Here is an 87,140-nt window from a genome sequence, read left to right as displayed (position 1 = left end):
CCAATCAATAAAACAATCGGTATCAACAAACATGGCACACTATTGAGTTCTCAAATAACAGGCGCGATTCGATTTATCTGTAAATAAACTTTCTATTTACATTTCCTCGCTGCGACTTATCTAAAGTTATTCCATCCGCATTATCTTTGTCAAATCCGCAGTATTTCCAGATTTTCACAAAAACAACCGAATGAACCGACGAAAATGTACGGTATTTCTGGCTTCTGTGCTGAGCACACGCCGGATCCACCGATGAATTTTTCGAAGGGGTTGGTTGCCACTCAACGGCGGCAACTCAGAAAACATTACACGTGGATCTGGGTGTTCGCAAATCCCCGTGCGCAAGCCCGGAAACCTCAGGCTTAGACCGGTGCGACGTCGACCGTGGCGAGCGTGCGCTTGCCCCGTCGCAACACCAGGTACCGCCCGTGCAACAGGGAATCGGGTCCCACTACCGTGTCCGGATCCTGGACCTTCACGTTGTTGACGTAGGCGCCGCCCTCGCCCACCGTGCGGCGGGCCGCCGAGTTGCTGGCGGAGAGGCCACTGGCTACGAGCAGGTCGACGATGCCCAGGGCATCCGCCGACACGGTCGCCTTGGGCAGCTCCGCGATTGCTGCTGTGAGGGTGGTCTCATCCAGGCTGGCCAGTTCGCCCTGGCCGAACAGTGCCGCCGAGGCGGCGATCACTTTTTCGGTGGCCTCCACCCCATGGACCAGGGCATTCACCTCGAAAGCCAGTGCTCGCTGGGCTTCACGCAAGTGGGGTCGTTCCTGCGCAGCCTTGCCCAGCTCTTCGATTTCCTCACGCGTCTTGAACGTGAAGACCTTCAGCCGGCCCACTACGTCGGCGTCGGCGGTGTTGAGCCAGAACTGGTAGAAGGCGTAGGGGCTCGTCAGCTGGGCATCAATCCAGATGGCGTTGCCCTCGCTCTTGCCAAACTTGGTGCCATCCGAGTTGGTGATCAACGGCGTGCCGATGGCGTGGACGCTCTTCCCCTCGGCGCGCCTGATCAGGTCGGTGCCGCTGGTCAGGTTGCCCCACTGGTCCGATCCCCCGGTCTGGAGGGTGCACCCGTAGCTGCGGTACAGCTCCAGGAAGTCCAGTCCCTGCAGGATCTGGTAGCTGAACTCGGTGTAACTGATACCGGCGTCCGAGTTCAGGCGGGCGCTGACAGCATCCTTGGCCAGCATGGTGCCAACCCGGTAGTGCTTGCCGATTTCCCGCAGGAAGTCGATAGCGCTCAGGGGTGCGGTCCAGTCAAGGTTGTTGACCATCCGGGCGGGGTTGTCGCCGTCGAAGTCGAGGTATTTCTGCACCTGGGCCCTCAGCTTCTCCACCCACTCGGCCACTGTCTCGGGTGTGTTCAGTGCCCGCTCCGACGTGGGGCGGGGATCACCGATCAGACCGGTGGACCCTCCGACCAGCCCCAACGCATGGTGTCCGGCAAGCTGGAGCCGCCGCATGGTGAGCAGTTGTACCAGGTGTCCGAGGTGCAGGCTCGGTGCAGTGGGGTCGAACCCACAGTAGAAGGTCACCGGGTCGCCCGCGAGGGCCTTCTCGAGTTCGTCCTCGTCAGTGGATACCTGGACCAGTCCACGCCACTTCAGTTCCTGCCAGACGTTGGCGAAGGAAGGGTCGTTGTGCTGGTCGCTCAGGAGTGCTGCGAGGCCGGGGTCTGTGGTTTCAGTTTGGTGGGACACAGACTCTAAATTATCAGTCCTCGATGCCTGCCGGTATTTCTCCGGTGGCAATAAGTCGCAGCCGCTGGGTGGGGCGGGTCATGGAGACGTAGAGGTCGCCCACCCGGATGGACCGGGGGTCGAGCATTTCCGCTGGTTCCAGGACCACGACGCCGTCGAACTCCAGCCCCTTGGCTTCCCGCGGGGTGGTGACCACAATGTCCTGCCCGGTACTACCGGCGCCGAACCCGACCCGTTGCCCGTAGACAGCCGTCAGGGCCGAGCGCACCTGGTCCTGGACACGCTCCGGGGTGATGACCGCGAGCAATCCGCCCTCGATCGCCGAGAGCTCTTCGGGTAGCGCGGTCAGCAGCGCTGGGATGAGATCGGGAACCCGGTCCACCACCGGCGCCCAGCGACCCTCGCGCACGGCCTTGGGTGCGGAGACCACCAGTCCTGCGGCGTTGGCCATCCGCGCTGCCGCCTCAGCAATCTGGGCGGGCGTGCGGTAGTTGACGGTGAGCTCCTCGAGCTGCCACCGGTCCCCCACGAACGGTTCCAGCGCCTGCTGCCACGAGTTGGACCCGGCGGCCGAGCTGGTCTGCGCGATATCGCCGACAATGGTGAACGACTTCAGGGGGCAGCGGCGCATGAGAACCCGCCACTGCATGGGCGAGAGTTCCTGCGCCTCGTCAACCACGATGTGCCCGAAGGCCCACGTCCGGTCGACGGAGGCGCGTTCGGCCGCGCTCAGCCGGGCCTCGGTCACCGCGTTGTGATCGGCGAGGTCCTCGGCGGTCAGCACACCGTCAACGCCCGAGTCGGCGAGCGACTCGTTGACGTTCTCAAGCGTGCGCTCGGCGTTCGCCAGGTCACGGCGTCGTTCCTGGTCACGCGCCGCGGTGTCGCGTCCGGCTGAGGGGTCCAGCTCGCCCAGCAGTTCGGCGGCCTCGTCCAGCAGCGCCACGTCCGCTTCGGTCCACGGCGCGCCAGCGGGACGCGTGAGCGCCTCCACCTCAGCGTCGCTGAAGCCCGGAGCGGCGGCCGCCAGGATCCCCGGCTTGGTGAGGAGTTCGGCGACGAACTTCTCGGGGGTGAGGGGCATCCACGCCAGGTTCAGGGCAATCCGGACGTCCCGTGAACTGCGGACGTCTTCCGCCAGGTAGGACCGGTCGGCGGTGTTGCCCGCGCCCGACGATTCCTCAAGCTGTTCAGTGAGCTGCTCGGTCAGTTCCCTGAGGAGGATCTTGACGAAGGTGACCCGGGCTTCGTTGTGGGGTTTGCCGGTGGCTCGGGCACGCTCGCGGGCCTTGCGCACCTGACGGGGCGACAGGGTCAGGATGGTGCCTTCGACGTTGAGCCGTTTGTCCTCGGCGGGGACGCGCTGGCGGTTGGCCAGCGCGCGGCGCAGCACCTCCACCATATCCAGGCGTCCCTTGATCTCGGCGGCCGTCTCGGTGGGCTCCTGCACGGCGGTGATGCCGGGCATCAGGCTGCCGATGCTGGCCATCACCACCCCGGTCTCCCCGAGGGAGGGAAGCACGCGTTCGATGTATTTCATGAAGGCGTTGGTGGGACCGACCAGCAGTACCCCGGCTGACTTCAGCCGTTCCCGGTGTGTGTACAGCAGGTACGCGGCACGGTGCAGCGCCACAGCGGTCTTGCCGGTGCCGGGTCCGCCCTGGACGACGACGACGCCCTGTAGCGGCGCCCTGATCACCCGGTCCTGTTCGGCCTGGATGGTTCCGACAATGTCGGACATCTGTCCGGTGCGCTTGGAGTTCAGGGCAGCGAGGAGTGCTCCCTCACCCTGTAGGGATTCATCCTCGGTGAGGAGGGCGGCGTCCAGGACATCGTCCTCGATGGCCAGGACGTTGCGCCGGGACAGAATCAGGTGGCGACGACGGCGCACGCCCATCCGTTCGAAGGCGGTCGCCTGGTAGAACGTGCCGGCCTCGGGTGCCCGCCAGTCGACCATGAGCTGCTGCAGGTCGGCGGTGGACAGCCCGATCCTGCCGATGTAGCGCTCGTCTCCGGAATCGAGGTCCAGCCGCCCGAACACCAGCCGGTCGTCGACGGCGTTGAGCTGGGCGAGCCGATCCTCATACATGGTGGCGAACGCGTCGCGTTCTGACCGGTTCTGGTGGGATCCGGCCGACAGGGAACGGCGCACCTCGGCGAGCTGTCCGCGCTTTTCGGCACGGAGTTCATCAAGCCGTTGGTAGAGCCCCGCTACATAGCCGCGCTCGTGCTCCAGCTCGTTACGGGCCGTGGATGTGTCATGCATAATGCGTTTCCCTCTCGCCAAAGGCAGACCGTCAATTCTACAGGGCGGTCGCCGCTTTTGGCATGGTCAGTGAATCCTAGGCGGAGACGGTGGAGTGCACCCGGTACTGCGGCACCTGCGCCCGTCCCGTCAGTGCTGCGAGTTCGAGGACCACGGCGCACCCGATCACCTCGGCGCCGGCGGTTTCAAACAACCGGGTGGCCGCGCCGAGCGTGCCGCCCGTGGCCAGGACGTCGTCGAGCACCAGGACCCTGGTGCCGGGAACGACGTCGTCCCGGTGGATTTCCAGCACCGCGTTCCCGTACTCGAGGCTGAAGGCCTCGGAGAGGACCGGCCGGGGCAGCTTGCCGGGCTTGCGGACTGCCATCACGCCGGTCCCCGTGGCGTAGGCCACGGCGGCCGCCAGCAGGAACCCGCGCGCCTCAATGCCAGCCACCAGGTCAAACTCCCCCGCGAAGGGGCGGACCAGGTCGTCGACCACCGCGCGGAAGGCCGCGCCATCCCCAAATACCGGGGTGAGGTCGCGGAAGCTGATGCCCGCACGAGGGAAGTCCTGGACCGTGAGGCAGAGCTGTTCGATGTAGTCCTGCGCTGTGGTGTCCGGGCTGGCGGGTACTGAATTATTCACCCATTAACTGTACGCGGTGCGCGGGGCTTGGCCGCGCGGTAGCGGGACACGGTCGGATCATCAGTCAACCAGTAACGCCACAGGTACGTTGCGCTGCCGCCCGCCCCTGCAACGCCGACCCGCGGCCCGCTCGACATCGCCGCCGGGTCCACCGGTGTGGCCGGGAGGGTGAGGGAGAGCGGACCCGTGAACAGGTCGGCGCCGTCGAGCGTCCGGTCCAGGCCCAGGGCCTGTGCCAGCCGGGCCGGGCCGCGGGCCAGATCCAGGTCCAGCCGGGGGGACTTGCGCCGTGCCCGGGCGATGGCGTGACCCTCAACGATCTCCCCCGCCCGCAGCAGAAGCCCGGTCGCCTGGCCCGGCTCACCACAGACCACGTTCGCGCAGTAGTGCATGCCATAGGTGAAATACACGTACAGGTGGCCCGGGGCTCCGAACATGGTCGAGTTCCGGGGCGTCTGGCCACGGAAGGCATGGGATCCCGGGTCGTCGGCGCCCAGGTAGGCCTCCACCTCGGTGATCCTCACCGTGACCCGGTGGACGCCGTCGTCATGGCTCAACAGGCCACCCAGCAGCGTCGGTGCGACGGCGGTCGCTGGCCGGGCCAGCCGGGTTCTATCGGTGATCGCTTCCACAGCACTAGACCGTAGCAAACCGCCCCGCGCGCTGCGCCACGGTCGTGTCCGATTCCCGCTAGCTGACGGTGGACGAACCTGCAACGATGGGGTGATGGACTTCTGGCAGCGCTACCGGGCGATTGACTCGCGCGACACCCGTTTCGACGGACAGTTCGTCACCGCCGTGGCCACCACAAGGATCTACTGTCGTCCGTCCTGCCCGGCCCGCACCCCGAAGCCCGCCAACGTGACCTTCTACCAGACCTCGGCCGCCGCCCATCAGGCGGGCTACCGGGCGTGCAAGCGCTGCCTGCCCGAGGCCGTTCCTGGCACCCCCGACTGGAACCTCCGCTCGGACGCCGCGGCGAGGGCCATGCGGTTGATCTCCGACGGTGAGGTGGACCGGACGGGTGTGCCCGGTCTTGCCGCCCGGCTCGGCTACTCGACCCGTCAGCTGAACCGGATCCTGCATCAGGAACTCGGAGCGGGACCGCTGGCCCTGGCGCGGGCCACCCGGGCCCAGACGGCCCGCTCCCTGCTGACGTCGTCCGGGCTGAAGTTCGCCGACATTGCCTTCGCCGCGGGGTTCAGCAGCGTCAGACAGTTCAACGACACCGTGCAGGAGGTGTTTGCCCTCACCCCTTCCGACCTGCGGGCCCGAGCCCGCACCACCCGGGAGAATCCCGACCCGGGAGAGGCCGGCACCACCCTGTCACTGCTGCTCCCACTGCGCGCGCCCTACGATCCGGGCATCTTCGAATTCCTGCGGGTCCGTGCCATCGACGGCACCGAGCACGCCACCGCCGACCGCTACGAGAGGCTCCTGCAGCTGCCGGGCGGGCAGGGCTGGTTCAGCGCCCGGCTGGCGACCACGCCGCACGGACTGCCAGCCCTCGCTGTCTCCGTATCGGTGGAGAGGTTGCCCGACCTGCCGGTGCTGCTGTCCCGGATCCGCCGGCTGTTTGACCTGGACGCCGATCCCCTGGCCGTGGACGCAGTCCTCGGATCGGATCCCGTGCTTGCTGACAGGGTGCAGCAGATCCCGGGGATCCGCCTCCCGGGATCCGTCGACCCCCACGAAATCCTGATCCGGGCCATGATCGGTCAGCAGATCACCGTCAAGGCGGCACGCACCGGCCTCCACCGGCTGTCAGTCCTGGGCAGCCCCGCGACGCTGGCGCCCCACCGGGCGCCGGATGGGGCGCTTCACCGGCTGTTTCCCACTGCCGCGCAAGTAGCCGACGGCGGTGCAGGCCTGCTGAAGGGTCCGGCCCGCCGGATCGACAGCATCCTCCGGGTGAGCTCCGCCCTGGCCGACGGCAGCGTGCAGCTCGGGGTGGAGGACGGCGTTGCTGACCTCGAACGCAAGCTCCTGCCACTGCCAGGGATTGGACCCTGGACGGTACGGTACGTGGCAATGCGGGTCCTCGGCGCCACCGACATCCACCTGGCCAACGACGCGGCCATCCGGAATGGCTGGGCGACCCTCACCGGTCAGGCCAGCCAGGCTGAACCGCCGAACGTCTCATCGACTCACCCAGCACATCCGTCCCCGACCCTCTCAACGACGATGGAGCGCTGCAGTCCGTGGCGCTCCTACGCCACCATGCATCTCTGGCGGGTCGCCGCCGACCACCCACCCATCCCCCAAGCAAAGGCAACTCCCAGATGACACTCCCCGATCCAACCTTGACCGCGGCGACGACGACCACAGGGTTTCCCACCCCAGTTGACGTTCCCGCTGCCCGGCAGACAACAGTTTCCACCCCTGATGGCCCGTTCACCATCCTGGAACTGGACGGCGCGGTGCTCGCCTCAGGGTGGACCTCCGACCTGGCGGACCTGACCGGGCAGATCCACCCGGCCCTGCGGCCGGCTACGCTGCCGATCGTCGTCGACCCGGCAGAGCTGGGGCCGATCACGGCGGCGGTCAGCGCCTACTACGACGGCGACATCGCGGCGATCGATGCGGTGCCGGTCCGCCAGGTGTCAGGCCCCTTCCGCAGCCACGCCTGGGACATGCTGCGCACCGTTACCCCCGGCCACCCGGTGACCTATGCGCAGTATGCCGGCCTCGCTGGAAACGCCAGCGCCGTGCGGGCCGCCGCCGGAGCGTGCGCCAAGAACGCGGCTGCCCTCTTTGTCCCCTGTCACCGGGTGATCCGCACCGACGGTTCGCTTGGCGGCTTTCGGTGGGGGCTGGAGGTCAAGACGAGCCTCCTCGCCCGGGAGGCGGGTCACTCTGCAGCCGTATTGGCCCGGTAGAAATCTTCGAGCACCCGCAGCTTCCGGACGCTGATGTGAGGGGTGTCCCCGTCGAGGTCAACGCCCACCGCGTCGAGGTGGGCGTGCCACTGAGCCATCAGCGCGGCGGCCTCGCCCGGGTCCTCGACCACGTGCCGCACTGTGACCATGGTGGCAGGGCCCGAGGCGGTGAAATCCACCTCGGCCTGTTCCACCCGTGGCTGCTGGGACGGGTCGGCTGTGAGAGCGTCCTTGACCGTGGGCAGCCGTGCCTCGAAGCGCCGGTCGAAGTGGATCATGGTGACGCCGTCGGTGGTTTCCAGCTCGCCCATAGTGTGGGAGAGGTTGAATTCCGCGGCGTAGGCGTCCCGGAGCGCCGCCCAGTCGGCATCCGGACCCGGTGGCCGTCCGGCGGCAACATGGTCGAGCGCATCGAGGATGAGCTGCCATCCGGCGGCACCCTCGGTGAGGAACGCTGAGGTTTCCGAACGGGCCCGCAGCTGGAACAGTGCGCCGCCGTCGCACTTAAGCACCCGCCACTCGAGCAGCGATTCCAGGCCCATGCTGTCGTCGAAGGTGATCTGGAGGCTGGTGGGCGGGTTGAGCTGCAGAACGGTTCCGGAGGACAGGTCGCCACCCATATCCAGCCAGTACTCCTTGCCCAGCTCCCACCCCGGGGTGAGCTTGCCAAGCCACTTGGCCACCTGGGTGGGTTCGGTCAGGAGGTTCCAGACGTAGGAGCGCGGATAGTCGAATTGTCGGTCGAACGCCAGCACATACCCATCTCTCAGCCGTTCAATGCGGCCCAGCGGTTCGGCACGGTGGGACGCCGATACACGTTGCAACTCGCCGGTGAGTTGGGATTCCATGCTGCCTCCTGCGACAGGATGCTCCCAACCTACCCCAGGCCCCAACTGTTCCGGAAGGGTATTACCGCGGTGCCACCGCTGCGGGCCAGGGGCCGAGCTCCGGGAGGCTGACGGTGTCCGCTGCGTCGGCCGCGTCGGTCGCTTCGAGGCCGCCCACCGGTTCGCGGCCGGCGAGCCAGGCGGCGATGTCCTGCAGCGTACCGGTGACGACGACGGTGTGGGTGGTACCGGTGGCGGTGTCGCCCGTGTCAGTGGCGCGCACGATGATCGGTTCCTGGCCCAGCGGGTGCAGCGTCAACGCGGTGTCCGCCGGGACCCGTTCGGCAAGGAAATCGATCAGGTAGTGGCAGAACCTGTCGCTCCAGTCACGGGAGGTGCTGCCGGCGTCGAGGTCGCTGGTATGGATGACCAGCTCCCGCCACAGGGCGAGTGCGCCGTCGGACACGGTCCCGTCCCGGTAGGAGATCTTCGCCTCCCAGTGGTCGCGGGCGTGCTCGAAGGCGCCGACGGCGGCGTCAACCGCCGCCACCAACCCCTCGATCTGCTCCGCCACGGGACGCTGCGCCCGGGCCTCAATCGCCTGCACCCGACCCTCGAAGCCGCCGTCGTACAGTTCGATCAGGGAACCCTGCGCGGCGTGCTCCACCTGCCGCTGCATGGCCCGGGAAATCCCCTCCGCGTGGGCCACCACGTGAGCCCGTGACCAGCCGGGCAACGCCGTTGGTTCGCCGAACGAGTCCTCGTCCAGTCCCTTGACGGTTGCCTTCAGGTCTTCGCCGGCAACGGCGAGTCCGGCTGATACTTCGCGGATGAGATGTTCAATCACTGAGCGTCCTTTCCTTGGCCCTGCAACAGGCGGGTGCGGTAGATCCTTTCTAGAGGGTACCCCGCACGTCAGAGAGGAAGCTGGCAACACCGGCCAGCTCGCTGCGGAGGGCCTCGAGCTGGCGTTGAACCGCTGCGGGGGCCGTACCGCCCTGCGAGTCCCGGCTGTTGAGGGACCCCTCAACCGTGAGTACCTCGCGGACGTCCGGGGTGAGGTGCACTGAAATCGAAGCGTAGTCAGCGTCGCTGAGATCCCACAGTTCCACCCCACGGCCTTCAGCCAGTCGGACGGCAGCTCCCGAGAGTTCGTGGGCTTCGCGGAACGGGACCCCCTGGCGGACCAGCCATTCTGCGATGTCCGTGGCCAGGGCGAAGCCCTGCGGTGCCAGGGACGCCATCCGCTCCGTGTTGAACGTCAGGGTCGCGATCATTCCCGAGACGGCCGGGAGGAGCACCTCAAGGGTGTCGGTCGCATCGAAGACCGGCTCCTTGTCCTCCTGGAGGTCACGGTTGTAGGCCAACGGCAACCCCTTGAGGGTGGCGAGCAGGCCGGTGAGGTTACCGATCAGCCGGCCGGCCTTGCCGCGCGCCAGTTCAGCGACATCGGGATTCTTCTTCTGCGGCATGATCGACGAGCCGGTGGAGTAGGAGTCATGCAGGGTGACGAAGGAGAACTCCTTCGTGGCCCACAGGATCACCTCTTCACTGATCCGGGACAGGTCCACCCCGATCATCGACGCGATCCACGCGAACTCCGCGTACACGTCACGCGCCGCAGTGCCGTCGATCGAGTTATGGGTCGCTGAGGCGAACCCCAGCTCCGCCGCCACCGCCTGCGGGTCCAGCCCCAGGGAGGAACCCGCGAGGGCGCCGGAGCCATAGGGTGACACGGCCGCCCGCTTGTCCCAGTCCTGCAACCGCTGCACGTCGCGCAGCAGTGCCCAGGCGTGGGCGAGCAGGTGGTGGCTCAGCAGGACCGGCTGGGCGTGCTGCAGGTGGGTGCGGCCCGGCATGGGGACCCGCAGGTGGTCCTCCGCCTGCTGCACCAGCGCCTCGATGGTCGCCAGCACCCCGCCCGCGATGATCCGCGCGTGGTCCCGCAGGTACATCCGGCCCAGGGTGGCGACCTGGTCGTTGCGGGACCGCCCGGCCCGGAGCTTCCCACCCAGCTGGACGCCGGCGCGTTCGATCAGACCGCGTTCCAGCGACCCATGCACGTCCTCGTCCGACTCGGCGGGCGTGTAGGCGCCGGAGCGGACGTCGTCGTCGAGCACGTCGAGGGCTGCGAGCATTCCGGCAAGTTCGCCGTCGTCGAGCAGGCCTGCACGGTGCAGGACCCGGGCATGCGCCCGGGATCCGGCAATGTCATACACGGCCAGGCGCCAGTCGAAGTGGGTCGACTTGCTCAGGGCGGCCAGCGCGTCGGCGGGTCCGCCGTCGAACCGGCCGCCCCAGAGGGCTCCCTCGTTGGTGGAGGCTCCTGCCATTGCTACTGACCCGCCCGCTCGTCGCGACCGGAGGCCACCTTCGAGGACAGACCGAAGATCTCGATGAAGCCGCGGGCCATCGACTGGTCGAACGTGTCGCCGGTGTCGTAGGTGGCCAGGTTGAAGTCGTACAGCGAGGTGTCGGACCGACGCCCGGTGACCGTGGCGCGGCCGCCGTGGAGGTCCATCCGGATGTCACCGGAGACGTACTTCTGGGTGTCCTCGATGAAGGTGTCGAGAGAGCGCTTCAGCGGGGAGAACCACTGGCCGTCGTAGACCAGCTCGGTCCAGCGCTGGCCGACGGTCTTTTTGAACCGGGCCTGCTCGCGTTCGACAGTGACGTTCTCGAGTTCGCGGTGCGCGGCGATCAGGGCCATGGCGCCGGGTGCCTCGTAGATTTCGCGGCTCTTGATGCCGACCAGACGGTCTTCGACGATGTCGATCCGGCCCACGCCCTGGGCGCCAGCGCGGCGGTTCAGCTGCTCGATGGCCTGCAGCGGGGTGACAGCGACACCGTCGATGGCGACGGGGATGCCTTCGCGGAAGGTGATGGTGACCTCGTCGGCGGCCGGGGAGAACTCGGGCGAATCGGTGTACTCGTAGACGTCCTTCGAGGGACCGTTCCAGATGTCTTCCAGGAAACCGGTTTCGACGGCGCGGCCCCACACGTTCTGGTCAATGGAGAACGGGTTCTTCTTGGTGGTCTGGATCGGGAGGTTGTGCTCCTCGGCGAAGGTGATCGCCTTGTCCCGGGTCAGGGCCAGGTCACGCACGGGGGCGATGCAGCGCAGGTCCGGGCCGAGGGTCTGGATGCCCACTTCGAACCGCACCTGGTCGTTGCCCTTGCCGGTGCAGCCGTGGGCAACGGTGGTTGCGCCGAATTCGCGGGCTGCCGCGACCAGGTGCTTCACGATCACCGGGCGGGACACTGCGGATACCAGCGGGTAGGCGTCCATGTAGAGGGCGTTGGCCTTCAGGGCGGGCATGCAGTAGTCGTTGGCGAATTCGTCGCGGGCGTCGGCCACGTAGGCTTCCACGGCGCCGCAGTCGAGGGCGCGCTGGCGGATCTCCTCGAGGGATTCGCCGCCCTGTCCGACGTCGACGGCGACAGCGATCACTTCGGCGCCGGTGGCTTCGGCGATCCAGCCGATGGCTACCGAGGTATCGAGTCCGCCGGAGTAGGCGAGAACAATGCGTTCTTTCATGGGTCTTGCTCCTAGGGTGTTGAGGTTGTTCAAGGTTGTCAGGGTTCAGGAAACGGGTTTGTGCATGGGGTCCTGTGCGAACTGCCGGAAGCGGGCCGCCACCTCAGGTCCACCGGCCGGGTCGCGGGTCACCAGCATAATGGTGTCATCTCCGGCGATGCTGCCCAGGACCGAGGGCATCACCGAGTGGTCAATGGCCAGTGCCAGGAAGTTCGCTGCCCCGGGCGGGGTCCGCAGCACCACCAGGTTTCCGGATGCCTCGGCGGTGACCAGCAGTTCCGAGCAGAGCCGGGACAACCGGGAGTCGAGGACTTCCTGGGTGACCCCGCTCTGTGGTGTCCTGCCGCCGCCCTCGGCCGGGACGGCGTAGACGAGGGTGCCCTCGCTGGCGCGGACCCGCACCGCCCCGAGCTCCACCAGGTCGCGGGACAGGGTCGCCTGGGTGACGAGGACGCCGTCGTCGGCCAGGAGGGCTGCCAGTTCCGCCTGCGACCTGACCGACTGCCCGGTCAGGATGGCCCGGATCCGGGCGTGCCGCGCGGTCTTGGTGGTGGGCTGGACCTGGGTCATCGCCGGTCCATCAGCCACACCATCAGCGCCTTCTGGGCGTGCAGCCGGTTTTCGGCCTCGTCCCAGACCACTGACTGGGGCCCGTCAATGACCTCGGCGGCGATCTCGTACCCGCGGTAGGCCGGCAGGCAGTGCAGGACGACGGCGTCGGGCGCGGCCTGCGCCATCGCCGCCGCGTCCACGCCGTAGCTGCTGAACAGCTCATAGGTGGCGTCCTTGGCACTGGCACTGTCAGGTTCCTGACCCATCGAGATCCAGGTGTCGGTCGCGACGACGTCGGCGTCGGCCAGCGCGGCCGCCGGGTCGGTGGTGACCAGGACCGACCCGCCGGTTTCGGCGGCCCGGGCGATGGCCAGGTCGATCACCGACTGCTGGGGCAGGTGCCCCTCCGGACCGGCGACCCGGACGTGCATCCCGGCAGTGACCCCCGCGAGCAGGTAGGAGTTGGCCATGTTGTTGGCGGCGTCGCCCAGGTAGGCGAGGGTGAGGCCGGCAAGGGTGCCCTTGTGCTCGCGGATGGTCAACAGGTCGGCGAGCAGCTGGCACGGGTGGTAGTCGTCGGACAGGGCGTTGATCACCGGCACTTTCGATGCGGCGGCCATTTCCTCCAGCCCGGCCTGGGCGTAGGTGCGCCAGACGATGGTGGACACCATGCGCTCAAGCACCTTGGCGGTATCGGTGATGGATTCCTTGTGGCCCAGCTGGGACTCCCCCGCGCCGATGATCAGCGGGACCCCGCCCAGATCGGCGATGCCCGTGGCGAAGGACACCCGGGTCCGGGTGGAGGTCTTGTCGAAGATCACCGCGACGGTCTGCCTCCCCGTGGTGGCGGCTCCGTCGGCATTGATTCCTGAGGTGTCGATTCCGGCGTAGGGGCTCCGGGAATAGGGTGCCTGCTTGAGCTCGGCGGCGAGGTCCAGCACCTCAGTCTGCTCAGCCTGTGAGAGGTCGGTGTCGATCAGGAAGTGGCGGGTCATGGGGTAACGTCCTTTGCGGTCTTCAGGATGCCGGGCAGCGCGGCGATGAACGTGGCGGCCTGGTCCCGGGTGAGGATCAATGGCGGCGCCAGGCGCAGCGTGTGGGGGGTGGGAGCGTTCACGATGAATCCCTGCTGCAGCGCCTCGGTGACGGCCGCGGCCGCGTAGTCGCCGTCCAGGTCGAAGCCGATCAGCAGGCCCTCGCCGCGTACCTCGGTCACCTGCCCGACGGCGGCAAGCTGCTCCCGCAGCCAGGCGCCGACGTCGTGCGTGTGGCTGAGCAGTCCAGTGGTGTCGATGGTGTGCAGGGTGGCCAGCGCCGCGGCGGTCGCGACAGGGTTTCCCCCGAAGGTGGTGCCGTGCTGCCCCGGAGCAAACAGGGACGACACAGCGTCGCCGAATGTGACGAGAGCGCCGATGGGGAACCCACCCCCGAGTCCCTTGGCGAGGGTCATGGCGTCCGGGACCACCCCGCTGGGCTGGTGGGCGAACCAGGACCCGGTGCGTCCGACGCCGGTCTGGACCTCGTCGAGGATCAGCAGCGCCCCGGCCCTGGTGGTGACCTCGCGGGCCGCCTGCAGATAGCCGGGCGGCAATGGCCTGACTCCCGCCTCCCCCTGGATGGGTTCGATGACCACTGCGGCGACGGATTCGTCGACGGCGTTGACCAGGGCGTCGATGCTCCCGAACGGCAGGTGTTCGACACCGCCGGGCAGCGGTTCGAACGGTTCCCGGTAGGCCTGTTTCGCGGTCAGGGCGAGGGCCCCCATGGTGCGGCCGTGGAACGCTCCGTCGAGGGCGAGGATCCGGGTCCGCGCGGGTTTGCCGTCCGCCGCCGGGGCGCTGTTGCGGCGGGCAAGCTTGAAGGCTGCCTCGACGGCTTCGGTGCCGGAGTTGGCGAAGAAGACTTTTGACCCGGCGGGTGCTGCGGCGAGCTCCAGCAGCTTTTCGGCCAGGGCAATCTGGGTGGGGCTCGTGAAGAAGTTCGAGACGTGGCCCAGGGTGGCGAGCTGGCTGGTGATCACCGACGTGACGAACGGGTGGGCGTGGCCGAGCGCGTTGACAGCGATCCCGCCCAGCAGGTCGAGGTATTCCTTCCCGTCGGCGTCCCAGACAGTGCAGCCGTTGCCACGGACGAGGACCCGCTGCGGGGTGCCAAAGACCCCCAGCAGTGACGAACCGTAGCGGGTGAGCCAGTCGGCGCCGGATCCGTCGTGGAGGGTCAGGTCCAGCAGCTGGTCCCCGGGGTTCTGAGCGGTGTGGCCGGGCTGATTCTGGGTGAGATCTGTCATGAGCCGTCCTCGTCGGGTATTACCTGGGTGCCGATCCCGGCGGTGGTGAAGGTTTCCAGCAGCATGGAGTGGGCCAGCCGGCCGTCGACGATATGGGCCCGGGCTACCCCGCCGTCGACCGCTGCGAGGCAGGCGCTCATCTTGGGGATCATGCCGAATTCCAGCTGCGGCAGCATGGCGCGCAACTGGCTGGCGGTGACGGAGCTGATCAGCGAGGATTTGTCCGGCCAGTTGGCGTACAGCCCCTCGACGTCGGTGAGGATCACCAGTTTGGAGGCGTGCAGTGCCTGGGCCAGCGCGGCGGCGGCTGTGTCGGCGTTGACGTTGAGCACCTGGTTGGTGCCGTCGCCGTCGTCGTCGATTTCCGGGGCAACCGTTGAGATGACCGGGATCCGGCCGGCCTCAAGGATGTCGAGGATCGCGGCCGGGTTGACCCCCACCACCTCGCCGACCAGTCCCAGGTCCACCTCGACGCCGTCGACGACGGTGCCGGTGCGGGTGGCCTGCAGCAGCCCACCGTCCTCACCCGAGAGACCGACCGCGTAGGGCCCGTGGGAGTTGATCAATCCCACCAGTTCGCGTCCCACCTGACCGGTGAGCACCATCCTGACCACGTCCATGGTTTCGGGGGTGGTCACGCGGAGGCCGCCCTTGAACTCGGACTTGATTCCAAGGCGCTGCAGCATCGAGTTGATCTGTGGTCCACCACCGTGCACGACGACGGGCCGGATGCCCACATGGTGCAGAAAGACGATGTCCTCGGCGAAGGCGCGGCGCAGGTCGTCGTTGACCATGGCGTTTCCGCCGTATTTGATGACCATCGTGGTGCCCGCGAACCGTTGGATCCACGGCAGTGCCTCAATGAGGGTCTCTGCCTTGTCCTGGGCGGCGATGACTGTGTTCATGATGTCCTTCTGGTGACAGCTGCGGGGTGGGTACTCGCTACGACGAGTACGCCGAGTTTTCGTGCACGTACTCGTGCGTGAGGTCGTTGGTCCAGATGGTGGCGGTCTCCGAGCCAGCCCGGAGATCGATCTCCACCGTGACGTCCCGGCCGGTGAGGTCCACCAGGTCCCGTGAGTCGCCGATACCGCCGTCGCGGCAGATCTGCACCCCGTTCATCGAGACGTTCAGCTGGTCGGGTTCGAAGGCGGCATCGGTGGTGCCAACGGCGGCCAGCACCCGGCCCCAGTTGGGGTCGTTGCCGAAGATCGCCGTCTTGAACAGGTTGGAGCGGGCCACCGAGCGGCAGACCGTTTCGGCGTCGCGCACAGTGGCCGCGTTGACGGCAGTGATCGCAATGTCGTGGCTGGCCCCCTCGGCGTCCTTGATGAGCTGCTGCGCCAGCGAGTGGCAGACCTGGGTGAGGGAGTTGGTGAACTCGGCGGCGTCGGGGGTGACCCCTGACGCGCCGGAGGCGAGCAACACCACCGTGTCGTTGGTGGACATGCAGCCGTCAGAGTCGGTGCGGTCGAACGTCACCCGGGTTGCCTCGCGGAGCGCTGCGTCCAGCTGGCTGGGGTCCAGTACGGCGTCGGTAGTCAGGACCACCAGCATCGTCGCCAGTCCCGGGGCAAGCATTCCGGCTCCCTTGGCCATGCCGCCGATCGAGTAGCCCTCACTGGGCGCGTCGGCAGTGGCGGGGTGCCGGGCCTGCTTCGGCACCGAATCAGTGGTCATGATGGCTTCCGCGGCTGCCAGTCCGCCGCCGGTGGAGAGTTGCGCGATGGCCTCTTTCACCCCGGGAAGGAGCTTGTCCATGGGTAGCTGCTCGCCGATCAGTCCGGTGGAGCAGACGAAGACGTCGCCCGAGGAGATCTGCAGGGCGTCGGCCGCGTACTCGGCGGTGGCGTGGGTGTTCTGGAAGCCCTCGGCCCCGGTGCAGGCGTTGGCTCCACCGGAGTTGAGCACCACGGCGTCCACCCTGCCGTCGGAGACCACCTGGCGCGACCAGTGCACGGGCGCCGCGGCGACCCGGTTTGAGGTGAAGACCGCTGCGGCGTGCTGCAGGGGTCCGTCATTGACCACCACCGCCACATCGGATTTGCCTGACGCTTTGAGGCCGGCTGCGGTGCCTGCGGCCCGGAATCCGGCGGGTGCGGTGATCATGGTGCAACTCCCTGCAGTGTGAGCCCGGCGGTCTCGGGAAGACCCAGGGCGATATTCATGGACTGGATGGCTCCGCCAGCGGTGCCCTTGGTGAGGTTGTCGATCACGCAGGTGACGATCACGCGGCCGGCGTGGGCGTCGAAGGCCAGCTGGAGGTTCGCGTAGTTGGAGCCGAGGACGGCTTTGGTGGCCGGCCACTGCCCCTCGGGGAGCACTGTGACGAAGGGTTCGTCGTCGTAGGCAGCGGTCCAGGCGTCCCGGAGCTGCTCGGCAGTGGTCCCGGGGACCACTTTGGCAGTGGCGGTAGTGAGGATGCCGCGGGCCATCGGCGCGAGCGTGGGGGTAAACGACACCTGCACCTGCTCGCCCGCGGCAAGGGACAGACCCTGCTCGATTTCGGGGGTGTGGCGGTGTGCTCCGCCGACGCCGTAGGGGCTCATGCCGCCCATCACTTCGGAGCCGAGCAGGTGCGCCTTGACCGCTTTGCCAGCACCCGAGGTGCCCGAGGCAGCGACAATGACGACGTCGTCGGGCTGCAGCAAACCGGCGGCGAAGCCGGGGGCCAGCGCGAGCAGCGAGCTGGTGGGATAGCAGCCCGGGACGGCGACCCGGCGGGCACCCCGCAGCAGTTCGCGGTGGCCGGGCAGTTCGGGAAGCCCGTATGGCCAGGTACCGGCGTGGGCGGATCCGTAGAACTTTTCCCACGCGGCGGGGTCGGTGAGCCGGTGGTCGGCGCCCGCGTCGATCACCAGGGTGGTGGAAGGAAGCTGGGCAGCGATCTCGGCGCTGGCGCCGTGAGGCAGCGCGAGGAAGACGACGTCGTGTCCGGCGAGGTTCTCCACGGTGGTTTCCTCGAGCAGTCGATCGCCGAGGGAATGCAGATGGGGCTGCAGCTCACCAAGCCGGGAGCCGGCGCTGCTGTGGGCGGTGATCGCGCCGATCGTCACCGAGGGGTGGGACGCGAGCAGCCGCAGCACCTCGCCGCCGGCGTAGCCGCTTGCCCCGGAAACTGCCACCGAAATAGTCATGACCTAACCCTACAACAGGAATATACACAGTGCCACATAACTATGCACCGGTGCCACGAGTTCGGTTCCGGTCGATCTAGCATGGGGTTACAGCTTCAGCCATCACCCATCTCAATCAGTCACCCAGCTCAAGGAGAGTCCCGATGCCCACAGCCATTGTTGCCCAGCAGGCCGGCGGTCCAGAAGTACTGACCCTCGCCGAGGTGGACCGGCCCACCCCGACCCGCTCCGAACTGCTGGTCCGCGTGGCCGCGGCAGGCATCAACTACATCGAGACCTACCAGCGCAGCGGCTACTACCCAGTGAAGTACCCCTTCACCCCTGGTGCCGAGGCCGCCGGGGAGGTCGTGGCGATGGGTCCTGAAGCGACGGGATTCGCCGTCGGCGACCGCGTCGCCTTCGCCGAAGGAGTGGGCACCTACGCCCAGTACACCCTCGTCGAGGCCGATAAGGCGGTACCCGTCCCCGAGGGTGTCAGCCTGGAAACCGCGGCGGCGCTCCCCCTGCAGGGCGCGACCGCCCACTATCTGATCAACACCACGTTCAAGGTGCAGTTGGGGCAGACGGTGCTCACGCACGCCGGCGCAGGCGGGGTGGGGCTGCTGCTGATCCAGCTCCTCAAGGCCAAGGGTGCACGGGTCATCACCACCGTCTCCACCGACGACAAGGAGGCACTGGCCCGTGAGGCCGGAGCCGATGAGGTGCTCCGGTATGACGGGTTCGACACCGCCGTACGTGAACTGACCAACGGTGTGGGCGTGGATGTGGTGTACGACGGCGTCGGCAAGGCGACCTTCGACGGGTCGCTCGCGTCCCTGCGGAAGCGCGGCACGCTGGTCCTGTTTGGCGCGGCGTCCGGCGCGGTTCCGCCGTTTGACCCGCAGCGGCTGGCGGCCACCGGGTCTGTCTACCTCACCCGTCCGAAGCTGCTCGACCACCTGCTGAGCGTCGAGGAACGGCGGTGGCGCTTCTCCGAGGTCTTCGCCGCAGTGGTGGACGGATCCCTGAGGGTCAGGATCGGCGCAACCTACCCGCTGGAGGCCGCCGCGCACGCACACGAGGACCTTGAGGCACGCAAGACCACCGGGAAACTGCTGCTCATCCCCTAGGACGGCGTGGATGGGATTGACCCTGCGCAGGTTTCCCCACCTTGTAGGCCAGCCCGCGGCGTGTTGAGGCAAACACGCCGCGGGTGTGCGCTTTGTGCAGCACTACCTGGGGAAACCTGCCCACCCGACCGTAAACCCGGGTCGCGGGCCGGCTCCTGACCAGCCAGCGCTGAACGATTGACGCTGAACAGCTAGCGCTGGACGGCTCCGTGCCGTTCGGCGGCCAGGTGGACTGCCGCGTCGCGGGAAGCACTTGCCTCATCGGCGGTCAGGGTGCGGTCAGGTGCCCTGAACCGCAGCGCGAACGCCAGCGACTTGTGCCCAGCCTCGATGCCCGCGCCGTCGTACACGTCGAACAGGTGCACATCCTCGAGGAGCTCCCCCGCACCCTCGCGCAGGGTGGACAGGACGTCGTCGGCCGGCAGGGAGCCGTCGACGACGAGCGCCACATCCTGGGTGGTGGCAGGGAACGTGGAGAGGTGCTTCGCCACAATCACGTCAGGTGCCGCCTCGAACAACAGGTCGGCGTTGATCTCCAGCGCCACCGTCCGGGCGGGCAGATCCTGCGCAGCGAGCAGCTTCGGGTGAAGCTCGCCAGCGTAGCCCAGCAGTTCACCGGTCCGCAGCGAGATCCGGGCGGTCCGGCCGGGGTGGAACGCCTGGTGCTCGCCCTGCGAAACCTCAAGGTCGACGCCGACGACGTCGGCCATCAGACGGACCGTGTCCAGGGCGTCGGCCCAGTCCCACGGACGCGGCTGGTGGTTGGCTCCGGCCGGCGAGTCATTGCCGGTGAAGACCGCAGCGATGGTCAGCGGCTGGTCGGGAAGTCCGTCATAGAGTCCGTCGAGGACGTCCTCGGAGGGCCGGACGCCCAGTGGCGGGATCTCGCTGCTGCCGATGGCGTCCTGTGGCAGGAACACCAGCCCGGCCTCGTAGAGTGCCAGGTCGCGGAAACCGCGGGAATGGTTCCGTTTGGCCACCTCAATCAGACCGGGGAGCACCGAGCGGCGGAGGTAGCCCAGTTCGGCGCTCAACGGGTTGGCCAGTTTGACCGATGGCTGCTCCGACCCATCGGGCGAACCGAAGGTGGTGTTGCTGTCCAGCGACACGAACGGGTAGGACAGCACCTCGGTGAGTCCGGCGTCGGCCAGTGCCTGCAGGACGCGGCGGCGCTGCACCTGCACCCGGGACAGGCCGCTGCCGGGAGGAGCGACGGGAAGCCGGGAGGGGATCTTGTCGTAGCCCACCAGGCGGGCAATTTCCTCGGTGAGGTCGTCCTTGATCTGAAGGTCCTGGCGCCAGCTTGGAGCGGTGACGGTGTGGCCGCCGTCGTGCGCTTCCACCTCGGCTCCCAGATCGGTGAGCGCTCCGGTGATCTGCTCGTCGGTGAAGTCCATCCCGATCCGGCGGGCGGGGTAGCCGGAAGGCAGGTCGATGACGACGGCGCTGGGCTCGGTGCCGACGTCAGTTCCGGCGTCGTCGGCGGTGCCGCCTGCGAGCTCGACCAGGAGGTCGACCACGCGCTGGGCCGCAACACCGGCGACCTGCCAGTCCACTCCCCGCTCGAAGCGCTTCGATGCCTCGGACGGCAGCTTGTGGCGGCGACGCGACCGGGCGATCGACACCTCATCGAAGTGTGCGGCCTCCACGAGGACCGTGCTGGTGGCGTCGGAGACCTCGGTGTCGGCGCCGCCCATGACGCCTGCGATACCGATGCCACCGGAGGCGTCGGCGATCAGGAGGTCTTCGACGTCGAGCTTGCGGACCTTGTCGTCGAGGGTTTTCAGGGTCTCCCCCGGCATTGCCCGGCGGACCACAATGCCGCCCTGCAGCTTGTCCTGGTCGTAGCAGTGGGTGGGCTGCCCGAGTTCGAGCATCACGTAGTTGGAAATGTCCACCGGCAGCGAGATGGACCGGATCCCGGCCAGCCGCAGCCGGGAGGCCATCCACGGCGGCGTGGGACGGGTGGCGTCAACGCCCGTCACCGTGCGGGCGACGAACCTGTCGCAGCCGGGGTTGCCGTAGATCGGCGACTCATCGCTCAGCGTGACGGGGTAGCCACCAGACAGCGTCGCAGGCGCGGTGACCTGGGTTGCCGGGTCGGTGAAGGTGGTCCCGGTGGCGTGGGCGTACTCGCGGGCGACGCCACGGATCGAGAAGCAGTAGCTGCGGTCCGGGGTGACGTTGATTTCGGCGGCCTGGTCGTAGAGGCCGAGCAGTTCCATCGCGTCGGAGCCAACCTCGGGGTCGAGACCCAGGGTGGAGAGCACGAGGATGCCGTCGTGGTCGTCGCCGATGCCGAGCTCGCGCACCGAGGCGATCATTCCTGCCGAGACGTGGCCGTAGGTTTTGCGGGCGGCGATACGGAAGTCGCCGGGCAGCACGGCACCCGGAAGGGTTACCACCACCTTGTCGCCCTCGACGAAGTTGTGCGCGCCGCAGACAATGCCCTGCACGCCCGAGGGGTCAATGCCCTCGTTGGTCAGGGTCTGAGGCTGTCCCTCGGGGACCACCCGGACCTGGCACCAATTGATGGTTTTGCCGTTGGTCTGGGGTTCCTTGACGATCGAGAGCACCTGGCCGACGACGATGGGCCCGGACAGGGTGTCGGTGGGACGGTGGACGGCTTCCTCTTCGAGACCAACCTTGACCAGTTCTGCCATCACGTCTTCGGCGGTGGCATCGGCTGGGACCTGTGCGAATTCACGCAACCAGGAAAGTGGAATACGCATGCTTAGATCTCCATCCCGAAGTGCTCGCTGAACCGTACATCGCCCTCAATCATGTCCCGCATGTCCCCAACCTCGTTGCGGAACATCAGGGTGCGTTCAATGCCCATGCCGAAGGCGAACCCGGAGAACTCCTCTGGGTCGATGCCTGCCGCTCGCAGCACATTGGGATGGACCATTCCGCACCCGCCCCATTCGATCCATTGCGGCCCGCCCTTGGCACCGGGGTGCCAGATGTCGAGTTCGGCCGAAGGCTCGGTGAAGGGGAAGAAGTTCGGGCGCAGCCGGATCTGGGCGTCGTCGCCGAACATCAGGCGTGCGAAGTGCTCGAGTGTGCCGCGCAGGTCGGCCATGCTGAGGTTCCGGTCGATGGCCAGACCTTCGAACTGGTGGAACACGGGGGTGTGGGTCGCATCGAGTTCGTCGGTCCTGAAGACCTTGCCCGGGCACAGCACGTACAGCGGTAGCGGACGCTCAAGCATGGAGCGCACCTGGACCGGTGAGGTGTGGGTGCGCAGGAGCAGGTGAGCTTCGGGTGGCTCAACGAAGAACGTGTCCTGCATGTCGCGTGCCGGGTGGTCCGGCTTGAAGTTGAGAGCGTCGAAATTGAACCACTCCGATTCCAGTTCGGGGCCTTCGGCGATTTCCCAGCCCATGCCCACGAAGATGTCGCTGACGCGTTCCTGCAGGGTGGACAGCGGGTGGCGGGCGCCGGCACGACGGCGGTGCGGGGCAGCTGTGACGTCCACTGCCTCTTCGACGAGAATGCGAGCGTCCCGTTCCGCTTCAAGTTCGGTGGTGCGGGTGGCGAGCGCAGCGTTGATCCGGCCGCGGGCCGGGCCGATGTTCTTGCCTGCCGCAGCCTTCTCCTCCTTGGCAAGGGCGCCGATGCCCCGGTTTGCGAGGCTGAGCGGTGATTTGTCGCCGGTGTGGGCGATGCGAACCTGCTTGAGGGCGTCGAGATCGCCGGCGGCGGCAATGTCGCCGAGCGCGCGGTCCACCGTGGCACCGATAGCTTCGGCATCCAGCGGCGAAGGAACGTCGACGACGGCGGACGTCGCGTGGGCGGGTCCGCCCGGCTGTGTGGAGTCAGACATCGAGATGTTCATACCTTCAGTGGTGGTGGGCAACAGGTGTTTCACCGCGGATCCGGTGACCGTTGGCAGACGGTGCAAGTCTAGCTAACACCGGCGCAGACTCCTTAATGGGCACACGGCTGGGACCCGCAACGCCGGTACTAGGATGGCTGACATGACGCCTGCCCACCGGATGCGATGGCTGCTCAACTGGATGAACTTGTCCACTGGGGCCGGGCTTCTCCTTGCGAGGGCCAAAGGCTGTGATATCCGCCGCGGTCCGGAGGGACTCTTCCTGGCCTTCAGCTATACGGGCACCCTCCCGGTGGCGAGTGCCTTCACCGTGGGCAACACGATATTGTTTCGTGCGCCTGTAACCGCGGGACTGCCCCGCCCTGGGCTGCTGTCCCATGAAGCACGGCACAGCACCCAGTACGCATTTTGCCTCGGCCTTCCCTTCCTTCCCCTGTACTTCGCTGCCGCAGGCATTTCCCTGCTGCGCACCGGCGATCCGGCATCACTGAACATTTTCGAACGCCACGCCGGGTTGGCCGCCGGTGGATATGTCGAGCGTCCGGCCCGGCCGCTATCGACAGCGCTCCAACCGCTTCGCCGCCGGGCGGCGGCCATCAACCGATGGGGTGCCTCATGAACACCAGCATTCCGGGTCCCAGTGTCGCTGTCGGTCCCAGCGCCGCTCCGGGTCCCAGTGTCACGGTGACCGGTACCGGCACGGTGAGCGCCCCACCCGACCGCCTCCACCTGCGGATCGAGGTGGAGGTACGCCGGCCCACCGCACCCCATGCCTACCTGCGTGCCGCGGACGCCGCGTCCCGGGTCCTTGACGCTCTCGACGCGGATCCGATGCCGCCGCTGAAGCGTTCAACCCGGCAGATCGGGCTGCGGGCGGAGATTGTCTGGGCTGACAATCAGGAGCAGCGGGTCAGCGGCTACGTTGCCTCGCAGGAGCTTGCCGTCACCGTCGATGACCCTTCCTCGGCGTCGGCGGTGCTGGACGCCGTGGTGCATGCGGGCGGTGATGACGTCAGGATCAACTCGCTCGCGTTCGGGTTTTCCGACCCGGCGGCCCGTGCGCGTCTCGCGCAGGAGGCTGCATGGCAGGACGCCCGCGAGCGCGCCCTCCAGTGGGCACAGTTGGCCGGGTGCACCCTCGGCGAGGTCGAAGAAGTGACCGAGGGCGGCGGGACGGCCCCTGCCCCTGTGGCGCGCCACGCAGTGCTGGCCGCCGACCAGTCGATGCCGATCGAACCTGGCGAAGCCGAGGTGGTCAGCACTGTCACGGTTCGTTGGCGGATTGTTCCGCCGGAGTAGCCGGACTGGGGTGTTCGGTAGTGACTGCGACATGGCGGTAGCGGTTGCGCCGCGGTTTCCGCTCGGGATCCACATACGGTGACGGAATGAACCATGGGACTCCCCGCCGCATGTCGATCGTCCAGTTGCCCTGCTCCACCAGGTCGTGGTGATGACCGCATAGCAGCACCCCCTTGCTGATCCGGGTTCGCCCAGATACAGACCAGGGGTCGCTGTGGTGGGCTTCCCACCACACTGCCGGAATGGTGCAGTCCGGAAAGCTGCAGCCCTTGTCCCGGGCAATCAGCGCCCGCTCAAGCCCTGGCCCAAAGAACCTGCGCGCACGTCCCACATCAAGGATTTGGCGCGGCAATAACGGTGGGATAACGCCCCTCGTGCTACCAAGTGAGCGGGGTCGGGCTGAATCGGGTGAGTCGTGTGTGAAGTTCCTCGCCGGTCGTGGCGGCCATCCTTCACTCCCAAACGTCTGGCGCTCGGGGTCTCAGGGGTTGCCCTGATCCTCGCCGGAGTTCTCTGGCCCCTCGATTCACCGGGGAACGGTCTCCCCGGATTGGGGATCCTCGAACTGGGACTCTATGGCCTGGGGCTGATCGTCCTCGGCACCGCCCTGATCCTGGCGGCGGTGGTGCTCCCCGTCGTGAAGGAAGTGGAGTTCGGATTCCCCCTGGGGATCAAGGTGACCACCGCAGTCTCCAGCCGTGAGGACTCGTTGCGGCAGGAGTTCGATCGGCAGCGGAGCGACCTCGAACTCTGTGCCCACCTTCTCTGTGACGACCCCGCCGTGGCCCAGCGCCTGCTGGAGGCGTCCTGGTCCAAGGCCACCGCTGTGTGGAGGGGCCCCGTGACCGGCGACCTGCGCACCTATGTGATCTGCCTGCTCGTGAAGCTTGTCTCGGCTGACCGTCGATGGAATCGTCGTGAGATCCATTCGAACGACGACGGTGGATCCCTCCTGTCCAGCCTGGACCTGGCAGAGCGAATCGCCGTCGTACTGCACGACTTCGCCGGTCTGTCCTCGGGCCAGATTGCAACCCTTACCGACCGGTCCATCGACCAGGTCCGCGCGGACCTGCGCAGCGGTACCGCCAGGGCCGAAGAGCTGCACGGCATGCGATGAACAGACAACTCCGCGAATATCTCGCAGCGGGTGCCGGCGACCGGGCGCACGCCTTCCCTGCATTCATCGACCGCGCCCTCAGTGACGGGATGCGGGCCTATTGGCGACGAATCATACTGGTGTTCACGGCGGCCGTGTCGGCAGTGATCGTGGCGATTGCGGTCATCGCTTCCGTCCCGGGATGGATCGGCGCGCAGGCAGTGCCCGAGGAGCCCGCAAGCCTGATCATTGAGCCCACGGAGGCGAGGGTGGCGTTGGGCGGGACAGTCCTCTTCACGGCGTCGGCCATGCTCGCAGATGGTGCCTCCCGGAGCATCGAGGGCCTGACATGGGAGTCGCTTGATCCCGGGATCGCCACCATCGACGGGACGGGCCTGGCCACCGCCGTCAGTCCCGGAACTGCCTCAATCTCCGGTTCGGCCGCCGGGCAGCAAGCCCAGGCCACGCTGACCGTGCTGCCTGCAGATGTGGCCGTCGTGTCAATGATCGTCAACCCCACCAGCCAGACGGTGGATCCCGGGGTGTCGGTGCAGTATGTGGCGGTGGCGCAGTTCAGTGACGGCAGCGCCCAGGAAATCACCGGGGCTGTGCAGTGGGGGTCGACTGATCCATCAATAGCCTCGGTGACTGAGTCTGGCCTCGCCACGGCGATTGCACCGGGTGAGGTCCTGATGACCGCGGATTGGAACGGATTGCAGGGCTCGGCACCGCTCACGGTCCTGGCTCCACCGGATCCGCCGGTCAGCCTGCTGGTAGCGCCACCCGCCACCGAGGTCTGTCCCCCGACGACCCAGCAGTTGAGCGCCGTCGCCGTCACCGCGGCCGGCGACCGGGTCAACGTGGGTGCCATCGCGTGGACCTCGGACCGTGAGGAGTTCCCCGTTGACGCTTCCGGCCTGGTTTCTCCTACGGCCAACGCGGACGGAGTAGCGGTGATTACGGCGCAGGCCGAGGGATTGGTGGGTACCGCTACGGTGACCGCTCGCTGCGAACCCATCGTTGAATAGTCAGGCGAGGGTCTGCCGCGGTGTGGCGCTAGTGTTCCGCTCCGGCCGCCAGGCGGAGGTCCGACGTCGTCGTCTGGCTGGTGAGGGCGATGAGCCGCAGCGCGTCTGCCATCTCGGCCACGGGCATTCCCGGCGCGCCGTGGACGGCGGCCTGGTCCGGCGTGTACGGCACGTGGATGAACCCGCCTCGCGCGCCGTCGTCGCTGGTGGACAGCAGATCCATCAGACCGTAGAACACGTGATTGCAGACGTACGTCCCAGCCGTTTGGGACACCTCGGCGGCAAAACCGGCGACGGTGAGATCCTGCAGCGCCTGTTTGATCGGCAAGGTGGAAAAGTACGCTGCGGGGCCGTCGGGACGGATGGGAGTGTCGACGGGCTGGTTCCCGGCGTTGTCGGGAATACGGGCGTCGTCGACGTTGATCGCCACCCGTTCCAGTGAGATCCTGGCGCGGCCACCTGCCTGCCCAACGCAGATCACCAGCTTGGGGCGGTGTTCACTGACCGCATCCCGCAGCCCGGCGAGACTTTCCCGAAAGGTGCAGGGCAACTCAACGGCGACAGCATCGCTGCCCGACGCCCTCAAGCCCGCAGCGGCTTGCTGGGCCGCGAGCCAGGACGGGTTGAGAGCTTCGCCACCGAAGGGCTCGAATCCTGTGAAGAGAATCATGGGTCAAGCCTAGGCGCTGCCGAGGAACGCGGTCAGACCCTCGATCAGCCGCTGCACGTCGTCGAGGTTCGTGTAGGGCGCCAGCCCAACCCTCAGCCCACCGGTGTCTCCGAGCCCCAACACGTTCGAAGCCTCAATTGCGTAGAAGTTACTCGCTGGCACCAGGATGTCCCGCTCAGCGAGGAACCGGCTGGCATCGGCGGCGCTCCGGTCGGCGAAGGTGAGCAGCAGGGTGGAAGTCCGGACTGCGGCCCGGGAGTGGACCGTCACCGCGGGCAGTTCGGCGAGCGCCGCCTCGAGGATCTTCAGCAGTGACGCTTCGTGCGCTCCGATGTCGTGGTGGGCAGCCAGGAGTTGCTCCCGCCGGGACGCACCCTCGCCGAGGGTGGCAGTGAAGTCCACGGCCGCCGTCGTCCCGGCCATGATCTCGTACGGCAGGGTACCCAACTCGAAGCGCTCGGGTACCGCGTTGGTGGAGGGCAGCAGCTTCTCCGGGACAAGGGTCTCCAGCAGGGCCGGGGCTGCAGCAAGGACACCGCAGTGGGGGCCGAGAAATTTGTATGGCGAGCAGACAAAGAAGTCAGCTCCCAACGCCTGCACATCGACGCTGGCATGGGCGGCGTAGTGCACCCCGTCCACGTAGAGCAGCGCCCCGGCGTCGTGGACCAACTCCGCGATAGCTGAAATATCGGGCATGGTGCCCAGCAGGTTGGAGGCGGCGGTGACCGCGATTAACCTGGTGGCAGGCCCCAGCGCCGCCCTCAGTTCGTCGAGGTCCAGCTCGGACGTCTGGGGGTCGAAGCCCACCCAGCGGACCGCTGCCCCCTGCCGTTCGGCAGCCTGGATCCAGGGGCGGACGTTGCAGTCATGGTCGAGGCGGGTCACGATCACCTCGTCGCCGGGTCCCCATCCGGCGCTCAGGTGCTTGGCAAAGTCGTAGGTCAACTGGGTGGCACTGCGTCCGTACACGATCCCCAGTGGATCCGCGTTCAGGAGATCCGCCATGGCCTGCCTGAAGCCGAGCACCGCCGCATCCGCGTTGCGTTCCGAGGCGACTGAACTTCCCCGGATGGAGAGCGGGCTCGTCAGGGTGTCGGCGATCGCCTGCCCGACGACGCTGGGCGTCTGGGTGCCGCCGGGTCCGTCAAAATGGGCAATCCCCGAGGACAGTGCGGGGAAATGGGAGCGCAGACTTTCGACGTCGAGCGGCATGGGACCCTTTCGGCTAGCTGGCAGGCGTGGGGTCCAGCCTAGGGTGGAACCGGCAAACCTGGCGAATGCCGGAGGTCCCTATCCGCTGCAGCGTGGCGCTTGTATGCTGTGTCCAGTATCCGCCGATGCCAGGTTGGCCCGAGGGCAGCAAGAGCCCCAGGAACGCCGCGGAAACGGCCGCGTCATTGTCGACGGGTGGGTGAACGGACGCGCTATGGCTGAAGCAACAGATCCGATCATCGAGGTACGTCGGCTGGAGAAAGACTTCGGCCGAACCCGGGCGCTGGACGGCCTGGACCTCTCGGTCTCTGCCGGTGAGGTGCACGGGTTCCTCGGCCCCAATGGCGCGGGAAAGTCGACGACGCTCCGAATTCTTCTTGGGCTGATACGCCCGACGGCGGGAACCGCGAGCGTGTTTGGCATGGACCCGTGGGAGGACCCGGTCCACTGCCACCGGGACCTTGCCTATGTCCCCGGGGATGTCAGCCTGTGGCCCAACCTCTCCGGCGGTGAGGTCATCGACCTGCTGACCGGATTGCGTGGGGGCGCGGATGAGACCCAGCGCAGCCGGTTGATTGATGAGTTCGAGTTTGACCCCCGACGGAAGACCCGCACCTATTCCAAGGGCAACCGGCAGAAGGTGGCGTTGATTGCCGCCTTCGCCCGGCCCGCCAGACTGTATGTCCTGGACGAGCCGAGCGCCGGCCTGGACCCGATCATGGAGAATGTCTTCCGCCGCGAGGTGCGCCGGGTTCATGCGGAGGGCGCGACGGTGCTGCTCTCAAGCCACATCCTGGGCGAAGTGGAACAGCTCTGCGACCGGGTCACCATCATCCGCGCGGGCCGGGTGGTCGAATCGGGCACCCTCGCCGATCTGCGACACCTGAAGCTGACCCACTTTCGGGTGGACGGGGTCAGGGCGGATCTCCTCGCCGCGCTGCCGGGCGTCCAGGGCATTCACGACGACGACGGCGGCGCCCTGGAATTCGAGGTCGAGGCTCCCTACCTCCCGGCCGTCCTGGAGGCAGTCGCTGCCGCACGACCGAGTGGCCTGTCGGTGTCACCGCCATCGCTGGAGTCGCTGTTCCTCCGCCACTATGCCGAGCCAACAGCTGCCACTGGCACCCTTCGCAGGCATCCAGACGTGAATCAGACCGGACGGGATTGACGCATGCCTGGCCTGCTCCGCCTCGCCGTTGCGCAGGTCCGGCGGGACCGGATTCTGCTGCCGATCTGGATCCTCGGAATTGCTTTGCTTGGGTTCGCCACCGCTAGCGCTGTCTCTTCAGAGTTCAGCGAGGAGGGCGACCGGCGGGCCATTATGGCCGTGGCCGCTGTGAATCCGTCCCTGCTGTTCCTTCGCGGTCTCCCTGACGGCTCCGGCATCGGGCCGGTGGTGTTCTTCCAGGGTTATGCCTTCACCGCGTTGCTCGCCGGACTGATGAGCACCTTCCTGGTGGTTCGGCACACCCGGACCGACGAAGAGCTGGGGAGGGCCGAACTGATCGGCTCCACGCCGCTCCCCCGCTCAACACCGCTGGGTGCGACGCTGCTGGTGGGATGCGCGGCGAACCTGATCCTCGCCGGGTGCGTCGCTGTGGGCTTTGCCGCTGCGGGACTGCCGGGTGACGGCTCCCTGACGGCTGGGGCCGCCGTCGGCGCCGTCGGTCTGTTCTTCGTGCCCGTCGCCGCGTTGATGGCGCAGGTGATGCCGTCGGGGCGGAGCGCAAATGGGGCGGCGGCTGCCCTGGTGGGAGCGGCGTATCTGCTCAGAGGCATCGGCGACGCCGTCGGGACGCCGAACCTGGAGCTCACGCGGGTCACGAGCGGCTGGATCTCGGTTCTGTCGCCCATCGGATGGGGGCAGCGTTCCCGGCCCTTTACGGCACCCGATCTCGTGCCGTTGGTCGTGGTGGTAGCGGCCGCTGTGGTGTTGACGGTGGCTGTCCTGCTGATCCGGGGACGCAGGGATCTGGGTGCCAGCCTGCTGCCGGAACGGGCCGGCCGGGCGCGAAGCGGTACCGGTGGGCAGTCGCTGGTTGGCCTGGCGTGGAATCTTCAACGTCCCACGTTGATCGGGTGGTGTGTCGGCGCGGCGGTCATGGGTGGCATCGCGGGTGGGCTCGGGCCGGTGGTCACGGACGCTGTGGAGGGCAACAATTCACTCGCCGAATTGATCGGCCGCCTGGTGCCTGGGGTCGAAGCGCAGATCGTCGACGTGTTCACGGCTGCGCTGATCGGCATCGCTGGTGTTCTTGCGGCTGCCGCCGGAATCCAGTGCGTGTTGCGGATGCGGGCGGAGGAGGCCGAGGGAAGGGCCGAACTCTTACTCGCCGTCCCCCGGTCCAGGACCAGCTGGCTGACCGCCAATCTGGCGTTGGCGCTCGCCTCGGCGGTAGTGGTGGCAGCGGTTGCCGGCAGTGCGGCTGCTCTGGGGCTGTGGCTGACCGGGATGACTGGCACACCGGGGACTGAGCTGCTGGCCGCCAGCCTGGCACACGTCCCTGCCGCTGCGGTCTTTGTTGCGGCACCGGCGCTTGCCTTTGCGACAGTCCCGCGGTGGAGTGTCCCGGTGGGGTGGGGGTTGCTGGCTGCCGGGCTGATCCTGGGACAATTCGGTGAGCTCCTGGGACTCCCCGAGTGGCTCCAGGCCGTCAGCCCCTTTCACCACTCACCGGCCATGCCAGTAGAGGCCTTTGACCCGATGCCCGCGCTCAGCATGACCCTGATCGCCCTGGCGGGCGTGGGTATCGCCGCCTACCTCATCCAGCGCCGGGACCTCACAACCTAGCAGGCACTGCGTAGTCCGGGGTCAGAATCCCCCTGGATCGGGACGTTGGCCGCGGACGTCAGATACCGACGTCGCGCCGGTGGAGCGCCACCGCGCTGAGACCGGCGAGCGCAGCCGAGATTGCCCACAACCAGAAAGCCACCCCCCAGTCGGCGCCGTTGGTCACCGGCGAGTTGCCGTAGGCCCAGTGATAGGGCGAAAGATTAAGCAACCACTCCAGGTCAGGGCTTTGGCGTCCGATAGCGTTCAACACGTAGCCCAGGACCGCCACCGCTGCGCCTGCCGCGGTCCCGTAGATCTTCCTGCCGCTCACCGCACCGGCAAAGAGCGCCGTCATGCCGCTGAGCAATGCCAGGCCCGCAAACAGGACCGAGGCGCCGAACAGGTTGCCGGTGTCTATCCCCAGCTGCGCCGGTCCGATCAGCAGCCAGACCAGGCCAAAGACCACAGCCGAGAGCAGGACGATCCGCACCCCGATCGCGAGCGCCCGCTCGAGTACCACCTGTGCCCGGTTCACGGCGTGGGCGAGGGTGAGTTCGAGTTGGCCCGATTCCTCGTCGCCAGCCACCGCCGAGGCCCCCCAGGACACTGAGGCAATGGTCATCAGCAGGAACCCGATCAGACCGAAAATCGTGGCCTGGGTGTACCCGGGGCCGGAGGCGATCTGGTCATAGTTCAGTGCCCGGGTCATCTCCGGAGGGAGGGCGTTGATCATGTTTTGCATCTCGGCGCTGTTCCCGAGGGAAGGGAACAGCGGCAGGTACAGCAGGATGGCTGCGGAGAGTCCCACGGCCCAGGCCGCTGTCGATCGCCAGTGATCGAGGAGTGCCCGCCGGAACAGAGGCAGCGTTTTGGACAGCTCCAGGGCTGCTGGTGCCGAATGCGTCATCGCTGGGTCCGTCCGCCAGCGCCGGAATCCACGGCCAGGTGTTTGGTGGCGCTGCCGTACAGGGTGAGGACCGATTCCTCGAGGTCAGGTTCCTCGATCACCAGATCGGCGAGTTGCAGCGGGGCGAGGGCCCGGATCAGCGGCTGAATAGCTCCCTCGTGGGTCGCCGAAACGTCAGTGAGGGTCCCGGTGGCGTGGACGTGGTTTGTCTGGAGTCCCGGCACGTCCCGGAGCAGCACCTCCAACTCCGCCGGGGATACGCCGGTCACCGAAATCCGGATCTGCCGGTGGGCGCCCTCCCGCAGGTTGGCAACCGAGGCGATGCGCACAATGTCGCCGTCGCGCAGGATGGCGACCCTGTCCGCCGCCTGCTGAACCTCGCTCAGCACGTGCGAACTCAGAAAAACCGTCTGCCCGTTGCGCTGGACCTCGCTCAACAGCGACCGGAACTCCTGCTGGATCAGCGGATCAAGGCCACTGGTGGGCTCGTCCAGAATCAACACTTCGGGATCATGCATGAAGGCTTGAACCAACCCGAGCTTCTGCTTATTGCCCTTGGAAAGCTTCCGGGTATGGCGGTCCAGGTCAAGGTTGAACCGTTCCGCGAGTTCATCGGCGCGACCCGGTCGAACCGTGCCGCTGATCGCCGCATAGTGTGCCAGAAGCCGGCGCCCGGTGATCCGTTGCTCAAGGAACAGTTCACCCGGCAGGTACCCGATCCGGCGGCGGAGCTTGGGTCCCGCCACGCCAGGGTCCTGTCCCAGGATCCTGATGCTTCCAGAGGTTGGGCGAATGATGTCCAGTAGACACCGCATAGTGGTGGTCTTGCCGGCACCGTTGGGGCCGATGACGCCGAATACCTCGCCTCGTTCCACCCCGAAGCCGATGCCGTGCAGTACCTCGCGGCGCCCGAACGACTTTCGGAGACCATCGACTTCGATCACCTGGCTCATGGCACAGGCCCCCTTCTTCCCCTGGACCCACAGCATACAAGCAGGCTTCCATCGATTACATTAGAAGATATGTTCTAATGTAATCATGCGATGGGTTGGTCAGAGTACGACGACGACGGTGCCGGTTCCCCAGGAGGCGCTCCTGCCCCTGAGCGGACTGGTCCGAACAGTCAGGACACCCGAGTTCGCCGGGATCACCTTCCACGAGGTGCTGGCGAAGTCGGTCCTCAACAAGGTTCCGGCCACCTCCAGCATGCCCTTTCACTGGACCATCAACCCCTACCGCGGCTGCTCGCATGCCTGCGTCTATTGCTTCGCCCGAAAGACCCACAGCTACCTGAACCTGGATACCGGACTGGACTTCGATTCCCAGCTGGTGGTGAAGACCAACGCCGCGGAGGTGGTGCGGCGCGAGGTGTCTCGACGCTCGTGGCGACGGGAGCATGTGGCGATGGGCACCAACACCGATCCCTACCAGCGGGCGGAGGGCCGCTACCGGTTGATGCCCGACATCATCACCGCGCTAGCCGATTCGGGAACCCCCTTCTCCATTCTGACGAAGGGAACCCTGCTGGCCCGTGACATTCCGTTGTTGAAGCAGGCGGCCTCCTCGGTGGAGATCGGGATGGGCATCTCGCTGGCGATCATTGACCCGGCCCTGGCTCACGCGGTAGAGCCCGGAACTCCTACCCCGAAAGCAAGGCTGGAGCTGGTCAGCCGGCTCCGTGATGCTGGCCTGCCCTGCGGTGTCCTGGCCATGCCGATCCTGCCGTGGCTGACAGATAGCGATGAGGCTCTTGACGCACTGTTTGGCGCGCTGGCGGCGGCGGGTGCCAGCGGTGTTTCGGCCGGTGCGCTCCATCTGCGCCCCGGTGCCCGCGAGTGGTACATGGACTGGCTGGCAGCCAACCATCCCCAGCTCGTAGGCCGCTACCAGCGGCTGTACCGCGGTGGCAGCTACGCGTCGAAGGAATACCGAACCTGGCTGTCGGGAAGAATCCGTTACCACCGGGCACGGCACGGGTTCACCTCGGGCGCGCAGTTCTTTCGTGAGCTCCAGCCCGGAACGCCCGACGACGACGGGGCCAGCCCCTTGACGGCGCCGGTTTCACGGCCACATACCGCAGGCTCAGAGCCGACATTGTTCTAGCGTGCTGGCGGAGTTCCAGTAGGGCGGAAATTTAGTGTGGGACACCAATTTGATTCAGCAGAGCGTCGACGATGGGGCGGTCCGCCGGGATCCAGGCCAGATTCTCCAGTTCGTCGGAGCCGGTAAGCGGCACCCAGGACAGTAGATCGTGGTCCTCCAGCGGCTCTGGCTCGCCGGTGGCAACCTCGGCAAGCCAGACCCGCATAACGGCGCGCTCGTTCAGCGGCCAGCCCCCGGTTACGGGCCCCACCACCTCTGCCCCCAGCAGCACTGTCACCCCGAGCTCTTCGATCAACTCCCGGTGGAGGGCCTCGGTATCCGACTCCCCCACCTCCACCTTCCCACCAGGGAACTCCCACATGCCGGCAAACTGTTCGGGAGCCGTGCGACGGGCAGCGAGCAGCCGGGTGGGATGGGCAAGGGAATCAACGATCGCGGCGCCGACAATCTGGCGCGGCAAGTTCTCAGCAGGCACGAACCGAGTGTAGCTGGCACCCCACAGCGGACCCGTTGTTGGTCGGGCGAAACCCGTGTCAGAGTGCCCGGACCTGGTTGTTCCGCTTCTCGTGGGTCAGCTCCACGAGCCCCAACTCCTCGAGTAGCGGTGGTAGGTACATCCCGAACCGCCCCCGGTAGCCCTTCCGCAGTCCGTACCAGCCAGCCACCGGGTTCTCCGGGGACCGCCCCCACGCCTCGACCGAGCCGTCGGGGGCAGGCTTGTTCTCGTCGGCGGCGCCCAAAGGCACCCAGCCGCCCTGAGCCTTCAACCACTCAGCAAGGTCCTCGATGGCCCGCAACTGATATTTCAGGGTGGTGGACCCCACCTGGCACACCAGAGCCGGAGGCTCGGCTTCGCCATCACGGTACATCGTGTACTGCGATGAACCGGGAGCGGTGGTGAGCACCCAGGGGTCGTCCTTCGTGCCGGCAGCCATGATCTTCCTTACGTCGAGGGGACGTGGTTTGCTGCCCAGCCTAGGCCGTTGCCCGGACAGTGGGAAGCAGCACCGCTGTCGGTGGCCCGGGCGGGGCTAGAGTTGAAATAGACAACGGCGTCGACGCGTTGCGCCTACAGGACTTCGCCTCCTTTTACACACCATGCCGCCGAATCGAGTTCCATGTCTGATGTCCGACGCTCTTCCCCCTTGTCCCCACGGCAGTTGAACCTTGCCATCCTCGCCCTGGCGATGGGCGGTTTCGGAATCGGAACCACCGAGTTCGCCATCATGGGGCTCCTGGGCGAGATGACCGGGGCCCTCAATATCAGCGACAGCGAGGGCGGACACGTCATCTCCGCCTACGCGATCGGCGTCGTCGTCGGCGCACCCCTGCTCGCCGCCCTGGGCGCACGGCTACCCCGCAAGGGAATGGTCATCGGGCTGATGGTCGTATTCACCGTCGGCAACCTGTCGTCCTACTTTGCCAGCGAGTACGGCTGGCTCCTGCTGTCCCGTTTCCTGTCAGGTCTGCCGCACGGCGCCTACTTTGGTCTGGCAGCGGTGATCGCCGCCTCGCTCTCAGCACCGACCCGGCGGGCACACGCCGTCGCCATGGTGATGCTGGGGCTGAGCATCGCCAACGTGATCGGTGTGCCGATCGCGACCTGGCTGGGCCAGATCTTCGGCTGGCGCACCATGTTCCTGCTGGTCGGAGCAATCGGAGTGCTCACCATCATCATGATCATGCGCAGCGTCCCCCACCTGCAGGTCAAGAAGGGTGCCTCGATCCGGGGCGAACTGGGCGCACTGAAGCATCTCCAGGTCTGGATGACACTGCTCATCGGCATAGTCGGCTTTGGCGGCTTCTTCGCCGTCTACTCCTACATCTCCCCCACCATGACCGAGGTGACGGGACTTCCGTCGACGACCCTCCCGATCGTCGTCGCGCTCTACGGACTCGGCATGGTGACCGGAAACATTATTGGTGGACGCCTCGCGGACATCTCGGTCATGGGCACTATCTACTGGGTGATGGGCGTCATCGCCCTCACGCTGGTGGCCTTCTCCTTCGCCGTCCAGTGGGCGCCGACGGCGCTGCTGTTCGTCTTCCTGGTCGGTGCGATCGGCGCGATGCTCATCCCATCGCTCCAGATCCGGTTGCTCGACGTCTCCCCCGACGCGCCGTCGCTCGCGTCCTCCCTGAATCACGCCGCCCTCAACACCGCCAATGCACTGGGGGCGTTCCTCGGAGGCGTCGTCATCGAACTTGGCTGGGGGTACACCGCCCCAGCACTGGTCGGTGCGGTGCTCGCAGCAATCGGCCTCGGTGTCGCACTGGCCAGCGGCCGCATTGACCGGCGCACCCGGGCTGCGGCGACCGAGCCCGCCGAACGGGTATCGGTCAGCTGAGGCGCTGCGCCCTGGCAGACGCGTAGAGGCACACGGTGGCAGCGGTGCCGACGTTGAGGCTCTCTGCCCGACCGTAGATTGGCACTGACACCCGGTGATCGGCCCCGCGCAGGACGTCGTCGGGAAGGCCCTGCGCCTCATTGCCGAACAGCCATGCTGTCGGAGCCTCCAGGCGCGCCCCGCCGGCACCCTGGTCGTCGCTGCCGGGTGCCAGCCGTCGTCGGGCGCTCCCCTCCTGCAGGACATCGAGGTCCACGTCGCCGTACCCATCGGCCGCCAGCACAGTGATCCCGCTTTCCCGCAGGGAGGAAAGCACCAACTCCAGGTCGGCCCCAATCACCACAGGGAGGTGGAACAGCGACCCCACAGTAGACCGGACCGCTTTCGGGTTGTACAGGTCAACTGACGACGACGTCAGCACCACCGCGTCGGCCCCGGCCGAATCGGCCGCCCGTAGGATCGTACCCGCGTTGCCGGGATCGCGGACCTCAACCATTACCGCAACCAGCTGGGGCTTACCCGCGAGCACGGTATCCAGCGCCACGTCAACAAAGGCGCAGACGGCGATGACACCCTGGGGGGTCACTGTCGAGGACATCGCCGCGAGGACCTCCTCGGTAACCAGCCGGGGTACGGGTTGGCCCTCAAAAAGGCCCAGCTCAGCATGCCGATCGAGGCACTCCTCGGTGATGAACAGTTCCTCGATCACTGCGGGCTCCCCCGCAGCATGCCGAGTGGAGTGCAGGCTCAGTGCCTCACGGACGGACTGCGGCCCTTCGGCGAGAAACCTGCCCTGCCTTAAACGGGCCGGACGCCCCGCGAGCCGTGCCACTTCCTTCACCCGATCAGCTCGGGGATTGGTCATGGGCGGTGCCGCGGGGCGTCCGGTGTTAGTCATGTACTGATGTTCTCAGTTATTCAGTTTTCCCAGTAATCCGGTCAGCCCGGACCCCGAGGGCGTTACGCCAGAGCCGTCAGGCTATGCCTTGGCGGGTGCCTTTTTCGGTGCCTTGGCCGATGAGGCCTCGGCACCGGCTGGTGCCGACGTGTCGGCAGGCAGCGAATCCTTGGCAATCTGTACCAGTGCGGAGAACGCATTGGCGTCGGAGACTGCAAGCTCGGCCAGCATACGGCGGTCAACCTGGATCTCAGCGGCCTTCAGACCCTGGATCAGACGGTTGTAGGTGAGGCCGTTGGCGCGGGATGCAGCGTTGATGCGCTGGATCCAGAGGCGACGGAAGTCACCTTTGCGCTTGCGGCGGTCGCCGTAGCTGTAGACAAACGAGTGCAGGAGCTGCTCTTTGGCCTTGCGGTACAGGCGTGAGCGCTGCCCCCGGTAACCCTTCGCCCGCTCGAGAATGACCCGACGCTTCTTATGGGCGTTTACCGCCCGCTTCACACGTGCCACGTGCGTACTCCTTCAGTAGATCTACCGGAACTTCGTAGGTGTTGCCCTGTCCTGCAATCCGCAGTGCACTGGGCAAGTCCCGGTTAAGTTGGTTGGTGAGTTAGATGCCCAGCATCTTTTTGATGACCTTGGTGTCGGCCTTCGAGACGATCTTGTCGCTGCCGAGACGGCGCGTCAGGGTGGAGGGCTTGTGCTCCAGGTAGTGACGGCGGTTGGCCTGCTGGCGCTTGAGCTTGCCGCTTCCGGTCAGCTTGAAACGCTTCTTGACACCGCTGTGGGTCTTCATCTTCGGCATGAGAACCGATCTCCTTTGGTTTCCGCCCGCAACTGCGGACGGTTCGTACGGCACCCGCGGGGGTGCCTGCGGGTTTATTAGGGCGCCTGGTGGCTCCGGGGATCGTGATCCCTAGTCGGAGGTTCCTGGCTTAGGCCGGCTCGGCGTGCTCCGGGGAGCAGCCTTGCTGGCAGGCTTTGGTGTTGATAACTTGGGCATCGCCATTGGCTTCGGGGTTGCCATGGGCTTCGGCGCTGCGGCAGGCTTGGCAGCCGCCGCTGGCTTCTCTGCCGTTTTAGGCTTGGCCGGGGCTTTGGGAGCCTCGGCGGCGGCCTTCTCAGCAGCCTTCGCCGCCTTGGCAGCCGCAGCTTCCTTGTCCGCCTTGTCCTGAACTGCCTTCTCGCGGTCGACGATCTCCTGGGCAGCAGCCTCCTTGGCGGCAACCTCGGCGTCGATCACTTTCTGCGCAGCCGCTTCTTCGGCAGCCTCCTGCGAGGCCGTCGTCGAGTAGCCGTCAGGAAGCAGGTCGGCAAGGCTCTGGGTCATCGGCGCCTTGTCCGGAGTGGTGTCAACCTTCTCCGTGCCAGCCTTCACAGCCTCGTTCGCCGCCTTGGCGTCAGCCCGCTGGGTGGCGCGTCGAGCTTCGGCCTTCGCCTCAGCCTTGTTCTTGACTGGCCCGATGACCATCACCATGTTGCGGCCGTCGATCCGTGGGGTCGACTCCACGATGCCGACCTCGGCAACGTCTTCAGCGAACTTCTGGAGCAGGCGGATACCCATCTCCGGGCGCTGCTGCTCACGTCCACGGAACTGGATCATGGCCTTGACCTTGTCACCGGCGCCCAGGAAACGCATCGCGTGTCCGCGCTTGGTCTCGTAGTCGTGGGTGTCAATCTTCAGCCGGAACCGGATCTCCTTGAGAACGGTATTCGTCTGGTTCTTGCGCGCCTCACGTGCCTTAACAGCGGCTTCGTACTTGTACTTGCCAAAATCCATCAGCTTGGCAACCGGAGGCTTGGCCTGCGGTGCAACCTCAACAAGATCAAGGTCTGACTCGGAGGCAAGACGGAGAGCATCCTCAATACGGACGATGCCTACCTGTTCGCCCGCAGGTCCTACCAACCGCACCTCAGGGACGCGGATACGATCATTGATTCTTGGCTCGCTAATGTGTTGCTCCTGAAATCTTATGAAGTGTTACCAGCTGCAAAAGAAGAAGGCCCCCGATTGCAGTGCAATCAGAGGCCTCAATGATCGGTGAGCCCACTACAGTGGGGCTGTACTGCCAGGAAGATATTCCTGCGCCGTACGCACCGACCTTTTACCCGGCTGCCACCATGCTTCGAAACGAAACACCTGGCAATCGCGGGTGGGAGAGGACTCCGCTTGCAAACTGGAAGTGATCTTTTTCATGTCCCGTGCGGGCGCAGAAAATAGCGACCTCCAGTCGGTCTGTGACAAGCTTACCAGCATGAGCACCCCCGCCAGTAATCCAGACAGCGCCCGCAACGTTTTCCCGTCCCCCACCGACAACGGCGATTCCGCCAGCACTGACGGCGAATCAGCCCAGCCCAGTGCCGCCGGGCAGCCAACTGACGACGACGGCCGCCAGGTTCGGCGCGACATCGCCGAGGTGAGCGCCGTCGAACTCATCATGACGAGCGCGCTGCACCTGATGAGTGCCGCTGCGGTGAAGTGCGGTCTGGCCGAAGGCGACGACGCCGAGGAGCTCAAGGATCTGGACGAGGCACGGAAGATCATTACCGCCCTCGCCGGGTTTGTCACCGCCGCCGCGCCGGAGATCGGCGGTCAGCACGCCGGTCCCCTGCGCGACGGCCTGCGCTCGCTCCAGCTGGCGTTTCGTGAGGCATCGGTCATTCAGGATGCCCCCGGGAAGGGTCCCGGCGAGAAGTTCACCGGCGCCGTCAACTAGCCTTCGGTTATCCGTCGGATCCATCGGCGGGCAGGTCATCTGCCCGCCGAATGATCCGGTGGGCTACCCGCGTCCGAGCGGTGAGTTCGCCCGTCGGCGTCGAACCTGCTGGGCGGCAAGGCCAAGCACGCAAATAGTGACTGCGACGGCCCCGACGGTGGTGAACGCAGCGGAAGGTCCGACCGTGTCAATGGTGATGCCTGCCAACGGTGCGCCGAGCGCCACACCCGAGGTCAGGGCCGAGCCGTACCAGCCCATTGCTTCACCCCGGCGTTCCTCGACCACCAGATCCGCCACCCGTTCCGATGCGGCGGACAGCACCGGTGCGCACAACAGACCGGGCAGGATTGACAGCAGGCACAGTGCAAGCGTGTTCTCTGCGAACCCCATCGGAATGGTGAACAGACCCATCAGCAGCAACAGCACCAGGGGTGACACCGGCCGGCGGAGTGCTCCGTAGACCAGACCACCAACTACTGACGCTGCACACCAGGCGGCGAAGACAAGCCCGAGTTCGCCCTCCCGTCCCGTCTCCTCGAGCGCTGCCACGATGCCAACCTCGGTCCCGGCCAGCACCAGTCCCGCCCCTGCGGCAACCACCAGGACTACCGCCACAGCAATTGAAAGCCATGCAAAGCTCCCGGCCATCCGATCCTTCAGGGCCGTCCGCCCGGCGGCGGTCCGTCCACCCGGGTAAAGCTCAGCTGATGCCTCGGTGACGTGGGCAGGGGCCGCAGCGACCAGCGCTCCAACGGCGGCGGCCTCGTCTTCCGCCTCGGAGGGCGCCGACGTGGAGGCGCCAAGCTGATCGGTGCGGGTGGGCGGGTTGAACCACATCAGGAATAGGCCTGCCCCGGCGGTGGCCAGACCAACGAGGGTGAGTCCCAGCACCGTGGAGACCTGGGTTGCCAGGATCACCCCCAGCGCGGGGCCGACCATGAAGATCATTTCGGTGCCGATGGCGTCGAGGGTGAACGCGGTCCGGCGCTTCTCGCCGGTGACCATGACGCCGAGGGATTGCCTGACCACCGAAAAGGCAGGCAGGGTAAACAGGCCGCCGACCAGCGCTGCGAGGAGCAGCCATTCGTAGGGCAGCTGGGGCGCAACCGACCAGATCACCGCCTCGGCGATGACCGAAGGGATGAGGGCTTTCCGGAGTCCAGCACTGTCGACCCGGCGGCCACGCCAGGGCGCACCGACAGCGATGCCAATTGTCAGTAGGGCGGCGACGGCGCCAGCCTCTGCATAGCCGCGGTCGAGGGTCTGCACCACGTGCAGGGTCAGTAGAACGCCCGCCGCTGAATGCGGGAAGCGGGCGATCATCCCCACGATGAGCAGACGCCGCACCGGGACGATGCGAAGGAGTTCCCGGTAGAGGGCAAAGTTCACTGTGTTCACTCTTCTGCGGGTCCGCCCGCACGTTCTCAGCGGGTCAGCATCACCTCAAGGGAGTCGACCCGTTCCACAAATTCTGTATTGCCGCGCAGGTTGTCCTGAAGCCGCTGGACCACTGTGCGGACGGCGTCTTCGGCCAGTCCGTCACGGAGGGTGATCTGTAGTCGCACCTCGGGCCCGGGGCCGCCGCCGGATGCCAGTGTACCGTCTGCCGCGCGGGCTGGGACCCCGCTGCCGGGTCCGACGGCCACCCGCAGGACGGCAGGTTCCTCGCCGGTGGCCAGGGCGACCAGTTCGGCGATCCGCGGGTCACTGTAGGCGGGTATCCAGGGGACCTGTTGGGCCAGAGCCCAGACGGCGGGCCGACGGACCACGAAAGTAAAATGCGACCCGGGATCAATGACCAGCAACTCCGAGTTGTCAGCCACCGCCGAGAGGGCTGCACGGGGTGCATAGACCGCCACGGGCCTCGCCTCCGGGTGCCATGCGGTGAGCGCAGCGGTGGAGCTGAACACAGGCAGTGCAGTTCGGCCATCGGGTGCCTTGAGGGTCACGAGGGCCATGTCGGCTTCCTTGTCCCCAGCATGTGCGTGGCCTCCCTCGTCCGCCAGTTGGGCGACCACGGGGACGAAGACACGGACTCCGGCCAGCGCTGCGAGCACCGCCGCCTCGTCACCGTCTCCGGTCAACAGCCGGTTGAGTGCTGCAGCGTAGGCGGGTGGGGCGGCGCCGTCGTCGTCGTCGAAGTTGTGCAGCGGGTTCCCGTCACCGCTCAGATCACGGCCTTCCCAGGCCTGCCCGGCAGAGTCGACGGTATTGCCGGCGAGGGCCGCGGCAATGTGCGCTGGGAGGTGCCGTTCGCTCACACGCGCGGCGCCGGGTGGCCGGCAATGTCGAGCGCCTGCGGCAGGGTGAATGCCCCCGCGTAGAGTGCCTTGCCGACAATCGCTCCTTCCAGTCCCTGCGGGACCAGTTGGCGCAGCGCGGCGAGGTCTTCCAGGCTGGAGATGCCGCCGGAGGCCACGACCGGCTGCGAGGTGCGTTCCAGCACCTGCTGAAGGAGTTCAAGGTTCGGTCCGCGGAGTGTTCCATCCTTGGTGACATCGGTGACGACATACCTGGAGCAGCCGGCGTCTTCGAGGCGCTGCAACACCTCCCACAGGTCCCCGCCCTCCTGGGTCCAGCCGCGGGCTGCGAGGGTGGTGCCGCGCACGTCCAGGCCGACGGCGATCTTGTCGCCGTAGCGGGCGATGGCGGAGGCGGTCCATGCCGGGTCTTCAAGCGCTGCGGTGCCGAGGTTCACCCGGTGTGCACCGAGCTCAAGTGCCGCATCGAGGCTGGCGTCATCCCTGATACCACCGGAGAGCTCCACCTTGATATCGAGCTGGTTGACCACGCGGCTCAGCAGGTCCCTGTTGGATCCCCGGCCAAACGCGGCATCCAGGTCCACCAGGTGGACCCACTCCGCGCCATCGTTCTGCCAGGCGAGCGCTGCTTCGAGGGCGTCGCCGTAGCCGGTTTCGCTGCCTGCCTCGCCCTGCACCAGACGGACGGCTTGACCATCGACCACGTCGACGGCCGGGAGGAGCTCAAGGATGGGTGATTCGGTAAAGGGGCTCATCAGGTGTTTAGACTCTTTCGTAGCTGTCGGATGTCTGGAAGATCAGGTGTCGGTCAAGGTCAGCAGGTAGGCGCCGAGCAGGGCCATCCCTGCGAGGACCCAAAAGCTGATGATCAAAAACTTGGGCAGTTCCTGCCGCCGGAAGGAGATGGCCCCACCGATCAGCAGGCCGGCCAGTCCCATCAGCACTATGCTCCACATGGCTAGCGCAGCCCCGCGGTCCAGTTCGACAGCAGGGCAGCCCCGGCGTCGCCGGATTTTTCGGGGTGGAACTGGGTGGCGCTCAGCGGACCGTTTTCGACGGCCGCGATGAACGGGCCGCCATGGTCCGCCCAGGTCACCAGCGGCGGCTTCATGGCAGGCTGGGTGACGTCGAAGTTCCACTGCTGCACCCCGTAGGAGTGCACGAAGTAGAACCGTTCGTCGTCGATCCCGTCAAAGAGCCGGGACCCTGCGGGCGCCTTGACGGTGTTCCAGCCCATGTGGGGGACAACGTCGGCCTGGAGCCGTTCGACAGTTCCGGGCCATTCACCCATTCCTGCGGAGCGGACACCGTGTTCAACGCCCTCATCAAAGAGGATCTGCAGTCCGACGCAGATGCCCAGGACCGGGCGGCCGCCAGCGACGCGTCGGCCGATCATGCGGAGGGCGTCGACGTCCTTAAGCCCCTTCATCACCGTGGCGAAGGCACCGACACCGGGGACGACCAGCCCGTCGGCGTTGAGGACATCGTCAGACTTGGCACTTAGGGTAACCTCGGCCCCGACGTGCTCCAGAGCGCGGACCGCCGACCGGATGTTACCGGACCCGTAGTCAAGGACCGTGACCCGTGGGGCACTCATAGCGCCCCCTTGGTGGACGGGATGCCCTCCACCCGTGGATCAGGCTCCACAGCAGCCCTGAGGGCACGGGCAAAGGCTTTGAACTGGGCCTCCACGATGTGGTGCGGATCCCGACCGCCGAGGACTGTCATGTGCAGGCAGATTTGGGCGTGCAGGGTGATGGCCTCGAAGACGTGGCGGGTCAGCGAGCCGGTGAAGTGTCCGCCGATCAGGTGGTACTCCTGGCCTGCGGGTTCGCCGGTGTGCACCAGGTAGGGCCTGCCTGAAATGTCGACGACCGCGTTTGCCAACGCCTCATCAAGGGGTACCGTGGCTTCGCCGAACCTGCGGATCCCGGCCTTGGTGCCCAGAGCCTCCCGGAGGACTTCGCCGAGGGTGATGGCTACGTCCTCGACGGTGTGGTGCACGTCAATGTGGGTGTCCCCAGTGGCGCGGACTGTGAGGTCAATCAGTGAGTGCTTCGCCAGCGCGGTCAGCATGTGGTCGTAGAACGGCACCGAGGTGCTGATCTCCGCGCGGCCGGTTCCGTCCAGATCCACTTCGACGAAGACCGATGATTCACTGGTGGCCCGCTCCCGGCTCGCAGTGCGTCCGACGGTGGTTTCCACGCTCATGGCTGTCCTTCGGTTGGTTGGGTTCGCTTGGTTGGGTCCGCTTAGTCATAGCGGATGGGTAACGGGCAGTGCGGTTGTTCGTGCCGACAGCGCACGGCGTCGCTGGGCACGGTTCTACCTACCAGTCTAGGAGACGGTCTCGCCCAGCAGTGCCTCCAGGGCGTCAAGGAACACTGTGGTTTCCGTCTCGGTACCGGCCGTAACCCGCAGGTGCCCAGGGATACCGACATCACGGATCAGGACGCCAGCCTCAAGCAGCCCCTGCCAGATACGTTGTGGATCCTCGAGTCCCCCGAAGAGCACAAAGTTGGCGTCAGAGGCGACCGGTGTCAGCCCCATCCCCCGCAGACTGTCGACAATCCGGTCCCGCTGCGCCTTGATGTTCTCCACATTGGCAAGCAGCTTCCCGGAGTGGGTGAGGGCGGCGTTGGCGGTCGCCTGGGTCACTGCCGAGAGGTGATACGGCAGGCGAACCAGCCGCAGCGCATCGGCCACCTCGGGTGCGGACGCCAGATAGCCGAGACGGGTTCCGGCCATTGCGAAGGCCTTGCTCATGGTCCGGGACACCACCAGCCGCTCGCGGCCCTCGAGCAGGGTAAGGGCGCTGGCCGTGCCGGTGTGGGCAAACTCTGCGTAGGCTTCATCAACGATCACGATCGCCTGGGCGTCCTGGCTGGCCTCATAGACGGCTTCGACCACGTCCAGCCCGAGGGCGGAACCAGTGGGATTGTTCGGGGAACAAAGGAAGACGATGTTTGCCCTGGACTCCCGTACCTGGCGGGCGGCGTCCCCGGCACTGAGATCGAACTGACCGTTTCCGTCCCCGGCGATATAACGGGTGCCGGTGCTGCTGGCAAGGAGGGGATACATGGAGTAGGTCGGCGGGAAGCCGATAGCGGACCGGCCCGGTCCACCGAACGCCTGCAGGAGGTGCTGCAGCACCTCGTTGGACCCGTTCGCCGCCCAGAGGTTCTCCGGAGTCAGTCCGTGACCAAGGTACTGGGCAAGGTTGGTGCGGAGCTCGGTGAACTCTCGGTCCGGGTACCGGTTCAGGCCGCCGACTTCGTCGCTGATAGCAGCGATGATTGCCTGACGCACCTCGTCCGGGACACCGTAGGTGTTTTCGTTGACGTTCAGAAGGATTGGGACGTCCAACTGGGGGGCACCATACGGGTGCTTCCCCCGGAGATCGTCGCGTAGGGGCAATCGGCTCAACCGCTCAAACTGTTCGCTCACCTCTCAAGGTTAAGCGCGGACCCCTCCAGTACAGAATCGGCCGACCAGCAACTTCACGCTGGCCGGCCGGCGGGACAATCGCTCGCGCACCGGACCGGCGGCCGAAAGCTGGCGGACCGGGTTGGCCACGTTGAAGTGCCGGCAGTGAATTGCCCTTTGAGCTGCCCTTGAAGTTGCCTCCCGCGGGAGGCGGTGCCGGCTACCGTCCGGACGGGATGTCCAGCTGCTGTCCCGCCTGCAGCACCGAGGTGCTGAGGCTGTTCAATTCGACAATCTCCGCCACGACATCGCGCGGGTCACGCTCCGGAGCAAACTCGGTGGCCAGGTGCCAGATGGTTTCGCCCGAGGCTACGCTCACGCTGACGGTCTGGGTGAGATCACCGTGCTCGCTGGAGGCCTTTGCCGGGGAGTTGAAGAAGCCAGACAACATGAGGGCGGCTGATGCCAGCAGCACGATTGGCAGACCGACCAGCAGAAGCCTGCCGCGGCGCGTGAGCCGCAGTTTGGTGGAGCTGGTGTCTCGGGCGGGGGAATCTTGGTGTGTGGTGATGACAGACATGGATACACCTCTCTGTACTCGAATCAGTCCATTCGATTCCGGCGCTGGGCCGGGCCCGGCCACTGGGGCCGGGGATCTTGTTCGACTGTAAAACCGGGTGAACCGTTTTGTTCGAACTTATCTTCGAATTACTGCTTGTTTATTTTTAGCACTCATTGACGAACTTTGTCGAGACACGATCGAACAAATGTTTGAAAACGTGTCCTAACTCCCATAGCGTTAGGGCAAGGAAGATGGTTAGGTTCCAGCAGAAATCAGCACATCATCCGCCACTGACAAAATAAGCTCGGCCCCTGAAAACCTCAGGATCCGCCGGGTCACCTGGATTCTTATCGAAGGGACAGCGACCGTGAAAGAGTCCGACGGACCACTGGATGAACAGACTTCCGACCGGGTTCCCACGGCCCTCCCCACCCGTGGCCGCCCTCGCGGGCGCCAGGTGCCCAAGGGGATGACCGCCCGCCAGAAGAAAATCCTGGAGACCATCCAGCGGGCAATCGGCACCAACGGCTATCCCCCGTCCATGCGCGAGATTGGAGACACGGTGGGGCTCGCGAGCCTGTCGAGCGTCACCCACCAGCTCTCGCAGCTGGAGCGGATGGGGTACCTGCGGCGTGATCCGAAGCGACCTCGCGCGATGGAGATCCTGCTGCCCCTTACCCTTGACCACGACCAGTCGGGTGCGGCCGAGGGAACCGCAGCGGGAGCACCGACCGAGATCCGTGGTGCCATCGACGCTGCGATGGTTCCAATGGTCGGCCGGATTGCCGCTGGCGGACCCGTCCTCGCGGACCAGATGGTCGAGGACGTCATGCCGCTGCCGCGCCAGCTCGTAGGTCACGGCGATCTGTTCATGCTTCGCGTCTACGGGGACTCGATGATCGACGCTGCGATCTGCGACGGAGACTGGGTGGTGGTCCGTCGGCAGCAGGAGGCCCAGAACGGTGACATCGTGGCGGCGCTCCTCGATGACGAGGCGACGGTGAAGACCTTCCGCCAGCGCGACGGCCACACCTGGCTGCTGCCACAGAACACCCAGTACGAGCCGATTCTCGGCGACCAGGCCACCATCATGGGCAAGGTCGTCTCGGTGATGCGCGCTCTCTAGCGGGGCTCCCCCGCCAGCCGCTCCAGGACCCCTACCGCCGTCGCGCGGTCGGTGGTGGACCAGAACGGCGGTAGGGCGGCACGCAGGAACGAGCCGTACCGCGCGTTGGCCAGCCTGGAGTCCAGGATCGCCACCACACCCTTGTCCTCGGTGGCACGGATCAGGCGTCCGGCACCCTGTGCCAGACGCACCGCCGCATGCGTCGCGGAGACACTCATGAAGCCGTTGCCGCCAGCCTTCGCCACTGCCCTCGTCCGGGCGGTCATCAGGGGATCGTCGGGCCGCGGAAATGGAATCCGGTCGATGGTGACAAGCCGGCAGGACCTGCCGGGCACATCCACCCCCTGCCACAACGACATCGTGCCGAACAGGCAGGTGTCCGGCTCATCAGAGAACTGCTTGACCAGGGCGGACATCGACGAGTCACCCTGGCACAGAATGTCGAAGTCGACCCGCGGCCGCAATGCCTCGGCGGCCTCCTCGGCGGCGCGGCGGGAGGAGAACAACCCGAGCGCCCCACCGCGGGAGGCTTTGAGAAGCACTTCCAACTCATCGAGTTGGGCTGGCGAGGTGCCGCGCTCGGGCTTGGGCAGGTCCTTGGCCACGTACAGGACGCCCTGCTTCGGGTAGTCGAACGGGCTGCCGACGTCGACACCCGTCCAAGAGGGGGCAGAGGCCCCGACCAGCCCGAGCGATCCGGCGACCGGTCCGAATTCGGCACCGATGGCGAGGGTCGCCGAGGTCAACACCACGGTGTGATCAGCGAACAGGCCCTCCCGCAGTTTCCCTGCCACCGATAGTGGCGCGATGTTGATCGTGGCGGGCGCGGCGTCGTCGGGTTGTGAGTATCCGGTACCCGGTGAAAAGGTGCTGGGCCGTGACGCCCACAGCACTTCCCCGGCGGGAGTCGCAGTGAGCAGTCGCTCACACAGTTCAAAAACGGCCATCACATGGGATTTGGCCATCTGCCGGCCGCCGTCTGCCGGGGTCGGTCCATCACCCTTGGCATCGGAGAGCACCGCACGGCAGGCCTCGCGGACCTGCGTGATGGCGGATTCCTGGTCCTCGGTGAGGCCCGCAGCCATCAGGCCCGAGGGGATGCCCTCGACAGTCGATTCGAAGAAGCGGTTCGCTGAGTCCAGGGGTTCCGCGCTCACTGACAGGTGCCGGCGCGCCGCTGAGGCAGCGGCGGAGATCATCCCGGTCGAAAGCTGACCGGAGACGGCACCCGTGACCCTGTCGTGCAGTTCATGGGCCTCATCGATGACCACGACGTCGTACTCGGGCAGGACGGCCAGCCCTTCGAACGCGCTGATGGCCAGCATGGCGTGGTTGGTGATGACGATGTCCGCGTCCCCTGCCTTGGCCCGGGCCCGCTCGCTGAAGCACTCGGCGGCGACCGGGCATTTCTGGGCGCCGAGACACTCCATGCTGCTGACCGACACCTGCCGCCAGGCCTGCTCGCTGACGCCGGGGGTAAGTTCGTCGCGGTCGCCCGTCTCGGTTTCCTCGGCCCATTCCCGGAGCCGGACCACCTCGCGGCCCAGCGGTGTGGCCGGTCCCGCCGCCGGGTGGGGTGCAGAGGTGTCCTCGCCGAGGCTGAAGAGCGCGTCGGGAGCGCCTTCCTCGGGGAAGCCGCCGCCGGTCTTGTGTTTGCACACGTAGTTTCCGCGGCCCTTGAGCAGGACGACATCCACCGGGCGCGGCAGTTTGCCCTTCAATGCCTTCAGGAGCCGCGGCACATCCCGGCCCACAATCTGGGCCTGAAGGGCGAGGGTCGCCGTCGACACGATCGCCGGTTTGTCGTGGGTCAGGGCGTGGGAGATCAGCGGGATGAGATAGGCGAGGGATTTGCCGGTACCTGTTCCGGCCTGGACCAGCAGATGGTCGCCGGAGCTCAACGCTTCGGCGACCCGCTGGGTCATCTCATGTTGGCCGGTGCGGTTTTCGCCACCCATGGCTTCGACTGCTGCATCAAGGAGTTCCAGCGGCCCAGTGGTACCGCTCTCAGGCATGCTGGCGGAATTCCTCCAGGTCAGCGGCGAGGCCCTCGCGCACCATCACGTCGAGCCGGGTCCCCGACTCGACATGCTCGAGGTTGAGGATCTCGGCATCGGACTGGTGCAGTCGGCTGACGACGTCGCCGCGCTCGTAGGGCACCAGGAGGGTGAGCTTCACGCTGGGGCGGGGAATGGCAGCGCTGACGGCTTCCAGCAGCTCGGCGATGCCCTGTCCGGTGCGGGCGGAGACCACCACGTGCCGCGGTTCGCGCTGCCGCAAACGCTCGACGACGAAAGGATCCGCGGCGTCGGCCTTGTTCAGGACGATGATCTCGGGGACCTTGCGGGCGTCGACCTCGGCGAGGACCTCACGGACGGCAGCGATCTGGCCCTCCGGGTCAGGGTGGGAAACATCCACCACGTGAAGAATCAGGTCCGAGTCGGCGATCTCCTCCAACGTCGACCGGAACGCTTCGACCAGCTGCGTGGGCAGCGACCTGACGAACCCGACCGTGTCGGCCAGGGTATAGCCGAGGCCGTCGGCGGTCTCGGCCTTCCGGACCGTGGGATCGAGGGTGGCGAACAGTGCGTTCTCCACCAGCACCCCGGCGTCGGTCAGGCGGTTCAGCAGGGATGACTTGCCCGCGTTCGTGTAGCCGGCGATCGCTACCGAGGGAATCTCATTCCGACGGCGGTTGGCACGCTTGGTTTCCCGGGCAGGCTTCATGCCGCTGATTTCCCGGCGCAGCTTCGCCATCCGGGTGCGGATCTTCCTGCGGTCCAGTTCGATCTTCGTTTCACCGGGGCCACGGGAACCCATACCCGCACCGGCGCCGCCCACCTGGCCACCGGCCTGGCGGGACATCGAATCGCCCCAGCCTCGCAGCCGTGGCAACAGGTACTCGAGCTGGGCGAGTTCCACCTGGGCCTTGCCCTCGCGGGACTTGGCGTGCTGAGCGAAGATATCCAGGATCAGGGCGGTCCGGTCGATGACCTTGACCTTGACGATGTCTTCCAGGCCGCGGCGCTGGGAGGGGGAAAGCTCACTGTCAACGATCACCGTATCGGCCCCGGTGGCCACCACGATGTCCTTGAGCTCCTGGGCCTTGCCCGAGCCAAGGAAGGTGCCGGGGTCGGGCTTGAGGCGGCGCTGGACGATCCCGTCGAGCACCTCGGAGCCGGCAGTGGCGGCAAGGGCGGACAGCTCCCGCAACGAATTCTCGGCGTCCTCGGCGGTGCCTTCACTCCACAGCCCAGCCAACACGACACGCTCCAGACGGAGCTGCCGGTATTCGACCTCGGTGACGTCTTCCAGCTCGGTCGACAGCCCCGCGACGCGACGCAGTGCGCGACGCTCGTCGAGGTCCTGTTGATCGCCGTCGTAGGACGACCGTTCATCGTCCTGGCCTGTCGCGGCACTGGCGAAGCGGTTGCCCGCTGCCTTAGCGGACGCTGCTTCGTCTTTCGCCAGGATCCTGTCGATGACTGCCTGGATCTCGGCCGGGCCAATCTCCGGTTCCGGCGTGGCCGGTTCCCCGTTACTCGTGGTCATACGCTCCCTAAAGTGGTGTCCTTCAATGGTAGTCGCCTACGCGCGCATTGGGTGAGGCAATTCACTGAGCGCGCAATCGCTCTTTAGTCCTGCCCCCGGGTCCGAGTTCAGCACCCCTGAGGTCTGTTTCTGCGTACCTGAAAGGGCCGGGTGCTCGACTACGCTGGTTTGTTATGGATTCCCATTACTTCAGCGCCCAGCCGTCCGGCCCGGAGACCCGAAAGCCGCTCCGCACGATGCTGGCCGGAGTGGAGCGCACCCTCGTGACCTCCTCGGGCATTTTCAGCGCGGACGGCCTCGATAAGGGCACCCGCATCCTGCTGGCGGAGGCGCCCGATCCCGAGGGCAGTCGCATGCTGGACATCGGCTGTGGTTGGGGGCCGTTGGCGCTGACCATGGCGCTGAAAGCGCCCGACGCCGCGGTGGTTGCCGTTGATGTGAATGAACGTGCCCTGGCGCTCACCGCCGAGAACGCGAAACTGCTGGGGCTACGCAACGTCGTCGCCCAGCGTCCCGAAGAGGTCGACGCCGAGGCTACCTTCGACACGATCTGGTCGAACCCGCCGATCCGGGTGGGCAAGGACGAACTGCATGCCCTCCTGCTGAAGTGGCTCCCCCGGCTGTCCCCGGGAGGGTCAGCATTCCTGGTAGTGCAGAAGAACCTTGGTGCGGATTCGCTGCAGAAGTGGCTCGCCGATCAGCTCGGAACCGGGTACGAGGTGTCGAGGACCGCCACCTCGAAGTCCTTCAGGATCATCCAGGTGGAGCGCATCGGTTCCTAGGGCAGAAGGCCGGGTCTCGTCCAGTCAGAACAGGCCCGTCAGAGCAGCGTTCCGGTTGCCACCAGAACGGCCGGCCCGCTGAGGCTCACATGTTCGCGCCCCTCCGGCCCCGCATGGAAGCGGACGCCGACGACGCCGCCGGGCACCTCGACACTCCAGGCGAGGGGTGCCCCGGCGCCAGCCCAGAAACGGGTGGCAGCCGCTGCGGCGCATGCCCCCGTCCCGCAGGAAAGGGTCTCCCCCACTCCCCGCTCGTGGACCCGCATGCGGAGGCGTCCGACGCCGTCGTGCACGAGCGGATCGTGGGGCACCACGTACTCGACGTTGGTCCCCTGGGCGGGGGTCGGCTCGACCAATGGGGGCGTGAACAGTTGCGCGGCGTCAAGTTCGGCAGGTTCGGCGAGTGCGACCACCGTGTGAGGGTTGCCCATGCTGATGGACAGGGCCGGCCGGGGCACCTCAAGCCCCTCAGTCTCTACCAGCGAATCGGTGGCCCGCGAAGCCGCCTCCTCCGGGAAGATGAACTCCCAGGGGCCCATGTCCACCGAGTAGCCGTCGGCGGAGAGCTCCACCAGTTTGATGCCACCGCGGGTGGCAATAGCAGCTGTGGCACCCTCGGCGAGGGCGAGCAGTCCGGTGGAGACCAGCAGGTGGACGAACACCCGGACGCCGTTGCCGCACATCTCGGACAGCGAGCCGTCCGCGTTGCGGTAGTCCATGAACCATTCGGCGGACGGGTCGCTCTGCAGCAGCGCACGCCCCTCGGGCAGATGGTGGGACCTGATGGCCCGGATCAGCCCGTCGGCACCGATTCCGCGGTGCCGGTCACAGACGGCGGCCACGTCGTCGGGAACGATGTCCAGTTCGCCGTCGGGATCCGTGACCAGGATGAAGTCGTTCCCGGTGCCGTGACCCTTCGTGAAGGCCACCCCCGCGAGGGCGCCGAAAGCTGGGGACAGGAGGGCGTCGGGTTGTGTAGTCACCTGTCTAGGATAGGCCGAACGTGTGCCGGATGTGGTCTGCGGCCCGGGTGGCAAGGAGCGGGTCCTCCCAGTCGAGCCAGGTGATGCGCGGGTCGGCGCGGAACCAGGTGAGTTGTCGGCGGGCGAAGCGCCGGGTGGCGTCGATCGTGTCGGCGGCTGCCTCGTCGGCGGTCCATTCGCCGTCGAGGACGCGCAGGAACTGGGCGTAGCCAAGGGCCCGTGACGCGGTGCGGCCGGTGCGCAGGCCCTGGCTGTCAAGGGTGGCAACTTCGTCGAGCAACCCGTTGTCCACCATGGTGTGGACCCTGGTGGCAAGCCGTTCCCTCAGCGCAGCCCGGTCAACCTGCAGGCCGAGCTGCAACGCTGGCTGGTGATAGAGGCGCTGCGGCATGAAGGAGCTGAACGGCCGGCCGGTGACCTCGTGGACCTCAAGTGCGCGGATCAGACGCCGCGGGTCGAGGTCCCGTCCAGCGGACACCGGATCCACACCGGCCAGCCGCTCGCGCAGGGGGTCGGCTCCGCTGCTCGCTAGCTCGTCCTCCAGCCGGCTGCGGATGGCGGCGTCGGTGCCCGGGAACTCCAGGACATCCAGAGCAGCCCGGAGGTAGAGTCCGGATCCGCCGACCAGGATCGGCATCCGGCCGCGCCCGCGGATGTCGGCGACCGCCGCCCGTGCCTGCTCCTGGTACGCGGCGACGCTCGCCTCATCCCGCACGTCGAGCGTATCGAGCAGGTGGTGCGGGACCCCTTGCCGTTCCTCAAGGGTGACCTTGGCGGTGCCAATGTCCATCCCGCGGTAAAACTGCATGGAGTCCGCGTTGATGATCTCGCCGTCGAACCTGCGGGCCAGCTCGATGCCGATCGAGGACTTGCCGGACCCGGTTGGACCGACGACAGCGATCAGGGGCGGACCAGGGGGGTCGGTGATGGGCAACGCTAGGCGCCGCGGACAGGGAGGCTTGGCATGCCCAAGGAGACGGCCGCCCCCTGCGTGGTCGCACCTGGAGCCGGCGCACCACAGGAGTCGGCCTGCGAGCGGTCCCACGCGTCGCCGGCCCGTGACCGCCTGATCTGGATGTCCGCAGCTGTCGCCGGGTCGGCGACCAGGTGGAAGGCTGCCGCCTCGGTAACGGTGACTGTGACAAGGTCCCCCGGCCGGGGAGGTTCGACGCCGTCGGGGACCGAGAAGTGAACCAGGCGCTGGTCGCGGGCCCGACCGGACAGGCGGTGGGTCTCGCCGGCTTTGCGGCCCTGCTGGGCGGTCACCATCAGCTCGACGCTGTGCCCCAGCTGCATCGCGTTCTCCTCGGCGGCGATGCGGTCCTGTAACGCGGTGAGCCGCTCGAAGCGTTCCTGCACCACGGCCTTGGGAATCTGTCCGGGCAGGTCAGCGGCGGGGGTGCCGGGACGCTTGGAGTACTGGAAGGTGAAGGCGGTGGCGAAACGGGACTTCTCGACGACGTCGAGCGTGGCCTGGAAGTCCTCCTCGGTCTCGCCGGGGAATCCCACAATGATGTCGGTGGAGATTGACGCGTGCGGAATCTTCTCCCGCACCCGGTCCAGGATGCCCAGGAACTTGGTGGACCGGTAGGAACGGCGCATGGCCTTCAGGACGCTGTCGGAGCCCGACTGCAGGGGCATGTGCAGCTGGGGCATCACGTTGGGTGTCTCAGCCATCGCATCGATGACGTCGTCGGTGAAGGCCGCCGGGTGGGGGCTGGTGAACCTGACCCGTTCGAGTCCCTCGATGGTGCCGCAGGCGCGGAGCAGTTTCGCGAAGGCGCCCCGGTCGCCGAACTCGACGCCGTAGGAGTTCACGTTCTGGCCGAGCAGCGTTACCTCGATGGCCCCATCGGCGACCAGCGCTTCGATCTCGGCGAGGATCTCCCCCGGCCTCCGGTCGCGCTCCTTGCCGCGTAGTGCCGGCACGATGCAGAAGGTGCAGGTGTTGTTGCAGCCGACGGAAATGGACACCCAGCCGGAGTACACGGCGTCCCGCTTGGTGGGAAGGGTGGATGGGAAGACGTCGAGGGATTCGAGGATCTCCAGCTGCGCCTCGTTATTGTGCCGCGCCCGTTCCAGGAGGGCGGGGAGGGCACCGACGTTGTGGGTGCCGAAGACCGCGTCCACCCAGGGTGCCTTCGCCAGGATGGTGTCCCGGTCCTTCTGGGCCAGGCATCCCCCGACGGCGATCTGCATGCCGGGGTGCGTTTCCTTCACTGAGGCGAGCATCCCCAGGTTGCCGTACAGCTTGTTGTCGGCGTTCTCCCGCACCGCGCAGGTGTTGAAAACGACGACGTCGGCCTGCGCGTCGGTGGCAGCGGTATAGCCGGCGTCTTCCAGAAGGCCCGCGATCCGCTCGGAGTCGTGGACGTTCATCTGGCAACCGTAGGTGCGCACCTCGTAGGTGCGCTCGGCACCCGAGGGCGGCGTTCCGGTGGCGCCCGCCGTCGCTGCGGCGGGACCGGGGGGAAGGGTGGGGGTAATGAGACTCACCCGTTAAGGGTACGTGCGCCCGGCTGGCCCCCACAATCGGCCTAGGGCGGATCGATGACGGCCTAGTACCAGTTGACGCGCTGGGAGTGCTGCCAGGCGGCACACGGCGATCCGTACCGCCCGTCGATGTACCCCAGCCCCCACTCGATCTGTGTGCGGTAGTTGGTGCGCCAGTCCGCTCCGGAGCTGGCCATCTTGCTGCCCGGCAGCGACTGCGGGATTCCGTACGCCCCGCTGTAGGGGTTGTTGGCACTGGTCAACCAGCGGGATTCCTTGTTCCACAGGCTCACCAGGCACTGGAACTGGCCGGCGTCCCAGCCGAACGACGGCAGGCGCGAGGACGCATAGGCCTGCGCTCCGGCGGGATCGTCAACGATCGGTCCGGGCGCAGGAGCGGGGGCTGGAGCCGGGGCAGGCGCAGGTGCAGGAACCGGTGCCGGTGCGGGCGCCGGAGTTGTCGGAGCTGGAGCGGGCGTTGTCGGAGCTGGAGCCGGCGTGGTGGGACGGGGAGCCGGTGCTGGCTGGGGGGCAGGCGCAGGGGCTGCCACAGTGGGGGGTGCCGGAGCACGCGGCGGGGCGGTGGCGACCGGTCGAGCAGCTGCTGCCTCCCGTGCCTTCGCTGCTGCCTCGGCCGCTGCCTGCTGTTCCCTGAAGGCTGCCTGTTCCGCCAATCCGGCTACCCGCTCTGCTTCCAGGCTGGCGGTAGTGTCCTTGAGCTCAGCAAGCTGTTCGAACAGTTCAGCGGACCGCAATTCCTCGTCCTGCACCGATGCCCGCGCCGCAGTGTCGTCTTCCTGGGCGTTGGAGAGTCGCTCTGCGGCTTCGGTGGCGAGTTCGCGGTGCCGGTCGGTAGCGGCATCGTACTGGTCCCTCAGGGACTCGACCTCCCGTTCGGCCGCTACGGCGTCACTGTAGGAACCGGCCGCGCGGTCGGTCACTCTTTCGAGGACCATCATGCGGTCGAGCAGGTCCATGGCCCCCTCGGGATCCAGCAGGACCAGCATCCCGGTGTTGGCGCTTCCGGTCTTGTAGGAGAGAGCGGCCGCGGCGCCCGCGGCACGATGGAGCTCCTCGGATTCGGCTTCTGCGCTGGCGAGCTGGACGGCGAGGGTATCTGAGAGTCGCTCACTCGCGCGTAGCTCCTGGGCGGCCTGTGCGTGTTCGGCGGCCGAGCGGACCGCCGCGTCGCCGAGTTCGGCTGAGGTGGATCGCAGTCCATCAAGCAGTGATTCAATCTCCTCGACCTGGGCCTGCTTGGCAGAAGTGCTGTCCTTCGCTGCGCGGATCTCCTCCCAGGTGGGAAAGTCCTGCGCTGCGGCGGGAGCGATGGCTGTCAGCAGCGAGGCACCAAGAGCCAGCACGGCCAACGCTGCACCAGCGCCCGTCCGTGCAGCAGCTAACCCGCTCCCCCGCCCGATCATAAGGATGCTCAGCCTACAGTTCAGCGATCCGGGTCCGCCATAGGGCACCCGACGGATCTAGGGCACGAATGGGTAACAGCTCGACGTGTCAGGGAAGGTATTCGTGCGAGGAGACCTGGTCCCGACAGCTCCGGCTTGGCCCCTCCCTAGCCATGCCTCGCCTAGCGGTAGTCGAGTTCCGAGATGTCGTTGTCGGCCATCGGGTCGATGGCCTCGTGCTCATGGTCGGCCACATCGTCGATCACGGTCTTGACCACGCCGAAGGCGAGGGACGGGCTGTAGCCCTTCCGGGCGAGCATGCTCACCAGCCGCCGGGTTTCCTTGTCACGCGTGGCGCGGTCACCGGCGCTGGCGAGGGGTCGGTGCTTCCGGCGTACCAGCTGCTCGGCGGCGTAGCGCTCCTCATCGTCGCTGACCTGGGCCAGCGCGTCCTCGGCGAGGTCTCCGTGGATCCCTTTCTCGGCCAGCTCCCTTTTCAGGGCGCTGCGGGCCAGCGAACGTGTCGCTGCGCGGCTCCGGACCCACATCATGGCGAACTCGGCGTCGTCAATCAGCTCGACCTCTTCGAACCGGTCAAGCACCGCGGTTGCCACCTCGTCCGGCACATCCCGCTCCGCTAGTTTGGAGGCGAGTTGGTGCCGGCTTTTCGGTGCCAGGGTGAGCTGGCGCAGGACGATCGACCGCGCCGTGGCGTACGGGTCCGTGTCCTCGGCTCCCCCGTCATCCCCCCGCTTGCCTTCAGCGGCGCCCTGCCGGCCCCGCCGCGTCCGTCCAGAGGTACTACCGGGCTCCGACCCGTCAGGATCGCTGACGGCGTACGGGCCGGTGGTCTCCGCTTCGTCTACCAGGCCACCAGGCGCCGAGCCTGCCGACTGCCAGCCTGCAGACTTCCGCGCAGCGGATTTTGGTCCTGCAGAGGACTTTCGGGCACCCCCTGACGTGCGCTTGGCACCCAGCCCGCTGCTCTGTCCGAAGGATCCCTTGCCGGAGCCCTGCCCGAACGAGCCCTTACCGGGGCCCTTCCCGAAGGATCCCTTGCCGGAGCCCTGCCCGAACGTGCCTTTGCCAGTGTTCTGTCCGAAAGGCACGGCTGCCTAGCGGTTCTCTCCGCTGACCGCCTTCAGCTTGGGCTCCGCCTTTGCCTTGGTTTCGACGGTTGCGTCCTCGGCGGCAGCGCCAACACCCAGTTTCTCCCTGATGCGGCGTTCCAGCTCGTCGGTCAGGTCCGGGTTATCCAGGAGGAACTTCCGGGCGTTCTCCTTGCCCTGGCCCAGCTGGTCACCGTCGTAGGTGAACCAGGCACCGGACTTCTTTACGAGCCCGTTCTCCACACCGACATCGATCAACCCGCCCTCGCGGGAGATTCCGTAGCCGTACAGGATGTCGAACTCGGCCTGCTTGAAGGGCGGCGCCATCTTGTTTTTGACTACCTTGGCCCTGGTCCGATTACCTACCGGCACCGCGCCTTCCTTGAGGGTTTCGATCCGGCGGACGTCAATGCGGATGGAGGCGTAGAACTTCAGGGCCTTGCCACCGGTGGTGGTTTCCGGGCTACCGAAGAACACACCGATCTTCTCGCGCAGCTGGTTGATGAAGATTGCCGTGGTCTTGCTCTGGGCGAGACGGCCGGTGATCTTCCGGAGCGCCTGGCTCATCAGTCGTGCCTGAAGACCCACGTGGCTGTCGCCCATGTCGCCCTCAATCTCGGCACGGGGCACCAGCGCGGCTACCGAGTCAATGACCACCACATCGATCGAACCGGAACCAATCAGCATGTCCATGATCTCCAGAGCCTGCTCGCCGGTGTCCGGCTGGGAGACCAGGAGGGCGTCAGTGTCGACGCCGAGCCGCTTGGCGTACTCGGGATCGAGGGCATGCTCGGCGTCGATGAATGCCGCGATGCCGCCGTTGCGCTGTGCATTGGCGACAGCGTGGAGCGCCAGGGTGGTCTTACCCGAAGACTCAGGTCCGTAGATTTCGACGACCCTGCCCCGGGGAAGTCCGCCTATGCCGAGCGCGGCATCCAGTGCAATGGAGCTGGTGGAGATGGTTTCGATGGGGGCGCGTACCTCGTCACCCAGACGCATCACCGAACCCTTGCCATACTGCTTGTCGATCTGCGCGAGTGCTGCTTCGAGAGCTTTCTCGCGGTCTGCTGGTGCGGCCATTCTTCACCTCAGTTGATTGTGGCCGTAGCGGCCGTTTTCGTGTTCAATTCGACGGTAGCCGGGGGCACTGACAAATTAAGAAACTTCACGACGTATGTGGATAACCACGACCGCCGTCTGTATCAAATGATAGTCCTACCCGAACAAATATTCGAATAACGTGATGCGGCGTGTCAGGGTTCCGGCGCCCTACTTCGGGGTGATGTCCCTGCCCAGACGCCGCTCCTGGGGGACGTCCTGCAGGTCGCAGACCGCCATCCAGACCTCGCGGGGGCTGATCCCTGCCGCGAGGGCTTCCTCGGGCGTGCGGCCGCCCAGATCGGCGAGGACGATGGTGCGGGCCAGGGTGCGGGAGTATCCGCCGCCGAACTCGTCATCCATAAGCCGCCAAAAGGCACTGGTACGCATCTGGTAATCCTCTCATTTTCTCCTTCGGTGGGCTGTCCTTCCATGGCATTCAGTAGCACTTTCAACCCCCGTTGGTGGGCGATTGTGTCGGAAACCATAGAATGAACCACATGACAGCCGAGCACCGTGAAGCCGACCCCGCCGTAGACACTGCCATTCAGGCGCTGGAACAACAACTGAGCATGCTCTGGCGGAGGGCACGGTCGAACTCCTACAAGGTTGCCCGGCGCGTTCACCCGGACATGGAACCTGCTGCCTACGGGCTGCTGGTGATCCTGCAACGCGAGGGTGCGATGCGCCTGACGGACATCGCCGCGAGCATCGGCGTCGGGAAGCCATCGGTCAGCCGACAGATCGCCATGCTCGAGCAGCTGGGCCTGGTGCAGAAAGAGGCTGACCCCCTGGATGGCAGGGCGCAGTCGATCACCCTGACCCCTGCCGGGTCGAAGCAGCTGGTGACAGCCCAGACCGCCCGCAAGGAGGCGTTCCACAATCTGATGGAGGACTGGGATGTCAAGGATCTGACCACCCTGGGAACCCTGATCGCCCAGCTCAACGAGACCTACACCAAGGACAACTGGTAAGACGGCGCACACAACCCAGCCGCACACGACACAGCCCGCCGGGATGACCCCGGCGGGCTGTGTTTAAGTACTTGCTTCGGGCCTAGCGGTTGGTCGTTGCCAGACCGCGGCTGAAATCGTCGGACAGATCATCCGGAAGGTCGCCAACAAATGCACGGGCGAACTCCTGCGGCACCGTGTCGGGTACTGAGACCCCCTCGGCTTCGGCAAGACGATCGCTGACTTCGCGGAGCATGAGGGACAACGGAACATCGAGCGCCGTGCAAATGGAGGACAGGAGCTCCGAAGATGCTTCCTTCTGGCCCCGCTCCACCTCACTGAGGTAACCGAGTGAGACGCGGGCACTGTGCGAAACCTCGCGCAGAGTGCGGCCCTGCCGCTGGCGGACATCCCGCAGGACATCGCCAATCTCATGGCGTAGCACTACCATTTTGCGCTCCTTCGGCTTGCGCTGTGCATCTTCCACCAACCCCACATCCCGCCAACGGACTACGCCGTTAATGGATACGGGTTGCTTTACCATCTGAATCGCCATGCTCCCTCGTTGCAATTGATCCGGTGTCTCCTTAGGGAGCTGGACCGGCTTGGTAGTTTCAAGCCTAAGCTGTCAACCTGTTCAATGGCTGACAGTAATGATAACTGTTCGGTCCTAGATTTTGTTCCCCGGGTCCTGCGCCCGTAACACAGCGGCCACCTGATCGAGCGCAGCACCGCACGCAAGGGCGCGCACCGTCTCCCGGTCGCCGTCGAACAGGTACTCCTCGACGGTGGTTCCGGCCGCCGACGCCAGTGCCACAAATACTGTCCCTACAGGCTTCCCGCCGTGCGGCTCCGGGCCTGCGGCGCCGGTGGTGGAGACGGCAAGGTCGGCCCCGAAGACCCGGCGGGCACCGTCGGCCATCTGTCGGGCGACGTCGGCGTGCACGGCACCGGTGGCGGCAAGCCCCACCGGGTCGACGCCGAGCACCCCCACCTTGATCTCGTTCTGGTAGGTCACCGCCCCGCCCTGCAGTACGGCCGAAGCACCGGGCACCGCACCCAGCGCGGCGCACACCATCCCGGCCGTCAGGGATTCGGCGGTTGCGAGGCTGAGGCGCAGGCTGGTCGCCAGACGGACCACCTCGGCAGCCGATCCGGTGAGTAGGGAACTGTGCATCGGCGTCGAGGTTACGACGCCGGAGCGCCGGGTTGCCCGGACGCGCGCGCACCCCGCCGCAACCTGATGGCCTGGAGAATGTAGTCCAGACCAGTCACGACGGTGACGGCGACTGCCGCGAGCATCACCGCGACGGCGAGCCAGGTGTACCACCCGCCGACCAGCCCAGCCAGCGGGAGAAGGTACAGGAAGATGGCGAACGTCTGGATCACTGTCTTGAGTTTCCCGCCCCGGGATGCGGGCATCACGCCGTACCTGATGACGGCGAACCGCAGCACTGTGATCCCGAGTTCGCGCACGAGGATCACGATGGTGACCCACCACCAGAGTTCCCCGAGGATGGACAGCAGGATCAGGGCGGCGCCGATCAGCAGTTTGTCGGCGATGGGGTCGGCGATCTTCCCGAAATCGGTGATCAGTCCCCGGCTCCGGGCCAGGTCGCCGTCGAGCTTGTCGGTGTAGATGGCAACCGCGAACACTGCCACCGCGAGCCAGCGGAACAGTCCGCCGGACCCGTCGTCGGCGCTCTCGTCAAGGAGCAGGAACCAGATGAAGAACGGGACCAGCAGGATGCGCACCACCGTGAGGACGTTGGCGATGTTCAGCGTGGGGACCTGTTGGGCCGGAGGAATACTCACGGCACTAGGCTACCTTCCCGTGAGGCTCCAGGCGTCAGTGGAACCGTCATCATCGTCGTCCGATCCGTCATGGTACTGACCCGCCTGGCGGCGTGACTCGAGGTCGTCCGCCACCAGGTCGATCGGCCCTGAGGACGCACCGGCGCCCGCTGCCGACACCGGTTCGTCGGGTACCGAGATCGGCCCGTCGCCACGCATGGCGCCGAGCACCTCGGCGAGGTCGTCAGGTTTGACGAGCACATCGCGGGCCTTCGAACCCTCAGAGGGGCCGACCACCCCGCGGGACTCCAGCAGGTCCATCAGCCGGCCCGCCTTCGCGAACCCGACCCGGAGCTTGCGCTGCAGCATCGAGGTGGATCCGAACTGGGTGGTGACCACCAGTTCGGTCGCCTGCAGGAGGACGTCGAGATCGTCGCCGATGTCGTCGTCGATCTGCTTCTTGGGTGCCTCCACCGCAACGTCCTCGCGGTAGTTGGCCTTGAGCTGACCCTTGACGTGTTCCACCACCCGGTGGATCTCCGATTCGGTGACCCAGGCTCCCTGGACACGCATCGGTTTGGAGGCTCCCATGGGAAGGAAGAGCGCGTCGCCCTGGCCGATGAGCTTCTCGGCGCCGGGCTGGTCCAAGACCACCCGGGAGTCGGTGACCGACGACGTCGCGAACGCCATCCGTGAGGGCACGTTGGCCTTGATCAATCCGGTGACAACGTCGACTGACGGCCGCTGGGTGGCGAGCACCAGATGGATGCCTGCGGCGCGGGCCAGCTGGGTGATGCGCACGATCGAGTCCTCGACGTCGCGTGGCGCCACCATCATCAGGTCGGCGAGCTCGTCGACGATGACCAGCAGATACGGGTACGGCCGCACCACACGCTTGGAGCCCTCGGGCGGGACCACCTTCCCGTTGCGGACCGCCTTATTGAAGTCGTCGATGTGCTTGTAGCCGTAGTTCGCGAGGTCGTCGTAGCGGGTGTCCATCTCGCGGACCACCCACTGCAGCGCCTCTGCGGCCTTCTTGGGGCTGGTGATGATGGGGGTGATCAGGTGCGGGACGCCCTCGTAGGCGGTCAGTTCCACCCGCTTGGGGTCAACCATGACCATGCGCACCTCGTCGGGGGTGGAGCGCATCAGGATCGAGGTGATCATCGAGTTCACGAACGACGACTTGCCTGCACCGGTGGCGCCCGCGACCAGGAGGTGCGGCATCTTCGCGAGGTTCGCGACGACGAAGCCGCCTTCAACATCCTTGCCCACGCCCATCACCATCGGGTGGTCGGTCTTGCGGGCGTTGCCGGAACGCAGCACATCGCCCAGCGACACGGTCTCACGGTCGGTGTTGGGTATTTCGATGCCGATTGCCGATTTGCCCGGGATCGGAGACAGGATCCGGACGTCCGAGCTTGCCACCGCGTAGGAGATGTTCTTGGACAGCGCGGTGACCCGTTCCACCTTGGTCCCCGGAGCCAGCTCGATCTCATAGCGGGTCACCGTGGGGCCACGGGAGAACCCGGTCACTTTCGCGTCGACGTGGAACTGGTCGAGGGTGTGGGTCAGGGCTGCGACCACCGAGTCGTTGGCCTCGGAACGTTCCTTGGGCGGCGTTCCGGCCGGCAGGTAATCGGAGGGGGGCAGGGTGTAGGTGACGTCCCCCGCCAGTTGGAGCTGCTCGGTGCGCTGCGGCATGGGGGTGGGAGGGACCTGCGGCTGGACCGGTGTCGAGGGGACGTGCGGCGCGGCCGTGGGAAGGGCGGCCATTGCCTCCGTGGCCGGGTGAGCGTCGGTGCCGCCATCGGGGATCAGGCCGTGTTCCTGCTTGATCTTCTCGGTGGCGCGTTCCTGCTGGGTGGGACGGCGGACCCCGGGCGGCACCCGTGGCTCGGCCGGAACGGCTGCAGCGTCGCGGGCGGCCGCCTGGCGGGACTGGAGGCTGCGCTGCGCCTCGTCCGGGTCGTCCTGGTCGTCGTCGAGGACCGCGCGTTCAAAGGCCTCGTCGCCGACGTAGCCGTCCAGTTCGGCCTGGGTCGGTCCGGCTGGCTTGTCCCGGCCGAAGAGCCGCATTTTCCGCTTGGGCTTCTTGGCTGGCGCGGAATGGCGCTGGTCGAGGTAGCTCTGGTCGTGTTGCTCGGTGGCATTCCCAGCTGCCGCATCGTTCGCGTGCTGCAGGTCCCGCTCGATCAGGTCCTGACCCATCAGGTGCTCATAGAGGGCACGGAGCCGGGACGGAATGTGACGGAACGGGGTGGCGGTGACGATCAGCACGCTCAGGAAGATCAGCACGCTCAGCAGGATAATCACCGGCCACATGGTGAGGAGGCCGCTCAGCGGACCGGCCACGAGGAACCCGACCACTCCCCCGGCCTGCCAGAGCCGTTCGAAACCGTCGGCGAGGGCCGGGGCCCCGCCGGAGAAGTGCGCAATTCCGGAGCCTGCGAACAGGGCGATGGTCATGCCGATTCCCACCCGGTTATTAGCCCGGTGATTCTCGGGGTACCTGAACAGGCGCACCGCACCGATCAGCAGCATGAAGGGAACCAGCAGGGCCATCCAGCCGAAGGTTCCGGCTGCCACCGCGTGCACGACGTCGGCACCGGGCCCGGTGAGGGCCCACCACTCGACGGCGGCTACCGCCACACTGAGGATCATCAGGAACAGGCCGGTACCGTCACGGCGCAACTCCTTCTCGGGGCGGACGTCGTGGCCGAACTTGCGGATGCCGGAGGCGACCATGTGGGCGGTGCCCATCCACAGTCCGCGGAGGGCACGCAAGGGCAGCGGCAGGGAGTCACTGGCCCCGGTGTCGTTGGGCAGCACAGGCTGCTTCTTGGTCGGTTGCCGGGTGTTGCCACCGCTTTTGTTAGCACCGCTTCGGCCCGAAGTTGAACGCGCAGCAGCCGAGGTGTTCTTACCGCGCGACTGTTGTGAACCTCTGGGGCCCGGGGAAGTACGAGTCGCCATAGTGCCAACGGTACCGGACTCGGCCCTGGAATCCCGGGACAAACGCGGCAGAACCGCTGGGCGCTACGCCTCCAGGACCACCGGGATGATCATCGGCCGACGGCGGTAACGGCGGTTGACCCAGGTGCCGATCACCCGGCGGACCACCTGCTGCAGTTGGTAGACCGAGTGGTCCTTGTTGCTCATCACCGCTTCCTCGAGGGCCGCGTTCAGCTTGGGCTTGATCTCGTCGAACACCGAATCGTCCTCGGCGAAGCCGCGGGCATGGATGTCGGGGCCGGAGACGATCTTGCCGGTACTGCGGTTCACCACCGTAACGATGGAGATGAAGCCTTCCTCGCCGAGGATACGGCGGTCCTTCAGATCAGCGTCGGTGATTTCCCCGATACTCGATCCATCCACGTAGACGAACCCACACTCCACCGCCCCGACGATGCGTGCGACACCATCCACCAGGTCGATGACCGACCCGTCGTCAGTGAGTAGAACGTTCTCGGTGGGGACACCGGTCTGCTCGGCCAGCCGGGCATTGGCGATCAGGTGCCGCGTCTCCCCGTGCACCGGCATCACGTTGCGGGGCTTGAGAATGTTGTAGCAGTACAGCAGTTCCCCGGCCGCTGCGTGACCGGACACGTGCACCTTCTCGTTGCCCTTGTGGACGACGTCGGCGCCGAGTTTCAGTAGCCCGTTGATGACCCGGAAGACAGCGTTCTCGTTGCCGGGGATCAGTGAAGATGCGAGGATCACGGTGTCCCCCTTGCCCACGGTGATCCGGTGGTCGCCGTTGGCCATCCGGGAGAGGGCGGCCATCGGTTCGCCCTGCGATCCGGTGGACATGAGCACCACCTTGTGGTCCGGCAGTGCGTCGACGTTCTTGATGTCCACGAGGATCCCTTCGGGGACCCTGAGGTAGCCCAGTTTCGCCGCGATGGTCATGTTCCTCACCATCGAGCGTCCGGCGAAGCAAACCTTCCTGTCGTGCGCCTCGGCCGCGTCCAGGACCTGCTGCACCCGGTGGATGTGGGAGGAGAACGAGGCGACGATGATGCGTTTGCTGACCTGGCCGAACAAGCGGTTCAGCACGGGCCCGATCTCGCGTTCAGCGGTGGTGAACCCGGGCACGTCGGCGTTGGTGGAATCGACCATGAACAGGTCGACCCCCTCCTCGCCCAGCCGCGCGAACGCCCGCAGGTCGGTGATGCGCCCGTCGAGCGGTAGCTGGTCCATCTTGAAGTCGCCGGTGTGCAGGACGTTTCCCGCCTTGGTGCGGATGAAGACCGCCAGCGCGTCGGGGATTGAATGGTTGACTGCCACGAACTCACACTCGAACGGTCCGAACTGTTCGATCTGCCCCTCGGTGACCGTGAGGGTGTAGGGGGTGATCCGGTGTTCCTGGAGTTTCGCCTCGATCAGGGCCAGGGTGAGCTGGGAGCCGATCAGGGGAATGTCTTTCTTGAGCCGCAGCAGGTACGGCACAGCCCCGATGTGGTCTTCATGGCCGTGGGTCAGGACCAGACCGACGACGTCGTCGAGCCGGTCCTCGATGTAGGAGAAGTCCGGGAGGATCAGGTCCACCCCGGGCTGGGTCTCCTCGGGGAACAGCACACCACAGTCGACGATGAGCAGCTTGCCGTCCAGCTCGAACACTGCCATGTTCCGGCCGATTTCACCGAGACCGCCGAGGGGAACGATACGCAGCACACCCGCCGCGAGGTCGGGCGGGGTGAGGAGCGCCGTGGCAGCGGATACTGTCATGCCGGGGTTCCGTGGGTGCGCCGGGTGCGGGGGGTGTCGAAGTTCATCCCCGCTTCTGCGAGGTCAGCGAGCACAGTTTCCATCTCGACGGCGGAGGGTCCGACCAGTGGCAGCCGCACAACGGCGTTGGGGATGAGCCCCTGCATCTTGAGGATTTGCTTAGCCGATACGGCTCCGGGGATGTGGGTCATGACGGCCCGGACCACCGGGTCCAGCTCGAAGTGGATGCGGCGGGCGGTGGTGACGTCCCCGGCTGCAGCGGCGTCGACCAGAGCCCGGAACTGCGCGGTGGCGACGTGGGCGCTCACACTGACCACACCGACACCGCCGGCGATCATCCACGGCAGGGTGAGTCCGTCGTCGCCGGAGTACACGTCGAGTGTGGTGTTGGCGAGCACGCGGGTGATCTCGGCGAAGTCAGCCTTGGCGTCCTTGAGCGCGACGATTTTGGGGTTGTCGGCCAACCGGATCATCGTCTCGGTGTGGATGGGGATGCCTGACCGGCCCGGGATGTCGTAGATCATGATCGGCAGGTCGGTGGCATCGGCGACAGCCTCGAAGTGGGCCAGGACCCCCGCCTGGGTGGGCTTGTTGTAGTAGGGGGTGACCACCAATTGTCCGTCGACACCGGCGCGTGCGGCCCGCTGGGCCATTTCGATTGAGTGCGAGGTGTGGTTGGTGCCCGTGCCCGCGATGACTTTCGCTCGTCCTCCCACGGCTTCCACGACCACCCGGAAGAGGTCTTCCTTTTCCTGGTCCTCAAGGGTGGATGTCTCACCGGTCGTGCCGGAGATCACCAGGCTGTCGCAGCCGTCGTCGACCAACTGGTTGGCGAGCTCGGCGGTCGCGTCGAAGTCCACGCTGCCGTCAGCGTGGAACAAGGTGACCATCGCGATGCTGAGGGTGCCGAAGGGAAGGGTGTGGGAATTGGTGAGGGCCATGGGTAAAACGTTACCCGGTTCGCAACTGTTAAGTCGCCGCTGCGTCCTTCCGCCACGGCAGGCAGGGCCGCTGTGAGACGATCAGATCATGGCATCCCCCAAGGTCTCCCGGCGTGTGAGCGGGGTCGACGCCGCCCGCGGTATCGCCCTCTTCGGGATGATGAGTACCCACATTTTTCCCCTCTACATCGCTGGCACCGCTGATGCCTCTTGGGTGGCCCTGCTCTTTTCCGGGAAGGCGTCGGCCCTGTTTGCCGTTGTCGCCGGTCTCGGCCTGGCCCTGCTGACTGGGGGCCACCGGGTCCACAACCGCGAGGTGCTGTCGATGGACCGGCGGGGCATCGCGGCCCGCGCGGCGGTGATCATGGTGATCGGCTTGATGCTGGGCGGGCTGGAAACCAACATTGCCATCATCCTGTTCCATTACGGGGTCCTGTTCCTGATCGCGCTGCCGTTTGTGTCTCTGCCGTTGCGGCAGCTCCTCGGGTGGGCGATCGGCTGGACCCTGTTGTCCCCGGTGGCCGCTTATTTGCTCCGCCCGTGGATCGCCGAAACGGTCAGCCCCTCTTCGGTGGGCGGTAATCCCCTTTTCGAGACGTTGTTCGAACCCCTCACCCTGCTGGCAGACATCACGGTGACCGGGTACTACCCGGCGCTGCAGTGGTTGAGCTACCTCCTGATCGGTATGGTCATCGGGCGTCTGCGGCTGCAGGACTTGCGGGTGCAGCTGGGGTTGTTGGCCGGAGGCTTGGCGGTGGCAGTCGCGGCGAAACTGGTCAGCGGCTACCTGCTCGGGCCCCTGGGCGGCCTGGCCGCCCTGCTGCAGACCCCCGATGGCAGCCGGTACCCCCTGGAGGCGATGATGAATGTCAGCCTGACCGGGGTGGACCAGTCCGGCTCCTGGTGGTGGCTGGCTGTCAGCGCTCCCCACTCGGGTTCTCCGCTGGACCTGCTCCACACGGGAGGCACTTCGGCACTCGTGATCGGGCTGTGCCTGCTCGCGACCCGCCGGTACGAACCGGCGCTGTTGCCCCTGTCCGGGCCGGGTGCGATGACCCTGACCCTGTACACCATCCATATCTGGACCATGAGCGTGGTTGATGCCCAGGAGCCTCCCCCCGACCCGTCGCTGGTCTACTGGGGACAGGTGCTGGTGTTCGTCGTACTGGGCATTCTTTTCCTGCGGATCAACGCCCGCGGACCGCTGGAACTGCTGACCTCGGGTGCGTCCCGGGCGGCGCGGTCAGGCCTGAACAGCTAACCCGACGGACTGGTCCGTCGCTAGTGGGCTGTCTTGTACAGCTTTCCGGCAGTCCTCATGGACCGGCGTGCGCGGGTCCGGTCGCCGGCGGCGTCGTAGGCGCAGGACAGCCTGAACCAGCTGCGCCAGTCCTCGGGGGCTGCTTCCACCTCCGCCTGGTAGGCGGGGAACCGTTCGTCGGCGGCGGAACGAACAATCCGCCCGGCCGGGGTGCGCGGCAGGTCGTCGACCGGAAGACCTCCCTCGGCGTCGAGCTCGGTGGCCATTTTCGAGGTCTGCATGCCGAACAACAGCTCGCGGATCATGGCCCAGCCGCCGATCAGGGGCAGCAGCAGGTACGCCAGGCCGAGGGCTTTCGCCACCAGGTCAGGGTCGGTGAGCAGGATGACGCTGCGTTGCAGGGCGATGACCAGCCAGAAGATGAGCAGCAGGCTCACCAGGGCCACCCCCACTTTGGCGCGGTGGCGCTTCACCGTGCCCAGGAATCCTACGGGTTCAGCCATGCGGGGTTTCACGCTTCCAGATCGAGGTAGCCGTCCAGCCCGACCGTCAGGCCAGGGCGGGATGAGACGGTGCGGACGCCCAGCAGCACGCCGGGCATGAAGGACTCACGGTGGTATGAGTCGTGGCGGATGGTGAGCTGTTCCCCGACGCCGCCAAGTAGCACCTCCTGGTGCGCTACCAGCCCGCGCAGGCGCACCGAGTGCACCCGGACGCCGTCGACATCGGCACCGCGGGCACCGGCGCGCTCGCTGGTAGTCGCGTCGGGGCTGGCGGGGACGCCGGCTTCCCGGCGCGCCTGGGCGATCAGGGCTGCGGTCCGGACTGCGGTCCCCGAGGGTGCGTCGACCTTGTCGGGGTGGTGGAGCTCGACAATCTCGACCGACTCGAAATAGCGTGCCGCCCGGGCAGCGAACGCGCTGGCCAGCACTGAGCCGAGGGCGAAGTTCGGGGCAATCAGCACGCCGGTCGCTGGGTGGTCGGCGAGGAGGGAGGTGAGCCGCTCAAGACGCGCGTCGTCCCACCCGGTGGTTCCCACCACCGCGTGGATGCCACGCTCGACGGCGAACGCCACGTTGTCGAAAGTGGCATCGGGGACGGACAGGTCGACGATGTACTGCGCTCCCGCGGCGACTAGGGTGTCCAGCGAATCCTCACGGCCGAGTGATGCGACGAGGTCCAGGTCCGGTGCGGAGTCGATGGCCTTGACGGCCTCCGACCCCATCCGCCCGGTGGCACCGAGCACGGCCACGGCAAGTTGTTCAGTCATACACCCAGCCTACTGAACGGGTACTCCCCTGCCCATTTGGGTCACGCGGCTCCGGTCCCCCCGGCAGTGTCCGCGCTGCCGGCACCGACCCATTCGACGCTGCCGTCGGTGAAGAACTGTTCCTTCCAGATGGGGACCTTTTCCTTGACGGTGTCCACCAGCTCCGAGCAGGCGGCGAAGGCCTCGCCGCGGTGCGCGGACGCGACCGCGGCCACCAGTGCTGGGTCCCCGATCGCGAGCGGTCCGATTCGGTGGGCTACCCAGATCCGGACGCCCTCGTATTTGGCGGCAATGGCGTCGGCAATTTCCGCGATGATCCGCTCGGCACTCGGGTGGGCCGAGTAGCTCAGGGAGGTGACATCCCGGCCACCGTCATGGTTCCGGACCACCCCGCCGAAACCCACCACGGCACCACAGTCCGGGGAGTCGACCTCCGCCAGGGCAATGTCGAGGCTGATGGACTCGGCGGCCAACGAAACGTGTACCACGTGGCTAGTGTTCATTTTTTCCTTCCAGCTGGGAGCAGATGTGCCCCAGCATTGGTTCAAGCACGGCCAGCCCGTCACGCACCCCGCCCGGTGACCCCGGCAGGTTGATCACGAAGGTGCGCCCGACGGTCCCGGCGAAGCCTCGGCTGAGCGCCGCTGTCGGAACCTTCTCGGCCCCCCGGCGGCGAACGGCTTCCATAATCCCGGGCAGCTGGCGCTCGAGGTAGGGCTCGGTCTGTTCGGGGGTGGCGTCGTCAGGGCTTAGCCCGGTCCCGCCGCTAGTGATCACCACTGAGGGCGAGTCGCTGAGGACGGAGCCGATCGCTTGGCCCACCGGGTCGCCGTCGGGCACCACCAGGGTTTGGTGGGGTGCGAAGCCGTGATCGGCGAGCCAGTCCTGGATGAGTGGACCGCACTCGTCCTGGTAGATCCCGGCGGCGGCCCGGGTGGACGCGATGATGACCGCTGCGGTGCGCTGGCCGCTCATGCCGTCCAGTCTCCGCTCTTCCCACCGGACTTCGCCAGGACTTTGGTGTCGGTGATGACCGCGCGCTTGTCTACCGCCTTGATCATGTCGTAGAGGGCGAGAGCTGCCAGCGATGCCCCGGTCAGGGCTTCCATCTCGACACCGGTGACGGCGGTGGTCTTGACCGCGCAGCTGATGGTCACTGTAGTGTCCCGGGCGTCGAAGTCCACTGTGATTTTGCTCAGCGGCAAGGGGTGGCAGAGCGGGATCAGGGAGGAGGTCTGTTTGGCCGCCAGGATGCCCGCCACCCGTGCCACGGCCAGGGCGTCGCCCTTGGGCAGGCCGCCGGCGGTAATCAGTCCCACTACCTCCGCTGTGGTGTGCAGGACGGCCTGGGCGGTGGCTTCGCGGGTCGTTTCGGTCTTCGCCGAGACGTCGACCATGTGCGCGCTGCCATCCTCCCGGACGTGGCTCAGTGACGCCGGGCTGGAGTTCTCGGTCATGCTGTCCTTACTGGTTCTCAGTGCTCAGGGGTGCTCGGGCCCGGCCACCGCGAGGGGATGCGCTGCAGGAATCCCGAACGACGGCGAGCCGTGCGTCCCGTCGACCAGCCACACGGAGACCAGGTCCCCGGCCGCCAGGCTTCCGGTGCCGGCAGGCAGATGGACCAGGACATTCGATTCGGCCAACGCATGGATCAGGTGTGAGCCGGGGCCACCTACCAGCCTAACCGTACCCACTGGCTCACCGGCTGCCGCACGGGGGGTGTACCAGCCACGGCGGACCTGGTGTTTGGCTTCCGGAGAGCTCACCTCCTCCTCAAGGGCGGCGGTGAGGACCACCCGGGGGTGGGGGACGCCGACGACGGCGGTGAGGGCCGGACGGAGGAACATCTCGAAGGATACGAGGGCACTGACCGGGTTGCCCGGGAACCCGAGGAACGGCACCCCGCCGATGGTGCCCAACGCCTGCGGCCCGCCGGGCTGCATGGAGACGGAGAGGAACTCGACGCTGCTGTTGGCCAGCGCCTGTTTCACCACCTCGTAGGCGCCCTGGCTGATACCGCCAGTGGTGAGGATCAGGTGGATGCCGCTGTCCGCGACCGCCGCCAGAGCCTCGCGGAGGAGTGTCGGGTTGTCATCCATCAGCCGGTGCCTGATCACCGCCGCTCCGGCATCCAGGAGCGCGGTTTCCAGCAGGGTGGTGTTGGCGTCGAAGATCTTCCCCGGCTGCGGGGTACTGCCGGGTTCCTGGACCTCGTCCCCGGTGGTGAGCAGCAGGACGGTGAACTGGCGGCGCACCGGAACCGCGGCGATCCCGCAGGCGGCGAGCAGGCCCAGCTGGGCGGGGCCGAGGAGCGTCCCCGCGGCCAGGGCAGTGGTGCCGGCGGGAATGTCGCTGCCGGCACGACGGATGTAGGCACCGAATTCCACGGTTTCGGGCAGGTCGACGGTGAGTTCGGCGTCCGCCTCGTAGTCGGCGGCCGAGTAGAACTGGGCAGGGGTGACCCGTTCGATCGGGACGATGGCGCCGGTGTTGCCTGGAATCATCGCCCCGGTCATGATGGGCGCCGCACTCCCCTGCACCAGGTCTGGAGGTTCGATGCCCGCCGGGATGGGGGCGCCCACCCTCAGGGTTCGTCCTGACGTGCCGCTGGCTGGACCGAGATCGTCGACATGGATGGCGTATCCGTCCATCTGCGAGTTATCAAACGGTGGCAGGCTGACCGGGGCCTGCAGGTCGACGGCGAGCACCCGGCCGCGGGCGGCCGCCAGCGGGAGCTCGGTTCCGCCCCCGTCCTGGTCAGTCCGGCTATCGGCCGGGTAGCTGCTGCTGTAGCGGAGCAGTCCCAGCACTGCCTGCTGGTGTTCCTCGACGCTTCTGATCATGGGATCCCTACCTGCCGTGACGGTTGCCTCTGGTTCTCCACCCTAGGCCCTGCCGAGGGCGTTGGCGGGGATGAGCGGGAGGGAAAAGCTGGAAGATCCGGGCGCCTCAGGAAACGGTGAAAGTCACTGAGTGCAGACCTGTGGCGCCGTCGGGCGTGACCGGCGCGGCACGGTCCACCTGCACGGCTCCGGTGCTGTCGACGGCGCGGACCTGCACCGTATGGGATCCGGGGGCCAGGTCCACCGCAGCGCTGAACTGGCGCCAGGTGTCCCGGGAGATTTCGGTGGCCAGCCTGGCGGGCTGCCAGGCTCCCTCGTCCACCCTCACCTGGACCGATTCGATCCCGCGGTGCTGGGCCCACGCGTACCCGGCGATCTGGACCGTTCCCGCGGGCACTGTCGACCGTTCCCGCGGCACGTCGATTCGTGACGACGTCTTCACCGGGCCCCGCTCGGACCAGCCACGGGTGGACCAGTAGGCGACGTCGTCGTCGTACCTGGTGACCTTCAGCTCGGTTACCCATTTGGTCGCCGAGACGAAGCCGTAGAGTCCGGGAACCACCAGGCGCACCGGAAAGCCGTGCTCGACGGGGAGGGTTTCACCGTTCATTCCGACGGCGATCAGCGAGTCCCGGTCATCGGTCATGGCGTCCAGCGGGGTGCTGGCGGTGAATCCGTCGACGCTGCGCGAAAGGACCATGTCGGCCCCCTCCTGCACGCCCGCCATGGCCAGCAGCTCGCGGACCGGCCAGCCGAGCCATTTGGCGTTGCCGATCAGGTCACCGCCCACCACGTTCGAGACGCAGGCGAGGGTGATGTAGCTTTCCACCAGCGGCATCGCCAGGAGTTCGTCGAACGTCAGCTCCACCTCGCGGTCCACCATCCCGGTGACCCGTAGCCGCCAGGTGCCGGGGTCCACCACGGGCACCACCAGCGCCGTATCGATCCGGTAGTACTCGTCGTTGGGGGTTACGAGCGGTTGGAGGCCATCAACGCCGAGGTCCGCACCCGCGGGGATCACCGCCGCCGCCCTCCCCGGTGCGGTGTCGGGTACCGGGAGCCGGATCTGTTCCCGGGCCTGCGTCACAAGCGACTGGCTGTTCCGGACCAGGGACGCGGCGGTCCCCGCGAGTGCCGCGACCGCGCCGCCTACCCCCACCCCCAGCAGGAACTTCCGGCGCGCCACCGGTCCGGGGGTCCCGACGTCGGCCGCCCTGCGGGGCTGCCAGGCGGCGAGCCGGTCGGTCAGGACGGAGAGCAGCATGACACCTAGCACCAGTGCCACCACCGGGGCCGCGAACGCGGCAGTCGAGGACTGGGGGCGCGCGGCGACGGCGGCGATGCCCGCCAACCCGAAGACCAGCACCAGACCCGCCCCGGCGCGACGCCAGCGGTACTCAAGGATTCCCGCCCCGGCCGCAACGCCCCCAATGACCAGAAACATTGAGACAAGGAACACCAGTTTGTCCGCTGTGCCGAACGTCTCAATCGCCCAGTCTTTGACACCGGGAGGAAGGGCATCGATCACTGTGGAGCCGACCGCTGTCACCGGGGAAACCGAGGGACTGACGAATGCAGCCGTCAGTTCGGCGGCAATCACGGCGATTGCCACAGCAATCAGCCCGGAAAGTGCAGCCCACCCGTTGATCCGTCCCATACCGGCGAACCGTCCCGTCTCTTCGTCGTCACTAGCCCAACGTCTGTGGCCGCTCAACAGTTCGCCGGGCGAGAATAAGACCCCACCGAATAGTGGGCCCAGCTGAAAGGGCGTAATCTCGAAGGATGGGAATTGAACTGGGTATGCCGCACATCGGGGTCCAGCGTCCCACGGATGCCGGACCGGGACTCATGGACAGTTTTGGCCGCAAGGCCACTGACATGCGCCTGTCGTTGACGGACAAATGCAATCTTCGCTGCACCTATTGCATGCCCGCTGAGGGCCTGGACTGGCTGCAGAAATCGGCGGTGCTCTCCCGGGAGGAGATCGTCCGGCTGGTCCGGATCGGCGTCGACAACCTCGGCGTCCGCGAGTTGCGCCTGACCGGCGGTGAACCGCTGGTCCGCGCCGACCTGCTGCAGATCATCAGTGACATCCGCGCCAACCATGCGGACCTGCCTATCTCCATGACCACCAACGGCCTGGGACTGGATAAGAAGGCGCAGGCCCTCAAGGACGCGGGGCTGAGCAGGATCAATGTGTCGATGGATTCGCTCCACCCCGACACATTCGCCCAGCTGACCCGGCGCCCGTTCCTCGACCGCGTGCTGCGCGGTATCGAGGCGGCAGCCGAGGTAGGGCTGGGCCTGGTCAAGATCAACGCCGTGCTGATGCGGGGCATCAACGACCACGAGGCACCCGACCTGCTCGAGTGGGCGGTCTCCAAGGGCTTCGAGTTGCGGTTCATCGAGCAGATGCCCCTGGACGCGGACCATGGCTGGACCCGGGACGGCATGATCACCGCCCTGGAGATGCGCACCCTTCTGGAGCAGAAGTTCGTGCTCACGTCCGACCCGCGGAACCGGGACGGCGCCCCCGCCGAACGTTGGGAGGTGCGGCGCATCGGCGCACCGGACATCGTTGTCGGGACCGTCGGCATCATCGCCTCAGTCACCGAGCCGTTCTGCGCCGATTGCCGCCGGACCCGGGTCACCGCGGAGGGCAAGATCATGAGTTGCCTGTTCTCCCGCGAGGAAACCGACCTGCGGGACCTGCTGCGTTCAGACGCCGACGACGACACCATCGCCGCCCGCTGGCAGGACGCCATGTGGGCCAAGCCCAAAGCCCATGGAATGGGCCACGTGGGTCTGGGCTCGGAGGACTTCGTCCAGCCGGACCGCAGCATGAGCGCGATAGGCGGCTAGATGCTGGTTCGATATTTCGGCGCCGCGCAAGCCGCAGCCGGTGTTGCAGAAGAGCGCCTCGACCTGGGATCAGCTCCCCTCGCGGACGTCCTCGATCACATTACGTCCCGCTACGCGTCACCGGTGAAACCCGGTGCTCCGTCGATGATCCAGGTGATCGGGCGCAGCAGTTTCCTCCTGAACGAGGTGTCGTTGCGGGACCGCAGCCGTGAGCTCGGAGACGACGACACCCTCGACATCCTCCCGCCCTTCGCTGGCGGTTAACCACCCGGCCCAAGCCAGCCGCAACTAAAACCGATGAGCGACGCGCCCCTGCCGGGGACGCGTCGCTCGTCGGTTTTGCGTGAATCGAACCTTAGCTAGTGACCGAAGTCAGCTGGTGTGTCGAACGGTCCGACGACGGTAATGGTGCGCGGCGCGGCGGCCAGCTCAGCCGCGAGTTCCCGCACCTGCTCCTTGGTGACGGCGTTGACCCGGGCGAGCACCTCGTCCAGTCCGAGGAACTCCCCCGAGACCAGTTCTGCCCTGCCGAGCCGCGACATCCGCGAGCCGCTGTCCTCCAGAGCCATCACCATGCCGCCGGAGAGCTGCCCGACGGCGCGGCGCAGCTCGTCGGCCGAGATGCCGTCGGCTGCGAGCCGGTCCAGTTCGGCACCGAGCAGGTCGATCACCTGTCCGGTCTTCGCTGGGGAGCAGCCTGCGTACATGGCGAAGTACCCGGCATCGGCGTAGGAGGCCGAGAAGGAGTAGGTCGAGTAGACCAGTCCGCGCTTCTCCCGGATTTCCTGGAACAGCCTTGATGACATGCCCCCGCCCAGCACGGCGTTCAGGACGCTCATAACGAACCGTCGCTCGTCGGTGGCGGTGATCGACGGGCAGCCGACCAGGATGTTCGCCTGCTCCACCGCACGGCGGATCACGCGGATCCCGCCGGTGCTTTCAATCGCGACCGGCGTATCAGACCGCCGGGCGACGGGCAATGCGTCCTCCTCGAGGGTCCAGCCGGCGGTGCGCAGCGCGTCGAGCACCAGAGAGCAGACCACCTCGTGGTCCAGCCCGCCTGCTGCGGTGACCACGAGCTCGGAGGGCCGGTAGTACCTGCGGTAGTGGTCCAGGACAGACTCGCGGGGAACGGCTTTGATCGCCTCGGGCGTACCGCCGATGGGCCGGCCCAGCGGGTGTGAGCCCAGGACGGCCTCGACGAACTCTTCGTGCGCGACGTCGGCGGGGTCGTCGCTGTCCATCGCGATTTCCTCGAGGATGACGTCGCGTTCCTGCTCCAGTTCGTCGGCGTCAATCACCGCGCTGGTCACCATGTCTGCGATCACGTCGATCGCCATGGGCAGGTCCGCGTCCAGTACCCGGGCGAAGTAGCAGGTGTGCTCCTTCGCTGTGGCAGCGTTCGACTCGCCGCCCACCTCGTCGAACGCCTCGGCAATCTCGAGCGCGGTGCGCCGGGTGGTGCCCTTGAAGAGCAGATGCTCCAGGAAGTGGGTTGAGCCGTGCTGGCCCTCGGCCTCGTCCCGGGATCCGACGCCCACCCAGAATCCGATGGTCGCCGACCGCTGGCCGGGCATCGCCTCGGTGAGGACACGCACCCCGCCGGGAAGCACCGACCGGCGCACAACGGCGCCGCCCAGGGTTCCGGCGACCAGGGTAGGATCCTGCGCCGCAGGAGAGCCGTCGGCCGTAGGCGCCGGGGTGGGCACCAACGGCAGGAGGATCGAGGAAGGGCCAGTGCGATTCTCGTGTGAAACGGCCACCGGCCCCGTTCCCGACGAAGTGTCGGGAACGGAGCCGGAGGCGTTGTTAGCTAAGACAGCCATTCGTTAGTTGTCGTCGCCCTCTGCTGAGCCAACCGAGACTGCCGAAGCGTCGTCGGTGGCGGCGTCGTCGGCAACCACTGGGGAGAGCGAAAGCTTTCCGCGGTCGTCGATCTTGGTGATTTCAACCTGGACCTTCTGGCCCACCGAGACAATGTCGTCGACGTTGTCGACGCGCTTGCCGTTGGCCAGCTTCCGCAGCTCGGAGATGTGCAGCAGCCCATCCTTGCCAGGGGTCAGGGAGACGAAGGCACCGAAGGTGGTGGTCTTGACGACCGTTCCCAGGTACCGCTCGCCAATCTCAGGGACCTGAGGGTTGGCGATGGCGTTCACCGCGGCGCGTGCAGCCTCGGCCGCACCACCGTTGGTGGCGCCGATCAGGACGGTGCCGTCATCTTCGATGGAGATGTCAGCGCCGGTGTCTTCCTGGATCTGATTGATCATCTTGCCCTTGGGGCCAATGACCTCGCCGATCTTGTCAACCGGGATCTTCACCGAGATGATGCGTGGCGCGAACTCGGAGAGCTCGTCCGGCACGTCGATGGCTGCCTCAAGGACACCCAGGATGTGCAGGCGGGCTTCGCGGGCCTGCTTCAGTGCTGCTGCCAGCACCGAGGCGGGGATTCCGTCGAGCTTGGTGTCCAGCTGAATCGCTGTCACGAACTCGGAGGTACCGGCAACCTTGAAGTCCATGTCACCGAAAGCATCTTCGGCGCCGAGAATGTCGGTCAGTGCCGCGTAGCGGGTCTGACCGTCAACGACATCGGACACCAGGCCCATGGCGATACCAGCGACGGGTGCCTTCAGAGGCACACCGGCGTTGAGCAGCGACAGGGTTGAGGCACAGACCGAGCCCATCGACGTCGAGCCGTTGGAGCTCAGCGCCTCGGAGACCTGGCGGATGGCGTACGGGAATTCCTCACGGCTCGGCAGGACCGGCATGAGGGCGCGCTCTGCGAGGGCACCGTGACCGATTTCGCGGCGCTTCGGGGAACCGACGCGGCCGGTTTCACCGGTGGAGTAGGGAGGGAAGTTGTAGTTGTGCATGTAGCGCTTGCGCGTTACCGGCGACAACGAGTCGATCTGCTGTTCCATCTTGAGCATGTTCAGCGTGGTGATGCCCATGATCTGGGTTTCGCCGCGCTCGAAGATTGCCGAACCGTGGACGCGGGGCAGCACCTCGACCTCGGCGGTGAGCTGACGGATGTCGCTCAGGCCACGGCCGTCGATACGGATCTGGTCCTTGAGGATACGCTGCCGGACAACGCTCTTGGTGACCGAACGGAAAGCAGCTGAGAGCTCCTTTTCGCGGCCTTCGAACTGCCCGGCGAGGTCAGCGATGACGCTGTCCTTGAGGGCGTCGGAGGCGAGGTCGCGCTCCTTCTTGTCAGCGATCTGGAAGACCTCGGTCAGCTTGGCTGCTGCTGCCGACTCGACTGCTGCGAAGACGTCGTCCTGGTAGTCAAGGAAGACCGGGAACTCGACGGTTGGCTTGGCGGCGCGGCCGGCAAGGTCGGCCTGGGCGTCGCAGAGGGCGCGGATGTACGGCTTTGCCGCTTCCAGGCCGTCGGCCACGATCTCTTCAGTCGGCGCGGTGGCGCCGTCTTCCTTGATGAGCTTCCACGAGTTGTCGGTCGCTTCAGCTTCGACCATCATGATGGCGACGTCGTCACCCTCGGGTCCGCTGACAACACGGCCGGCGACGACCATGTCGAAGACCGAGTTCTCGAGCTCGGAGTGCTTGGGGAAGGCGATCCACTGGTCCTCGCCGCTGCCGTCGGACACGAGTGCCACGCGGACACCGCCGATGGGACCGGAGAAGGGAAGGCCGGAGAGCTGCGTCGACATCGACGCGGCGTTGATGGCGACGACGTCGTACCGCACGTCGGGGTTGATTGCCAGGACGGTGACGACGATCTGGACCTCGTTGCGGAGGCCCTTCACGAACGCCGGGCGCAACGGGCGGTCCATCAGCCGGCAGGCGAGGATCGCCTCGGTGGAGGGGCGGCCTTCGCGGCGGAAGAAGGAGCCTGGGATACGCCCTGCGGCGTACATGCGCTCTTCAACGTCGACGGTCAGGGGGAAGAAGTCGAAGCCTTCGCGGGGGTGCTTGCCAGCGGTCGTTGCTGACAGGAGTGCAGTGTCTTCGTCGATGTACACCATTGCGGCGCCAGCTGCCTGCTGTGCAAGGCGGCCAGTCTCGAACCGTACGGTGCGCTTGCCGAACCGGCCGTTGTCAATAACGGCTTCGGCGAATTGGATTTCGGGACCCTCCATAGAGAGTCACCTCCGTTTCTGTTTAGCGAGCCTTGCCGGAACCTGTCCACCGTCTTCGCGGTGGATGTCGCATCCGGTCTTCGATCGAGATCCACGGGGGCTCACGTGTCGTCGGCACTGAAAAGTGTGCTGGACACGCCGTCTGCTCCCGGAGACCACTACCGAGGACCGCGAATGCGCGGTGCCTGCCTGGCTCCAATGTGTTGAGTTGTTCGTGTGGCCGGTGGCCACATGTGGAAGGCGGCTCCTTCCGTCAAGGAAGGCGCCGCCCCACGTGTCTTACTAGCGGCGCAGGCCGAGACGCTCGATGAGCGTACGGTAGCGCGTGATGTCAGTCTTGCGCAGGTAGTCCAGCAGACGACGACGGCGTCCAACCATCAGAAGCAGGCCACGACGCGTGTGGTGGTCGTGCTTGTGCATCTTGAGGTGTTCGGTCAGGTCGAGAATACGGCGGGACAGCATAGCAATCTGCACCTCAGGTGAGCCGGTATCGGCTTCCCCGGTTGCATATTCCTTGATGATTTCCTGCTTGATAGCGGCGTCAAGGGCCACAATTAACTCCTAGAGTTGTACCGTGAACAAGTTTCCTGGTCTTCACTCCAGTCAATTTTGACTGTTGAGTCAAAGACACAGAAAGATCCAGCCACCACGGACTGCAGCCGGATCCACCGTCCAGTTTACCTGCTGAGGTGTTGTTCTGTCGAAAGGACCTCGCGGGTGCGTTCGACGTCGAGATGCATCTGTGCGATCAGTGCTTCGGGCCCGGTGTAGGCCACCATGCCCCGCAGCCGCGCCGTGAACTCAACGATGATGGTCTGCCCGTACAGGTCAAAGTCGGAGACCTCTTCCTGGGGCCGGTCAATGACATGGGCTTCAACGTGCCGGCTGACGCCCTCGAACGTGGGGTTCGACCCCACTGAGATGGCTGCCGGCCACCGGGTGCCCGCTTCATCCACCAGCCATCCGGCGTAGATTCCGTCGGCGGGGATGTAGCCCCCGGAGGCCGGGGACAGGTTGGCGGTCGGGTAGCCCAGCTCCCTGCCCCGCGCGGCACCGTGCACCACTTCGCCCCGCATCCGGTGCGGGCGTCCCAGGATCCGAGCCGCCGTGGCGACGTCGCCGTCCTCCAGTGCTTCGCGCACCCAGGTGGAAGAGCAGCGCCGGTCGCCGTCGGCCTCGGTCGGTTCGGTGGGGCTGGCACCGAAGTCGTCAATGACGATCACCTCGAAGCCGAGCTTCGCGCCGAGGTCCCGCATGGTGCCCAGGTCCCCGCTGTTGTCGCGCCCGAAGCGGACGTCGTGGCCCACCACCACCGCCCGGGCATTCAGGGCGTTGACGAAGACCTTGGTGACGAACTCTTCCGGCGTGTTCGCGGCCAGTTCGAGGGTGTAGTGCATCATGAGGAGCGCTTGGATGCCCATGGTGGCGAGGGTTTCGATCCGGTCCTCGAGGCCCATGATGAGCTCTGGCGCCTGGTCCGGCCGGTGCACCTTTGCCGGGTGCGGTTCGAAGGACACCACCACCGCCGCGGCGTGGTGGGACTCGGCGGCAGCCACCAGCTGCTGCAACACCCGCTGGTGCCCGATGTGGACGCCGTCGAAGTTGCCGATGGTGACCACAGATGGACCAAAACCATTCGGAACACTGGTCAGGTCATTCCAGTAGTACACGCATCTCCTCTTTCGTTTCCTCGTTCAGTGCTGCCGGCAAACCGCCGGGACAGCGTGCCCCGTGAATCCGGTTAGCCGCGGGCGGCGTATTCGTTGCGGATTTCGGTGGTCTTCGCAATGTATCGGTGCCACACCAGCAGGGCGGCCGGGAAGGCGAGTTCGATGACCATCAGGATGATCATCATGAAGTGGGGGGTGCCGGAGAACGCCCATGACAGAACACGGCCGATCCCGCCGATGAAGACCATCAGGCAGACCATCCAGAGCATGTTGGCCCACTCGAACTTCACGCCGATGGTGATGAACGCTGCGCCCACGCCCACCATCATCGCGGCGAAGAACCGGAACTGGCTTTCGAGGGTGGGGCTGGGGTTGCCGATGTCGGTGTCAGGCAGGCCCGAGGTCCCGGTGATCAGGTAGTACGCACCGAAACCGGCAAGGATCAGTCCGACCAGGACGACGACGGTCCGGAAGACGCCCCACTCCCCCTTGGCCGATTTGGGTTTGCTCGCCTTCTTTGAGCTCTTTGCTGCCGTTTTCGGATCCGACGACGGCGTAGCGGTCCGGGACGAGGCTCCGGGGGTGGCGCTCGGCTGACTGCCCGCTGGACGTGACTGGCCGGGGGCGGGGCTACCGGCGGGGCGTGACTGACCTGCCTCCGGGCTGGAGGGCTTGCTGCCGGAGCCTGGACGGGTGCTGTCCTGTGGATTGCCGGCGGGGTGATTCTCTGGGCTGGACATGAGGCTCCCTTATGGATGTGCCGCTACTGGTCGACGGTGGAATCTGTGTGCTGCTGTCATACTCTCACGCAGTGGGGCTGGCCCGCTCGGTAGCTGGTTCAACTGCACGCCCGCGCCGGTTGAGATAGAGCCACCAGAGCCCCAGCACCGGCAGCAGCAGGGGAACGAAACCGTACCCGCGTCCGAACAGCGACCAGACGGTGTCATTGGGGAACGCCTCGGGGTCGAGGAGGCTGAACAGTCCAACGGTCAGCACCCCGACCAGTTCCAGCCCGACCGCTCCCACCGAGATCCAGTACCAGCGTTGGCCGGGCATCGCGAGGGACACGGTTGCCAGGACATACACGCCGGCTGCAAGAGCTGTCAGCAGGTACGCCAGCGGAGCTTCAGCGAACTTGGTGCTGATCTGGAAGACTGCCCGGGCGGTTGCCGCCAGGGCGAAGACACCATAGACGGCAATGAGCAGCCGGCCCGGACCGCTGTTGCGGTGGCGCGTGGGCCCAGCGGAGTTCTTTTCGGTGCGGTGCGTTCTCACAGGGGCACCCGGTCCCAGATCTGTTCCATCCGGAACAGCATAACGAAGACGGTGATCCCGACGGCGCCGAGCACCACGTTGCTCCACCGGCTCCGCTCGAGGATGGCCCACCAGAAGCCGGCCAGCGGGATGCACAGCGCGGTGAGGAGGTAGCCCCAGAACTCCCAGGCTTCCCCGGCGATCGCTTCACCACCGGCCTGCCTGATGATGGCTGCCACACCGTAGACCAGCAGGAACAGTTCAACTGCAGCGATCGAGAGGATGGTGACGTCGTTGGGCGGCTGACGGATCGCTGCCGCGCCGAAGCAGATGACCGCAGAGGCCAGACAGACAATTACCCCGGCAATGAAAAACCCGTCAACGATCATGGTGCGGTGCCGTTCTCGCCAACGGTAGAGGTGTTCTCGTCGACGGCGGTGCCGTTGCCGGGCGCGAAGACCAACAGGGGACGCGCCCGGTCGGCCGAGTTTTTCAGCAGGGCGACCAGGGTGCCATCGGGAGCGAACGCGGCCACCGGACCGACGTCGTCCCCGGCTGGGATGAACCGTCCGTGGGACAGGTCGAGCGCCTCACCAGCTGAGAGTTCCCGGGGGGTGAAAAGGACCCGCGCCGCGTCGTTGATGGGCAGCAGGCGCAGGTCGGCGGCGAGCTCCTCAAGAGTGGAAGCCTGGTCCAGGGAGTAGGGTCCCACCTGGGTGCGCCGAAGCGCGGTCAGGTGGCCGCCGACCCCGAGGGCCCCGCCCAGATCACGGGCGAGGGCGCGGATGTAGGTGCCGGAGCTGCATTCGACAGTGACATCGAGGTCCAGCAGTGTCCCGTCAGCGTCCGGGCCTGTCGCGGTCCGGATGTCGTGGAGCTCGAACCGGTGGATGGTCACGGGACGGGCTGCCAGGACAACATCCTCGCCGGAGCGGACCCGGGTGTAGGCGCGCTGGCCCTTGACCTTGATGGCGCTGACGCTGCTGGGAACCTGTTCGATGTCGCCGGTGAGGTCCGCAATCCCTGCGCTAATGGCCTCGGGAGTGATACCGGCGGCCGAGGTGGTGGTGACCACGTCGCCCTCGGCGTCGTCCGTCACTGTTGACTGGCCGAGCCTGATGGTGGCGGTATAGGTCTTGGAGGTGCCCACCACGAAGGTCAGGAGCCGGGTGGCACGGTTGATGCCGACCACCAGCACCCCTGTCGCCATGGGGTCGAGGGTGCCCGCGTGGCCCACCTTCCGGGTTCCCGCGATCCGCCTCATCTTGCTCACGACGTCATGGCTGGTCCAGCCCTGAGGCTTGTCCACGATAATCAGTCCTGAGTGGACTTGCCCGGAATTCACGCCTCTCAGTATAGGCGCGATGCAGCGGCCCGCCGTCCGGCACCGGACCACACCCTGGCAGGCAGGGAGCTGCCACACCGCCGGGTCGACGGCGGCCAGTGAGCCCGGGCGGCGATACGCTTGGCCCATGCCGAACATCTCGACCCACACCGCTGCGCTGCCACCGAACCAGATCCGTGAAATCACGCAGGCTGCCTGGGCCACCCCGGGCGCGATAGTGCTCAGTATCGGCGAACCAGGATTTCCGGTAGCACGACACGTGCTGGAGGCCGGGATGGCTGCGCTGGACCGGGATGAGACGAATTACACACCCAACGCCGGCATCGCGCCCCTGCGTGAAGCCTTCGCCAAGCGGTTTGGCGACCAGAACTTTCTCGAGGTGGATCCCGGGCGGGTGTATGTGACAGCTGGCGCGCAACAGGGCCTGCACCTGGCGATGAGCCTGCTACTCGACGTCGGGGATGAGGTCCTGATCCCGAACCCCGGCTACCCCACGTTCGGCATGACGGCCCGCCTGCTGCATGCCGTTCCGGTGGAGTACCCGCTGCACGCCCAGCACGGGTTCCAGCCGCGGGTTGAGGATTTGGAGCGGCTGCTCGGGCCGCGCACCCGGGTGCTGGTCCTCAACTCGCCGTCGAACCCGCTGGGTGCGGTGTTCAGCGAGGACCTGACCCGTGCGCTGATGGAGTTCGCTCAGGCCCACGACCTGTGGATCATCTCCGATGAGTGCTACGAGTCATTCACCTACGATGTGCCGCACGTCAGTCCCGCTCGCTTTGAAGGGCCCGGATCGGAACGGGTGTTCACCTCGGTGACCCTGTCCAAGACGTACGGGCTGACCGGGATCCGGGTAGGTGCGCTGATCACCCCGCCGGGGATGCAGCAGCCCCTGGACAATGTGATGGAATCCATCGTCTCGTGTGTGGCGGCGTCGTCGCAGTATTCAGCCCTGGCCGCCCTGACCGGGCCCCAGGACTACGTCGCCACAGCTCTGGCTCATTACCGGCGCAATCGGGATGCCGCGTCGGCGGTCCTGGCTGCGCTGGGAATCGAATTCCTTGACGCGCAGGGCGCCTTCTACCTGTGGGCAGACCTCTCCCACGCCACCGAGGGAAACGTCAGGGACTGGGTGCACCGGATGCTGCGCCAGAAGGGTGTTGCGGTAGCTCCGGGCACCGCGTTCGGTTCGATTGGTGAGGGGTGGATTCGCATCTCGTTGTGCGGCGATTCCGACGAGCTGGTTGAGGGTCTGTCGCGCCTCCCGGGCCGCGCAGTAGGCAAGCCCGACTGAGCCCGGATCCGAAGCTGGCTGATATTTACATCAATTTTGGCTGGGTCTATCCTGTGAATGTTTTCGGCAATTTACCGTCCTAGGACGACGCTAACGCGGACGAGATGGGGGGCATGGGGCGCGCGGCGTTCTCGCCGGAACAAGGGTCTCACGTTGTTAATTTCGTCAATGTCGAGGAGATACACCGTGAAAAAAGCAACCTCCGCCGCGCTCGCATCAATTGCGCTTGCGGCGACCTTGGGCCTTGGAGCCGGCCCAGCGCATTCCTGGGGGTACAGCAAACCCCTACCCACGCCGGGCAAGACCACCACCTTGGCCGATGGACTCCTGTCGCCCCTGAGGCTGGCCCTCGGGTCTGGGAAATCGGTTGACGTCGCCCAGTCCTTCGGCGGGACCGTCGACCGCATCAAGTCGGATGGGTCGATCCAGCAACTCGACGCCATGCCCGGCTACTTCGCGGGTTCGGTATCGCGCTTCGGGGGGACTACCTACTACACGATGACTGTCGGTGCGGGTGAGGGAGTCCCGGAAGCCAACGAGTCCCTTCTTAAGTCGATCGACAAGAAGGGCAAGATCAGGACCATCACTGACATCGCCGCGTATGAGCGGTCGGCGAATCCGGATGGTGACACCATCTACGGGTTCCGGGACCTGGACGAGGAGTGCCTGGCCGCTCAGGTCAACCTCGGTCCGTTTGCCCGGTACCCGGGAGCCCAGGACTCCAATCCCTATGCCACGGTAGCCTTCCGCGGTCATGTGCTCGTAGCCGACGCGGGAGCCAACGCCATCTTCAAGGTCGACCGGAAGGGCAAGGTATCCACCGTCGCGGTCCTTCCGGCGATCCCCCTGGAGATCACCGAGGAACGCGCCACGGCGCTCGGACTCGATCCGTGCGCGATCGGATCCACCTACTATCTGGAGCCGGTACCTACCGACCTCGAGTTTGGGTGGAACGGAAAGCTTTACGTGACCTCCCTCCCCGGCGGGCCTGAGGATCCATCGCTCGGTGCCCTCGGGTCCGTGTTCGCCGTCAACCTGTGGAAGGGCACCACCACCCAGGTGGCCGCCGGGCTGGTCTCCCCCACCGGGGTGGCAGTGGACAGGCGCGGGAACCTCTACGTGGCTGAACTGTTCGCCAACCGGATTTCTGTGATCCCCCGCGGATCGTCGACGGCGCAGCCCCTGCTGGAGGCAACCCTGCCGGGAGAGGTGGAGCTGCGGGGGTCAACCCTGTACGCGACCACCGATGTGCTGCCCGGGGAAGGGACACCTCCCGACGGGAAGGTCATCAAGGTCAAGCTTAAGGGCGGACACGGCTGGTACAAGTCAGGGCAGGAACCGACCGGTGACACGGCCGACGTCAACCAGGACTGATCAGCAGGAACATCACCAGTGTTAACGCCGGGAGGGCGGGTCCGCAGCTGCGGACCCGCCCTCCTGGTCTGTACTGGCCTGGGGTGTACTGGCCTGATCTGTACTGGCCTACTTGGCTGTGTCGGGGCTTCCCGACTCAGCGTCGTCGTCCTCGTCAGGCTTGCGGTACGGGTCCGCGTCGCCAGCGAACTTTGCACCCTGGGCGATTGCCGCAACCTCGGCGTCGCGCTCCCGAGCGGTGCGCAGCAGTTCTTCGAGGTGGCTGGCGTTGACCGGGATTTCGTCGGGAACGAATTCGAGGGTGGGCGTCAACCGGGCGGTAATGTTCTTGCCCACCTCGGAGCGCAGCACTCCGCGGGCAGATTCCAAAGCGGTGCGGGTGGCTGCCTGCTCCTCAGCGTCGCCAAAGACCGTGTAGTACAGGGTGGCGTGCTGGAGGTCGTTGGTCACCCGCGCGTCGGTGATGGTCACGGCCTCGAGCCGTGGATCCTTGACCCGGCGGCGTAGAGCCTCAGCGACAATTACCTTAATCCGTTGGGCGAGCCGTGAAGCCCGTGCCGGATCTGCCATAACTAACTCCTCTTGCCTAAAAACTAAACTTACCCAGAAAGCTGGGACTTCATGTACCGCCGAGGGACCAGCATGGTCGCCGCTATTGTGACCCCGTAGAGCAACCCAGCCGAGCAACCGGCCGTCGTCGTTATCCGGCGGCCCGGGAGTGGCATCGGGCCTACCGGAGCTGGGCGGCCGACGACCGCAGGTCGTTGCCGCCCAGCGAAGGGGCGGGGCCGCCGGATAACGACGGCGCCCGCGCCCTCGAAGTGGGCAAAGGCGCCCCGGA

The 87,140-nt window shown here is 66.5% G+C and carries 86 protein-coding genes; 20 read left to right on the top strand and 66 right to left on the bottom strand.

Features of this window, described 5'->3' with window-relative positions; all coding sequences use genetic code 11:
- Positions 1-362 precede the first annotated feature (362 nt).
- The 4 genes from tyrS to HMI57_RS15610 form a co-directional block, all read right to left on the bottom strand.
- Positions 363-1,703 carry a tyrosine--tRNA ligase gene (gene tyrS, locus HMI57_RS15625; protein ID WP_346655235.1) on the bottom strand — a complete coding sequence of 447 codons (1,341 nt, stop codon included), beginning with the start codon at positions 1,701-1,703 and terminating at the stop codon, positions 363-365.
- 13 nt (positions 1,704-1,716) lie between these two features.
- Positions 1,717-3,969, bottom strand: a complete 2,253-nt coding sequence (locus HMI57_RS15620) for a UvrD-helicase domain-containing protein (RefSeq protein ID WP_171586924.1) — start codon at positions 3,967-3,969, stop codon at positions 1,717-1,719.
- Positions 3,970-4,045: 76 nt separating this feature from the next.
- Entirely contained in the window at positions 4,046-4,597 is a 552-nt protein-coding gene (locus tag HMI57_RS15615) for an adenine phosphoribosyltransferase (protein WP_171586923.1), read from the bottom strand.
- The gene (locus tag HMI57_RS15610) at positions 4,594-5,229 is read right to left on the bottom strand and encodes a DNA-3-methyladenine glycosylase (RefSeq protein WP_346655234.1); all 636 of its coding nucleotides are present in this window, start codon (positions 5,227-5,229) and stop codon (positions 4,594-4,596) included. The genes HMI57_RS15615 and HMI57_RS15610 overlap by 4 nt, the downstream gene beginning before the upstream one ends.
- 94 nt (positions 5,230-5,323) lie before the next feature.
- Here HMI57_RS15610 and HMI57_RS15605 point away from each other — a divergent pair, with 94 nt between their 5' ends.
- Both HMI57_RS15605 and HMI57_RS15600 read left to right on the top strand, forming a co-directional pair.
- Entirely contained in the window at positions 5,324-6,883 is a 1,560-nt protein-coding gene (locus HMI57_RS15605; RefSeq protein ID WP_171586921.1) for an AlkA N-terminal domain-containing protein, read from the top strand.
- Positions 6,880-7,476, top strand: coding sequence for a methylated-DNA--[protein]-cysteine S-methyltransferase (locus HMI57_RS15600; RefSeq protein WP_171586920.1), 597 nt, complete (start codon positions 6,880-6,882; stop codon positions 7,474-7,476). Before HMI57_RS15605 ends, HMI57_RS15600 begins: the two co-directional genes overlap by 4 nt.
- Here HMI57_RS15600 and HMI57_RS15595 read toward each other — a convergent pair.
- The 10 genes from HMI57_RS15595 to argC all read right to left on the bottom strand — a co-directional run bounded on the left by HMI57_RS15595 (position 7,449) and on the right by argC (position 17,817).
- Positions 7,449-8,324 (bottom strand): SRPBCC domain-containing protein, encoded by an 876-nt coding sequence (locus HMI57_RS15595; RefSeq protein ID WP_171586919.1) that lies wholly within the window; start codon positions 8,322-8,324, stop codon positions 7,449-7,451. The genes HMI57_RS15600 and HMI57_RS15595 overlap by 28 nt on opposite strands.
- A gap of 61 nt (positions 8,325-8,385) precedes the next feature.
- Positions 8,386-9,150 (bottom strand): maleylpyruvate isomerase family mycothiol-dependent enzyme, encoded by a 765-nt coding sequence (locus HMI57_RS15590; protein WP_171586918.1) that lies wholly within the window; start codon positions 9,148-9,150, stop codon positions 8,386-8,388.
- Positions 9,151-9,199: 49 nt separating this feature from the next.
- Complete coding sequence (gene argH, locus HMI57_RS15585) at positions 9,200-10,636, bottom strand: argininosuccinate lyase (protein ID WP_171586917.1); 1,437 nt, start codon at positions 10,634-10,636, stop codon at positions 9,200-9,202.
- Between the two features lie 2 nt (positions 10,637-10,638).
- The gene (locus HMI57_RS15580) at positions 10,639-11,841 is read right to left on the bottom strand and encodes an argininosuccinate synthase (RefSeq protein WP_171586916.1); all 1,203 of its coding nucleotides are present in this window, start codon (positions 11,839-11,841) and stop codon (positions 10,639-10,641) included.
- 45 nt (positions 11,842-11,886) lie between these two features.
- Positions 11,887-12,411: an arginine repressor gene (locus tag HMI57_RS15575; protein ID WP_171586933.1), complete on the bottom strand. Its 525-nt coding sequence runs from the start codon at positions 12,409-12,411 to the stop codon at positions 11,887-11,889.
- Positions 12,408-13,388 carry an ornithine carbamoyltransferase gene (gene argF / locus HMI57_RS15570; RefSeq protein ID WP_171586915.1) on the bottom strand — a complete coding sequence of 327 codons (981 nt, stop codon included), beginning with the start codon at positions 13,386-13,388 and terminating at the stop codon, positions 12,408-12,410. The genes HMI57_RS15575 and argF overlap by 4 nt, the downstream gene beginning before the upstream one ends.
- Positions 13,385-14,680: an acetylornithine transaminase gene (locus HMI57_RS15565; protein WP_171586914.1), complete on the bottom strand. Its 1,296-nt coding sequence runs from the start codon at positions 14,678-14,680 to the stop codon at positions 13,385-13,387. Before HMI57_RS15565 ends, argF begins: the two co-directional genes overlap by 4 nt.
- Positions 14,677-15,585, bottom strand: a complete 909-nt coding sequence (gene argB / locus HMI57_RS15560) for an acetylglutamate kinase (protein ID WP_171586913.1) — start codon at positions 15,583-15,585, stop codon at positions 14,677-14,679. Before argB ends, HMI57_RS15565 begins: the two co-directional genes overlap by 4 nt.
- A 37-nt stretch (positions 15,586-15,622) precedes the next feature.
- A complete protein-coding gene (gene argJ / locus HMI57_RS15555) occupies positions 15,623-16,789 on the bottom strand; it encodes a bifunctional glutamate N-acetyltransferase/amino-acid acetyltransferase ArgJ (RefSeq protein WP_171586912.1) in 1,167 nt (388 codons plus the stop codon).
- Entirely contained in the window at positions 16,786-17,817 is a 1,032-nt protein-coding gene (gene argC / locus HMI57_RS15550) for an N-acetyl-gamma-glutamyl-phosphate reductase (protein ID WP_171586911.1), read from the bottom strand. Before argC ends, argJ begins: the two co-directional genes overlap by 4 nt.
- A 143-nt stretch (positions 17,818-17,960) precedes the next feature.
- On the opposite strand from argC, the gene HMI57_RS15545 reads away from it, so the two are divergent.
- A complete protein-coding gene (locus HMI57_RS15545) occupies positions 17,961-18,926 on the top strand; it encodes a quinone oxidoreductase (RefSeq protein WP_171586910.1) in 966 nt (321 codons plus the stop codon).
- A 191-nt stretch (positions 18,927-19,117) separates the two neighbouring features.
- On the opposite strand, the gene pheT is transcribed toward HMI57_RS15545, so the two are convergent.
- Entirely contained in the window at positions 19,118-21,658 is a 2,541-nt protein-coding gene (gene pheT / locus HMI57_RS15540; protein WP_171586909.1) for a phenylalanine--tRNA ligase subunit beta, read from the bottom strand.
- A gap of 2 nt (positions 21,659-21,660) precedes the next feature.
- On the bottom strand, positions 21,661-22,752 hold the full coding sequence (pheS, locus tag HMI57_RS15535) for a phenylalanine--tRNA ligase subunit alpha (RefSeq protein WP_171586908.1): 1,092 nt from the start codon (positions 22,750-22,752) through the stop codon (positions 21,661-21,663).
- A gap of 154 nt (positions 22,753-22,906) precedes the next feature.
- On the opposite strand from pheS, the gene HMI57_RS15530 reads away from it, so the two are divergent.
- The 4 genes from HMI57_RS15530 to HMI57_RS15515 all read left to right on the top strand — a co-directional run bounded on the left by HMI57_RS15530 (position 22,907) and on the right by HMI57_RS15515 (position 26,187).
- Positions 22,907-23,383 carry a hypothetical protein gene (locus HMI57_RS15530; protein ID WP_171586907.1) on the top strand — a complete coding sequence of 159 codons (477 nt, stop codon included), beginning with the start codon at positions 22,907-22,909 and terminating at the stop codon, positions 23,381-23,383.
- Positions 23,380-24,063, top strand: a complete 684-nt coding sequence (locus HMI57_RS15525; RefSeq protein WP_171586906.1) for an SIMPL domain-containing protein — start codon at positions 23,380-23,382, stop codon at positions 24,061-24,063. The genes HMI57_RS15530 and HMI57_RS15525 overlap by 4 nt, the downstream gene beginning before the upstream one ends.
- Before the next feature lie 415 nt (positions 24,064-24,478).
- Positions 24,479-25,180 carry a hypothetical protein gene (locus HMI57_RS15520; RefSeq protein ID WP_171586905.1) on the top strand — a complete coding sequence of 234 codons (702 nt, stop codon included), beginning with the start codon at positions 24,479-24,481 and terminating at the stop codon, positions 25,178-25,180.
- Positions 25,177-26,187, top strand: a complete 1,011-nt coding sequence (locus tag HMI57_RS15515) for an Ig-like domain-containing protein (RefSeq protein WP_171586904.1) — start codon at positions 25,177-25,179, stop codon at positions 26,185-26,187. Before HMI57_RS15520 ends, HMI57_RS15515 begins: the two co-directional genes overlap by 4 nt.
- Positions 26,188-26,215: 28 nt before the next feature.
- Here the strand turns inward: HMI57_RS15515 and pcp are convergent, their stop codons facing one another.
- Complete coding sequence (gene pcp / locus HMI57_RS15510) at positions 26,216-26,857, bottom strand: pyroglutamyl-peptidase I (protein ID WP_171586903.1); 642 nt, start codon at positions 26,855-26,857, stop codon at positions 26,216-26,218.
- A 9-nt stretch (positions 26,858-26,866) separates the two neighbouring features.
- Complete coding sequence (locus tag HMI57_RS15505) at positions 26,867-28,069, bottom strand: cysteine desulfurase-like protein (RefSeq protein WP_171586902.1); 1,203 nt, start codon at positions 28,067-28,069, stop codon at positions 26,867-26,869.
- 214 nt (positions 28,070-28,283) lie between these two features.
- On the opposite strand from HMI57_RS15505, the gene HMI57_RS15500 reads away from it, so the two are divergent.
- Both HMI57_RS15500 and HMI57_RS15495 read left to right on the top strand, forming a co-directional pair.
- Positions 28,284-29,237 carry an ABC transporter ATP-binding protein gene (locus tag HMI57_RS15500; RefSeq protein WP_171586901.1) on the top strand — a complete coding sequence of 318 codons (954 nt, stop codon included), beginning with the start codon at positions 28,284-28,286 and terminating at the stop codon, positions 29,235-29,237.
- 3 nt (positions 29,238-29,240) lie between these two features.
- Positions 29,241-30,860 carry a polyketide antibiotic transporter gene (locus HMI57_RS15495; RefSeq protein WP_171586900.1) on the top strand — a complete coding sequence of 540 codons (1,620 nt, stop codon included), beginning with the start codon at positions 29,241-29,243 and terminating at the stop codon, positions 30,858-30,860.
- A gap of 58 nt (positions 30,861-30,918) precedes the next feature.
- Here HMI57_RS15495 and HMI57_RS15490 read toward each other — a convergent pair whose 3' ends face one another.
- Both HMI57_RS15490 and HMI57_RS15485 read right to left on the bottom strand, forming a co-directional pair.
- Complete coding sequence (locus tag HMI57_RS15490) at positions 30,919-31,749, bottom strand: ABC transporter permease subunit (protein ID WP_225668689.1); 831 nt, start codon at positions 31,747-31,749, stop codon at positions 30,919-30,921.
- Positions 31,746-32,702 carry an ABC transporter ATP-binding protein gene (locus HMI57_RS15485; protein ID WP_171586899.1) on the bottom strand — a complete coding sequence of 319 codons (957 nt, stop codon included), beginning with the start codon at positions 32,700-32,702 and terminating at the stop codon, positions 31,746-31,748. The genes HMI57_RS15490 and HMI57_RS15485 overlap by 4 nt, the downstream gene beginning before the upstream one ends.
- Positions 32,703-32,787: 85 nt before the next feature.
- Here HMI57_RS15485 and HMI57_RS15480 point away from each other — a divergent pair, with 85 nt between their 5' ends.
- Entirely contained in the window at positions 32,788-33,852 is a 1,065-nt protein-coding gene (locus HMI57_RS15480; protein WP_228721150.1) for an Rv2578c family radical SAM protein, read from the top strand.
- Positions 33,853-33,883: 31 nt separating this feature from the next.
- Here HMI57_RS15480 and HMI57_RS15475 read toward each other — a convergent pair whose 3' ends face one another.
- Together HMI57_RS15475 and HMI57_RS15470 are read right to left on the bottom strand one after the other, a co-directional pair.
- Complete coding sequence (locus HMI57_RS15475; RefSeq protein WP_318779263.1) at positions 33,884-34,327, bottom strand: (deoxy)nucleoside triphosphate pyrophosphohydrolase; 444 nt, start codon at positions 34,325-34,327, stop codon at positions 33,884-33,886.
- A gap of 58 nt (positions 34,328-34,385) precedes the next feature.
- Positions 34,386-34,787 carry a DUF6855 family protein gene (locus tag HMI57_RS15470; RefSeq protein WP_171586898.1) on the bottom strand — a complete coding sequence of 134 codons (402 nt, stop codon included), beginning with the start codon at positions 34,785-34,787 and terminating at the stop codon, positions 34,386-34,388.
- Positions 34,788-34,970: 183 nt separating this feature from the next.
- Between HMI57_RS15470 and HMI57_RS15465 the strand changes: the two genes are divergently transcribed.
- Entirely contained in the window at positions 34,971-36,200 is a 1,230-nt protein-coding gene (locus HMI57_RS15465; RefSeq protein ID WP_171586897.1) for an MFS transporter, read from the top strand.
- On the opposite strand, the gene HMI57_RS15460 is transcribed toward HMI57_RS15465, so the two are convergent.
- The 4 genes from HMI57_RS15460 to infC all read right to left on the bottom strand — a co-directional run bounded on the left by HMI57_RS15460 (position 36,193) and on the right by infC (position 39,037).
- The gene (locus tag HMI57_RS15460) at positions 36,193-37,098 is read right to left on the bottom strand and encodes an RNA methyltransferase (protein WP_171586896.1); all 906 of its coding nucleotides are present in this window, start codon (positions 37,096-37,098) and stop codon (positions 36,193-36,195) included. The two genes, HMI57_RS15465 and HMI57_RS15460, sit on opposite strands and share 8 nt — an antisense overlap.
- A gap of 81 nt (positions 37,099-37,179) precedes the next feature.
- Entirely contained in the window at positions 37,180-37,608 is a 429-nt protein-coding gene (gene rplT, locus HMI57_RS15455) for a 50S ribosomal protein L20 (RefSeq protein WP_171586895.1), read from the bottom strand.
- Positions 37,609-37,708: 100 nt separating this feature from the next.
- On the bottom strand, positions 37,709-37,903 hold the full coding sequence (gene rpmI / locus HMI57_RS15450) for a 50S ribosomal protein L35 (RefSeq protein WP_019483418.1): 195 nt from the start codon (positions 37,901-37,903) through the stop codon (positions 37,709-37,711).
- A gap of 111 nt (positions 37,904-38,014) precedes the next feature.
- The gene (infC, locus tag HMI57_RS15445; protein WP_346655237.1) at positions 38,015-39,037 is read right to left on the bottom strand and encodes a translation initiation factor IF-3; all 1,023 of its coding nucleotides are present in this window, start codon (positions 39,035-39,037) and stop codon (positions 38,015-38,017) included.
- A 316-nt stretch (positions 39,038-39,353) separates the two neighbouring features.
- Between infC and HMI57_RS15440 the strand changes: the two genes are divergently transcribed.
- Positions 39,354-39,815 (top strand): DUF1844 domain-containing protein, encoded by a 462-nt coding sequence (locus tag HMI57_RS15440; protein ID WP_171586894.1) that lies wholly within the window; start codon positions 39,354-39,356, stop codon positions 39,813-39,815.
- 63 nt (positions 39,816-39,878) lie between these two features.
- Here the strand turns inward: HMI57_RS15440 and HMI57_RS15435 are convergent, their stop codons facing one another.
- The 8 genes from HMI57_RS15435 to HMI57_RS15400 form a co-directional block, all read right to left on the bottom strand.
- Positions 39,879-41,204: an MFS transporter gene (locus HMI57_RS15435; RefSeq protein ID WP_171586893.1), complete on the bottom strand. Its 1,326-nt coding sequence runs from the start codon at positions 41,202-41,204 to the stop codon at positions 39,879-39,881.
- A 35-nt stretch (positions 41,205-41,239) separates the two neighbouring features.
- A complete protein-coding gene (locus HMI57_RS15430) occupies positions 41,240-42,076 on the bottom strand; it encodes an SseB family protein (protein WP_346655233.1) in 837 nt (278 codons plus the stop codon).
- Positions 42,073-42,831: a bifunctional 1-(5-phosphoribosyl)-5-((5-phosphoribosylamino)methylideneamino)imidazole-4-carboxamide isomerase/phosphoribosylanthranilate isomerase PriA gene (priA, locus tag HMI57_RS15425; protein ID WP_171586892.1), complete on the bottom strand. Its 759-nt coding sequence runs from the start codon at positions 42,829-42,831 to the stop codon at positions 42,073-42,075. Before priA ends, HMI57_RS15430 begins: the two co-directional genes overlap by 4 nt.
- Before the next feature lie 42 nt (positions 42,832-42,873).
- Entirely contained in the window at positions 42,874-43,014 is a 141-nt protein-coding gene (locus HMI57_RS15420) for a hypothetical protein (protein WP_171586854.1), read from the bottom strand.
- 20 nt (positions 43,015-43,034) lie between these two features.
- Entirely contained in the window at positions 43,035-43,673 is a 639-nt protein-coding gene (gene hisH / locus HMI57_RS15415; protein WP_171586891.1) for an imidazole glycerol phosphate synthase subunit HisH, read from the bottom strand.
- A complete protein-coding gene (hisB, locus tag HMI57_RS15410; protein ID WP_171586890.1) occupies positions 43,670-44,287 on the bottom strand; it encodes an imidazoleglycerol-phosphate dehydratase HisB in 618 nt (205 codons plus the stop codon). Before hisB ends, hisH begins: the two co-directional genes overlap by 4 nt.
- Positions 44,288-44,413: 126 nt before the next feature.
- Positions 44,414-45,523, bottom strand: coding sequence for a histidinol-phosphate transaminase (locus tag HMI57_RS15405; RefSeq protein WP_171586889.1), 1,110 nt, complete (start codon positions 45,521-45,523; stop codon positions 44,414-44,416).
- A 199-nt stretch (positions 45,524-45,722) separates the two neighbouring features.
- Positions 45,723-46,082: a LysM peptidoglycan-binding domain-containing protein gene (locus HMI57_RS15400; RefSeq protein ID WP_171586888.1), complete on the bottom strand. Its 360-nt coding sequence runs from the start codon at positions 46,080-46,082 to the stop codon at positions 45,723-45,725.
- A gap of 451 nt (positions 46,083-46,533) precedes the next feature.
- Between HMI57_RS15400 and lexA the strand changes: the two genes are divergently transcribed.
- Complete coding sequence (lexA, locus tag HMI57_RS15395; RefSeq protein ID WP_216607593.1) at positions 46,534-47,190, top strand: transcriptional repressor LexA; 657 nt, start codon at positions 46,534-46,536, stop codon at positions 47,188-47,190.
- On the opposite strand, the gene HMI57_RS15390 is transcribed toward lexA, so the two are convergent.
- A complete protein-coding gene (locus HMI57_RS15390) occupies positions 47,187-49,205 on the bottom strand; it encodes an ATP-dependent DNA helicase (RefSeq protein WP_171586887.1) in 2,019 nt (672 codons plus the stop codon). The genes lexA and HMI57_RS15390 overlap by 4 nt on opposite strands.
- On the bottom strand, positions 49,198-50,742 hold the full coding sequence (hflX, locus tag HMI57_RS15385; protein ID WP_171586886.1) for a GTPase HflX: 1,545 nt from the start codon (positions 50,740-50,742) through the stop codon (positions 49,198-49,200). The genes HMI57_RS15390 and hflX overlap by 8 nt, the downstream gene beginning before the upstream one ends.
- A gap of 173 nt (positions 50,743-50,915) precedes the next feature.
- Between hflX and HMI57_RS15380 the strand changes: the two genes are divergently transcribed.
- Positions 50,916-51,524 carry a methyltransferase gene (locus HMI57_RS15380; protein ID WP_171586885.1) on the top strand — a complete coding sequence of 203 codons (609 nt, stop codon included), beginning with the start codon at positions 50,916-50,918 and terminating at the stop codon, positions 51,522-51,524.
- A gap of 38 nt (positions 51,525-51,562) precedes the next feature.
- Here the strand turns inward: HMI57_RS15380 and dapF are convergent, their stop codons facing one another.
- The 7 genes from dapF to HMI57_RS15345 form a co-directional block, all read right to left on the bottom strand.
- Complete coding sequence (gene dapF, locus HMI57_RS15375) at positions 51,563-52,507, bottom strand: diaminopimelate epimerase (RefSeq protein WP_171586884.1); 945 nt, start codon at positions 52,505-52,507, stop codon at positions 51,563-51,565.
- Between the two features lie 4 nt (positions 52,508-52,511).
- The gene (miaA, locus tag HMI57_RS15370; RefSeq protein WP_171586883.1) at positions 52,512-53,441 is read right to left on the bottom strand and encodes a tRNA (adenosine(37)-N6)-dimethylallyltransferase MiaA; all 930 of its coding nucleotides are present in this window, start codon (positions 53,439-53,441) and stop codon (positions 52,512-52,514) included.
- 2 nt (positions 53,442-53,443) lie between these two features.
- Positions 53,444-54,907, bottom strand: a complete 1,464-nt coding sequence (gene miaB / locus HMI57_RS15365; protein ID WP_346655236.1) for a tRNA (N6-isopentenyl adenosine(37)-C2)-methylthiotransferase MiaB — start codon at positions 54,905-54,907, stop codon at positions 53,444-53,446.
- Positions 54,908-55,065: 158 nt separating this feature from the next.
- Positions 55,066-56,364: a lytic transglycosylase domain-containing protein gene (locus HMI57_RS18905; protein ID WP_216607575.1), complete on the bottom strand. Its 1,299-nt coding sequence runs from the start codon at positions 56,362-56,364 to the stop codon at positions 55,066-55,068.
- A 221-nt stretch (positions 56,365-56,585) separates the two neighbouring features.
- A complete protein-coding gene (locus HMI57_RS19605) occupies positions 56,586-57,512 on the bottom strand; it encodes a regulatory protein RecX (RefSeq protein WP_346655231.1) in 927 nt (308 codons plus the stop codon).
- Between the two features lie 6 nt (positions 57,513-57,518).
- Positions 57,519-58,592 carry a recombinase RecA gene (gene recA / locus HMI57_RS15350; RefSeq protein ID WP_171586882.1) on the bottom strand — a complete coding sequence of 358 codons (1,074 nt, stop codon included), beginning with the start codon at positions 58,590-58,592 and terminating at the stop codon, positions 57,519-57,521.
- Between the two features lie 189 nt (positions 58,593-58,781).
- Positions 58,782-59,000, bottom strand: coding sequence for a DUF3046 domain-containing protein (locus HMI57_RS15345; protein ID WP_171586881.1), 219 nt, complete (start codon positions 58,998-59,000; stop codon positions 58,782-58,784).
- 110 nt (positions 59,001-59,110) lie between these two features.
- Between HMI57_RS15345 and HMI57_RS15340 the strand changes: the two genes are divergently transcribed.
- Entirely contained in the window at positions 59,111-59,584 is a 474-nt protein-coding gene (locus HMI57_RS15340; protein WP_171586880.1) for a MarR family transcriptional regulator, read from the top strand.
- Between the two features lie 82 nt (positions 59,585-59,666).
- On the opposite strand, the gene HMI57_RS15335 is transcribed toward HMI57_RS15340, so the two are convergent.
- The 6 genes from HMI57_RS15335 to dapA all read right to left on the bottom strand — a co-directional run bounded on the left by HMI57_RS15335 (position 59,667) and on the right by dapA (position 67,029).
- On the bottom strand, positions 59,667-60,107 hold the full coding sequence (locus tag HMI57_RS15335; protein ID WP_171586879.1) for a helix-turn-helix domain-containing protein: 441 nt from the start codon (positions 60,105-60,107) through the stop codon (positions 59,667-59,669).
- 126 nt (positions 60,108-60,233) lie between these two features.
- Positions 60,234-60,740 (bottom strand): CinA family protein, encoded by a 507-nt coding sequence (locus tag HMI57_RS15330; protein ID WP_171586878.1) that lies wholly within the window; start codon positions 60,738-60,740, stop codon positions 60,234-60,236.
- Between the two features lie 11 nt (positions 60,741-60,751).
- Positions 60,752-61,378 (bottom strand): CDP-diacylglycerol--glycerol-3-phosphate 3-phosphatidyltransferase, encoded by a 627-nt coding sequence (gene pgsA, locus HMI57_RS15325; RefSeq protein WP_171586877.1) that lies wholly within the window; start codon positions 61,376-61,378, stop codon positions 60,752-60,754.
- A gap of 9 nt (positions 61,379-61,387) precedes the next feature.
- Entirely contained in the window at positions 61,388-64,333 is a 2,946-nt protein-coding gene (locus tag HMI57_RS15320) for a DNA translocase FtsK (protein ID WP_171586876.1), read from the bottom strand.
- Between the two features lie 63 nt (positions 64,334-64,396).
- Complete coding sequence (locus HMI57_RS15315; protein ID WP_171586875.1) at positions 64,397-66,088, bottom strand: ribonuclease J; 1,692 nt, start codon at positions 66,086-66,088, stop codon at positions 64,397-64,399.
- The gene (gene dapA, locus HMI57_RS15310; RefSeq protein ID WP_171586874.1) at positions 66,085-67,029 is read right to left on the bottom strand and encodes a 4-hydroxy-tetrahydrodipicolinate synthase; all 945 of its coding nucleotides are present in this window, start codon (positions 67,027-67,029) and stop codon (positions 66,085-66,087) included. The genes HMI57_RS15315 and dapA overlap by 4 nt, the downstream gene beginning before the upstream one ends.
- Before the next feature lie 88 nt (positions 67,030-67,117).
- Here dapA and HMI57_RS15305 point away from each other — a divergent pair, with 88 nt between their 5' ends.
- Positions 67,118-68,290, top strand: coding sequence for a heparan-alpha-glucosaminide N-acetyltransferase domain-containing protein (locus tag HMI57_RS15305; RefSeq protein ID WP_171586873.1), 1,173 nt, complete (start codon positions 67,118-67,120; stop codon positions 68,288-68,290).
- Between the two features lie 20 nt (positions 68,291-68,310).
- Here the strand turns inward: HMI57_RS15305 and HMI57_RS15300 are convergent, their stop codons facing one another.
- The 7 genes from HMI57_RS15300 to HMI57_RS15270 form a co-directional block, all read right to left on the bottom strand.
- Positions 68,311-68,793 (bottom strand): hypothetical protein, encoded by a 483-nt coding sequence (locus tag HMI57_RS15300; protein ID WP_171586872.1) that lies wholly within the window; start codon positions 68,791-68,793, stop codon positions 68,311-68,313.
- Positions 68,794-68,801: 8 nt separating this feature from the next.
- A complete protein-coding gene (gene dapB, locus HMI57_RS15295; protein ID WP_171586871.1) occupies positions 68,802-69,560 on the bottom strand; it encodes a 4-hydroxy-tetrahydrodipicolinate reductase in 759 nt (252 codons plus the stop codon).
- A 41-nt stretch (positions 69,561-69,601) separates the two neighbouring features.
- A complete protein-coding gene (locus tag HMI57_RS15290; protein ID WP_171586870.1) occupies positions 69,602-70,063 on the bottom strand; it encodes a molybdenum cofactor biosynthesis protein MoaE in 462 nt (153 codons plus the stop codon).
- On the bottom strand, positions 70,053-70,535 hold the full coding sequence (locus HMI57_RS15285) for a MogA/MoaB family molybdenum cofactor biosynthesis protein (protein WP_171586869.1): 483 nt from the start codon (positions 70,533-70,535) through the stop codon (positions 70,053-70,055). The genes HMI57_RS15290 and HMI57_RS15285 overlap by 11 nt, the downstream gene beginning before the upstream one ends.
- Entirely contained in the window at positions 70,532-71,017 is a 486-nt protein-coding gene (gene moaC, locus HMI57_RS15280; RefSeq protein ID WP_171586868.1) for a cyclic pyranopterin monophosphate synthase MoaC, read from the bottom strand. The genes HMI57_RS15285 and moaC overlap by 4 nt, the downstream gene beginning before the upstream one ends.
- 24 nt (positions 71,018-71,041) lie before the next feature.
- Entirely contained in the window at positions 71,042-72,403 is a 1,362-nt protein-coding gene (glp, locus tag HMI57_RS15275) for a gephyrin-like molybdotransferase Glp (RefSeq protein WP_171586867.1), read from the bottom strand.
- A 106-nt stretch (positions 72,404-72,509) separates the two neighbouring features.
- Positions 72,510-74,060, bottom strand: a complete 1,551-nt coding sequence (locus HMI57_RS15270) for a molybdopterin-dependent oxidoreductase (protein WP_171586925.1) — start codon at positions 74,058-74,060, stop codon at positions 72,510-72,512.
- Positions 74,061-74,185: 125 nt separating this feature from the next.
- Between HMI57_RS15270 and moaA the strand changes: the two genes are divergently transcribed.
- Both moaA and HMI57_RS15260 read left to right on the top strand, forming a co-directional pair.
- A complete protein-coding gene (gene moaA, locus HMI57_RS15265; protein ID WP_171586866.1) occupies positions 74,186-75,265 on the top strand; it encodes a GTP 3',8-cyclase MoaA in 1,080 nt (359 codons plus the stop codon).
- Positions 75,266-75,529, top strand: a complete 264-nt coding sequence (locus HMI57_RS15260; protein ID WP_171586865.1) for a MoaD/ThiS family protein — start codon at positions 75,266-75,268, stop codon at positions 75,527-75,529. It begins immediately after the preceding gene.
- A 95-nt stretch (positions 75,530-75,624) separates the two neighbouring features.
- Here HMI57_RS15260 and HMI57_RS15255 read toward each other — a convergent pair whose 3' ends face one another.
- From HMI57_RS15255 to truB, 8 genes are all read right to left on the bottom strand, one after another.
- The gene (locus tag HMI57_RS15255; RefSeq protein ID WP_171586864.1) at positions 75,625-77,091 is read right to left on the bottom strand and encodes a pitrilysin family protein; all 1,467 of its coding nucleotides are present in this window, start codon (positions 77,089-77,091) and stop codon (positions 75,625-75,627) included.
- A 3-nt stretch (positions 77,092-77,094) separates the two neighbouring features.
- Positions 77,095-79,365: a polyribonucleotide nucleotidyltransferase gene (locus HMI57_RS15250; RefSeq protein WP_171586863.1), complete on the bottom strand. Its 2,271-nt coding sequence runs from the start codon at positions 79,363-79,365 to the stop codon at positions 77,095-77,097.
- Between the two features lie 282 nt (positions 79,366-79,647).
- Entirely contained in the window at positions 79,648-79,917 is a 270-nt protein-coding gene (rpsO, locus tag HMI57_RS15245; RefSeq protein WP_019483462.1) for a 30S ribosomal protein S15, read from the bottom strand.
- A 125-nt stretch (positions 79,918-80,042) separates the two neighbouring features.
- Complete coding sequence (locus tag HMI57_RS15240) at positions 80,043-81,035, bottom strand: bifunctional riboflavin kinase/FAD synthetase (protein WP_171586862.1); 993 nt, start codon at positions 81,033-81,035, stop codon at positions 80,043-80,045.
- A 71-nt stretch (positions 81,036-81,106) separates the two neighbouring features.
- Complete coding sequence (locus HMI57_RS15235; protein WP_171586861.1) at positions 81,107-81,775, bottom strand: DUF4345 domain-containing protein; 669 nt, start codon at positions 81,773-81,775, stop codon at positions 81,107-81,109.
- Positions 81,776-81,839: 64 nt separating this feature from the next.
- Entirely contained in the window at positions 81,840-82,310 is a 471-nt protein-coding gene (locus tag HMI57_RS15230; RefSeq protein WP_171586860.1) for a hypothetical protein, read from the bottom strand.
- A complete protein-coding gene (locus HMI57_RS15225; protein ID WP_171586859.1) occupies positions 82,307-82,678 on the bottom strand; it encodes a hypothetical protein in 372 nt (123 codons plus the stop codon). Before HMI57_RS15225 ends, HMI57_RS15230 begins: the two co-directional genes overlap by 4 nt.
- Positions 82,675-83,634: a tRNA pseudouridine(55) synthase TruB gene (truB, locus tag HMI57_RS15220; RefSeq protein WP_346655230.1), complete on the bottom strand. Its 960-nt coding sequence runs from the start codon at positions 83,632-83,634 to the stop codon at positions 82,675-82,677. The genes HMI57_RS15225 and truB overlap by 4 nt, the downstream gene beginning before the upstream one ends.
- A gap of 127 nt (positions 83,635-83,761) precedes the next feature.
- Between truB and HMI57_RS15215 the strand changes: the two genes are divergently transcribed.
- Together HMI57_RS15215 and HMI57_RS15210 are read left to right on the top strand one after the other, a co-directional pair.
- Complete coding sequence (locus HMI57_RS15215; RefSeq protein WP_171586857.1) at positions 83,762-84,925, top strand: aminotransferase class I/II-fold pyridoxal phosphate-dependent enzyme; 1,164 nt, start codon at positions 83,762-83,764, stop codon at positions 84,923-84,925.
- 186 nt (positions 84,926-85,111) lie between these two features.
- Positions 85,112-86,299 (top strand): ScyD/ScyE family protein, encoded by a 1,188-nt coding sequence (locus HMI57_RS15210; protein WP_171586856.1) that lies wholly within the window; start codon positions 85,112-85,114, stop codon positions 86,297-86,299.
- A 108-nt stretch (positions 86,300-86,407) separates the two neighbouring features.
- Here HMI57_RS15210 and rbfA read toward each other — a convergent pair whose 3' ends face one another.
- Positions 86,408-86,869: a 30S ribosome-binding factor RbfA gene (gene rbfA, locus HMI57_RS15205; protein ID WP_171586855.1), complete on the bottom strand. Its 462-nt coding sequence runs from the start codon at positions 86,867-86,869 to the stop codon at positions 86,408-86,410.
- Between the two features lie 29 nt (positions 86,870-86,898).
- The coding region (locus HMI57_RS18900; RefSeq protein WP_216607573.1) for a hypothetical protein at positions 86,899-87,140 on the bottom strand (242 nt) is incomplete at its 5' end.

Origin of the sequence: Arthrobacter sp. 260 (assembly GCF_013116745.1) — a bacterium.
Lineage (GTDB): Bacteria > Actinomycetota > Actinomycetes > Actinomycetales > Micrococcaceae > Arthrobacter_D.
This window is presented reverse-complemented; position numbering and strand designations above follow the sequence as displayed.

Coding starts and splice junctions, on each gene's coding strand:
- HMI57_RS15420 (WP_171586854.1), bottom strand. CDS start 43,014: ATGGGACTGGCCGGCCTGCTGATCGGTGGGGCCATCTCCTTCCGGCGG.
- HMI57_RS15620 (WP_171586924.1), bottom strand. CDS start 3,969: ATGCATGACACATCCACGGCCCGTAACGAGCTGGAGCACGAGCGCGGC.
- moaA (WP_171586866.1), top strand. CDS start 74,186: ATGGGAATTGAACTGGGTATGCCGCACATCGGGGTCCAGCGTCCCACG.
- argF (WP_171586915.1), bottom strand. CDS start 13,388: ATGACCCGCCACTTCCTGATCGACACCGACCTCTCACAGGCTGAGCAG.
- hisB (WP_171586890.1), bottom strand. CDS start 44,287: ATGAGCGTGGAAACCACCGTCGGACGCACTGCGAGCCGGGAGCGGGCC.
- HMI57_RS15315 (WP_171586875.1), bottom strand. CDS start 66,088: ATGACAGTATCCGCTGCCACGGCGCTCCTCACCCCGCCCGACCTCGCG.
- HMI57_RS15580 (WP_171586916.1), bottom strand. CDS start 11,841: ATGAAAGAACGCATTGTTCTCGCCTACTCCGGCGGACTCGATACCTCG.
- HMI57_RS15335 (WP_171586879.1), bottom strand. CDS start 60,107: ATGGTAAAGCAACCCGTATCCATTAACGGCGTAGTCCGTTGGCGGGAT.
- glp (WP_171586867.1), bottom strand. CDS start 72,403: ATGATCAGAAGCGTCGAGGAACACCAGCAGGCAGTGCTGGGACTGCTC.
- HMI57_RS15605 (WP_171586921.1), top strand. CDS start 5,324: ATGGACTTCTGGCAGCGCTACCGGGCGATTGACTCGCGCGACACCCGT.
- HMI57_RS15600 (WP_171586920.1), top strand. CDS start 6,880: ATGACACTCCCCGATCCAACCTTGACCGCGGCGACGACGACCACAGGG.
- pheS (WP_171586908.1), bottom strand. CDS start 22,752: ATGTCTGACTCCACACAGCCGGGCGGACCCGCCCACGCGACGTCCGCC.
- HMI57_RS15255 (WP_171586864.1), bottom strand. CDS start 77,091: ATGGCTGTCTTAGCTAACAACGCCTCCGGCTCCGTTCCCGACACTTCG.
- HMI57_RS15330 (WP_171586878.1), bottom strand. CDS start 60,740: ATGCACAGTTCCCTACTCACCGGATCGGCTGCCGAGGTGGTCCGTCTG.
- HMI57_RS15250 (WP_171586863.1), bottom strand. CDS start 79,365: ATGGAGGGTCCCGAAATCCAATTCGCCGAAGCCGTTATTGACAACGGC.
- HMI57_RS15270 (WP_171586925.1), bottom strand. CDS start 74,060: ATGGGACGGATCAACGGGTGGGCTGCACTTTCCGGGCTGATTGCTGTG.
- HMI57_RS15505 (WP_171586902.1), bottom strand. CDS start 28,069: ATGCCGCTCGACGTCGAAAGTCTGCGCTCCCATTTCCCCGCACTGTCC.
- argH (WP_171586917.1), bottom strand. CDS start 10,636: ATGGCAGGAGCCTCCACCAACGAGGGAGCCCTCTGGGGCGGCCGGTTC.
- recA (WP_171586882.1), bottom strand. CDS start 58,592: ATGGCCGCACCAGCAGACCGCGAGAAAGCTCTCGAAGCAGCACTCGCG.
- HMI57_RS15235 (WP_171586861.1), bottom strand. CDS start 81,775: ATGTCCAGCCCAGAGAATCACCCCGCCGGCAATCCACAGGACAGCACC.
- hisH (WP_171586891.1), bottom strand. CDS start 43,673: ATGAGTGCCCCACGGGTCACGGTCCTTGACTACGGGTCCGGTAACATC.
- HMI57_RS15545 (WP_171586910.1), top strand. CDS start 17,961: ATGCCCACAGCCATTGTTGCCCAGCAGGCCGGCGGTCCAGAAGTACTG.
- HMI57_RS15225 (WP_171586859.1), bottom strand. CDS start 82,678: ATGATCGTTGACGGGTTTTTCATTGCCGGGGTAATTGTCTGTCTGGCC.
- HMI57_RS15380 (WP_171586885.1), top strand. CDS start 50,916: ATGGATTCCCATTACTTCAGCGCCCAGCCGTCCGGCCCGGAGACCCGA.
- moaC (WP_171586868.1), bottom strand. CDS start 71,017: ATGACCGAGAACTCCAGCCCGGCGTCACTGAGCCACGTCCGGGAGGAT.
- HMI57_RS15495 (WP_171586900.1), top strand. CDS start 29,241: ATGCCTGGCCTGCTCCGCCTCGCCGTTGCGCAGGTCCGGCGGGACCGG.
- HMI57_RS15300 (WP_171586872.1), bottom strand. CDS start 68,793: ATGGCTGAACCCGTAGGATTCCTGGGCACGGTGAAGCGCCACCGCGCC.
- rbfA (WP_171586855.1), bottom strand. CDS start 86,869: ATGGCAGATCCGGCACGGGCTTCACGGCTCGCCCAACGGATTAAGGTA.
- HMI57_RS15320 (WP_171586876.1), bottom strand. CDS start 64,333: ATGGCGACTCGTACTTCCCCGGGCCCCAGAGGTTCACAACAGTCGCGC.
- HMI57_RS15470 (WP_171586898.1), bottom strand. CDS start 34,787: ATGGCTGCCGGCACGAAGGACGACCCCTGGGTGCTCACCACCGCTCCC.
- HMI57_RS15595 (WP_171586919.1), bottom strand. CDS start 8,324: ATGGAATCCCAACTCACCGGCGAGTTGCAACGTGTATCGGCGTCCCAC.
- HMI57_RS15515 (WP_171586904.1), top strand. CDS start 25,177: ATGAACAGACAACTCCGCGAATATCTCGCAGCGGGTGCCGGCGACCGG.
- HMI57_RS15260 (WP_171586865.1), top strand. CDS start 75,266: ATGCTGGTTCGATATTTCGGCGCCGCGCAAGCCGCAGCCGGTGTTGCA.
- HMI57_RS15390 (WP_171586887.1), bottom strand. CDS start 49,205: ATGCCTGAGAGCGGTACCACTGGGCCGCTGGAACTCCTTGATGCAGCA.
- HMI57_RS15575 (WP_171586933.1), bottom strand. CDS start 12,411: ATGACCCAGGTCCAGCCCACCACCAAGACCGCGCGGCACGCCCGGATC.
- HMI57_RS15530 (WP_171586907.1), top strand. CDS start 22,907: ATGACGCCTGCCCACCGGATGCGATGGCTGCTCAACTGGATGAACTTG.
- pcp (WP_171586903.1), bottom strand. CDS start 26,857: ATGATTCTCTTCACAGGATTCGAGCCCTTCGGTGGCGAAGCTCTCAAC.
- HMI57_RS15490 (WP_225668689.1), bottom strand. CDS start 31,749: ATGACGCATTCGGCACCAGCAGCCCTGGAGCTGTCCAAAACGCTGCCT.
- dapA (WP_171586874.1), bottom strand. CDS start 67,029: ATGGCCCTCACCAATTCCCACACCCTTCCCTTCGGCACCCTCAGCATC.
- rpmI (WP_019483418.1), bottom strand. CDS start 37,903: ATGCCGAAGATGAAGACCCACAGCGGTGTCAAGAAGCGTTTCAAGCTG.
- HMI57_RS15285 (WP_171586869.1), bottom strand. CDS start 70,535: ATGAGCGGCCAGCGCACCGCAGCGGTCATCATCGCGTCCACCCGGGCC.
- priA (WP_171586892.1), bottom strand. CDS start 42,831: ATGAGCCCCTTTACCGAATCACCCATCCTTGAGCTCCTCCCGGCCGTC.
- HMI57_RS15340 (WP_171586880.1), top strand. CDS start 59,111: ATGACAGCCGAGCACCGTGAAGCCGACCCCGCCGTAGACACTGCCATT.
- argC (WP_171586911.1), bottom strand. CDS start 17,817: ATGACTATTTCGGTGGCAGTTTCCGGGGCAAGCGGCTACGCCGGCGGC.
- HMI57_RS15345 (WP_171586881.1), bottom strand. CDS start 59,000: ATGCGTACCAGTGCCTTTTGGCGGCTTATGGATGACGAGTTCGGCGGC.
- HMI57_RS15440 (WP_171586894.1), top strand. CDS start 39,354: ATGAGCACCCCCGCCAGTAATCCAGACAGCGCCCGCAACGTTTTCCCG.
- HMI57_RS15480 (WP_228721150.1), top strand. CDS start 32,788: ATGCGATGGGTTGGTCAGAGTACGACGACGACGGTGCCGGTTCCCCAG.
- HMI57_RS15485 (WP_171586899.1), bottom strand. CDS start 32,702: ATGAGCCAGGTGATCGAAGTCGATGGTCTCCGAAAGTCGTTCGGGCGC.
- HMI57_RS15305 (WP_171586873.1), top strand. CDS start 67,118: ATGGCATCCCCCAAGGTCTCCCGGCGTGTGAGCGGGGTCGACGCCGCC.
- HMI57_RS15465 (WP_171586897.1), top strand. CDS start 34,971: ATGTCTGATGTCCGACGCTCTTCCCCCTTGTCCCCACGGCAGTTGAAC.
- argJ (WP_171586912.1), bottom strand. CDS start 16,789: ATGATCACCGCACCCGCCGGATTCCGGGCCGCAGGCACCGCAGCCGGC.
- HMI57_RS15565 (WP_171586914.1), bottom strand. CDS start 14,680: ATGACAGATCTCACCCAGAATCAGCCCGGCCACACCGCTCAGAACCCC.
- argB (WP_171586913.1), bottom strand. CDS start 15,585: ATGAACACAGTCATCGCCGCCCAGGACAAGGCAGAGACCCTCATTGAG.
- HMI57_RS15525 (WP_171586906.1), top strand. CDS start 23,380: ATGAACACCAGCATTCCGGGTCCCAGTGTCGCTGTCGGTCCCAGCGCC.
- HMI57_RS15215 (WP_171586857.1), top strand. CDS start 83,762: ATGCCGAACATCTCGACCCACACCGCTGCGCTGCCACCGAACCAGATC.
- lexA (WP_216607593.1), top strand. CDS start 46,534: ATGACCGCCCGCCAGAAGAAAATCCTGGAGACCATCCAGCGGGCAATC.
- pheT (WP_171586909.1), bottom strand. CDS start 21,658: ATGCGTATTCCACTTTCCTGGTTGCGTGAATTCGCACAGGTCCCAGCC.
- HMI57_RS15500 (WP_171586901.1), top strand. CDS start 28,284: ATGGCTGAAGCAACAGATCCGATCATCGAGGTACGTCGGCTGGAGAAA.
- HMI57_RS15290 (WP_171586870.1), bottom strand. CDS start 70,063: ATGAACACTAGCCACGTGGTACACGTTTCGTTGGCCGCCGAGTCCATC.
- dapB (WP_171586871.1), bottom strand. CDS start 69,560: ATGACTGAACAACTTGCCGTGGCCGTGCTCGGTGCCACCGGGCGGATG.
- HMI57_RS15400 (WP_171586888.1), bottom strand. CDS start 46,082: ATGTCTGTCATCACCACACACCAAGATTCCCCCGCCCGAGACACCAGC.
- HMI57_RS15460 (WP_171586896.1), bottom strand. CDS start 37,098: ATGACTAACACCGGACGCCCCGCGGCACCGCCCATGACCAATCCCCGA.
- hflX (WP_171586886.1), bottom strand. CDS start 50,742: ATGACCACGAGTAACGGGGAACCGGCCACGCCGGAACCGGAGATTGGC.